The sequence below is a fragment of the Microcoleus sp. B4-D4 genome (assembly GCF_036705185.1).
GTDB lineage: Bacteria > Cyanobacteriota > Cyanobacteriia > Cyanobacteriales > Microcoleaceae > Microcoleus.
Window position 1 is genome coordinate 1 of the sequence record NZ_JAUBTX010000010.1, and the last position, 115,343, is coordinate 115,343.

The following is a 115,343-nucleotide window of genomic DNA, read 5'->3' on the forward strand; positions in this document are numbered from 1 at the left end:
ATTCCCAATTCCCAATTCCCAATTCCCAATTCCCAATTCCCAATTCCCAATTCCCAATTCCCAATTCCCAATTCCCATATTATTGATATGCGTCCTATATTATTGCTAGTAATTGTGGTAGGGCTAACTATTTTTGCCTTGCAAAATGTGGAGCCGGTTTTATCGCTGGTATTTCTCGGAATTCGATCGCCCGCATTGCCCTTATCTATCTGGATTTTGCTCGGCATGGCGGCGGGTGCTATCACGTCTTTATTTGTTTCTGGTATGTTGGCTTTTTCCAATTACCTATCTCAAAGGGAAAACCGCACTGGCCGCGACATTCCCAGCCGTGATGCTGTCTCAGCAGACAGGAGAACAGCTTACGCTGCGCCTCCCCCTCCCAGAAAACAGGAGATTGACCCGGATTTTGATACGGAAAATAGCCAAACTTCCTATCAAACTCAGTACGGGACACCGGCGGGTTACAGCGCCCGGACTTTTCAGCAAGAAATTCCCAACCCTCCGCCTGGGAAGGATGACGATCGACTCGGAATCGATCGAGCCGCAGACGATGAGGATGATTGGGCTTCTGATGGCTCAAAATCCGCCTCTGACGGCAGCGATGATGATTGGGGGGACGATCGCGATTTTGCCGCTCGACCGCAGGTAAATGACGTTGCAGGGGCAAATCCGAGGGATTACGAAACGAAACAGGAACCGAAAAGCAAGTCTTGGGCTGGGTCGGTATACTCTTACGGCTATCGAGATCCGAATCAATCTGGGGTGGGGAAAACTGAGTCTATCTACGATGCGGAGTATCGGGTGGTGGTTCCACCGCAAGACACCATACTTCAATCGGGTGACGCGAAATTACCTCAAAATCCTAGTGCAGAATCAGAGGAGGATTGGGGATTGGATGAGGATGATGTATTTGATGAGGACTCGCCACCCAGCGGCGGGCCGATTAATTTGAAAAAATAGTCAAATAAAAATAGGGAGGATTTGGCGGTGGATTTGTTGAGGGGAGTTAATGTCTATCTCGTCGGGATGATGGGTTCGGGAAAAACGACGGTGGGGCGGATTTTAGCAAGGGAATTAAAATACCGTTTTTTTGATACTGATGATCTCATTGTTCGAGTTGCGAATCAGTCAATTGCTGAGATTTTCGATCGCGAAGGGGAAGAGGCTTTTCGGGAATTAGAAGCTAAGGTGCTCGCCGAATTGTCTGCTTATAAAAATTCTATCGTGGCTACGGGCGGCGGCATTGTGACGCGACCGACAAATTGGGGTCATTTGCACTACGGTATAGTGGTGTGGCTGGATATACCTGTAGATAGATTGTGCGATCGACTGCGATCGGACATCACTCGCCCCCTACTGCGGGAGGGCGATCTCAAATCTAAGCTGCAAAACATTTTAAACGAACGAGAGCGTTTCTACGCTGGAGCAGATGTCCGAGTTTCCACCAGTGGAGGCGAAAAGCCTGAAGAAGTGGCCCGTCGCGCGATCGAGGAAATCAAAAAAATTATCAAACCCGAAACGAAACCCGATATCAATTGATACATTCAGAAACCTGGTTTATGGGAAAACAATCAGGTTTCTGAGGACTTTTGAATACCGTAAAAATACTGAGTTTTGTCTGATTGTGTCCGTTTAACCGCAGAATGTTTGGGAATGATATCAAATCCTCTCTTCATCGGAATAGTAAATTCACTGTTGACTGTTGACAGTTAACAGTTAACAGTTAACAGTTAACATCATGTATGAGTGCAACCGGAATTGATATGAAGCGGATTTGAGCGGATGTGGGGCTTAAGTTTTATATTATCATCACACATTATCAATCTTGAATGCGAAAATGGTGTGAGTTGTGCCAAAAAATAAAATGGCCCCACCGCTGAAGGGCTGTAGGGCGCAAGGACAGTTAAACGCTAACCTGATTATCGGAAAATTTAGCATCAATGCTATCCTCCTATGTGACGATTTCACGATCGTCCATTCACTCAACAATTCTCCCGTATCAAAAAATGTAACCTGAGTTCGATCGACTTCAACTTGTCCTATTCTAGAAATAATACCTCATGCATTCTGACGAGCAGCTCCCGAAAGCTGCTTTTTTATTGAGCAAAAATCGGTCATAGAGAATCTGTAGGTGATATCCTAGGGCGATCGCACGATCGTAACAAAAACGGATCGCGCGTGCGGACTCGCATTCCGCGGCACTACGAAGCGACCGGACACAACATCTCGAAGATGGAAAACTGCTATAATTGCGCCGATGGGGCGATCGGTCAGACGTAAGGTTTTGAAAAAAACCAGAGCTATGTTTCTTCAAGGGCGATCGCATAGTTTTCAGCTAAATATCCGCTGCCAATTAATTGTAGAATTTGGTTGGGTGAATTTTCCCTTCCCGATTAAGGTAATACGAGCTGGCCTGTTTTTGCCAAAAATTCTATTCCCCCGCCCAACCCCAAACCACTCATAGAAACAGCAGTTAATATCACAAAAGTCCGCCATCTGTGGTGGCCAAATAATTGAATATCTAATCTTGCCAAAGCTCCGGCTGAAGTTAAGACTAAACCAGTTACAAAAAGGTGCATCCAAGTAAAAACTATAACTGCCAAAAGAGCTCCTACAATAATCGAAATAAAAGCTCCGGCATCACTCGAAATCCACCGCACAATAAATCTTTTTGTGCTCTTGAGCGGGAACGACAAAGCTATAGCTAACACTAAAACAGCGGCTACGGCGAAAAACCAAGTCAGGTGCGGGGGAACATCAAACTCAGATAATTTCCAGCCAAAAATAAAATAGGTAACAAAAAGTAGGGTTAGGGAAAGCCAATAGTTTTTTTTCATGTTGATGAAAAGATTAGGGAAACCATGCAAAAAAGATGACCCCGCCCAAAAACGGAAGTCCCCGACAGGACTAACGGTCGATTCCCAAATTTTAGACTAAAGTTCAAGTTTCCACATCGCAAGCTGCCAGAAAATCTCTCATTCTTCCATTCTTCAATTGTGCCATCGACTTGCACCGAGAAGTTTGCCGCCGGCCTAGAGGTTAGTAGAAATAGCTTGCACCGGACAAGTAGGGATGCACTGCTCGCAAACAATACAGCGCGATCGAGCAAAGGTTAATTTAAAGCTTTCTGGGTCTAGGGTCAAGGCTTGCGTGGGGCATACCCCGGTGCACAGGCCGCAGTGAACGCAGATATCTTCATCTATAAGGATTTCCCTGCTGACGAGGGAAACGCCGATATTTTGCGATCGCATCCAGTCGATCGCCGCTTCTAGTTGGTCGATGTCCCCTGATAACTCTAGCACCAGTTTGCCCACTTGATTCGGAGCCACCTGAGCGCGGATAATGTTGGCTGCAACATTAAAATCCTTTGCCAGTCGGTAGGTGACAGGCATTTGGATCGATCGTTGGGGAAACGTCAGCGTTACCCGTTTTTTCACTTTTACCTCGGTAATCTACAAACACAATCTTTCTTATATTATGTTTGATCGCACGTAATTTAATTATTGGTATCAGGCAAATTTTATCTCAATTTTAGCAGAGAATCTCAAAATGTGGTAAAATTTGAAGCGGTTATTAAAAAAAACATAAAAATAACATCGCCCTTTATTTTATGAGTCTCAATTCCCCAAACTCAACTGCTGCCGACGCACAAAAAAATTCCGACATGACCACCGCCGCGCGCGTCAGAAACTTATTGATAGTGTTAGCAGCGATCGCCCTGTCAGTATCTGTATTGTTAGGATTGCGAACTCAAGCCCCATCAAGTAGTCTCACCGAAATGGCAAAAACATCCGTACCGCTGGAAATAGCCTTAACAAACGGCAAGCCGACATTCATGGAATTTTATGCTGATTGGTGCGGTAGCTGTCAGGCAATGGCCGGCGATTTGAGCGCAATCAAAGAAAAATATGCCGAACCGATGAATTTTGTCATGCTGAATGTAGACAACACTAAATGGCTGCCAGAAATCACCAAATATCGAGTAGACGGCATACCGCACTTTGTCTATTTGAACGATAAAGGCAGTAGAGTTGCTGAAACGATCGGCGAAATGCCGCGCAGTATTATGGAAGCTAATTTAGAAGCTTTGATTGCCGGAAAACCCCTGCCTCACGCTCAAGCATCAGGTCAAGTTTCTGATTTTACTCCCCCCACAGGGCCTGTGAAAACAAGTAGCTCCGACCCCCGCGTTCATGGCAGTCAAGTGCAGTAGTCAGTAGTCAGTTGAGAGTTGACAGTTGTCATATGCTGTACGGTCGATTACCCCTAATCTGGTAGGGGCGGGTTCACCAACAATATTTGCCAAAAACTGACAATCTCAAAAACCCGCCCCTACCGAGGTATAACGGTCAATTGACAGGACATGATATCAGTTGTCAGTTGTCAGTCGATCGCAACTTTAGCAAATCTTGATTGCGGGCGATCGACTACCTCTAAAGAAATATTTAAAAAACTTTAGTGAGAATTTATTAAGATTTATTATAATGGCAAAATGCGAAGTCTAAATAATCGATCGTTCCCGATCAAAAACAAAGCTTGATACAAATAATTTGATTGCAATCCCCCCGACTCATTCCTTCGCAGGCTGACTGACGCAGTAAATTCAAATCTAAAACCTAAAATCAAATGAGCGCCGATAAACCCGGATTCAGCATCAGCAGCCTCTCAATCCGCCGCCACATCGGCACCCTCATGCTGACGCTGGCAATTATAGTAGTGGGCATTTTCTACATCACCCAACTGCCCGTTGACTTGCTACCATCAATCACCTATCCCCGCATCGGCGTGCGCCTAGACGCCCCCGGAATCTCCCCAGAAGTCGCAGTTGACGAAGTTACCCGCCCCCTCGAACAAGGACTTTCCGCCACCGAAGGAGTCATCCAAATATTTTCCCGCACCCGCGAAGGACAAGTCAGCGTCGATTTATTCTTCAAGCCCGGCGGCAACATTGACCAAGCCCTCAACGATGCCACCGCCGCCGTCAACCGCATCCGCAACCGACTTCCCGACAATGTTGAAGCCCCCCGGCTGTTCAAAGCTGACCCTTCCCAACAACCTGTTTACGAATTTGCCCTCACTTCCAACTCCCTGCAAGGAGTTGATTTGCGCGTATTTGCCGACGAAGAATTATCCCGAGAATTAAACGTAATTCCCGGAGTAGCATCAGTTGACGTTGCCGGCGGCGTACAAGAAGAAATTCAAGTAAATATTGATTTAAATCGCTTGCAATCTTTAGGCGTTAGTATTTCCGATGTTTTAAACGCCCTCGAAGCCCGCAATCTCGATACTTCCGGCGGGCGGCTGCGACAAGAATCGGCAGAACCTTTAACCCGTACCGTCGGACGATTTCGGAGTGCGAAAGAAATTCAAGAAATTTCCTTTCAAATATCTGGTTCCACTCCGCCCAAACGAGTTTTCTTGAGAGATTTTGCCAAAGTAATTGACGGGACAGAAGAAGAACGAGTTAAAGTATTTCTTAATCAAAAATCCGCCGTCAAAATCAGCATTCAAAAACAGCCGGACGCAAACACTATTACAGTTGTAGATGGCGTCAAAAAGAAACTCGCAGAATTAAAAGAATCAGGATTAATCACAGAAAGTACCACAATCGTCACTACTTCAGATGAGTCTAAATTCATCCGAGATTCTATCAGCAACGTCTTATTTTCAGGTTTGACTGGGGCTGCTTTAGCTGGCGCATCAGTTTTGCTGTTCCTCGCTTCCCTGCGCCAGACTTTTATTATTGTCGTGGCAATTCCCCTCGCAACTTTAATGGCGATTATCCTGATGGGGCTTTTTCACCTGTCTCTGAATATTTTTAGTTTAGGAGGTTTGGCGCTCGGTGTGGGCATTGTGGTCGATAACTCGATCGTGATGTTGGAAAATATTGTCGAAGGAACCAGCAATCATAAAAATCAGCGATCGACTAAAAAACAGTTGATCCAGCAAGCAGAAAATAGCAGCCAAGAATTAGAATCAGCTTTATTTGCCTCCACGATTACTAACTTAGTTGCGGTACTGCCATTTTTGCTGATCGGCGGCTTAGTTTCCCTGCTGTTTAACGAGCTAATTCTCACTATCACTTTTTCCGTCGCCGCGTCTTTGATTGTGGGATTGACTGTTGTACCGATGATGGCTTCTCGACTGCTAGCATTGCCGGTATCGAGCGGTTTGAGCAACTTTTGGCCGCTGCAAGCGTTCAACCGAGCTTTTACCAATGCTACCGCCGGTTACGGGAAATTTTTATCGGGAATAGTACGGTGGCGGTTAATTGTAGTTGTACTGGCGATTGTTATATTAGGCGGCGGCAGTTGGCAGATGGCCGGTCAAATTCCCCAGGAAATCTTACCTCAAATTAGTACCGGTCAAGCGAGGTTATTTGCTTTGTTTCCCGCAGGTACTAATTTGGAAACTAATCAAAGAGTGATGGCGGAAGTTGATAAAATTATGCTCAGTCAGCCGGAAACTGAATACACTTTGACTACGGTGGGCGGGCTGTTGTTCGGCACTAATACGATCGAGAATTTGCTGCGCGGTGGCAGCAATATTACACTAAAATCAGGCACCGATACCTTAGCTTTTGTGGAAAAAGTTAATCAAGAATTGAGGAAAGTTAAGGTTCCTAAAGGAACTCGGTTGCGATTGATTCCTGAAAATGTGCGGGGTTTAGTTTTGACTAATTCTCCGGTGCGCGGTGCGGAGGTTGATGTTCTGCTTCAGGGCGAAAACGAGCAGTTATTGCTGGAAGCTGGCCGCGACATTTTGGAAACTTTGGAAGAGAAGGTAAAGTTAGCCCGCTTTCGCCCGGATACCGATCCGCCACAAGCGGAAGTGCAGATTCGTCCCAATTGGGAACAAGCGGAAATCTACGGGTTGAATGCGAGGGAAATTGGAGAAACTATTCAGACAGCAATTCAAGGTGCTATTCCCACGCAGTTGCAGCGGGGAAACCGTTTGGTTGATGTGCGGGTACAGTTCGATCGCAATTCTATCCAGTCAATTTCTGAACTCAAGTTTATCCCTTTAACTGCGAGGAATAACGCTCGCATTCGCTTGGGCGACGTGGCGAGTATTGAGGTGGGAAAAGCACCGGGAGAAATTCAAAGACTCAACCAGCGCCAAGTTTTTTTGATTGCGGGGAATCTTAACAAGGGCGCAAGTTTGGGGGATGCTTTAAAACAAGTCAATGCTGTTGTGGCGGACATCAAATTGCCGCCGGGAGTGCGGGTGATTCCGAGTGCGGCGGCGGAAACTAACCGGGAATTGCAAACTTCGCTGAAGATTTTGGGTGGGTTGGCGGCGTTTTTGGTATTTGTGGTGATGGCGGTGCAGTACAATTCGCTTGTCGATCCGCTGGTGATTATGTTGACGGTGCCGCTGGCTTTGGCTGGGGGGATTTTGGGGCTGTACGCGACTAAAACTGCGATCGGCGCGACGGTGATTGTGGGGGCGATTTTGCTGGTGGGAATTGTGGTAAATAATGCGATTATTATGGTGGAATTGGCGAACCAAATTCTGGAAGACGAAAAGGTCGATCGCGCAACGGCAATTCTCAGGGCAGCACCTCAACGTTTGCGTCCAATTTTGATGACAACTATCACCACAGTTTTGGGTTTGTTTCCCCTAGCTTTGGGAATTGGAGAAGGTTCGGAGTTTTTGCAACCTTTGGGGGTTGTGGTGTTTTCCGGTTTGTCGCTGGCAACTTTGCTGACGCTGTTTATTATTCCGTGTTTTTACATTTTGCTGCACGATTTCTTCGGGATGTTTGCAGGGAATAAGAAACCGCAGGCGGTGGCTATTCCTGTGCAGAAGGCGGCGAGAAAGAATGCGAATTTGTAAAATGTCCGGCGGTTGAAACCGCGTCTACACAAACGATGTCGGCCTGCGCCGACTAAAAAATAAAGGGAGTCTCAAACCCGGATTTAGTATCGGTCAATATTCTTTGACTCCCCCAAAAAATCCCGACTGACACACCCTACGAGAATTAGTGCGTTTGACATCCGAAACCCTATGTACTACAATATGTAGTATACAATAACTGGCAAAAGAAACCTCAACCAAAATGCCCTACGAAAAATTAGAAATATCCGCCCCAAAACCAGTATTATCTTGGGCAAATCACGCCCTGGGCGAAAAAGAAACCAAGATGGCCGCCAATGTCGCATCTTTGCCCTTTGTATTCAAACACGTCGCCCTAATGCCCGACGTACATTTAGGAAAAGGTGCTTTAGTCGGTTCAGTAATTGCCACAAAAGAAGCGATTATTCCGGCGGCTGTGGGTGTGGATATTGGCTGCTTTACTGATGATACACAAATTCCTATAGTTGATGGCAAATCTTATGCGATCGGAGAATTGGCTAGGAGTAAAAAAGAATTTTCGATCTACTCCTGTACAGAAACAGGCAGAATTGTTGCTGCTAAGGCTACAGCAAAATTAACTAGAAACAATGCCGAACTGGTTAAAGTTGTACTCGATAATGGAGAAGAAATCAAATGCACTCCCGATCATCAATTCATGTTGCGGAATGGTGAATACCGAGAAGCGCGGGATTTGACAACTGGAACGTCATTGATGCCTTTTTATTCCAAAATAGATAAGGATGGGTATACTTTAGTACAGCAAAATTATTCAGGTAGATGGCAGAAAGCTCATTGGATAATTGCTCGTTCTGGTTTGTTAGGAGACATACCATCTTTCCACAATCAGAGAACTGTGATTCATCACAAAAACTTCGAGGCCGCCGATAATAGACCAGAAAATTTAGAATTCATGGGTAATAATGACCATTCTGCCTATCACCGTTCATTAGTTGATAGAAATACCCATTGGCAATCCCTAGAATTTGAACAAAAAAGAAAGCAAGCCATAGCTGATAAAGCTCAAACCTCAGACGGACACAGATATTATGCAGAACGCGGAACGAAAAACATCCTTAAGTATATGGAGGATAACCCCGAACACTTCAAAGAGTCAGTTGCCGGAAATGGCGATCGAGGAAAGCAGTATCTAATTAATTACAATCAGAGTGAAAAAGGTAAAGCAAAGAGTAAAGAAATTGCTAATCGGCTATATACTTGTGAGACTTGTGGAGAGCCAATTAAAACTCCGATCGGACTTCACAATCACAGAAAAAATCAACACGGCTACAACCACAAAGTAGTTGATGTTATTCCTTTAGTTGAAAAGCAAGATGTCTATTGCCTAACGGTTCCCGAATACGGCAACTTTGCATTAAATGCGGGAGTCTTTGTCCACAACTGCGGGATGGCGGCTGTGAAATTGCCTTTCACCGCCAACAAATTAGAAGGCAAACTCAAACAAATTCGTCTCGATATCGAAGCAGCAATTCCAGTCGGATTTGCTGAAAACAAAGAAGTGGAAAAATCTGTCACCAACTGGCAAAAATGGAGCGATTTCAAGGAACTTCATCAAGGCGTGCAGCACCAAGATAATAAAGCCTTAAAACAATTGGGATCTCTCGGTGGTGGCAATCATTTTATTGAGGTTTGCGTTGATACGGAAAACTTTGTTTGGCTGATGCTGCACTCTGGTTCTCGCGGCATTGGCAATTTGCTCGCACAGCAGCACATCGAGACGGCGAAAGATTTAGCTAAACTGGCAGAAATTAATCTAGCTGACAAAGATTTGGCTTATTTTGTAACAGGTACGCCGGAGTTTGCCGCTTACTGGCACGATTTACAGTGGGCGCAGGATTATGCTCGTTTTAATCGCGATGTGATGATGAATCGGTTTAAGCGAATTGTGGAAAAGTACGCGGCGGGCGGCAAATCTGTTAAGCCGTTATTAGAGGTGAATTGCCACCACAATTATGCGGAAAAAGAGGTGCATTTTGGCGAAGATGTGTATGTTACTCGCAAGGGTGCTGTGCGGGCGGATGTTGAGGATTACGGGATTATTCCGGGTTCGATGGGGGCGAAATCTTTTATTGTTAAAGGGAAGGGAAATGTTGAAAGTTACTGCAGTTGCAGTCATGGCGCTGGGCGGTTGATGTCTCGCACTAAGGCGAAAAATGTATTTACTCTTGATGATTTTGTGCGGCAGACTGAGGGGGTTGAGTGCCGCAAAGATGAGCAATTTTTAGATGAAATTCCGGGGGCTTATAAGTCCATTGATGAGGTGATGAGTCAGCAGTCGGATTTGGTGGAGGTTGTGGCAACTCTCAAGCAAGTGGTTTGCGTTAAGGGCTGACAGAAATTGGTTTATATCAATTCCGGTTGTGCCGTCAGGTGATTGTTGAGTGTTGACTGTTAACTGTTGACTGTTAACTGTTGACTGTTATAGCGGTTCTCACAAAAGTGAGGTATGCCCTATGCCCTATGCCCTATGCCCACGGAGGCCTATGCCCTATCCCGGATAGTACCTCATCTTTCGCTTGAAAGGCTATAACTGTTGACTGTTAAGAGGGCGGGCACGCACCATCCACCGCCCCTACTGACTGTTGACTGTTGACTCGATTTTATTATTCCGATGCAACGGGAAACGATATGATTTGTACTTGACTTAGGTGAAAAGTTCTGTATGGGAAGATGGGGGAAATCAAGTCGCTTTCGATTTCCTCCTGTTGACAAATGCTTTGTTTTGTGAGGCTATTTGCTAACAAGCCATTTGCTTCCACTCAATTTCTAGCAAGCGCATCAATCTTTCGTCGCCTTTGGCTTTGGCTACTTGCTGTCTGCGATCGAGAATACTGCAAATATGCCTCCGCTGGACTTGCGCCACTTCCGCAACTGTTGGGGAAGATTGAACCGCCGCTACGGCGCTAGCTGCTGCGACATCCCGCAGGGCTTGAACATCTCGCTTTGTGGTAGAGTTTGCGCCCCCGTATTTTTGGGGGACGGGAATGTGTCTGGGATACCGATAGTTCCAGTCTTGACCCCTATATTTGCCTGCGGCTTGGCCTTCAATCATATCGACTGTGGGAATGTCGTATTCGTAGTTTGCGCCGCGATAAGTGAGTTGCATATTTTTCGATCCTTATATTCAGATAAAAAGAGCAGTCAGGTCTGGTGTGATTTGTGTACGTAAAAAATTTTTACTTTCTGTATTCAATTATACGGTTCTTTAAGAAAAATGCGTTAAGTTACATAAATTAATATTGTGAAACCCAAAGAGCAGGAAAAAACCCGCAACAGCGGGTTTAATCGAGCTTTTGAGTCCTTCGACGGACATCAAGAGCAAAACTGCTGCGGTTCCAAAGAACTACCCGACTGTCACTTGATCCGTTTGGACTGCTGTCGCGCCCTCTTCAGCAGAGGCGATCGCCACTAACTTGTCGAGAATTTCCTGACTGGAAACTTGACCTTTGAGAACAACCGTGCTGCTGAGCTGAGCAACCCACACCGTCTCGATATCAGCAACTTCTGAATCGCCGTCAAAAGCCAAAGCTACCCGCTTCGCTAAGCCACTTTCGTCAAAATTTCCGTCTGGGCCGACTTTAGCAGGGGCGATGGATTGCGATTGGGCTGCTTGCTGTACTACTTGTGCCATCGGTTCAGCCTGGGGTGCAGGCTTTTCGAGTCCGAACAGTCTTTTAAACCAACCCATAGTAGTCTCCTGAAAATACACTTTTTACAAAGATAGCTCTAGAATTGCCAAAGACCTCGTAATTGTTGCAAAACTCAGCGAAATTTATCAAAAATTTTTCCCCGCAGACTTTCAAAATCTGGTAAGTGCTGGAAGATCCGGGTTTTGATAGCCCTGGCTCAAATGGTTCGTAAAATATGTAGGGGTAGTGCTAAGAGTGCCTAGCCCCACGGATCGCAGCTCTTCACGGGGGGATTGTCCCTACAAAAATTACACAACTGATGCGAGGATTGCTATATTTAGCCGAACTTGAGATAATATTTTTCGGGGCCAAGGTTGTTCGTCCTCGCTACAAACTCGATAAATAATATTGTTCCGCTTCCAACCAATTTAGTTTAAGCAAGGAATCATCTCCAACTAGAAACTTGACACTAGGCTTAATTGCTTTCACGCCCAAAGCGCCCATAATCTGTGCAGCTACAGCTTTCGCTAATAGCGGCGGTACAGAATTTCCGACTTGGCGGAAACCGTGCCATTTGGTGACGTGAAATCTAAACCAGTCAGGATAGGAATGCAGCCGCGCAGCTTCTCTGACTGTAATGCACCGAGGGACGATCGGGTGAATCGGCCTTGGCGAAGTATAAGCGCCCCTCTCCCTGTCGGTTCCAGCCCTGAGAGTGTTGCAAACTCCGTCGGGGTGCAGCTTGTAAAAGCGGCTGATCGGCTCTTTTTCGCCGTAGGCGGAGGCTGCAAATCTTTCTATACATTCGAGAGAATGTTTTGTGCGCCGACTCGAAGAGAGGATTTGTCGATCGTACTGGCGATCGTAACCATAATCATTTTCAAAATCATCGAATCCGCGCAAAAAACTCGCGTAATCGCTGCTGCAATTTCCGTACTCTGCCACTACCCAATCTCGGTGCAGCAACTCGCTGTACTTTTCCACTTCCGGCAAATCTCCAATCGCATCCCAAACAGTCGGAACAGCAGGTAAATTGACTTTTTTATAGCGTTTAGGAAGTTTCTTTTTCGGTAGCATAGTAGTTGGCTGAGGATATTTTGGCAGCTCAAAGTCTTTTTTGCACCCAATCAAAAACAATCGTTTGCGAGCTTGCGGCACTCCGTAGTGAGCGGCATTCAGAACTTGATAATTTTCTTCTACTTGATATCCCGATTCCCCAAAAGAGCTAATTAAAAGATTCAAAAGTTCCTTGTGTTTGCCGGCCACAATTCCCGGCACATTTTCCATGACAAAAAACTTCGGTTTCAATTCCAAAACTAAGCGTAAAAAGTGAAAAATCAGAGAATTTCGTGGGTCATCCACATCGCGCTTTCCCATCAGCGAGAATCCTTGGCAGGGCGAACCGCTGATTACTACGTCTATCTCCCGCTTGCCGATCGCAGATTTGTTCCTAATTTCCGCTCCTGTTAGCTGTGCGACATCTTTGCACAAAATAGAACACATCGGGAAATTAAACTCGTGTGTAGCGCAGTGAATTGGGTCAATTTCAACGGAAGCAAGTACATCAAAACCTGCTTGTTCAAAGCCGAGAGTCATGCCGCCCGCGCCTGCAAATAAATCAACAGCGATCGGTCGCTTTTTCCGATTGCTTGACATAAAATTTCAATTATAAAATTGCTTTAAGAAGCTGTCTTTAATTTAACATTGTTGACGATTTCCGCAGCCGCGCGATCGCAAACCCCTAAATCTCCGAGACTTTCCCGCATTTGGCGATAACCCGCTTTCATTTGCTGGCGTCGATCGGCATTTTGCAGCAATTCCAGTGCGTGTTTGACAATATTTTCCACAGTAGCATCGTCTTGCAGCAACTCCGGGACGATCGGCTTCATTTCCACCAAATTCGGCGGAGACATAAAAGGAATCGAAAATTTCAGTACGTGGCGAGCAATCATCGCCGTAATCCGACTGACGCGGTAGACGACAACTTGCGGAACATCGAGCAAAGCCAGCTCCAAATTAACAGTACCAGATTTAGTAATAGCCATATCGGCAGCAGCCAAAAGTTCCAGAGTTTGATTTTCCAACAAAGTAGCCCGCAAACCGTAATTCTCGATCGCCTCTGCTATTTTAGTGCCGAAAGCTGGGTTAGCAAGCGGAATCCAAAAATGAACCTCGGGAAATTGGGCTTGAATAATTTGAGCAGCCTCAAATATAACCGGCATCAGGTACTTGAGTTCTTGCTGTCTAGAAGCCGGAATTAGAGCCACTGACACCTGTTCCGGCGCAATTCCCAACATTTTGCGGGCAACTTCCCGGCAGGGCGCAGATTGCATTCTATCCACCAAAGGATGACCTACCCAACTCACTTCGGCTCCTTTTTCCCGATAATAACTAGCTTCCTCGGGGAAAATCGCCAAAATTCGATCGGCAATACTGACAATCAGATTTGTATTGCGAGGAGAAATCGACCAAACCCATTCTTGAGGTGCGATATACCAAACCACGGGCAAATTTGGCAAACAGCGGCGAATGTAGCTACCAATACCGAGATTTGGAGTCAAATAATCAATCAATACAACCACATCCGGGGGAAATTTTTTTAGATATTGTTTAGCTTTTTGCTGAACTTGGATTGTCGGCCAAATATACGGCACAGATTCTATCAGACCCATAGAACCAATACTGACAGTATCGCCTAAAATAGTAGCGCCAGCTTCCGCCATGCGTCCCCCGCCCAAAGCTGTTATTTCTATATCCAAACCAGCGGCGACAGCATGGCGTTTTAAGGCAGCAACTAACAAAGCTCCTTGCAAATCGCCAGAAACCTCACCAGTGCTGATAAAAATTTTCATATTTTCAATTAAACTCTGATTTTAAACGGGTGAAATTTGTTGTAACAACTCAGTCACAGCATCATATTGATCTGGCATATTAGCACAGCGCAAGAGTAATTCTAAATCGAGGTCTGGCAGAAATGTACTGCGGGTAATTTGCTCGTAATTTTCACCTCTCAAGCAGTAGAGAGATAACTGGTTGTTTTGCCAAAACCAAACTTCCCGAACTCCCAATCGTTTGTAAAATTCTAAAGTATCTATTCCGCCGCTGGTAATTACCACTTCAATAGCAATATCTGGGACTGTTTTTGGAGCACCTATATCATAGGAATCATCCGGCTCTTTTCTACCTCCCAACTCTCTCTTACCCAGAGTCGGCCCGCCCTCGCCGTAAAATCTAATCCCGCTTGCTCTCATGTATGCCTCTAGCAGCATACAGAGAGTTTTTTTGATGATTTTCTGTTCCGGGGAGACAGTCATAAGTTGCAGGATGCGATCGAGATAGAAAAATTTTACACCGCCGATATCTTTAAAGGCTGATTCGATCGCTTCAAATTGCTCCCAGCTAACATCTGATAACCTGATGCAGCCATCTTGTTCTGTTTCAAGAAATGTAGATTTGACTGAAGTATATACATTCATAGGGCCAGCATTGCTCTGTGGATAGATTTATTCTAGCCCATTCACTTTTTACCAGGAATCAAACCGCGCCGCCCTTTGCTGACAGACTGCTGCACAAATCTCTGCAGGTGTTGCAAGTGGGGATTTTCTGGCAACAAATCCAACTGTTCCAAAGCTTGATTTAGGGTATAGCCAGAATGGTATAAAATCCGAAAAGTTTTCTTCAAAACTAGCAAATCTTCGGGGGTTAAACCGGCGCGTTCGAGGCCTATTTTGTTGATTGCTCGCACTCTCGAAGGATTTCCCTCGACTAGCATATAAGGAGGTACATCTCGATCGATCCTGCTCAAGCCGCCCACCATCGACAAGCGGCCGATGCGGACAAACTGGTGAACCCCCAAAACACCGCTCAGTCGGGCTTGAGACTCGATTTTAACGTGTCCGGCCAAGGCTACGGCATTGGCGATAATTACCTGGTCTCCGAGTTCGCAATTGTGACCGACATGAACGTAAGCCATCAACAAATTACGATCGCCAATTGTGGTGCTTTCTCCCGCTCCTGTAGCGCGGTTGATTGTCACGTATTCCCGAATCACATTGCTGTCGCCAATTGTTACCCTAGTCAGCGAACCTTCATATTTCAAATCTTGAGGTTCCAGGCCAATCGCCGCACCGGGGAAAATTTGATTGTTAGCACCTATTTCTGTTAGCCCATCGATAATTGCATGAGCGCCAATCTTAGTCTCTGGCCCGATTTTCACTCTTTCCCCAATTACAGCATAAGCGCCCACTTCTACAGTCGGGTGCAGTTCGGCGCGGGGATGAATCACAGCAGTTGGGTGAATCAAAGTAAGCATTTTTCAGTTGTTAGTTGTCCGTTGTCCGTTGTCTGTTGACTGTTGGCTGTTGGCTGTTGGCTGTTGACTGTTGAGGGCGGGCACGGGGGCACCGCCCCTACTGGCTGTTGGCTGTTATTAGTTGGCTGTTGTCATTAGTCATTAGTCAGCAGTCATTAGTCAGTAGTCATCAGTCATTAGTCATCAGTCATTAGTCATTAGTAATTTGCCAGCAATGCCCAATTCCCAATTCCCAATTCCCAATTCCCAATTCCCAATTCCCAATTCCCAATTCCCAATTCCCAATTCCCAATTCCCCATTCCCAATTCCCAAATTTAATCTACCATCGAAAACATCAATTCTCCTTCACAAACTTTTTGTCCGTCCACTTCAGCTAGAGCTTGAATTTTTGCGAAGCGGCGGCGTTTTACCCACAGCAATTCTACAGTCATCAGCAACTGATCGCCCGGTACAACCTGACGCCGGAATTTGACCTTATCAATCCCAGTAAACATCCACAATCCTTGTTCGATGTCGGGTAACTGAGCCAGAACAATACCGCCAACTTGAGCCATCGCTTCAACGATTAAGACTCCAGGCATAACCGGCCTTCCGGGAAAGTGCCCTTGAAAATGCGGTTCGTTGAAAGTGACATTTTTAATTCCTACAGCACGCGATCCCGGCACATAATCGAGAATCTTGTCTACCAGCGCCAGGGGATAGCGGTGAGGCAATATTTTCTGAATTTCTTCCAGAGTAAAAGTAGATTTAACCGCTGGAGAATCTTCACCGTTTTCGGCTGGAACGGATTCAGAATTAGCAGTGTTGAGGGTGTTAACTTCAGTGAGCGTGGACATTACTTGAAGACTTGTGAGTGTGGTATGGAAGAAGGAAGAAGGAAGAAGTCAGTAGTCAGTAGTCAGTAGTCAGTAGTCATTAGTCAGTAGTCATCAGTCATTAGTCATCAGTCATTAGTGCTGTCGTCTCCGAGCTTTCCGTCCAACGTCATCAGGAAGATGGAAGATGGAAGATGGAAGGATTTAGTTATGTCGCCAGAGAAGCAATTCACTGCAATGAATTCAGCAATTAAGAATGTCCTAACTGCCTTGGCAGTTGCTAGATAAACGCAAGGGTTCGCACCTTGGTTTGTGAATTGTAACGGTGACGAATGCTCTAACCTTTTCTAACTTGTCTCTAGCACCGCCAAAGTTTGAGATTTCAGCGTTTGAGCAAGTTGGACGTGCAGGTTGTGACTGGCTTTGTAAGCCAAGTAGTGAGCTTTTGGCCAAGTTCCCAGCAGACTGAGGTCGCCTACTAAGTCTAAGATTTTATGGCGCACCGGTTCGTTGGCAAATCTCAAGGGCGGGTTGAGCCAGCCGGATCGATCGCAAACGAGGGCGTTATCTAGGGTACCACCTTTGATTAAACCTGCTTGTCGCAATTGGTCAACTTGGCGAGCAAGTCCAAAAGTACGGGCTGGGGCGATCGCCGTGGCAAAACTTTCTACCTCTGGCGACCAACTGTACCATTGATTGCCGATCGCCTCTTCCTCAAAATCAATTCCGTAGCTAAACCGAGTTTGGGCCGACGGTAAAGCCGCCACAAAAGCATCCCCGTGATGCACCCAAATCGGCTCGGCGAGGGCGAATGATGCAGTGGGGTCTTCTTGGCATTCTTGAGAAACTAAGCCGGTACGGGCGATCGCCTCTACCCAAACCTCAGCAGAACCGTCCAGCAGAGGCAGTTCCGGGCCATCAACCTCAATTCGAGCATTATCTGCTCCCATCCCCGCCAAAGCGCCTAATAAATGCTCTACAGTGCGAATTCGATCGCCCGCAGCATTTGCCAGTTCAGTAGAAAGTGCAGTCTGACAAACCGCCTCAACTGTTGCAGGAATTCTGCGATCGGCCGACAAGTCAATTCTGACAAAATAGCGACCTTCTCCAACCGCAGCAGGCAACACTCGGACGCGAGTCTGTTCGCCGCTGTGCAAACCAATTCCTGATAGTTCAAATTCAGATTTTAAGGTACTTTTAGTCATTAGTCATTAGTCATTGGGCGGAGCGAAGCGGAGGGATGGGGCATGGGGCATGGGGCATGGGGCATGGGGGAATTGGGCATCGGTAATTGGTAATTGGTAATTGGTAATTGGTAATTGGTTATTGGTTATTGGTAATTGGTTATTGGTTATTGGTAATTAGTTAATTGCTACCAATTACCAATTCTAAATGTCCCATACCCAATACTTCGACTACGCTCAGTACGAGTGCCCAATGCCCAATGCCCAATTCCCAATGCCCAATTCCCCATTCCCAATTAGAACCGCTCACCAATCCCAAAGTGAATTTGATTGCCGCCAGTGTCGTTGATGCCGTAGTCGATCCGGATCGGCCCTAACGGAGATTGAATCCGCACGCCGATCCCGTAACCGTAACCGCTACCGGGCTTTCTGCGGACACCGGCCGGGTCGCCGGGGACATCTTTCCCCGTACCCAAATCGGTGCCAGCATCCAAAAATAGCGCTCCGCCGATAAACGAAATAATCGGGAAACGGTACTCAACGCTGGCTTCTAGGAAACTGCGGCCAGCTCCGACTTCGCCTTCGTCGTATCCGCGCACCGAGTTGGCACCGCCCAAGGCAAAAGCTTCGTAGGGAGGCAAATCTCCGAATACGGTGCCGCCTTTCAAACTGAATGCCAGGGTTTGAGGGCCGGGGGTAAAGTTGGTGTACTTGACTGGTATGTAAAAGTTGTAACTTGCTCGCAGGCGGTTTAAAAGGATGCTGCCTGAACCTACAGGAATCGATTGTTCTATCCCAAACCGGAGCAGGGAACCGCTAGTGGGGCGGAGGGGGTCGTTGCGCCGATCGCGCACAGCACCTGCTTGGATTGTTGTCAAGTCGTCGGTGCCGGAATTGCTAAAACTTAGCTGGTTGCCAAGTTCGTCATCGGATTCGCGCCTGCCTTTGCGATCGGTAATTGAGACTCGCTGATACTGCAAGCCGAGTGAAGCAATCCACTCAGAATCGGCAAAAGGATTGCGCGACAGGGGACGGGTGAAATTGATGCCGGCACCGGTGCGGACGATGCGGGGTCGATCGTTGTTGGGCAATCTGACTTCCCGTTCTCCCCCGTCAAAAATCACGCTGATCGATCGTCTTCTAAAAGCATTAATTGTATAAGAAGTCCGGTAAGGATCGCCCGCAATCCAAGGATCGGTAAAACTCAGGTCAAACAGCGTTTGCCGTTCTCCAATTTGTACTTCAGCCCCCAATTTCTGGTTCCTACCGAACACATTTTGCTGCTGGTAACTCACCGTACCGAACAAACCCGTAGCGGAACTCAAACCCGCACCCGCCGCCAGAGAACCAGTATTTTTTTCAATGACGTTGACAATTACTCTGGCCTTGCGCGGATCAGTCGTGCCCGGTTCCAAAGCAAGCCGCACGTCTTCAAAAATTCCCAAACCAAACACCCGTCTCAAATCCCTTTCCGCCTTGGTGCGGTTAAAGATATCTCCGGGCTTGAGTTCTACTTCGCGGGTGACGACAAAACGCTTGGTGTTGCCTCGAATCGGCTGACCGGTGGGATCGGTTGGTTCTCCTTCCTTGTTCAGGAAACGGACATCAACGGATTCGATCTGGCCTTCTGCCACTTGCAAGGTGACTGTGCCGTCGTCTGCTACTTGCGGGGCATCTGTGATTTGGCCCAAAACATAGCCGTTGTCTTGATACCACGCATTAATTTTTTTGACTCCCTCCTCAAAGCGGCGGAGGTTGAGAATTTTGCCGTACTGATCGCCGAAGCTTTCGTCAACTACGGTTTGGGGCAGCACTTGCTGGCCGGTGATTGTCACTTTCTGCAGCACTGGATTGGGCTGCACGATAAAAGTCACTCGCACGCCTAACGGGGTGTCTTCCGGTACTGCCCGCACGTTTCTGAAAAAGCCCGTGGCAAAAATGGCGTTGATGTCTTGTTGCAGTTGGCTGCGGTTGGTGGTGCGTCCCGGTTGAGTGCTGATGACTCGGTAAATCTCGGTTTCTAGGTCTCCCGTTGCCCCGGTGACGGTAACTTCGGCAACTAGCACTTGCGGTTCGGCCGCTTCGGCGGGTGCTGGGGTTGGTCTGGGCTGCGATTCTGCCGGGCCAGGGGGCAATGTGGGAACTGTGTTTGCCGGCGGTCTGGTGGGGGCCGGTCTGGGAATTTGGGCGTTTTGACCGATCGCCCCGGATGCGTCCGAGGTCGCTCTGGGAGAAACTTGTAGGTTTTGGGCGATCGTCCCCGCTCCCTCCTGTTTCCGAGGCTCTACTGCGACCCAGGCGGGCGTTACTGCCACTTCCGAAGGGGGGAGCTGGCTGTCTGGTTGTGCCTCTTGCAGCGCGTTTTGACTGCTAGGGGCGGGCGATGGGTTGGATGCTAGCTCGGGTTTGAGTTGAAGCTGGGGCGAAACCGGGGATGGCGAGTCTGTGACTCGGTTTGGTGGTTCGCGGTCGTCTTCTCCTCTGGCAGGGGCCGCCACTATTTTGAGGTCTTCGGCCAAGCTGCTTTTAGCTGCTTTTTTGGGGTTTTGAGAAGGATTTTGGGTTAATTCTGGAACCGGGCGATCGGGTAATTCGATCGACCCAACCGGAGGAACGGCCGCCACAGTCCCCTCTGCTGATTCAGAGTAGGATGTTTGACCGCTTGCCGAATTTGATAATCCGAATGTTGCTGAGACAGTAAGAACTGCCACCAATACAGCAGATAAGCGCATTTTTGTTCACTCTTTTGGGCAATCACACACACACGATATTAGTCATTAGTCATTGGTCATTAGTCATTAGTCATTAGTCATTAGTCATTAGTTATTAGTTATTGGTCATTGGTCATTGGTCATATCATGTCTGGTAGATTAACCGCAATCAGTAGGGTTCGCGCGTGCGTCCTGGCATACGCTTGCTTTGTCGCGGACTCGCATTCCGCACTACGAACCGTTTTTGTGATGGTAATCGATCGGACTTGATATCATTAGTCATTGGTCATTGGTCATTAGTCATTAATCATTGGTCAATGACTAATTACATCGGGAACATCTCAATGAGAGTAAAAACCTGTTGTAGCAGTGCTGTCCCCGCTTTTGTCTGCTTGCTTATATATACAGCAAGCGGGGACAACACTAATACAAGATCAAAACTGAGACGATCCCGCTGACATTCATCAAAAGCACAACGGCGACAAACTGTGCAATTGTAGCGCATTGTTAAGTGCTCTAAACTTTCTGAGCTAGAACCCGCTGGAGAACTTGCTGGTAAGCGGTTTCTACCGATCCCAAGTCACGGCGGAATCTGTCTTTGTCCATAACGCGCGCGTCGGGGTCAGTTTCTGCGTTGTCCCACAGGCGGCAGGTGTCGGGACTGATTTCGTCGGCGAGAATCAGGTTTTGATGTTGGTCGATGCCGAATTCTAGTTTGAAGTCTACCAGCGTGATGCCGCACTGGGTGAAAAATTCTTTGAGTATTTCGTTAATTTCGCGGGCGGCGATTTCTAGTTGTTCTACTTGTTCCGGGGTGGCTAGCTGCATTAACTGCAGTCTGCCCTGGGTCAGCAGGGGGTCTCCCAAATCATCGTTTTTGTAATAAAATTCCACCAGCGCCGGATTGACAATTGTACCCATCGCAATTCCGGTTTGTTTGCACAGACTACCGGCAGCAATGTTTCTGACTACAACTTCTAAGGGCAAGATGCGGACGCGGCAGACTCGCATTTGGTTGGGCGCTGGCGTGTCTATGAAGTGGGTGCGTATGCCTTTGGCTTCTAGCATCCGAAACAGGTGGGCGGATACGGCGCAGTTGATTTCGCCTTTCCCCACAATGCTGCCGCGTTTCTGGGCGTTAAAGGCTGTAGCGTCGTCTTTGAAGTGGGTCAGCAAAATTTCGCCCTCTTCGGTGGAGTAGAGGATTTTGGCTTTGCCTTCGTAGAGTTTGCGTCCGGCTGACATGGCGATTCATAATGTAGATGAGTTGTAGATTTTACAGTAGCTCGATCGCGCATTATTGGCGAGTGTTTGGCTCTCGGCAGCCCCGCCCCCGCCCCTCACAGGCGAGTACCTCTGTGGATAGATACTGCGATCGGTCTAGCCATAAATGATTCTTGACAACGCAAAATAGAGATTAGACCGGCTTTGTTCGCTATCCCCCGCGCCCGAACCCAAAAACGGTTCAACAGTTGCCAGCATTCAAGGTTGACAGCAAACAGTTAACAGTTACTTCGGACTTCTACCATTTTTTTAAAGATGTGCTATATAGATGAAGTCCTAGCCCCCCGATGCCTTGGGGGGGGTGAGATGTAACGCTACTTAATGAAATTGGTATTGCGCGCGCCAGGAAATTGTCAGCGAGGGAAATTAATGTTTCCTTGCACCATACAACGGGGAGGCTTTAAACCCATTTTTTCCGGTAAATCTTCAATCCAAAAATCGACGGAAACTCCCAACGCTCAAGAGTCGTTAAAACATATCTATAAAAAGACTGATTTATGGAAAAAAAAATTCATATCCTTTTGGTAGAAGATGACGAAGTAGATGTGATGAACGTCCAGCGAGCGTTCAAAAAAAATAACATCGTCAATCCGCTATACATGGCTGCCAACGGACTAGAAGCTCTAGCTATATTACGCCAAGAAGAAAAAATAGAACCTGTAATGCCTCAAACGCGCAGGTTGGTTTTGCTGGACTTGAATATGCCGAGAATGAACGGCATTGAGTTTTTACGAGAATTGCGGCAAGATCAAAATCTGAGATCGATTCCAGTGATCGTCCTCACAACTTCTAATGAAGATAGAGATAAAGTAGAAGCTTATAATTTGAATGTAGCTGGCTATATTCTTAAACCAGTCACTTTTTCTAATTTTGTAGAAGTTATGGGAACCCTCAACAGATACTGGATGCTGAGCGAAATTCCCTAGATTATGGAAAATTTAACAAAAAAGTTTCAAAGTGGCTTTTGTAATTTTTTAGCGGTGCATTTATTCTATTAGTCTTTGTATGCCACAGCTTTTTCTGATTAATCTCTAATTCTCTTGTTATGGACAAGCTTATTAAAATTCTGATAGTTGATGACGATGAAGTCGATCGGATGAGGGTCAAACGTTCGCTAAAGTCTGCTGGGGTTTGGGCAGAAGTTACTGAAGCAGAAGATTGTGCCGAGGCCCTCGCCACACTCTCGATCAGCAAAAATTCTAGCACAGGGGCCGATCAACTCTCCACACAAAATCAATCCTCACATTTAAGGGACGTTGAGGAGACAGAAAATTCGCTGCTATTAAATCAAATATTTGAGTGCGACTTTGACTGTGTATTCCTAGACTACGGCTTACCCGACGGAGACGGACTTAGTTTGGTGAAAGATATACGGGAAGTTGGGATCAAAATCCCCTTAATTGTCCTCACAGGTCAAGGCGATGAACAAATTGCAGTGGAATTGATGAAGGCTGGAGCTTCTGATTATATCGTTAAAGGCAAGATGTCTCCAGATAGTTTGTCGCGCAGTTTGTTTAATGCACTTCGCGTTTACCGCGCCGAATATAAGGCGCTTCTGACGAGTCAAAAACTCAAGGAAAGTGAAGAACGCTACAGGTTAGTTGTAGAGGGGGTAAATGACGGAATTTGGGATTGGGATTTAAGTAAAAATGATGTTTATTGGAACGATCGCCTTTTGGAAATGATCGGGTTGTCGCGCTATCAATTTGGCAGCACGATGGATGCTCTATACAGCCGCCTGCATCCAGAGGACAAGGACGGCATCGTTCGGGCGATCGGGAATCACTTAGAACAAGGAATTGACTACAATGTAGAATTCCGACTGCTGCATTCATCCGGTGCTTACCGCTACTGCACTTCTCAGGGAAAAGCTCAGCGGAATTCGCAAGGAAAAGCACTGCGGATGGCCGGCATAATTAGCGACATTACCGAGCGCAAACAAGCCGAAGATGCTCTAGAAAGAGAAATGCAGCAATTGAAACAAATTATTGCTTGCGTGCCGGTAGCAATGGCGATGTTCGATACTCAAATGCGCTATTTAGCTAACTCTCACAAATGGCTGACTCAATTTAATTTGGAGTGGCAGTCTCTGACTAATCTCAGTCATTACGAAGTGTTTCCAGATACGCCAAATCGCTGGAAAGTAATGTATGAAGAAGTGCTCAAAGGCGAGATAGTTTCTGTGAGCGAAGATGCTTGGGAACGAGCAGACGGCTCTGTTTTGTTTTTGCGCTGGGCTGCTCACCCTTGGTACAATCCCGACGGCAGAGTGGCGGGAATGGTGATGGTAGCGGACAAGATTAATGAATTGGTGGAAGCGCGGGAAACTGCCCTAGAAGCAAGCCGGGTGAAATCGCAATTTTTGGCGAACATGAGTCACGAAATTCGCACTCCGATGAATGGGGTTTTGGGGATGGCTCAATTGCTGTTGCGGGCTCCTCTGGAACCGAAACCCCGCGAGTGCGCTCAGACTATTTACCGCAGTGCTGAACATTTGCTGAGCGTGATTAATGACATCCTAGATTTTTCTAAGATTGAAGCTGGAGAAATGCGGCTGGAAAAAGCTGATTTTGATTTGGATAGCTGCATTGAATCTGTGATAGAAATGGTAGCGCCTTTGGCAGATGAAAAAGATATTGAATTAAATATTTTAGTTGATAGTTCGGTGCCGAAAAAGTTGGTGGGCGACTCGGGCAGGCTGAAGCAAATTTTGATAAATTTGACTGTAAATGCCATAAAATTTACCGATCGCGGTCAAGTTTTTATTCACGTTACTGTCAAGCGGGGCAAACAACTGGTAGAGGGCAAAGAAGATATTAAATTGCTATTTTCAGTCCGGGATACTGGGATTGGAATTTCGCCGGAAGGGCAGACAAAGCTGTTCCAATCTTTTTCTCAGGTAGACGATTCTCCTACTAGACCTTACGGCGGTACGGGTTTGGGTTTGGCGATTTGCAAGCAGTTAGTGGATATGATGGAAGGCGACATTGGAGTTCGCAGTTTGCTAGATAGCGGTTCGACTTTTTGGTTTGCTGTACCTTTGGAAAAACAGTTGCAAGTTCAGCCTCAATCGCCCGAACTAGCAGGTAAGAAGCTGTTAGTAGTATCTGGAAGCGCTTTGAGGAGGGCGGCGGTACGATCGCTCGCTCAAAGTTGGGGTGCTCGCTGCGATGAAGCAGAAACTGCTGCTGATGCTTTGACTTGGTTGCAAAATGCTCGGGGCGGGATTTCTGAGGATTCGGGGGAAGGGGAAAAATGCTGCGATGCGGTGCTTGTGGATTTGCAAATGCCGGATTTGGATGCGGAGGAATTTGGTTTGAAAGTGCGATCGCTCTCAACAGTTGACTCGTTAATCGCCATGACTGCTTTGCGGGAACAGGCGAAAGCGGAAGCCCTTTGCAGTGTGGGTTTTAGCGGCTATTTGATCGAGCCGGTGCGGCCTTCCCGCTTGCTTGAGGCTTTGCTGGCCCCCGTTAAGGAAAGGGGAGAGTTTGACAGCTTGGAGGCTGCTAATAGTCGCAATTTTCCAGCAGCTAATTCTCAATACGTTACTTCCAATTCGCCCTCATCGCTGAAAATTTTGCTGGCGGAAGACCACCCGATCAATCAACAAGTTATAGTCGAACAGTTGGCAGCTTTAGGCTATCGTGCTGACTGCGCCGCCAACGGTCAAGAAGCGCTGGATTTGCTGGCAGAAAATAGCTACGATCTAGTATTGATGGACTGTCAAATGCCGGTACTTGACGGTTACGCAACTGTGCGAAAGTTGAGGGAACGAGAAAAGGGCGATCGGCATACTTTTGTGCTTGCTTTAACAGCTCACGCTATGCCGGGGGAACGAGAAAAGTGTCTGGCGGCGGGGATGGATGATTATCTCAGCAAACCTGTAGATTTAGATGCTTTGGCGGCGGCACTGAACAACTATGAAGCCCAAAACGCTCATTTTAAAAACAAGTATGGAGTTGAAAGTATTAATTTGGCAGAACCGGAGATATCGGTAACATATTATACAGAAACCTCCCAAAAAGTAGAGGTGGCCGCTGTGCCGGCACCAAGGGCGATCGCGCTTCAAACTTGGGAACACGGAGACTGTGACGGACTGTTCGACAAAAGCAGATTGGAGCAACTCCGACGAGTTAATATTAAATTGCCCGATCGCCTTTTGCAAGCATTTGTAGGAAACGCGCAAGCTGATGTGGCTGCTGCCAAAATAGCCGTAGAAGCTAAAGATTGGCCAACTGTGGAATATCAAGCACACCGTCTCAAAGGAACTGCTGCAAATGTGGGAGTTGCCCTGATGTCGGATTTAGCCGCACAATTAGAGAATTATGCCCGAAGCTTTCAATCTGAACCCGCAGCGGCTCAATTATCAACTATTGAGGTAGTTCAAAAAATATTAGTGAGTTTGTCTAGTCATTTAGCGCGGGTTCGAGAATTTGTAGAAACTCGAATATTTGGTTAATAATATGTTAGTCTATCATCCATAGTCGAACGTAGTAGTAATTGAAATCGCGCCTACAAAAACAAAGTCCACTCCTAGCAGACTAATATCGTTTCCGGTTCATCGGAATAATAAAATCGAGTCAACAGTTAACAGTCAACAGTCAACAGTCAACAGTCAACAATCACCTGACGGTACAACCGGAATTGATATAACAAATAAATCCTTTCTTTCTTCACTCTGTGTCCTCTGCGTTCTCTGCGGTTAATTAAAAAAATAAATTAATTTAGCTATGACCTACGATATCAGTAACAACCCTATTTTAGATACCAAACCCTTAGAAAATGATCGAGAACTGCTAACACCTTTAATAGCTTTTGCTCAACAAATTTTGTTGCACGAACTAGAAGCAGAACCTCTGGAATTGCATTACCAGTCTCTAGCCGATGGCGGGGGAGTTGCGGTAAATTGTATTGTGGAAAAAGTAGCTCGCTGCTGTCGGGAAAGCAAAATTGGCAAAAAATTACCGACAGCTTTTTACATTCACGTTTCTGCCTTGTCAGCGCTCAATCCTGTCCTCGCAATTTACGAAAATTGTGCGAGACAAAATCTCGAAAACATTGATGAAGCAACTTTAGTTAAATTTTCACTCCAGCAACCTAAAATATCTTATCTTTTTTACCCCGATTTCGACACAGACGCTCACCCTGCTTTGCAAACCAGCATCCAAATTAATCTCGAAACAGGCGAAGTTAAATGTTTCGATTACAGCAACAGCGAAAATCCCCCGGTTTTGCACCGCAAGGAAACTTTTGTAACTGCGGATTATCCCAATTACGAAAAGTTTGCTCGACTGACTCGCAGCGAGGAAGGATGGGGACTGCTTGACAATACTAGCGTTATCGGTACTCGCGAGGGTTGGCTGAAATACTTGGGATATTGCGGTGTAGAAATTCAAGATCATACTGTTGTTGAACGTTTGAAACAGCAGAATAGCGATCTTTCAATTCCTAAAATTGAACGCCACAAAGCTGCGATGGTACGAAACTCTGTTTCTAAGCCGGTGCGTTTGGTTTTGGAATCGGATTTGTTTGTGGATGGGATGACTTTTTTTGATTACGGTTGCGGCTATGGCGGCGATGTTAAATATATTGCGGGAGAGGGTTATGTGGCTGCGGGTTGGGACCCGTATTATCAGCCGGAAACTCCGCGAATTCATGCTGATATTGTGAATGTTGGTTATGTAATTAATGTGATTGAGTCTTTGGGGGAAAGGCGAGAAGCTTTGCTGAATGCTTGGGATTTAACTAAGAATTTATTGGTTGTGGCGGCTCAGGTTTTGATTGATGATGGGGATCGCGGTCAAATTGCTTATGGGGATGGGGTGATTACTTCTCGCAATACTTTTCAGAAGTATTACGAACAGCAAGAGTTGAAGGTTTATATTGACCAAGTTTTGAATGTTGATGCGATTCCTGTGGCTTTGGGGATTTATTTTGTGTTTCGGGATGCGACGGCGGGTGAGGGTTTTCGGGCTTCTCGGTTTCGATCGCGCTTATCGACTCCCAGAGTGCGATCGCAAGTCAAGCGATTTGAGGATTATGCGGAAATACTGGCTCCTTTGATGGCTTTTGTGAGCGATCGGGGGCGTCTTCCGGTGAAAGACGAATTAGCGGAAGAATCGCCAATCAAGCAGGAATTCCACAGTTTTAACCGCGCTTGGAGGGTGATTTTGCAAGCAACGGATGCGGATGATTGGGAGAAAATCGCCGACAAGCGCCGCCAGGATTTGCTAGTATATCTCGCTCTCAACCGTTTGGGCGATTCTCTACAGGATGGCGACGCGGTGCGTCCTTCGATGCGCCGGCTTCCGGCTCAAATCCGCAATGACATTAAGGGTTTGTTTGACAGTTATCAAAAAGCTTGCACTTTGGCAGATTTAATGCTATATAGTTTGGGCAAAGCTGATATTGTGGCGGATTGTTGCGAGGATAGCGCGATCGGCTACAAACAACCCGGTTCCCTTTCAGTTCACGTCTCATGTTTAGAAGAACTTGACCCTTTGCTGCGACTTTACGAAGGCTGCGCCAACCGCACAATTGGCAGGCTTGACGGTGCTACAATTATCAAATTTCACACTCGAAAACCGCAGATATCCTATTTATTTTATCCCGATTTTGATACTAACCCGCATCCAGCCCTCCACAGGTCTATGCACATACATTTGCGCGATCTTTCTGTCAGCTACGAAGACTATTCAGATGCGTACAATCCGCCAATTTTAGTTAAAAAAGAAGCTTTTGTTAATCCGAATTATCCGCATTACGAAAAGTTCGCGAAACTCACCCGCCAAGAGGCAAAGTTAGGGATTTTTGATGGTTCCGTCGTTAAGAAATATCGGGAATGGGTGAAGTGTTTGGAGGACAATTGCGTGAGAATTAAGGGGCATAAGTTGTTTTGGCGATCGGATGCTGACCCGGAAAAGTTGAAAATGTTGAAAACAAATGCGTCGGAACGCCAGCAGAAAAAAATTGAGGTTAATGCGGGAAAGAGTGAAGGAACTGCAGAGGACACAGAGAGCACAGAGGATGGGAAAGAAGAGGGAGGGGAAGTTATATCTTTAAGATAGGACGGTGTTCTAAGGTCATTGGTAGGACGAGAACAGGTGACAAGTATTTTCTTCCTGGTAGTATGTACAGATGTGCATACTATAATTGAGATGGCTTACCAATGGAATCCAGAGAAAGCAGCAGCCAATCTTCGCAAATATGGTATCGACTTTGCTGATGCAGTATCGGTTTTCTCAGATGCTCTGGCAATTACAATTCCAGATGAGCGTTTTGATGAAGAACGATTCGTCACGATTGGCATGGATGGCTTTGCCAGAGTTTTGGTTGTTATTTACACATTGCGGGGTGATGAAATTCGACTTATTTCTGCCCGCAAAGCGACTAGGCAAGAGCGACAGCAGTACGAGGAGGAATAGTCATGGAAACAGAGTATGATTTTAGTCAGGGTAAGCGAGGGGCGATCGATCCAACATTACCTGAGAAAACTAGGATCGCAATCTGGTTAGATGATGAGGTTTTAGCGTGGTTTCGCGAACAAGTTCATTTAGCAGATGGAGGGAACTACCAAACCTTGATTAATGAAGCGTTGCGTCAATATATCCAGCAGAGTTCTGAGCCTTTGGAACAAACTTTGCGAAGAGTTGTACGAGAAGAACTTCAGCGGATTGAAAAGTGAAGTGCTTACAGATAGCTAATACGACACGGTATCTCATTACGAAATTCACTGTCTGATGAACGCAGACGCTATGAACAATACCTCAAAAACCGACTGGGCTAGAATCGACGCAATGAGCGATGAAGATATCGATACTTCCGATAGTCCACCACTATCGGAGGAGTTCTTTACTAGAGCGCAATTACGAATGCCTCAGTCGGCTATTACTATGCCAGTTCAAGTCGATCCTGAAACATTTGCTTGGTTTCAGGCACAAGGAGAAACTGCACAACAGCAAATGTCTGTAGCACTTAGGATTTATGCAGATGCACACAAAACCTATCCTGCATTCGTAGCAAAGCCAGCATAACGCTCGGCAGTACGATGAGGAAAGTTATGGAAACAGAGTATGATTTTAGTCAGGGTAAGCGAGGGCGATCGATCCAACATTACCTGGGAAAACTCGGCTCGCAATCTCGTTAGATGATGAGGTTTTAGCGTGATTTCGCGAGCAAGTTCATTTAGCAGATGGAGGAAACTACCAAACCTTAATTAATGAAGCGTTGCGTCAATATATTCAGCAAAGCTGTGAGCCTTTGGAAGAAACTCTGCGAAGAGTTGTACGAGAGGAACTTGAGCGTATTGAAAAGTGAAGTGCAAATGACCGCGCAACGAACTGTTTCAATACCTTCCCAATTCTTGCCTACAGTCAGGGCAGGATGTTGCGGAAGTATCGCGAAAATGAACTGCACTTAAACCAACAGGCTTCGGAGGTTTTCTCATGGAAATAATTTGGGAAAGAATTGATAATTGGCTCGCAGCCAATGCACCTCAAGTGCTGAAAAGTCTCAGGCCCGGCGCTACTGATGAGGAGATTTATCGAGCAGAAGCATTCTTGGGTGTAGAGTTTCCCGAAGATTTCAAGCTGTCTTACTGCGTGCATAACGGTCAGGATGAAGAATCTTATTCCCTATTCCCCCAATTGGAGTTCCTCTCTATCCAAAGCGCGATCGAAATATGTGAAAAATGGCAGAATTGTTCTGACGATAATTTTAGGTGCGATCGTGAAAACATTTTTGAAGGAATCTGGAACGGTTGGTGGAACCGGAATTGGATTCCATTCACAAACGAAAGCAATGGTGCTTGCGAATGCGTAGATTTAGCCCCAGCAGCAGGCGGAAATGTTGGACAAGTCATTATTGTTGAGTGGCAGGAGGCTACTAGAGGGCTTATTGCACCTAATTTTCGAGTTTATCTGGAAACCTTTGCAAATGCACTAGAACGAGGAGAATATCGGTTCTCTGAGAATGGTTATGGGTTGGTGGATCTAGTTGACTTTGAAATACTGGATCTCGCAGTTGGTAATGGTTAATATCGCCCATAGACTGCACCCAGCGCCTGAGCCGTTTGCTAAAGTGCTCGATACCTGTCTAGCAATCGTCTAACTCAAAAAACGTATTGACATTGTAAATACATTTTACCTATACTAGGGAGCATGAATGTATACTTCGTGCTCAATGGCATTACCTTTGTATGGGACGAGGGAAAAGCGCGGATAAATCCCACAAATCATGATGGGGTTACTTTTCAACAAGCTGCTGAATCCTTCTTTGACCCATTTCTAGTTGTCGTTGATGCCAGCCGCAATGAGGAAGCGCGTGATGCTGTGATTGGACTAGATAGTCGGTGGAATCTACTTTATGTGGTTCACATTGAGCGTGAAGAAAATGTCATTCGGATTATTTCAGCACGTAAAGCAACTCGTCAGGAGAGGGCAGAGTATGAAGGTTGAAGCATTAAAGCAGCGATTAAACCGCAACCGTCCAATGACTAGCGTAACAATCCGTATGCCCGAAGATGTTGTGGAAGATTTAAAAAAAGTTGCACCATTGTTGGGTTTTTCGGGTTATCAGCCATTAATTCGTGCTTATATCGGTCAAGGTTTGCGCGTTGATTTAGAACGATTTGAGAGCGAGACAGTGACAGCCTTAGTAGCAAGTTTGAAGCGTCGAGGTGTCAGCGATGCAGTGATTGATGAGGCATTAAAGGAAGTCGTTGATGCTAAATCATGTTAATTGTATCTAGCAGTAACGGAGGACACGGCAATGCCGTTTCCCTACATCAAAATAATCGCAGCACGGGCAAAAACTCCCAGCCACAATAATCGCGAGAGATGTAACTACCGCCGATTAATTGTAGGGACACGGCAATGCCGTGTCCTTACCCGCAGCATCAAGCAAACTTAATCTTCAAATAATCATCCTCCATCTTCGCCCCGGAAGGTTGCAGCGCGGCTAAAGCTTGTGGCAAAACCATATTGCGACGGTGATTCCCAATCCGAACATTCAACTCATCTCCCGTTTTCGTCAACTGAATTTGATCCTTAGCAATTCCCGGCAAATACAGTTCGAGAACATATTGATTGTTGTCCTGCACAATTCTAATCGTATTTTCTGTGTAATAAACCTTGCTTGGGTCTTCATCTGCATAAAGCGTTTCTTTCAAGCGTTCCAAAGCCGGCAAACCGCACATTTCCTCGGAATAAAGCGGCACTTCTTTTACAGGTAGCGGCCGAAAATTTTCGTGAATTTCCTGCTTGTACTGCTGCTGGTTCTCTTTCCAACGCTTAAAAAATGGATCGGTTACTTCTTCAGGAATAATCCGGTTGGCGACAATTAAATCTGTGGCAACATTGTACAAACTCAAATAGGCGTGAGCCCGCAAAGATTCTTTGATTACCATTTTTTCAGGATTAGTAATTAGCCTGACCGAAGTTACAGTATTGTCAGTTAAAATCTTTTCCAAAGCTTCAATTTGTTCGTAAAATTCGTAAGGTGCATCCATCACCTCTTTGTCGGGCAAAGAAAAGCCCGCAAGTGGTCTAAAAAACGGTTCAACTAAAGGTCTGAGGGCGGCTGATATGCCTTGCAATGGTTTGTAAAATTTTCTCATGTACCAGCCGCCAACTTCCGGCAAACTTAACAATCGCAAAGCTGTACCTGTGGGGGCGGAATCGATAATTAAAACATCATATATGCCCTCGTCGTAATGGCGTTTCATCCGCACCAAACCAAAGATTTCGTCCATTCCCGGCAAAATGGCTAATTCTTCAGCTTGCACGCCCTCAAGTCCCTGCGCTTTCAAAACTTCAGTAATGTAGCGTTTGACTGCTCCCCAATTGCCTTCTAATTCCCTGAGAGCGTCCAATTCTGCTCCCCACAAATTGGGTTTGACCAGTCGAGCGTCGTGTCCGAGTTCCATGTCGAAGCTGTCGGCTAGGGAGTGGGCGGGATCTGTGCTCAGCACTAGGGTTTTGTATCCCAATTCGGCGCATCGCAAGCCCGTAGCAGCGGCTACGGAGGTTTTGCCGACGCCGCCTTTTCCGGTCATTAATATTAAGCGCATTGATTGTTTAGCTCGCCTGAAAGTTCTTTACTTATATATTGTAACGGGATGTAACGGAGATTAATTTAGTGGGGTAATTAATTTGGTCGATCGCCCGCCGAACATAGCAAATTGTCTGCAATGCACGAAATCGGTGCGATGTCAATAGCAATAAAATTTAGATGGTGTCCGATCGATTGACCGATCGCGCGTCAGGTTCGTAGTGCGGACTTCAGTCCGCACTACCAATAGATGCGATCGTTGTCAATCGATCGCGAACTCATCGCATTTTTTGATCGTACTTTTCATGTAAAGCGTGCGATCGATTGGAATTATGATGACCGTTTGAGGCTTCTTGCAGCGAATTTTTAAACCAGATGGAGCGCTGGGGGAATGGCATAGAAATTTTCTCTTCATCAAATACCTGCTTCAATCGCCGGCGAAACTCGCGTCCGACTTCCCACTGTTTCAGCGGTTGAGTTTGAATCAAGAGGCGAATCGTAATGCTATTGTGACCAAACGCATCAACGCCCAGTACCTTGGGAGGTTCTAATATTAATTCTTGCCACTCAGAATCCAAACTCATTTGAGTCGCTGCTTTTTCAATTACGGCGATCGCACGGTCAAGATCGGTATCATAAGCAACCTCAATACCTAGATTCACACGAGACCAACTGCTCGTATGGTTTTTGACCATCGTAATACTGCCATTTGGAATAGTAATTAGATCGCCATCTTGGTTCCGTAATTGAGTTACCCGCAGGTTCATTTTTTCCACCGCTCCACTTTCATTGTTAGCAGTGATTACATCACCCACGCCATACTGATCCTCCAAGAGAACAAAAAGTCCGTTAATCATGTCTTTGACAAGACTTTGAGAGCCAAACGAAATCGCCACCCCAAAAATGCTGACACTTGCCAAAAGCGGCACGATATTAACACCTAAAATTGACAAAGCAGTCAATCCGCCAGCAGCAATACAACAGAAAGCGCTAGCTCCCTTCATCACGCCGGAAAAGGTTTGTAGCCGCTGAATCGTTCGGACTGATGCACTGTCGGGAAGGAATCGCCCCTGACTGAGAGCTGCTACAAAATGGTCAATTACAACGAAGCTGATGCGAAGTATTAGGTAAGTTGCAGCCCCAATTAAGATTAAGTTGAGTAAGCTAACGCTCAAACCCTTCAGCAATAGTGATTGCAGCCATCGAGTCTGCGGAAACAGGCTCAAACAAAATGAAATTCCGCCTCCCCACACGCCAAGCTGTCCCAGTTGCAATAACCGCGTTCGCACTTCGTACCAAAATTTTAGCCGCTGCTTCCGAGCAATTTTTTGTTGCTGTTTGGAAGCATTCGCTGCAGCTTCATCTTGCTCCTGCTCAGACAAATCTTCTACTTGCTCTTGGGAAGCATTGAGTTGTTCGATCTGTGTTAAGACTGCTCCATAACGGGCTTTGATATAGCGCTGTCTGAGGCGCATTCCCAGACTGAGCAAAAGCATAGATAGGATGACTCCGCCCGCTCGCAATGCCTGCTTTGCTAAAAACTCTGGCTGATGCTCCCGTTGAGACGCAAGCAGTGCATTCTTAATAATTTGAGTCAAGTTTTGAGCGTGAGTGATTAGCTCGACTCCGTACAGGCGAGCATCGTCAGTGGTAACGGTCATCAAATAGTTTCCATTAACAGCAATAATGGGAAGTTGACTCGTTTTGTCTACTCTGTAATCGACTTCTAATTGCCCAGGTTTAAAGTTGGTATTGGCAATTTCTTGAAGCTGATTTGTAACGGTTTTTACTCTTTGCTGAATGGGTGAAAGAGAAATTGCTTCTTGCTGCTTGGTGTTGAGCGCAGGAGCTGTCAAAGCAAATATCTGACGACCATCTAAATGAACATCACCGACAACAAAGTTAGTGCTATCGTTGGCGGAATAGATATTAAATAATCGCTGGGGTTCTGGAGATGAGGGTTGTCCGATCGCCACTGGCATTCTCGGCGCGCCCAAGAGGAAGATGAATGCACCAATTGCCAAAGCAATTTTGCGCCACAGGTAATTAGTTCGACGAGAATTAAGATTTATCCAGTTTAAGCAAGACATTTTTCTACACATTGCATATTTGTATCAAGGTCTCACCTAGGTTTGATTGCTACAGAATGCAGTTGACGGCGCAATCTGCGCTGCCATTAAGCCAAGGATGATGGCGCAACAGGGTGGCCTTTAGGTTGGATCGCTCAATGCCAGAGGAATTGAGCCAATATGGTGGTGAGGCCTGACTCGATCGACTAAAGGGTTGAGTTCGATCGGCGGTTTCGCCACCAAAGTTGTCATTATAACGCTGCAGCCAGGACTGTTTGACCAGATGAGAAATTGAGGCGCTTTCACAGTCGTGGCTGGCAAATTCTGCGATCGCCCGATCGGCAATCATCTATCGCTTTTAATCGGGCAAATTACCAAAGGTTTGAGCTGCTGCATAGCAAGCAAAGGTAACGCAGCAAGCGACAGTCACTTTTTAGTTACGACGGGAAATACAAGCTGTTTGAGCACATCCAACCGCGAACAGTTCCAGTAATCAATGTGGGAAACGATTAAACCGTCGCTGTTGATTTTCAGTTCGCTCCTACCGCCGATCGCCATTTTTGGTTTCCAAGGTAGCGGTGCGATCCAACTCAGAGTCCAGCGAGTTTCTATGGCATCTCCCGACTGAGAAATATCGTGCAAGTCGAGTTGAATTTGTTGAAAAAAAGTGCCCATAAACCCGAGCATTTTTTGGTAGCGATCGACTCCTGTAAATCGATTTAGAGGGTCTTCAAAATAAACATCTTTAGCATAAATGCTGTAAGTCTGATTTTCGGGAAATCTACGGTAGTCCTCGGTGATAACTTGAATAATATCCATTACGATTAGCGATTTGCCTAAAATGATTATAATATAGTTTATACCTGCTAGAGAAAAGGCGGACAATTTATGATCGACCTCTACACTTTTACCACGCCCAACGGACGCAAAGTCTCGATTATGCTCGAAGAAATAGGTTTACCCTACAACACGCACGTCATCGACATCAGAAAAAACGACCAATTTAGCCCAGAGTTCATCGCCATCAATCCTAACAGCAAAATTCCGGCAATAGTCGATCGCGATAACGGCATCACCGTCTTCGAGTCCGGCGCCATCCTGATCTATCTTGCCGAAAAAGTAGGGAAATTTCTGCCCACCGAAAAAGAAAAATACTTTCAAGTTATGGAGTGGCTGATGTTTCAAATGGCCAGTGTCGGGCCAATGTTCGGTCAGCTAAACCACTTCAAACGCTTTGCACCCGAACAAATTCCCTATGCAATTCAACGCTACGAAACAGAAACATTGCGACTCTACGGAGTATTAGACACTCAACTAGCAAAATCTGAATACATCTGCGGCGAATATTCAATTGCCGATATGGCTATTTATCCCTGGGTTGCTATTTACGAATTTCAAGGATTAACCCTCGACAACCACCCCCACCTCAAACGCTGGGTAGAAACCTTGCAGAAGCGCCCAGCAGTTGAGCGCGGCATGGCTGTGCCAGCGGTGTAAAGATAAAAATATTTAACCGCAGACAGACAAATATCTCACCAATGCGATCGGCGTTTGTCCGCGTTCACCTGCGGTTAAAAAATCTTTAAAACCTAATCAGCGAAATGCTTAATAATCGCCTCCGCAAACTCAGAACACTTAAGTTCCGGCACAGGAGGCTCCATCAACCTTGCCAAATCGTAGGTAACTTCACCGTTAGAAATGGCCGCACCCAAACCTTTTTTAATTAAATCAGCGGCTTCCTGCCATCCCATATATTCTAACATCATTACCCCCGACAAAATCAGGGAACCGGGATTGACTTTATCCAAACCGGCGTGTTTCGGTGCAGTGCCGTGAGTCGCCTCAAAAACTGCACATTCATCGCCAATATTAGCACCAGGCCCCATCCCCAATCCCCCGACAATGGCGGCAGCCGCATCGGATAAGTAATCGCCGTTTAAATTCATGGTTGCTAAAATCGAATATTCGCCTGGCCTGGTTTGAATTTGCTGAAAAATACTATCAGCAATTCTGTCATTAACCATGATTTTTTCTTGCCACTTACCGTTACCGTGACTGTCCCAAATTGCAAACAGAACGTCGGCAACTTCTTGGCGGATTTTAGCTTGTTTTTCGGGAGTCAAGGCATCGTATCCCGGATCGATTTGGCGAGCATTGTCTTCTAAGCTAATCTCGGGATTGCGTTCTTTGTTGCCCAGAATCCAAGATTCTCTTTCTGTCACGCATTGGTTCCGAAATTCGGTGGTTGCTAGTTCGTAACCCCAATCTCGGAAAGCTCCTTCGGTGTATTTCATGATGTTGCCTTTGTGCACCAAGGTTACTTGTTGCTTGTCTTTTGGCAACCGCAAAGCGTGGGTCATAGCCCGTCGCACTAAACGCTGGGAACCGCTTTTGCTAATTGGTTTAATTCCGATTCCCGAATCGAGGCGAATTTGTTTTTTGCCGTGTTCTGGTGTTGCTGGAATTAACTCATTATTGAGGTATTCAATCAACTTTTTGCCGATTTCGCTGCCTTTTGCCCATTCAATTCCGAGGTAAATATCTTCTGTATTTTCCCGGTAAATAATTACATCTAGGAGTTCGGGAGTTTTGTGCAGCGATGGGGTTCCATCGTAATATTTGCATGGCCGCACGCAGGCGTAGAGGTCAAAGATTTGCCGCAATGCTACGTTTAACGATCGAATTCCGCCACCGATTGGGGTTGTCAGCGGGCCTTTGATAGCGACTCCGTATTCTTTGATGGCGTCTAGGGAATCTTGGGGCAAATATTGGTATGTACCGTAGACATCGCAGGCTTCGTCGCCTACGTAAATCTTGAACCAGTTAATTTTTCGCTGGCCACCGTAAGCCTGTTCTACTGCGGCATCCATGACTTTCTGTGATGCTGGCCACAAGTCAACGCCCGTACCGTCGCCGCGTATGAAGGGAATAATTGGGTCGTTGGGGACGATCGGCAAACCGTCTTTGAATGTAATTTTAGAACCAGTTGTCGGGGCTACAATTTTTTCGTACATATCTTAACAGTGCGGATACCAATGTTCTCTATTTTGCCATGATTATACCAGAAGGAAGAAGGAAGAAGGAAGAAGCAAGAAGGAAGAAGCAAGAAGGAAGAAGCAAGAAGGAAGAAGGAAGAAGCAAGAAGGAAGAAGGAAGAAGGAAGGAAGGAAGAAGGAAGAAGGAAGAAGCGATGGCTGTCACAAGCTGGCGATGCCAATTTCCCACTAAATTTAATAAAGTAGCAAAAATAGCAGAAGTTTCTCTCAAGTATGCCCATCTATCTTTCAGCGTTACTTTTCGGGACATCGTTGAAGCAAGTCACAACGGTGATTTTTTTTGACCGCTGATTAACGCTGATTATTTTGAAGATTTATGGGTTTATTTGCGATATTTTTCCTTCTGCATATTCTTCTTAACAACCCACAAAATAAAGCCAATGACAATAGTCACAGCAACTATTTTAGAAACCGGGGCCAGATATTCATCTACAAGGTCGTAATTTGCACCCAATTTATATCCGGCAAAAGTCAGGAAGCTTACCCACAAAATTGTGCCGCCTGTTGAATAAAGCAAAAATGGGATTAAAGACATATTGTTGATGCCAGCCGGTAGCGAAATCAGGGTACGAACTCCCGGTACTAGGCGACACAAAAATACGGCTTTGTTGCCGTGTCTGTTAAACCATCTATTTGCTTTGTCAATATCGGCACCGGATACTGCGATCCACTTTCCGTATTTGTCGGCTAAATTACTCAAGCGTTCTTCGCTCAATAATTTACCTGCATAGTACCAGGGAAGTGCTCCTAAAACAGTGCCTATCGTCCCTGCTGCGATCGCCGATGACAACTGCATATCGCCTTTGGATGCTGTGAATCCTGCCAGGGGCATAATCAATTCTGAGGGTATGGGCGGGAAAAGGTTTTCCAAAAACATCAATAGGCCTATTCCCAGATAGCCCATCGACTGCATTGTGTTAGTTATCCATTCAACCATTTTGATTTAATAATTTGGTAAGAAGAAGTCATGAGTTTGTTGACTGTTGACTGTTGACTGTTGACCGTTGACTGTTGACTGTTGTCAGGGGCGGTGTCCCCGTGCGGGCCCTCTTAGTTGTCAGTTGTCATGGCTCGTTCCCTGGTTCTACCAGGGAACGAGAATACTATGATTAAGTTCCCGAAGTCCAAGAGTTGGTGTACTCAATTTGCTCGGCTGTCAAGGTATCAATGTGAATTCCCATTGCTTCCAATTTGAGACGCGCAATTTCCTTGTCAACATCAACAGGAATTGAATGAATTCCTGCTTCTAACTTGCCTTGGTTTTTGACTAGATATTCAGTGGCTAAAGCTTGGTTAGCAAAGCTCATATCCATTACGGCGCTGGGGTGTCCTTCGGCTGCTGCCAAGTTGATCAAACGGCCTTCGCCCAAGACAATAACCGACTTGCCATTGTTGAGGCGGTATTCTTGGGTGAAAGAGCGAACTGTTTTCACGTCGGTGCTTTTTGCGCCGAGGGATTTGAGGTCGATTTCAATGTCAAAGTGACCGGAATTGCAAACCATTGCGCCGTCTTTCATGGTGTCGAAATGTTCGGCACGGATGACGTGTTTGTTGCCGGTAACGGTGATGAAGATATCGCCGACTTGTGCTGCTTCGTCCATTGGCATGACGCGGAAACCGTCCATCACTGCTTCGATCGCCCGAATCGGATCGATTTCGGTAACAATTACGTTAGCGCCCATGCCGCGGGCGCGCAGTGCCGTGCCTTTGCCGCACCAGCCGTAACCTGCAACCACAATATTTTTGCCGGCCAACAAAATGTTGGTAGCGCGGATAATGCCATCTAGGGTAGATTGACCGGTGCCGTAGCGGTTGTCGAAGAAGTGCTTGGTGTCTGCGTCGTTGACGTTCATGGCGGGGAAAGTCAGCACGCCGTCTTTCAACATGGCCCGCAGGCGCACGATGCCGGTGGTGGTTTCTTCGGTGGTTCCGATCAAGTCGGCAATTTGGTTCGGGCGGTGCTGGATCAGGGCTGCTACTACGTCGCTACCGTCGTCGATGATGATGTTGGGGCGGTGGTCGAGGGCTGTGTTAACGTGCCGTTCGTAGGTAGCCGCGTCTTCTCCTCTGAGGGCGAAGACGGAAATGCCGTAGTCTTCAACTAAGCAAGCGGCTACGTCATCTTGGGTGCTTAAGGGGTTGCTAGCGATGAGTACAGCGTCTGCGCCGCCCATTTTCAGGGCGATCGCCAAATGGGCTGTTTCTGTGGTTACGTGGCAGCAAGCTGAAATACGGATGCCTGCGAAGGGCTTTTCTTTAGCGAAGCGTTCTTGAATTTGCCGCAAAACTGGCATTTCCCGGCCGGCCCACTCGATGCGTTGCTTCCCCAAGGGGGCGAGGGACAAGTCTTTTACTTCGTGTTTAATCTTGACGGATGTAGCTACCATGTATGTTATTTTCCAGAAATCATCAAACTCTGTTAGTTTTAGCAGATTTACCTATCTGCGGGCAAGTGCTAGGATTTTATTCGATCGCCCTGCACGCTGCTAATCTTAAATTTTGATTGTATTCGATCGACCAATTTGCGATCGTAGCCGGGGTTCACCAGCACAGCAGAGTCAGTCAATTTTAGATTAAAAAATTGAATAATCAGAGATTTACTCCACAGATGGATCTCGGATATTTAAATGTGGCAGACAATTTCGGTCTCGGGCGGAGTCAATCTTTTTTGTCAGCGCGGCGTTCTTGGACTATATGAATAATTGAAGGCACAAAAGAAAGTACAATTATTCCGCAAACAATCGGCAGTAAATATTCATCAACTCTCTCAGGAGGAATCATCTTTCCCAAATAGAAACCCATCAGCGTTAACCCCACCGTCCACAAAAACCCACCGATCAGGTTATAAAACATAAAAGTTTTGTATTTCATTGCCGCCACTCCCGCCACTATGGGGGCAAATGTGCGGACAATTGGCGTAAATCTCGCCAGTACAACTGCTTTTTGACCGTGTTTTTCGTAAAAATTTTCGGTTTTTTCTAAATATTCTTTTTTAAACAGCCACGAATCTTCCTTATTAAATAAGCGGCGACCCCAACGGTGTCCGGTTGCATAGCCAACATTATCGCCAGCCACAGCGCAGACAAAACACCCAAAAATTAGAGTCCAAATATTCAGAGAGTTGGGCCCGGACGCTACAATTCCAGCAGCAAACAACAAGCTGTCTCCCGGCAGAAAAAAACCGAACAGCAATCCAGATTCGGCGAACACAATACCCCAAATTCCCAAATAACCGAAGGTTTTAATCAGTTGCTGCAAATCAAAATTCATTTTTTTGTTTTTCCGGGGAATTAACTAATATCATGTCCGCTCGATTATATAAACAGTAGATAATGGATTCTTTCGATATAGTTATCGGCTATTGCACCCTCCCGAAGCACCGGTGCGCCGGACAAAAACTAGGGCGGCGGTGGCGATTCAAGCGTCGTGAGGTATGCCCACGGAGCCCTATGCCGGATAGTACCTTATTTTTCGCTTGAAAGGCTATATCGTACACCATTCTCAATAAACTTATAAAAACCGTGTTTCTGAACGAGATATATAGGCTTTGATGCTATATCTTCGGTCAGAAACACGGTTTTTGCCACAGGTGCAATATCTCAGTTCGATCGAACACTTGAGGACGAGTCAGTTTTGAATTTTGAATTTTGAGTTGGGAGAGTGGGAGATTGGGAGAGTGGAAAAAACCCTCTTTTTTCCGACTTCACGCTTGACGACTTCCATTTCTATTCTTCATTCAAGCAAAAGGCGAGCCGATTTCCCATCAGCGCGCCTGCCGGTTATATGATTGCTTGTTAAACGGAATGTAGTCGATCGCCCCCGTTGAAACACAATTAGGAAGCTGCTTTGCTAGCGCGACGGCGGCGTGCTGCAATTAATCCGCCCAAGCCTAGAGCCAAACCAGTCATTGTCATGGGTTCGGGAACTGCTTCTGCTGTCACGGTGAAGTCTTGGAAGTCTTTGTCGTTACCGTTACCGGCATCGTCAAAGGAGATTGTTGTGCCAAAGCCTTTGTTAAACAGAGAACTTACTCCGTTTGTGTTTTCTTTGGCCGCTCCGAATTTGTTCGTTTTTTCTAGGTTGAGGTCGCCAAAAAGTGACGACCCGCCAAACACGGCTTGCTGCTTCTTGCCGTTCAAGGAAGAGGTTGAGTAGACAGTGCCCGCGCTATAGCCATTGTAGAGGCTGCTGAGTCCCAAAGTGTAAACTTTATTTGCCAGGAATTGAAACGTTACGGGGCCTGAAGCGACTGTATTGCCGGAGGTTCCTTTCCATTCGTTAGAGTCACCGTTGTCTGAGGATTTAGTTTCCGAGAACAGCGTGCTGACTAGAGATGCCACCGACTTGTTTACTTCGTAGATTCCCAAAGAGGAGGTATACGCACCGTGAGACTCTAGGAAGTTAAATTCGACCGTTTGATCTTTGTCGAAGCTGATTCCGCTGGTGCCAAAGGAGAAGGCATGAGCTGGAGCTGCTGCGCCCAACATAGCTGTGACGGCTGCGGTAGCTGTTAAGGCGGATAAAATTTTGGTATTCATAAAAAAAGCTCGGTAAGTGGGAAACTCAGAGACTTCAGTTCTGAGAGGAAAACGGCTCGGCGATTTCAATCGCCTTGAATCCCCTTTCGGGGTCGGAGAGGGAATTTAATTAACCTCTCCGATGAGGTATGGTTGCCTCAAACTCCCATTTCTGGGGTAAAGTTAGCTTCGCCAATGTTATAAAGGCTTGTTAGACTTGCAGCACTGTCTCAGTGACTTTAAGACTGTTTAACTGCAAATGACAGAGCAGGGAACTAGCGTCGCATTCGCCCGGTGTCGTGACCCAAATAACGTAGTCAGTTAAGACTTAGGCTGGTCAGAATAGCTTGTAAGACACTTGTCTTGCAAGCTCAGTGTCTTTAGACCTGAGTTCCTGACAATCTGATTCCTTTTGCCTTGTGCGACTACTTCAATATATTTATTATGCAACACTTTTTGGTCTTTGTGGCACTTGAGGTGAATTTTGACAGACTCTTTATGAAGGCTTTACACATCCTTTACAAATGCTGTCTGTCCCATTGGCATTCTGGGGGATCGCTCCTTAAAAGCACACAAAATAATTATAACTATTGTGGCTTGAAACCTTGCTGTAGCAGGCAGGGAGGCGTGGCACTGCCAATTTTATTTGGATATGGTTTATGCTGATTTTTTATTTTAGTCACCGTCCGGGCGATCGACAACTAACACTTACGTATAAACACGGGGAGACGCGCGCCAACGGAGAGTTGAAAAAGCTTGGTATTAACCAGAAACTGGGAATCTTTGTTGTTTTGGGACTTGTGTAGGGGAGTGCAAGTAGTCGATCTATCGGGCAAATTACGTACAAGCTGCGATCGCCCTAGTTTACTTATTTTGGTTCAATTTAAGGGTTTCGGGGCCGTGAGAAAGCCCAAAGATGCGATCGAGAGGAGATGAATGCAGCTTTAAGCGGTCAAAAAGCGAATTCCCTCTCAACAAATATTATATGTAGAAAGTCTGGGGAAGGCCTAATTGCGATCGACCGCATCAAAACAAACCGCTGTAGCGTTCCTCGGCCCAAGGTTCGCCCCTGCGGTGGTAGCCGTTGCGTTCCCAAAACCCGAGTTGTTCGGCTTCTGTAAACTCTAGGCCGTTAATCCATTTCGCGCTTTTCCAGGCGTAGAGGTGGGGGACTACCAGCCGCATCGGGCCGCCGTGGTCTGGGGACAGGGGTTCGCCGGAGACGGTGTGGGCGAAAAAGTTTTCTTCTCGGATCAAGTCGGCGATCGCAATGTTGGTGGTGTAGTCGCCGTAGCAGTGTTCGAGGACGTACATAGCCGATCGATCGACTTCTACATAGTTCATAAAATCTGTGACTTTGACTCCCGTCCACTGCACGTCGAGTTTTGACCACCGGGTGACGCAGTGAAAATCGGCAGTAAAGTTGCTTTGGGGCATGGCCTGGAAGTCTGACCAAGTGAAGGTTTTTGGTTTTACCAATCCCCAAACTTTAAATTCCCAACTCTCAATGCTGACGGAGGGTGTATCCCCGTAAGTCAGCACGGGAAAGCCGTTGGCGAGGTATTGGCCCGGAGGGACGCGATCGCTGTTTTCTGGTTCTGGCTTGCGAAAAAATTTGCCTTGCATTGATTGACGCTCTACAGTAACTGACTGCAATCCTCAGTATATAGCGGTTATCCAAAAAGTGAGGAGAGCCTCATGCCCTATTCCCTATGCCGTTCGCGTACCTCATCTTTCTGAGAAAGGCTATAACTTGCAAATCAGGGCCCATCGCAATTCATCTCAAGGTAGAAAGCTTTCATCACTTATTCACACTAAAAAATCCGCATATTTTACCTGATTCCCACTTAAATCTGCCTTTAGATATATTTTTGGCTAAAAATTAAAAAAAATCTTGCTTCTGCTTATTAATTCTTTAACCTTAAATCTTATCGCAATTAATGGTGCCTTGCCGAATTTTTGATGTATCGTTACAATAAGCTCAGATTTCAAATATCAAAAATAGATGAGGTAAAAATCATGCTCGTAAGTTGCTTGATTCCGTTGACTGTCTGCTTGATTGCTTGGTGGGTGACTGCCGGGACTGACAACAGAACGCTAGACGGGATTCCGGCTCCGCTAGCTGCAATTGTTGGAGTGTGTTCGTTAATTTGGTTGGTGGCGGTGTGTCCTTGGCCTATTAAACTCGCTTTAGTTGTGGCGGTGCTGATTGTGGCTAGAGCTTACCTGCAAAATATTTTGAATGCAGGCTGAATTTTTAGGGCGATGGCTTTTAGATTTGCCGAAGCTGTATTGTCTGGTGCTGCTACTTGGTTGAAATTTTCACTATATTTTTACAGGGTCGCAACGAAAGAAACAACCCCAAGATTGGTGAAATTCAATTTAGATATTTCGCTTAAAAATTAGAAGATAAAGCTTGTGGTTCGAGCGGACACAATATAACGTGCGCCACAAGCATCCTACTACATATTGAGCGAGTCAAATGGCGAGCTGTTAAATTGGTAAGCGATTGATATCTTTATTAGAACCAATTACTACCATCACCTCGCCCTGGCTCAAGCGTTGGTTCGGCTGCGGATTGATCTCGAACTTGTCGATGCGACCGACTGCTAGCAAGTTCAAACCATACCTGCGCCGGAGCTCCAAATCCGAAATTGTTTTACCGTCAAACTTTTCAGGAACGAGTAACTCAACTATGCTGTGATCTGGGTCGAGGTCAAAGCGTTCTAAAATGCTGGGTTTTGTAAGAATTCGGGCCAAAGAGTAGCCCATTTCTCGTTCTGGAAAAACCACATGATCTGCGCCGACTTTTTTCAAAATTTTCAAGTGAGTTTCCGAGGAAGCTTTGGCTATTACGTGATTTACCCCGCCTTCCTTAAGATTTAGGGTGGTGGTAATGCTTTCTGCTAAGTAATTGCCGATCGCCACAATCACCGTTTCAAATTCAAATATACCCGCTCCCCTAAGAGCGCTAGGCTCAGTAGAATCTAACTGCACAACGTGAGCAGCTATACGATCGTTCAAAGCTTGAGTTACTTTTTTTTCGTCGGTGTCAACCCCGAGGACTTCGTAACCCGAGTCATGCAGGGTCGAACACACAGCTTTGCCGAAGCGTCCCAAACCAATAACTGCAAACTGCTTGTTTTCGGCGCGCAAACCGCTAAAAAAATTCAAAGATGACAGGTTCACTCAATATCCAGCGCTGAAAGTCTTGCTTTTTCAATTGTAGCAATGACAGCGCCGCCTCCTTTTGATTTTTGACTAAATAGTAAAAGTTGATTTGGGTTGTCACCCATTGTTTAGATTATCAGCAATAAGGCAGAATTTTTTATCCAACTAACAAACTTTCCTCAACATATTTAAAAGCTCTGGGTTTGGGGTCGCCGATAGCGGCACTCATCAGCAGCAGCACCCCAACCCGACCTATGTACATTGTAGCAATCAAAACCAACTTGCCTAGCACTGAAATCTTAGCTGTAATCCCTGCGGAAAGACCTACAGTGGCAAAAGCTGACACGGCTTCAAGCAAAACTTTGATAAAGTCTAGTTCGGGATTGGTTAGCTGAATTAAAATTGCAGATGTGAAGGTGACTAATAGGGAACCGAAGACTACGCTAATGGTTTTCAAAATCATTGCTGGCGGGATTTGACGCTGATAGCACTGCACATCTTCCTGGCCTTCGAGAACTGCTGCGGTACAGCTAAACAAGATCCTAAAAGTTGTGGTTTTGATGCCGCCGCCGGTGCTGCCGGGACTGGCACCGATAAACATTAGGGCGATCGTCATAAATAGCGCTGCGTCGCTCATTTGGCCGATGTCAATTGTATTAAATCCCGCAGTGCGGGAAGTAACAGATTGAAACCAAGCTGCCATGACTTTTTGAAAAATGTTGAGAGGGCCTAAAGTTGCTTGGTTGTTGTATTCCAGCACCAAAAAGATGAGCGTTCCTAAAAATAAAAGGACAACAGTTGTACTGGTGACAACTTTGAAGTTTAGGGAAAAAACTGTGCATACCGGGCTTTTGTTGAAGCGAGCGCGCAGCCACAGGTACATTTCCATAATTACTTGATAGCCGATTCCTCCAAATACGATCAAACTGCCGATTGTCAAGTTAAGCATAGGCGAACTGACGTAGCGGGTAAAACTATCTGAGTTGAGGCTAAAGCCGGCGTTGTTAAAGGCATTAACGCTGTGAAATACGGCAGCCCACAGACCTTCTTTGAATCCGTATTCTGGGACAAAAACGGACATTAGCAAAAATATTCCAGTTAATTCAAAGAAAACGGTTGTTGCTAGAATTGACTGCACGAGTTGCACTACGCCGGCTAGCCCGGATTTGTCAAGAGATTGTTGCAGGGCAATTTTGTCTTTTAAGCCAAAGCGGCGGCCTAATAACAGCAGCAAGAAAGTGGTGGCTGTCATGTAGCCCAAGCCTCCTATTTGCACGAGCAAAAGTAGGCACAGTTGCCCCCAAAAAGAGTAATATTTTCCGACATCCACAACCGACAAGCCTGTGACGCAAACAGCGGAAGTCGAGGTGAAGAGTGCTGTGATGGGATTGTTCCAAGTTCCATCGATTGTGGAAAAGGGCATCATCAGTAGTAGAGCACCTGCGACGATGACGGCGAGAAAGCCCAAGCAAATGGTTCGCGAGACAGTCATTCGATTTTAGATTTGAGATTTTAGATTTTAGATTTTAGATTTGAGAGGGAACCGACAAATCGATTTGAGATTTGAGAGGAAACCGACAAATCTATCCAGGGGTATAAATAAGGATATCTCGGTCTGGGGAATGCCGATCGACTGATCGCACCAAATCGCCACATTCCATGACAACATCGGGAAAATAACGGTAGAATTCCTTTAATAACTTGCGATCTGGCGATGACATCAACACTTTACCAGCAAATTCAGGAACTCTACGACGCTTCTAGCGGTTTGTGGGAACAGGTGTGGGGCGAACATATGCACCACGGTTACTACGGCGCGGATGGGAATTTGAAAAAAGAGCGCCGACAGGCTCAGATAGATTTGATCGAAGAATTGCTCGGCGAGGCTGGAGTACCGTCAGAGAAGGCACTCTGCGAACCTTACCGCATTTTAGATGTCGGTTGCGGAATCGGCGGTAGCACGCTTTATTTGACTCAAAAGTTTAGTTCGATCGCCCAAAATAATTTAAAGTCGGATGGTGAGGTCGATCGAGATTTTGGGCGATCGACCGAACAAAACAAAACGGGCGCTAGCGTGACGGCCACCGGCATCACCCTGAGTCCGGTACAGGCCAACAGAGCGACTGAACGCGCTAAAATTGCAGGACTCGAAAGCAATGTTAACTTTTTAGTAGCAGATGCTTTGAATATGCCTTTTCCTGACGAGTCCTTCGACTTAGTTTGGTCCCTCGAAAGCGGCGAACATATGCCCGACAAAATTAAGTTTTTGCAGGAATGCTGTCGCGTGCTCAAGCCGGGAGGAACTTTGATGTTAGCAACTTGGTGTCACCGCCCGGTGGGAGAAACGGCGGGAGAATTAACTGATGCAGAAAGAAAGGAGTTAGCAGAAATTTACCGGGTTTATGCTTTACCTTACGTGATTTCTTTGCCGGAATATGAGGAAATTGTCCGCAGTTTGCCTTTTACCAATATTCGCAGCGCTGATTGGTCAAAAGCAGTTGCTCCGTTTTGGGATGTGGTGATCGATTCTGCATTGACTCCGAGCGCAATTTGGGGTTTGCTGACGAGCGGTTGGACGACGATTCAAGCAGCACTTGCTCTCGGATTGATGAGCCGGGGATATGCGAGCGGATTGATTCGTTTCGGACTGATTTGTGCTGTAAAATAAATCAGAAGGAAGAGGGAAGAAGGAAGAAGGAAGAGGGAAGAAGGAAGAAGGAAGTTCGGCAACGAGCAATGTACGGGATGTAACGGATGTAACGGATGTAAGTCCGTCGGAAGAAGGAAGAAGGAAGGAGGAAGAAGGAAGAGGGAAGAGGGTTCGGTTGATGATATTTATGGCGACAAGTTCAATTAAGTAAGGTGGATAATTTCCACTTTACTTAATATTATTTCTGGTGGGGGTGTGGGATTTATGGGCAACGATTCGATTGATAAGTCTTGGATTGATAAAGATCAAGATGGCTCGGCTCCGCAAAGTTGGGTGATGGCATTTTGGGAGTTTTCTCGGCCGCATACGATTGTGGGGACTACGTTGAGCGTGCTGGCTTTGTACGCGATCGCCCAAAGCGCACAAATGTTTGTGAATCCGATATTTTTGCCCCTTGTTTGTGCTTGGTTGGCTTGCATTTGCGGCAATATTTATATTGTGGGATTGAACCAGTTAGAAGATGTTGAAATTGATAAAATCAATAAGCCGTATTTGCCGATCGCCTCTGGAGCATTTTCTCAAAAAACTGGGGAATTAATTGTAGCTGTAACTGGAATTTTGGCAATTTTGATAGCTGTTTTGCAAGGGCCGTTTTTGCTGGCTACAGTTGGTGTTAGTTTGGCGATCGGGACTGCTTATTCTCTGCCGCCAATTCGGCTGAAACGGTTTCCTTTTTGGGCGGCGCTGTGCATTTTTACGGTGCGGGGGGCGATCGTCAATTTAGGGCTGTTTTTACACTTTAATTGGGTGTTGGGTTTGGGAAGGGCGAAAAGCGCTTTTTCCGGCTGGAGTTTGGATAGTGTGTCTTTTGCGATTCCTGCGGAAGTTTGGGTGCTGACGGTGTTTGTGGTGGTGTTTACTTTTGCGATCGCCATTTTCAAAGATATCCCCGATATGGAAGGCGACAAGCAATACAATATTACTACGTTTACGATTGAGCTGGGCAAGCCGGCCGTCTTTAATTTGTCTCGCTGGGTGTTGACAGTTTGCTATTTGGGCGCGACTTTGGCGGGAGTCATTGTCTTGTCTAATGTTAATTTAGTATTTCTGGCAGTTTCTCATTTTGTGGCTTTGGCTTTGATGTGGTTTTGGAGCGCGAAAGTTGATTTGGAGGAGCAAAAAGAAATTGCGGATTTTTATCAGTTTATCTGGAAGTTGTTTTTCTTAGAATATCTGATTTTTCCAGCAGCTTGTTTGTTAGGGTAGAAGTCAGTAGTCATTAGTCATTAGTCATTAGTCATTGGTTATTGGTTATTGGTTATTGGTTATTGGTTATTAGTCATCAGGAGGAAGGAGCATATAGAGTATTTAAGAATGGTTTTTTAGAAGTGCGAAATTCCCGCTGGCTTGGATATATTTCTGGTTTCTAGTAATATTCGGCACTTTGGTGCGAAAGCTCTCTGCATAAATACTTTCAGGGAAGAAGAAAGGAAGGAATAGTTAACAAATTAGAATCTGTTGGTAATTAGTTAAGTTAGCGAACTCCCAAACAACAAAGATAACTATGGCTTCTAAGAAAAAACTGCAAAAATCTGCCGTTAAACAGAGTGCTGAAGACTGTTTGAAAAGAGCTTGGGAACATCACCAAGCGGGGCGTTTGTTAGAAGCTGAAAATTTGTACCGGCAAATCGTAGAAGTCGAGCCGGATTCAGCAAACGTGCTTTGTTTGTTGGGAATAGCGCTGAGACAGCAGGGAAAAGTTGCTGAGGCGATCGACTTTTACGAACAGGCGATCGCCCAAAACCCCGATTTTGTAGAAGCACATTTAAACAAGGCCCATGTTTTGCTGGATGTTGGCGAATATCAAAGGGCGATCGCCAGTTACGAACAAGTTATCAAAATACAGCCAAATTCCGCACTCTCCTGCAATAAATTGGGCTGGCTCAAACAGCAATTAGGCGAAACAGACGCGGCACTTGTATATTACCAAGCAGCGCTTAAACTCGACCCAAACCTGGTTGAAGCCGCCCACAATTTAGGCAAAATATTTACAGAAAAAAAACAATTCAACGATGCAGCAACCTGTTATTTGCACGCTTTAAAAATAAATCCTAAATTGACATATTCTCTGCTAGGCTTGGGTAGAGTTTTGCAGCAACAAAATAAATTAACCGAAGCTCTCAACTGCTACCAGCAAGCTTTAGAAATAGAACCGCAAAATCCCGAGGCGCAAAATAATATCGGAGCATTTTACCACGAACAAGGCAATACAAAAGCAGCCATAGACCACTACCGACAAGCATTAAGCTTAAAGCCTGACTTCGTGGATGCTATTAACAACCTTGGACACGCATTGGTGGATTTAGGCAATTTTCAAGAAGCTTTTTATTGTCACCGTCGAGCCTTGGAATTACAGCCAGACAACGCCACCGCACACCTCGAATTTAGTTTAACTTTGCTGTTGTTCGGAGATTATCAGCGCGGTTTTGCTGAATACGAATGGCGGTGGCGCACTCCGACACTGCAACCGAGGCAATTTCTACAGCCGCTTTGGGATGGTTCGGATTTGCAGGGAAAAACTATTTTACTGCACGTCGAACAAGGCTTGGGCGATTCGATTCAGTTTATTCGCTACGCGCCAATTCTTCGCAGCCGAGGCGCTAAAATTATGGTGGCTTGCTATCAAGAACTGACGCGGTTGTTTGCGACTGTTGCCGGCATTGAATATTTATCAGTTAGTTTTGAGGGTTTACCAGTATTTGACGTTCACGCACCGCTGATGAGTTTACCCAGAATTTTGGGGACAACTCTCGAAACAATTCCCGCAAATATTCCTTATTTGACTCCGCCTGCTGAGTGCAAATTTGCGCTGGCTTCTGATGCCAAATTTAAGGTGGGAATTGTGTGGGCGGGGAATCCAACCAGGCGGAAAGACAATCAGCGATCTTGCAGTTTGAGCGATTTTATTCCGTTGTTTGAGGTGGCGGGAATTGCTTTTTATAGTTTACAAAAAAACTTGTCCGAGAGCGATCGCACTTTGCTCAATCACCACTTAGTGCCGGATTTAAGCCCGCACCTGAATGACTTGGCTGATACGGCTTCTGCTATATCTCAACTGGATTTAGTGATTAGTGTCGATACTTCTGTCGCGCACTTGGCTGGTGCTTTGGGAAAACCAGTTTGGGTGCTGCTTTCTTTTGCTCCTGACTGGCGCTGGCTGCTGGATCGCGAAGACAATCCTTGGTATCCAACTGCTAGGCTTTTCCGTCAAAGTCAGCCGGAAAGTTGGGGAGAATTGTTTCAGGATGTGCAGGCGGCTTTGAGTTTGTTGGCGATCGCCAATTCTACTACTTATTCCGAGGATAATACTAAAAATTTGTCCCTCGCAAAGACAGTCGATGCTGCGGCGCTGGAAATCACAAACGTTAGCTTGGTTGAGGATAGCCAAAAAATATTTTTGACAGCGGGCGAAGCGCTGGCCAACCGCGTAGCAATCGAGCAAATGCCGCCAATTGAAACATCTATTACTAGGGCGGCTAATGGGGAAAATTCGGCTGTTTTAGAGGATATGTTGCAGCAAGCCGAAAAGTTGATGGAAACAGGCGACAAGCAAGAGGCGATCGCCCTTTACGAACAAATCATATTTCTCGATCCAAATTGCGTTCAAGCCAGGATTAATTTTGGTTTTCTAAAACAAGAAAATGGCGAATTGGACGCAGCTATCCCGCATTACCGAGAAGCTTTAGCACTCGATCCAAATATTCCTCAAACAGCTTACAATTTGGCAAAGATTTTTGAGGAGCAAGGTCAAGTCGCAGAGGCGATCGCACATTACGAACAAGCTCTAGTCGCCGATCCTGATTTCGTACCCGCACTGATTAATTTAGCGGTGGCGCTGCAAGAAAAAGGCAAACTTTTAGAGGCTGTAAACCTCTACAGGCGAGCGCTGGAAATTCAGCCGCATAGCTGGGAAGCTTACAACAATCTAGCAACTGTTTTGCAAGAACAGGGCAATTTAGAAGATGCCCTAGAATATTATCACAAAGCTCTCGAATTGCTGCCGGATTTTGTGGAAGCTATTAACAATTTAGGCAGGACTTTTCTGGAAAAAGGCGCGGTAGAAGAGGCGATCGCCTGCTACAAACGGGCGATTGTTTTGAGTCCAGATCATGCTAGCGCTCACCTCAATTTGTCCTTGGCTTTGCTGTTGGCGGGAGATTTGGAAAATGGTCTGGCGGAGTACGAGTGGCGCTGGAAAATTAATGAATTTAAAATCGGTCATTCCTGTTTTTTGGCTGGGCCGGGAAATACAGTGGCGGCGAGAGAATACCGGCCGCTGTGGGATGGTTCCGATTTGCAGGGAAAGACTATTTTGCTGCACGCCGAACAAGGTTTGGGCGATTCGATTCAGTTTATCCGCTACGCTGCGATCGTCAAAAATAAAGGCGGTAGGGTCATTGTTGGTTGTTACCCGCAATTGCAACGTTTGTTTGCAACGGTTGACGGGATTGATTTGCTAATAGTTAGAGGCGAGCCACTGCCGGAATTTGACGTGCAAGTGCCGATGTTAAGTTTGCCCTATGTTCTGGGTACAACGGTGGAAACAATCCCGGCAAATACTGCTTATTTATCTGGGAATGCGGGTGCTAAATTTGGGCTTTTGCCCGATCGCAATTTGAAAGTTGGGATTGTCTGGGCGGGGAATCCCAAACACCGCAAAAATATGCAGCGTTCTTGCAGTTTAAGTCAGTTTCTGCCGCTTTTGGACGTTTCGGGGGTAAGTTTTTACAGCTTGCAGAAAGAGGTTTCCGAGGCCGATCGCGCGCTGTTGGATCGAACTCCGATCGTCGATTTGAGCCGGCATTTTGGGGATTTGGCCGATACTGCTGCTGCGATCGCCGAATTGGATTTAGTGATAGCCGTCGATACCGCTGTCGCCCATTTGGCGGGCGCTTTGGGCAAACCGGTGTGGATTTTGCTGGCGTTTTCGCCGGATTGGCGGTGGCTGCTGGAGCGCGAAGACAGTCCTTGGTATCCGACGGCGCGGCTGTTTCGCCAGCCCAGCAGGGGCGATTGGGCGTCGGTTTTCACTCTGGTGGCGCAATCTCTGGGCCGCCTGGTTTCCCCAGCCTACGTGCCTTTGGCGGCGGCGGATGCAGAGTTTCGCTCTGGCCGAAATTTGCAGATGCAGCGCAATTTTGGCGGTGCGATCGAATGTTACGAGCGGGCGATCGCGATCGATCCAAATTACGCCGCCGCCCACAGCAATTTAGGCGTTGTCAAACAGTACGTCGGGCGCTTGACAGAGGCGATCGCGCACTACCAACAAGCGCTAGAAATCGACGGAAATTTGGCGGAAACTGCGAGCAATTTGGGCAGCGCCCTGGCGGAAGCAGGGGAAAATGCAGAGGCGATCGCACAATACCAGCGGGCGCTGTCTTTGAACCCGAATTGCGCCGAAGCGATGATTAATTTGGGGCTGCTGCGGGAAGAAGAAGGGAATGTGGATGAGGCTGTAAAGCTTTATCAGCAAGCGATTCAAGTAAATTCTGATTGCGCGGCGGCTTATTTAAATTTGGGAATTGCTTTGGAGAAACAAGGGGAGGAAGCGGGCGCGGATTACGATCGCGCGATCGCAAATTACGAACGGGCGATCGAGCTCGATCCCAATTATTTCGACGCTTTGCACAACTTAGCATACGCCTCGATCCGGCAGGGCCGAGTTGCAGATGCGATCGCCTATTACGAACGAGCTCTGGCGCTGGAACCCGATTTGGCAGCAACCGATCTGGCTTTTGGGAATTGGCTGTCAAACCAAGATCGGTTAGATGAGGCTCTAGCCTTTTGCCAGCAAGCGATTCAAAAATATCCAGCCAGTGCGGGCGCTCGCTGCAATCTGGCAATTGTCCTGCACAAACAAGGTAAAATTCAAGATGCGATCGCCTGCTATCAGCAAGCTTTGAGCCTGAAATCCGACTTTCCCGAAGCTTTGAACAATCTCGCTAAAGCTTTTGAGGAAGCGGGAAAAATGACGGAGGCGATGGATTGTTACAATCGGGCGATCGAACTCAAACCCGGTTATCTCAATTCCCTCAACGGTTTGGGAAACATTCTGCACCAAAGCGGACAATTTGCAGATGCTGTCAACTATTACGATCGAGCAGTTGAATTCAATATTGCCAACCCCGAATCTCACCTAAATTTAGCTTTAGCATTGCTGCTGGCGGGAGATTTTCAGCGCGGTTTTGCAGAGTACGAATCCCGGCTAATAGTTGAAAAAAAACAGTTCCCGCAATACAACTTTCTCCAGCCGATTTGGGACGGCAAAGATTTGGATGGAAAAACAATTTTGCTTTGCCCGGAACAGGGTTTAGGCGATGCAATTCAATTTATCCGCTACGCAGAATTAGTCAAGCAAAAAGGCGGTCGGGTAATTGTTTGGTGTTTGCCCCACTTGCAGCGCTTGTTTGCAGGAGTTGCGGGAATCGATCAGTTGATAATTAGTCCAGAAGCAGCGCCGGATTTTCAAGTTCGCGCGCACCTCATGAGTTTGCCGCACCTCCTTGGAACAACCTTAGAAAATATACCCGCCCAGATTCCTTATTTAGCTCCGCCTCCCGGCGGGGAATTTACTTTCAAGCAAACTGCTAATTTGAAAGTAGGGATTGTCTGGTGCGGCAATACTAACAATTCACAAAATAAAGTGCGATCGTTTCCGCTCAATTTATTAGACAAAATATTAGATATTCCCGGAGCAGCTTTTTACAGTTTGCAAAAGGAAATGACAGCAGAAGAACGCGCTTTGTTAGAGCAAATGCCTATCACAGATTTAAGCTCTTATTTTCACGACTTTGCCGATACAGCGGCCGCAATATCGGCTCTGGATTTAGTGATTTCTGTAGATACTTCTGTGGCGCACTTGGCCGGTGCTTTGGGTAAACCCCTATGGATTTTGCTGTGTTTTGTGCCAGATTGGCGGTGGATGTTGGAACGGGAAGATAGCCCTTGGTATCCGACGGCGCGCTTGTTTCGCCAGTCAACAGCACAAGATTGGGAAGGAGTTTTAGAAGTAGTTGGTTTGGCGCTCCGAGAAAGAGTTACTCAGCATCAGCAATCTCAACCAATAATACAAACTCAGCTTAATTTTGACTTGGCTAAGCAACAGTTCGATCTGGGAAATCTGCTGAAGTCGCAAGGAAAATTTATTGAGGCGATTTCGTGTTTTGAAAAATCTTTATTTTTGCAGCCAAATTCGGTAGAGGTAGCCACCAATTTAGCGGTGACGCTGCATCAAACAGGCGATTTAACAGGTGCTTCAACATATTATCAGCGCGCAATCGAAATCGACCCAAACTGTGCTCTATCCCAAAATAACTTTGGTATTTTTCTGCAAGATCGGGGCCGTATAGACTATGCTATATCTTGTTTCCAAAAGGCGATCGCCCTAAATCCCCTTTACGTCAAAGCTCTCAACAATCTCGGCGCGACACTCCAGCAGCATGGCAATTTGTCAAGTGCGATCGCCTGTTTTAATCAAGCACTTTCCATCAATGCCAATTACGTGCCGGCCATCGTAAATTTGGGCGCGGCCATGCAAGCAACAAATCAGCTAGAAGAAGCTAAACGCCTTTATTGTCTGTCAATTGAGATAGAACCTGACAGCGCCGCAGGGCATTATCACCTGGGAAATCTATTCTTAGAAATGCACCAATTCGATCGAGCTTTGGTCAGCTTAGAAAAAGCCATAGCCTTACAGCCAAATTATGTAGAAGCGCTGAATAATTTAGGTACTGTTTTAGAAGCAAAGCACGAAGTAGACCGGGCAATTTCATGTTACAATCAAGCTATTAGTTTCGATGAAAATTGTGCTAAAGCTCACTTCAATTTATCCTTGGCGCTGTTATTAACAGGTGACTTGCTGCGCGGTTTTGCCGAGTACGAATGGCGCTGGCAAACCGATCAATCAAAAAAAATACAGTGGTTGAATTTCGATCGGCCGATTTGGGACGGTTCAGATTTGCATTCTAAAACTATTTTGATTCGCTGCGAACAAGGTTTGGGTGACGCAATTCAGTTTGTGCGCTACGCGGCAATCGTGCAGCAAAAAGGCGGCAAAGTAATCCTTTCTTGCTATCAAGAACTCAAGCGTTTATTCAAGCAGATTCCTGGGATTGAGCAAGTGGCGGTGCGGATGGACGAATTGTCCGATTTTCAAGTGCAAGTACCGCTGATGAGTTTGCCGCACATTCTGGGAACAACTTTAGAAAATATACCGGCAAATGTTCCTTATTTAGCAGCGCCGCCGAATTGGCAATTTTCCCTAAACTCCGTGAAGCGCAGCTATCCCGTAGGGAATCGCAATTTCAAAGTGGGGATTGTGTGGGCGGGAAGTTCGGAACATTTGAAGGATTTTGTGCGATCGAGTTATTTAAGCTATTTTCTGAAATTGTTTGATATTCCGGGCGTAAGTTTTTACAGTCTTCAGAAAGAATTATCGGCGGGCGATCGTACTTTGTTGACTCAAACTTCCGCGATCGATTTGAGCGACAATTTGAACGATTTTGCTGATACTGCGGCGGTGATATCGCAACTGGATTTAGTAATTTCTGTTGATACTGCTGTAGCGCATTTAGCCGGTGCTTTGGGTAAACCGGTATGGATTTTGCTGTGTTGTACGCCGGATTGGCGGTGGATGTTGCAGCGCGAAGATAGCCCTTGGTATCCGACTGCGCGGTTGTTTCGCCAGGAAAAATCGGGGGATTGGGATGGAGTGTGCGATCGGGTAAAAATAGCTTTACAAGAGTTAACAAAATCCTTGATTGCGAGTGAAACATCGCCATCTCCCAGTCTCGTCTCTGCCCAAAAACTGACAGCAGTTGATGTGGATTTTCACATAGCAAATGCTTTACGAAAACAAGGGAAACAAGCAGAAGCAGCCAGTCGCTACGAACAGGTAATTGTCGCCTCGCCCAACCACGCAGTAGCCCACAGTTATTTAGGTTATTTCAAACAGGAAAACGGGCAAATAGCTGAGGCTATTTTCCACTACAACAAAGCCCTAGAAACAAATCCCAATCTCAGCGAAACCAACTTATACTTGGGTTCCGCCCTCGAAGAACAGGGAAAAGTCGCAGAGGCGATCGAATTCTACAATAAAGCAATTCAACTATGTCCAGAATCACCAAATTGGCGTTTGAGACGAGCCTTAGCTTTGCTTTTAACTGGAAATTTTGAGCGCGGTTTTGCGGATTACGAATCGCGCTGGCAAACTCAAGAATTGGAAGCCAGATATTTTGAGCAGCCGCTTTGGGACGGTTCCGATTTGCAGGGAAAAACAATATTGTTGCACCCCGAACAAGGTTTGGGCGACACCATTCATTTTATCCGCTACGCATCTTTAGTTAAGCAAAAAGGTGGCAAAGTTATTGTGGCTTGTCATCTGTCGCTGAAGCGTTTGTTTGAAAAAGTTGCCGGGATCGATATTTTAGCAACAAAGCCGCCAGATTTGCCAGATTTTCAAGTACAAGCACCGCTGATGAGTTTGCCCCGAATTTTGGGAACGACTTTGGAAAATATGCCTGTAAATATTCCTTATTTAACAGTGCCAGAGGATTGTAAATTTTCCCTAGAATCAAACAATCAGCTAAAAGTAGGTATTGTGTGGGCTGGTGGGCCACTGCACCGCAAGAACAATGAGCGATCGTGTAAGTTGAGCGATTTTGTGAAGTTTTTAGATGTTCCGGGAGCGAGTTTTTACAGCTTGCAAAAAGATTTGCCAGCGAGGGATTACGCTTTATTAAATCAACAACAAATTGAAGATTTGAGCGAACATTGCGTTGATTTTGCCGACACCGCAGCGATTATTTCCCAACTGGATTTAGTAATTTGCGTAGATACTTCTGTGGCGCATTTAGCCGGTGCGTTGGGGAAACCGGTGTGGATTTTGCTGTCTTTTATGCCGGATTGGCGGTGGATGCTCGATCGCGATGACAGCCCTTGGTATCCCACTGTGCGGTTGTTTCGCCAGCAAAAAGCCGGTGATTGGGATGGCGTGGGCGATCGTATAAAAGCAGCCCTAGAACAGCTAATTACTCGTTACCAGGCTCTGCCTGGCAATGCAGATCCAGAGGCTCTGCCTCAAATTCAACCCCCAGAAACCCCGCCAAAAACAACAGGAATCGGCATCAGTTGGCCGCTCAGCATCACCAGCGGCTGGGGAATTTACGGCATGAATTTAACATTGCAACTGCTGCGAAATCCTGCCTGGGAAGTAGCACTTTTAGCACCGCCATCCATCACCTCAGAATCAATCAATCCGCTGCACAAATCGCTGTTATTACCTGCAATAGAAAAGCAGAAAGATTTTCAGGAATTAGTAACCGCAAATCCAGAAAAACAGATTTCCTGCAACTTTCCCGTACTTTATGGTTTGGGAAATAATTTAGTTTCGTCTGGAGTTGAGAATCAAATTACCAGCGCTTGTCAAGTAGGAGTCATCTTTTTTGAAGACACGCGAATCACAGCAGAAGCACTAGAAAAAGCCAAAAAATATAGCGTGATTGTCGCCGGTTCTAACTGGAATGCCGATGTTTTGAGAGGCTGCGGCTTGACGAATGTGGCGATGGTAAATCAAGGCATTGACCCGACAATTTTCCATCCTGCACCCAAATCTAATCTATTTGGCGATCGCTTCGTGATTTTCTCCGGCGGCAAACTAGAATATCGCAAAGGCCAAGACATTGTAATTGCCGCTTTCAAACAATTTCGCGCCAAACATCCAGAAGCGCTGTTACTAACAGCGTGGCACAACTTTTGGCCTCAATATATGCTGGGAATGGAACAAACCGGAAACGTTGCGGGATTTCCTAATATCAACCGCGACGGAAGTTTAGGAATTTCCCAATGGTTAGCAGCCAACGGTTTGCCAGTTGACTCTTTTATCGACATCGGCTTAATTCCCAATCACCTCTCAGGACAAATTTTGCGAGAAGCCGACTGCGCTGTTTTCACCAACCGCTGCGAAGGCGGCACTAATTTAGTCGCAATGGAAAGTATGGCCTGCGGAATTCCGACTATTTTATCAGCAAATACTGGCCATTTAGACTTGATTTACAGCAATATTTGCTATCCTTTATCGCATCAGGGACGAGTTAAACCGACTGCTCATTTTCCCGGTGTAGAAGGTTGGGGAGAGTCGGATGTTGCAGAAGTTGTTGAGGCTTTGGATCAAGTTTATACTAATCGCGAAGTGGCAAAAAATCGGGGTTTAGCTGCGGCTAATTTTATGCTCGATTGGACTTGGGAAAAACAAGTTAATCGGTTTCTTGATGTGATTGCTGATATGTAGATAATACTAAATTCCTGACTACAAACTTTCGGAAAATTGTTTGCAGTAAAGACTTTAGTCCTTATAAAAAAGATTAATTTGCGATTGATTCCAATAGTCTGTTGGCACTGTTTACACTTTCAATATCGTATAGTTCTGGATTGTAAGAAACAATTTGTGCTACCAATTTATGATGGTATGGTTGAGCTTTTTGATTTCTAGAACCATGAACGCGACGATAATTAAGAACTATTTCTCTCGTTCCCAAAAAAGGAATGCTATGTTTGTGACAATTAACCCAAAACTCCCAATCCTCATAACCTTCTTTCATCTCTGCTTTGTAACCGTTGACCAAATTCCAAACTGATTTGTGATACAATGAAGAGGTGCAAATCATATTAGATTGTTTGATTTTTTTTCGTGAATATAAATCATAACTGGGTATGGTGTGATTTTCATTGCCGCCAAAAAGTTGATAAGAACCAAATGCTATGCAAGGCACTTGTGATTTTAGACATATTTCTAAAAGACAAATCAAGGCATTTGGAGCTAAAATATCGTCGGCATCTAAGGGCATGATGTATTCGCCGTTTGCTGCCGATATGCCAGTATTTCTAGCTATTGATATCCCTTGATTAGCTTGTTCTATTAGCCTAATTTGATACTGGGGATTTGCTGCTATCAATTGTTTGGCGACTGTGCTGGTGGTATCTAAGCTGCCGTCATTGATAATGATAATTTCCCAATTTTTGTAAGTTTGGTTGATAACGCTAGTTACTGCTTGCGGTAAAAAATGAGATTGATTGTAACAGGGAATAATCACAGATATCAAAGGTTGACTTGCAAGCTGCGGCGAAGCTGCGACTTGCTTTACACTTTGTAGATGGTTTGAGTGTGAATTTTCGCTAGAAGTTCTAGCCACTTGTAAGCTGTAAAAATAAATCTTTGGATGGACGATCGCCAATTGGTTCAAATCAATATTTTGATACTCTTTCACTAACCTCGGATATCTCGACAAGTGTTCTTCTTTGACAAAAATCAAGATATTTTGAGCGTACCAAGGCTCGACTTTATCATTGTTCCATATTTTTTTTCTCAAGCAGTCAATGACTACAAAACCGTTTTGTTGAAAGTAATAAGCCCAATATTGTGGCCACTGTTCGTTAAGGTGTTCGACACCGCCTTGAAATGGTATTGCTGCTGAAAACAAAATTACTGGTGCTAGTTTAGTTAGAGAATTAACAAAGTTTTCCGCACAGGTACTGGGTAAATGTTCCGCAACTTCCAGAGAAATTGCCAAATCAAACTTTCTTTCTACTTGCAGCGGTTGCTTTAAGTCGTAAGACTTGAACTGATTTAAAGGAATTTCTAAAAGAGTGCGATCGACATAATCGCCATCTATTCCCAAACAGTCAGCAATTCCCAACTTGTGAAACGCAGCTAACCAACCTCCCGTACCGCAGCCCACATCCACCACACTTTTAGGTAAAATGGGTTGCAGCAAGTCTAACAGCAGGGGAATAATTTCTCCAGCAGAAATGCGAGTTCCTTCTCCGATTAATTGGTAAAAATTTCTTGTATAAGATGACGGTGGGTTGTGAGTTTTTTTGCTGCTTGTTTGAGAATTAATTTTATCTAGACTGCTAATATTGTAACCCTGCAAATGTGCTGGCAAATTCCAGCAAACATTCGGATCTGGTTGATGTTTTACCGGCTCGACATTGCCCCGCCAAGCTGCACCCATAATTTGCATTGTTTGATAAATTACAGTATGCCATCCCCTTTGTTTTAAATAATCCAAACCTTGAGCAACATCGGGAGCGGCTAAATCATGAAATAAAATTATTGCATTTTCTTCTGCCAATTGTTCGCAAACAATAGCATCATTTAACGGGCCTGGCGCTCCGTGTTCTCCGTCAATAAAAATTAACGACCATTTGCGGTTAAATTGATTAGCTAATTCCTCTACTTTTTGGGGGCTGTAACCGGGTACTAGCTTCACGGAAGTTTGCACGCCAGACGCATTGAGAGCACCTTGAATTGAATCGATGACGCTTTGTCGAATGTCTTCTCTTTCTAACAGCGGATCGATTACATCTAATTCAACCCCTGCGAGGGCTAAGTGACAGGCCGACCATCCCAGCCAGCAGCCGATTTCTAAGGCTTTTTTTCCGGCAAATTGTAGGGCTGTATTGTACAAAATATGTGCTTCGTCGCGGCTGAGAAATCCGATGTATGGATAGCGCTTGTCTGCATACCAATTATGCGGAATTTCCCGGCGCAAATAAGGCCAGCTACTCACATTAGGATCGGCAACTATCATATTAGGAAAATAGGAGTCGGGGATAATTTTTTTGAATCCCGGCGAGACATAATCTCCTGGTATTAATAAATTATTTGCGTGGATTTTATTGGGTTGATAGTTCATTTTTTGTTTTTGAAATATTTGTATTGTTTTTTGTTCTTTTGGTTGGTAACGAACGCTCATTTCCAGTATATCGCCGTCTGTTGCCATCAATTTTATTCGGTCAAAATTTTGGCGGCCAGCTAAATGCAAAATGCCGATCGCCTCCTGCGGCAAGTACGGCTCCACAAAACAGCCTCGCTGCTTATCCCAAACCGGAAAACCGTTGAATATCCAATTGCACCAAGCTGGCAGCATTTCAGTGAGATTGAACAATTCGCCACTGTAAACAGCGAGGTTGAGGGCAAATTGATCTGTCATGACACAGCCGGATCTTTGCAATCCTTGATGGAGTTTTTCAGCCCAGATTTCCCAGTGCAAAGCATCTTTTCGGAGTGCGAAAACTCCGGCATTTAATATCGGATAACTGTAGAATTTCTTAGCAATTTCTTCACCAAAGTTAGCTTCATATTGTTGATAAACCCACGGCCAAAATTGAGGAAGTTGTCCGTACTGCTGCAAGCTCGCCCTGTGAACTTCGGGAACAATTGCCAGTCCCCGGCGCGATGCTCCTTCAACTAACAAATTAATTGCTCTCCAGTCTTGAACCCAAGCATCCGCATCTATCCAAAGGTATATATCAAAATTGGGAAAGTATTTTCGCAAACAAGGTCTAACTAATAATCCTTTTAAATGTTCGGGAGCTTCATTTCTGCCGGGAAAGTCAAAGTCCCAATCAGGTTTTTGAATGAAATTAACTTGTGTTTCCAGCCACTGCAATTGTTCGGGAGTGCAGCCGAGATCGAAAAAGCCGATCGCCACATTTGCACCCTCTGATTTTTCCCGCACCGATAAAATAGTGCCTCGCACCAGCTCAAAGTAATTTGCATCGGCGGCCGTGATGATGATAATCTGCATAAATATAGGATTTTTGGTTAGGAATTGGCCAAACAGGGAATTGGGCATTGACCAAACAGGGAATTGGGCATTAGTTATTTGTTATTTGTTATTTCATGATTGCTCCTTCTTCCTTCTTCCTTCTTCCTTCTTCCTTCTTCCTTCTTCCGACGTACTTACATCCGTTACATCCGTTACATCCCGTACATTGCTCGTTGCCGAACTTCCTTCTTCCTTCTTCCTTAAATTATACTATCGAGGATGACTTATGAAAAACCCAAAAGGAAAAGTTTATCTAGTCGGTGCGGGGCCCGGAGATTGTGACTTGATGACAGTGCGATCGCACAAACTGCTATCCCAAGCCGAAGTCTTAATTTACGACGCTCTCATCGACATCCCACAACTCGAATTAATCCCAGTAACTTGTCGAAAAATAGAAGTTGGGAAACGCGGCGGAAAACCTTCCACCCAGCAGCAAGAAATCAACCGCTTGCTTGTAGAACAGTGTAAGTTAGGCAAACAAGTAGTGCGCCTCAAAAGCGGCGATCCGTTTATTTTTGGTCGCTCCAGTTCCGAAATTCAAGCATTGATAACAGCAGGCTGCGAGTTTGAAGTAGTACCCGGAATTTCATCCGCATTAGCCGCACCAATGCTAGCAGGAATTCCCCTCACAGATCCGGTGATGAGCCGCTGTTTTGCAGTGATGAGCGCCCACGAAACAGATGCTTTAGAATGGGAAGCATTAGTGCGGATTGAAACTTTGGTAATATTGATGGGAGGGCGCAATTTAAGCGAGATAATTTGGCAATTGCAAAAACACGGGCGATCGCCCGAAACACCGATCGCCATTATCCGAGATTGCAGCCGCCCCGAACAGAAAATTTGGATCGGAACTCTGTTCAACATCTTACAGCAAACAGCAGGTCAATCTCTATCGCCTTGCGCGATCGTCATTGGAGAAGTAGTCAGATTGCGCGAATATTTAATCGGATCGGAAAACACAAACATGAGCGTTACACCAGTCATTTCTAACAACAGCCAGCAGCTAGCCGGAAAAACGATTTTAGTCACCCGCGCAGCTTCCCAGTCCAATCAATTTAGCGATCGACTCCAGCAACTAGGAGCCCGCGCGATCGAAATGCCCGCCTTGGTAATTGGTGCGCCGTCCACTTGGGAACCATTAGACAGGGCGATCGCACAATTGTCAAGCTTTCACTGGTTAATTCTCACATCCCACAACGCTGTAGACTGGTTTTTTCAAAGATTGCAAGCAAAAGGCAAAGACGCGCGCAGCTTGTGTGGCATTAAAATCGCAGTAGTCGGCAAAAAAACAGCAGAAAGTTTGCGCTCGCACTCTTTACAACCAGACTTTATTCCCCCCAATTTCGTCGCCGACTCCCTAATCGAAAACTTCCCCGATAACTTGCAAAACTGCAAGATTCTATTTCCCAGAGTAGAAAGCGGCGGGAGAGAAGTTTTAGTCAAAGAATTCACCGCCAAAGGAGCGCAAGTAATCGAAGTACCAGCTTACCAATCTTGCTGTCCCGAAACTGTCGCTCCGATCGCCCTAGCCGCACTCCAAAATCAAGCCGTAAATATCATAACCTTTGCCAGTTCCAAAACCGTGCATAACTTTTGCCATCTCATAGAGAAAAACCCAGAATTGTCTTTGTCTGAGGATTGGTTAGAAAATGTTTGCATCGCCTCGATCGGGCCCGAAACGTCCAAAAGCTGCCTAAAATTATTGGGTAAAGTAGACGTAGAAGCCACAGAATATACGTTAGACGGGCTGACTGAGGCGATCGTCCAATGGGCAACAAAATATCAAACTTTGTAAGTTTACTCTAACCTGCAGTCGGCGGAGGCCGACTTCGTTTGTATAGACGCGGTTTCAACCGCCGAGTTTTACTCAGCCATTGATTATCTAATCTGCAGGTTGTAAAATAATAAAATAACTAGGAGGAAACATGAGCGCAAAAGACCAACTTCTTCAAGAACTCGATCGAGTACCAGAACCTTTGCTGCTGAAAGTGCTGGAATTTGTTCGTTCCTTAAAAACTGAAGAAGAACAACAAAAATTAGAAGCCAAAGCATGGCAAGCATATCTAGATTCTGAACGCGAAAGAAAGGAGGTTTATCATCGCCTTGCCAACTCCTAATTTTATCACCAAAAATACGGTTCTCAGCATTCATGCCAGACAGATAGAGAGATTTGGCGGAACTTCCGGCGTTAGAGATGAAGGCTTGTTAGAGTCAGCTTTAGCTCAACCTCAAGCAACTTTTAGCGGTCAACTTTTGCATCCAACAATTAGCGAACAAGCTGCCGCCTATCTCTACCATATAGCGATGAATCATCCATTTATGGACGGCAATAAGAGAACGGCTTTTGCTGTGGCAGATACCTTTTTGCGATTGAATGGTTGCGCTCTAAATTTAACGGACGATCGAGCATATAATTTAGTCATGCAAGTCGCACGGGGAACGATGACGAAAGAAGAACTAAGCACTGAGTTTGAGTCATGTATTGTTGCGTTTTAATAAGTAGGATGGGCATCGTGCGCCAGCTAGCATCTGTAAGGAAACGGCAAAGGCGTGTCCGGGGCCAAAATCGGGGAATTGCGGAACAAAAAAGCGAGTAAAATTATCACTAAAGAACAAAGCCGATCGCACGAGCGTCAACCCACTAATCCAACTAAAAACAAAAAAACAAAAATCGCCAACCGCCGCCAACTCCCGCTACCCAACTACAAATTCCCAATACCATGAATAAATATTTTTCTCGTTTCGACACCTTAAGCAGCGTGCTAGCAGGAACTACCGCAGCCTTAACCATAGTCATCAGCCAGCCCGCGATCGCCAAAACAGCCCAAGAAGTCGCCAACATTGCCGGGCCGCTGACAGTACAAATTAACAGTTCCCTAGGAGACGGTTCAGGCGTAATTATTGCCAAAACAGGCAAAACTTACACAGTTTTAACAGTCAACCACGTTGTAGAAAAAGCAGACGTTAAATATACCGTTCGCACCTCGATCGGCAAAAACTATCAAGCAACCGCAGTCACCCGCTTGCAAACAGCCGCCACAGATCCAGATTTAGCATTAGTCAAATTTGAAAGTCCCGAAGAATATCCAGTCGCGACGATCGCAGATTCCGATCTAGCCGTCATCGGCAGTCAAATCTACGTTTACGGCTATCCCGCTACCGGCGGACTGTTCGGCGCAGAAAGAGAACCAGAACTCTCTCCCGGACTCGTCACCAGCCGCCCGCACAACCGCCCCGAAGGTTACAATTTGCGGTATCAGGCAGTAACTTGGAGCGGTATGAGCGGCGGGCCAGTTTTCGACTCCGAAGGCCGAGTCATCGGTTTGCACGGACAAGGCGAATTCGGTTTTGCCCAAACCAGTTCCGGCGAAGTCGCCCCGATCAAAACCGGATTTAATGCAGCAGTTCCCATCAATACATTTATCGCCAAGTTAGTGGCGGCGGGAATGAACAAATCTGAGTTGAAAGTAGACAATACTCCCGCAACTACCGGCCCGGTATCCACCGCCAATCCGCAAGATGCCCAAGCCTATTATTTTCGAGGACTTTCGCGGTTAGATCAAGGAGATGCTTGGGAGGCGATCGCCGATTTCAACAGAGCACTGGCTTTCAAGCCAAAATATACCCCAGAATTGTATTTTAATATCGGTAATGCCCGCACTTTCATCACTTCCGGCTTGCCCCAACCCGAAACCACGCGCGGTTCCACTGCTATTCAAGCATACACGCAGGCGATCGCAGCCAATCCCGGTTTTGCCGACGCTTACTACAACCGAGCTTTAGCTTACCTGGAAACAGAAGACAAACCAAAAGCAATTGCCGACTTTCAAAAAGCAGCAGAACTTTACAAACAAGGCGGCAGAACAAGTGCGTATCAAGACGCGCTCAACAGAATCAAACAATTGCAGTAGAATTATAAGTTAAAAATTAAGAATTAAAAATGGGATATTTCATTTTTAATTCTTAATCAAGTTTATACAAACAGCAGGTAAATAACAATGACTGCTATCACCTTAAACCTCAACTCCATAATTAAACTAACTTCCGAACAGTTCTACCAACTGTGCGAATCAAACCCCGATTTAAAATTAGAACGCAGCGCCAACGGAGAATTAATCGCCATGCCACCAACCGGAGGAGAAACAGGTAAACGCAATGTGAAATTGACTACACAATTAGACCTGTGGAACGAACAAACAGAACTCGGCGAAGTGTTTGATTCCTCCACAGGATTTACCCTGCCCAACAAAGCCGATCGCTCTCCCGATGCTTCTTGGGTAGAAAAATCTCGCTGGCAAGCTTTAACACCCGAACAAAGAGAAAAATTCATCCCGCTTTGTCCCGATTTTGTCATTGAATTAGTATCGCCCAGTGACAGCTTGAAAAAGACGCAAGAAAAAATGCAAGAATATATAGAAAACGGCTGCCGTTTGGGTTGGTTGATTAACCGCAAAAAACGGGAAGTTGAAATTTACCGCCTCGGTAGAAGTGTAGAAATATTGCAATCTCCTCAAACTCTTTCTGGGGAAGATGTTTTGCCGGGTTTTGTTCTCAATTTGCAAAAGATTTGGAATTAGTATAATTTAACGATCGAGCATAAAGATGAGGTATCAATCGATAGAGCCATCAATCCCTCAATCCCCCAATCTAAAATCTAAAACTTGTACGATCGCGACTTGTGAGCCAGCGTCTTGCCCCCCGAAGGAAGTCGAAGGGAGTCGAAGGGAGTCGAAGTATCTAAAACCTAAACCTGTACCTCCCCTTTTTGAGAAAGGCTATATTGACCACTACCGTATTTTTTTTTCATAGCACTACCAGCGAGCACTATCCATGCCAAACACAGATGCTCTCCCGCGAATCGCTTGCAGACAGCGAGGGAAGGTAACACCACTCTGGTAGCGCATCCCGTCAAACTGTCAAGAATCACCGGCGTCAAAGTCCCGCCAGCAGTCAATCACCCAAGAATGCTTCGCAGGAATGACGGAGAAGTGTCAAAATTAAGATAGGTATGCCAGAAACAGGGGAAAAGAAATCTAGCCTGTAATGGCACCAAAGGCAACATTGATTCCTCGCTTGTCACGCTTGCAGGTGGTCGCCGACGGTTCGTCGCATTTAATCTCAACAGTAATTATGAAAGATCTCACTCTTTATCGAAATATCGGCATCTTCGCCCACGTAGATGCTGGCAAGACCACCACAACTGAAAGAATCCTAAAACTGACAGGCAAAATCCACAAAATAGGTGAAGTTCACGAAGGCGCGGCGACGACTGACTTCATGGAACAGGAGCAAGAGCGCGGTATTACGATTCAATCCGCTGCTACCACCTGCTTCTGGAACAAGCATCAGCTCAACGTCATCGACACTCCCGGACACGTCGATTTTACGATCGAGGTTTACCGTTCGCTAAAAGTTCTCGATGGTGGTATCGGCGTGTTCTGCGGTTCGGGTGGAGTTGAACCGCAATCTGAAACCAACTGGCGCTACGCTAACGATTCCAAAGTCGCTCGCATCGTCTACATCAACAAGCTCGATCGCACCGGCGCAGATTTTTACCGCGTTGTCAAGCAAGTAGATACAATCCTCGCAGCTAAACCGATGGTGATGGTATTGCCGATCGGCATCGAAGAAAAGTTTTGCGGCGTAGTCGATTTGCTGACCCGCAAAGCCTGGATCTGGGATGACTCCGGCGACCCGCTGAACTACACAATCGAGGAAGTTCCGGCCGATATGGTCGATGATGTCGAGAAATATCGCGAACAGTTGATCGAACTCGCCGTCGAGCAAGACGACGCTCTGATGGAACAATATCTCGAAGGCAACGAACCGAGTATTGACGACCTCAAGCGCTGTATTCGCAAAGGTACACGCGATCGGGCATTTTTCCCCACCTACTGCGGCTCATCGTTTAAAAACAAAGGCGTGCAGTTGGTACTGGATGCCGTGGTTGACTATCTGCCAAACCCAATGGAAGTTGCACCGCAGCCAGAAGTCGATCTCGATGGCGAAGAAACCGGCGAGTTTGCGATCGTCGATCCCAACAGACCGTTGCGGGCACTGGCGTTTAAGATCATGGACGATCGCTACGGTGCTCTAACATTCACGCGCCTGTACTCCGGTAAGCTGTCTAAAGGCGACACCGTACTCAACACAGCCACAGGCAAAACCGAGCGCGTCAGCCGTTTGGTGGAGATGCACGCCAACTCTCGCGAAGAAATTGAATCGGCCCAAGCAGGGGACATTGTGGCGATCGTCGGCATGAAAAACGTCCGCACCGGACACACCATCTGCGACCCCAAAAATCCCGCCACCCTAGAGCCGATGGTATTCCCCGCTCCCGTTATTTCGATTTCGGTCAGACCGAAGGTGAAAGGCGGCGAAGAAAAAATGGGAGCAGCCCTCACCAAAATGGTGCAAGAAGACCCATCCTTCCACATGGTGACGGATCAAGAAAGCGGCGAAATGATTCTCAAGGGGATGGGCGAGTTACACCTCGACATCAAAGTAGACATTCTCAAGCGCACCCACGGCGTCGAAGTAGAAGTCGGCGAACCGCAGGTAGCCTACCGCGAGTCAATTACCAAGCGCCTCGAAGACGATTACACCCACAAAAAGCAATCAGGTGGTTCCGGTCAATTCGCCAAAATCGGCTACGTGATCGAGCCTGGTGAGCCTGGAAGTGGCTTCATATTTGAGTCAAAAGTGACTGGTGGTAGTGTACCGAGAGAATATTGGCCAGCGGTCGAAAAAGGCTTTGAAAGCTGCATCGACAAAGGCGTCTTGGCTGGATTCCCCTGCTTAGACTTGAAATTCACCCTCCTAGAAGGTGGTTTCCACCCCGTTGACTCGTCGGCGATGGCCTTTGAAATTGCTGCCAAAGCAGCCTATCGTCAATCAATCCCCAAAGCAGGCCCTCAGTTGCTGGAACCGATTATGAATGTCGATGTATTCACTCCAGATGATTACATGGGCGACGTAATCGGCGACCTCAACCGCCGCCGCGGGATGATGAAAGCTCAGGAGACAAGCCAGACAGGAGCGCGGATCAAGGCAGATGTGCCGTTGAGCGAAATGTTTGGTTACATTAGCGACTTGCGTACCATGACATCTGGGCGCGGACAATTCTCCATGTCGTTCTCCCACTATTCTCCTTGTCCAAGCAACATCGCCGAGGAAGTGATCAAGGAAGCGAAAGAGCGTCAAGCTGCGAAGTAGTGTATTAAGTGCGATCGATCTATTCGATCGCACTTCACGAAAAGATAGCCAGAAACCGGGTTTTTTCCACATCCTTCGCCACAGCGACGAGATTGGCTAAAAACCCGGTTTCTTTGATTTACTCGCCAGGAGCCAGAAACCTGTTTTTTTCCACATCCTTCGCCACAGCGACGAGATTAGCTAAAAACCAGGTTTCTGGCTATCTTGGTGCGTCCAAAACAGTTAAAATTATCTGCGTTGATTTGCGTTAATCTGCGGTTTCGCGATCGATCGAAAATTTATATTTGCTAAGATACAATCAATAATTTAAAACCCAGGCAGGTAGCCATGACAGCCACCCTGATTCAAACCCCAAAAGCCGGATTTCTGCTAAAAAATATTAGTTGGCAGACTTATGAATCTCTGGTAAACGAACTCGCAGAACAGCCGGGAATTCGCCTGACTTACGATCGCGGAAATTTAGAAATTATGACTCCATCAGCACCCCACGAAAAATCTGGAGAACTGTTAGGAAACTTTGTGGAACTTCTAACAGATGAATTAAATCTTGACATTTGCAGCATGGGTTCACTAACCTGCAAGCGCCAAGATTTGGCACGAGGGTTAGAACCTGATAAATGTTACTACATTCAGAATGAAGATGTTGTCTGGAATAAAGAACAAATCGATCTCAATGAAGACCCACCACCAGATTTAGCTATTGAAATTGACATTACCAGCAGTTCGATCGATCGTCTCGAACTTTACGCAAGTTTGGGCGTACCTGAAGTTTGGCGCTACGATGGCAAGCGTTTAATCATCTATCAGTTAGAAGGCAATGAATACGCAGAGTGCGAGGTTTCTCCAACCTTTCCTTTTCTGTCGAAGTCTGAAATGCTCAGGTTTTTGGAACTGAAAAAGACTACAAAAGAAAAGGCTTTGCTGCGGTTGTTTCGGGAGTGGGTGAGGAGTCAAATTCAGTCAGGAGAGTGAAGCAGGGCGATCGTACTCGGAAAATGATATCATATCGAGGACTTCACTCCCAGCGAGTTTATTAGACCTCTTGCATAATGATTGTGGAACAGGCAGGATGCCTGTTAAAAACTGTCTTTTTGGCAGATGTCTATTGAGGGCTTGAGTCCTGAGTACGAACTTAATGCGCTACAAGTAGCTGTAAGGTGTGCAATTCGCACCCGGAGGATAGAGTTGGCGCGTAAGTCCTAAATTTTATTTCATGAGATAGCGAGGTTGAGATGACTCAAATGAATCCCGATCGCACTGCTGGTACAATTGCGCTCGACGTTTGCGCTCAATCAAACGGGCAGTATCTTTGTCAGATATCATCATCTTTGAGCGATCGCCCTGATGATACCATGAATTTTTACGGACAAACGAAAGAACACGCGATCGCGATCGCCCTGGAACATTTAGCCGACGAGTATCGCGAGAAAGCCGAAGAATCTCAGAATATCGATTCGCTTGCCGTGGAAAATTCAGATTCTGGAGAACCAATTAATAAATATTATCATGTGATTGTACACTACGAAGAAATTTCGGAAGCCGAATCTAAGTTTGAGGCAGTACACAATACAATGATAGGAAATACGATAGTTGAGAATGCCAGAATTGCAGCCATTGAGATTGCTCCAGATATCGAAATCGAGCCGACGCAAGCGATCGGGATATTGAACCCTCGGGACTTAGGTGCAGATGGGCATCTTACCCTACGCATCAGCGATCGAAACGTGAGTTTGAGGCGACGATCGACTAGAATCGCTCGCATAATTTCAAATCCCCAAAATTTCTTTTCTATTACTCCCCCGCAAATTCCGCGCGAAACTTCTCCACAACTCGATTCAATCCCACCGAATGAGAAGCCTTAAATAAAATACGATCGCCCTTTTCAACAAATCCCAACAACTGCTTTGCTAAATCCTCCCGCCCATTTTGCGCCGTAATATCTCCAACATCCACAAAAGGCAAACCAGCCGCACCCGCAGCCATCGCCGCCGCTTCCTCAAAATCCGCAAAAACAAACAAAGCATCAAGCTTCAACTCTTGCGCCGCTTTTCCCACTTGTCGGTGAAATTCTATCGCCCTGTCGCCCAATTCCTTCATCGTACCCAACACCGCAATCCGGCGCTTTCCCGGAGTATCCGCTAACAACCTCAAAGCCGCTAACATCGACTCCAAACCAGCATTGTAAGTCTCGTCAAGAATCACAATATCATCGGGTAAATCGTAGCGGCGCGCCCTTCCATCCGGTAACTCCACCGACAAACCTTGCTGTAACACTTCCCAATCAATATCTAACACTTTTGCTACAGCCAAAGCAGCCAAATAATTTACAGCATTGTGCCGTCCAGCTAGCGGCAGCGGCAGTTGCATACCTTCTACAGAAATGGTATCATTACCTAGCAATTCCCCGCACAATTCCCCGCCTTCTAAACCGTAGGTTAAAGTTTTTCCCTGCCAAAAAAGCGCCGCAGTTGGGATTAATCTGTCAGAATCGTGATTGAGAATAGCAATGCTATCAGCAGGCATTTCGGCTAACAGTTCGCACTTAGCGATTGCGATCGCCTCTTCCGAACCCAGTCGCCCGATATGCGCCGTTCCAGTGTTAGTAATTACCGCCACAGTAGGACGCGCAATTTGCGATAGCAGGGCAATTTCGCCCCGCCCGCGCATTCCCATTTCAATTACAGCATAATTGTGTGACGGCGAAAGCTCCAATAGCGTTTTTGGGACTCCAATTTCATTGTTGTAGTTATATTGAGTTTTAAGAACATTTCCCCTGGTTGATAAAACTGCCGCAATTAACTCTTTAGCAGTAGTTTTACCGACAGAACCTGTAACAGCAACTATAGGTATACTGAACTGGTCGCGCCACCAACGGGCGATCGTCTGGTAAGCTTTTAAAGTATCGTCAACGCGCAACAGCGGAAAATTAGCAATTTCTTCTTGCCAATCGCGATCGACCACCGCCGCAATCGCCCCCAAATCCCGGGCCTTAGCCACAAATTTATGCCCGTCAAAATTGTCTCCCCGCAGCGCCAAAAATACTTCGCCACCCTCAAGAGTGCGCGTATCCGTGGCAATACCTGTCCCTACAACTGTCAAAATGTCCTCAGACACGGCAGGTAAAGGTACATTTAAAATTTCAGCAAGTCGGGCGATACTTACGCGACAGACCATAACCAGCACTCACATTTCAAATAACTATTTTCACAGTTAATCCTACCTCGCTTGACCTCCAATTCAACTCAAACCAGCTTCAATCAAAGAATTCAACCGATCGAGTCCCTGATCTCAACCCTAGCAGTTATCAGTCATTTTCAATTTTTTAATGCAACATCCCTAATGCCCCAATCGAAAATGGTAAGCTGTACTGCCTTTAAATTGTATATTTCGACGATCGATCACAAATCTTCTCCCCTCTCTTTACCCGATCGCGAAGTCGAAGGATTCCTCTCCCCCTCTTCCCCTCAATCACCATAGACAATCTAGATAAACAACAGCTTATTACAGAGGGCGGCCGATTAGGATTGACATCTACGGTCGATCGACCGCAATAAGTAAATAACGTGTGGATGTAAGTCCGCAACAAGCTGGACTTGCATTCCACACCTATCCGTCGGGAATATCTCATTTTTGTAAAAAGCATTTTTTTATTGAGCGTGCGATCGTCCTCGCTAGCGGGGACGATCGCACTATAGTTAAATGCCAAACACCAGATGCTCCCGATCCGTTTTTATTCTGGTAATCTACCGGACACGATCTGACAGTAAACATTCTCATACTAAATCCTCCGCTTACCCATAAATTCACTCGAACCAACCCACATTTTTAGGGAGCATCTCGCGTTTGCCAAAAGTATTGTTTTCACGCCGTGCTGTCCGGCCTCGCTTGCAGATATATCCGCCGTGGGAAATATTAAGCTCGCACTATAAATACAAAACTGAGATGCTCCCGCATTTTTACCAACACTTTACAAAAAATATGGTGATTTTAGGCCTTGCTGATTGTCAACAATTCATGTAATGCTGGTGTTGGTAAATAGTTTAATTAAGCAAAGAACATCGATCGACTGTCTGTGCTGACCGCTTTCGCCCCTCGCGCCCCGTCCGAGGAAAAGCTCGGTTGGCTCAATTGTGGTGCTCGACTCTGCCAAAATTCATCTGTGCCCAGGGCGCTGCAAGCTCGTATCAAATCCTCGGAGGGTTAATCCACGGTGAACGACTACAACAGACAAAGCCACGAAGAAGAAAAACAGTTACTTTACAACCACTTGCTGGAGTTGGTACAAGTAGAGCAGCCGGCCGAACTCATCAGCCGCTTTCGTACTTTGTTTATCCACGGTATCGGATATCCCGATCGCGCCGTCGTCGAAGCACTCGAAAAAATAGCAGCCTCAAAATACGCTCAACAAGAATTTAAGTACATTCTCAACCGCTGCTGCCATATTCCGATCAACCGCTGGCAAACATACCCCAGCAAGCAAGCAGCCATTCCCGAATTGATCGCTGTGTTTGAGGAAGCCCCCAGAATATTAACTAAATACAGTCGATCGCGGGTTTCTCACTCGATCCCCCAATTAGTACATCAATTTACCCAAAGCGAACAGTACCTAACCCTCAAACGCTTAGCCCAAGTCATCACCCACAACAACGAAGACAGCAGCAACACCAAAACCCCCGCCACCCTAGCCCTGGGAACCTTAATTCCCCGGTATCCTTACCTCTACAAACACTGCCTCCTCAGCGACGACAGCACCTACGAACAGCAGAAAATCATTAAAACCATCCAAGCCCAAAAGCAGCAGAAATTTGAAATCGACCTCTCGCAATACGTCGCTCACCAAGTGAGAAAAGCCCAAGTAGCGCGCCGTCACACCTCACTTTCCTTCGGCAGAGATATACAAACTATAAAAAACCCTACCTTGTTGAGCGACCCGGAACTGTTCTTTGCTCTCAAGCAATTTGTCGGAAAAGTAGAAGGAGCTGATACATACAGACAGCTAGCGGGTCGCTTCAAGGCGAACGCCAGCACAAACCAGACCTACGGCTCCTTTAAAGACGACTTGTACGAATACCTGATTTCTTCTGTGGCGGACGATCGCTACGGCCAAAGCCAATTTAACGACAAACTGTATAAGCAACTACAAAATACCTTTCCCCACAACGACGATCGCCAGTTCAACGAATTTTTAATGATCAGAACTTGCAGCCAATTATTGAACTTTTTAGTAGTAGAGAGTCCTGCGCGGCCCAACCACTTTGTCTTCATCGACCTGATCTCAAACCTCGGGCCCACCCAAACCACAGGTTTGCTGCTGAAAATCGTGCTAATTTGTGGCAAAGTCAAGCCCTATCTAGAAAAGCGGTTGGCAATTTTGTTCGGCCACTACGAATTTTGTACGCGAGAAGGGCTAGTGTGGCTAGTCAAAGCTCTAGAAAACCTGAATCTAGCTTTGAGTACCAATTTTGGGAAAGTGGACGTATCTTTCCTGCAGTAGGAGGTACGACAACTTTCTGTCCGGGCGACTGACCCAACATCAGGGCGAGAAACCCGTCTTCTAAATCCCTAAAAACTTTACGTTTAATTATCCAGACCTAATTAACTGCTGAAAGCTATTCAAAAGAAGCTATTCTGTGTTAAAATCCCAAGTGTATCAGATTCGGTTGCAGGCTTTGTTCATTGCTACAGAATTGTCTAAAAACTTGCCCTTCTGTATCGGCAGGGAACTCTCCGAAACTGAACTCTTTGCACTGTCTAATTTTTGGAGTTATTCCTCATGTCGATATACGTCGGTAACTTATCCTACCAAGTTACCCAAGAAGACATCACCACCGTCTTCGCCGAATACGGAACCGTTAAGCGAGTACATCTACCTACCGACAGGGAAACCAGTCGCCCCCGCGGCTTCGGTTTTGTAGAAATGTCAACAGACGCAGAAGAAGATGCAGCGATTGCTGCTCTCGACGGAGCTGAGTGGATGGGTCGCGACCTCAAAGTCAACAAAGCTAAGCCCCGCGAAGATGAAGGCGGCCGGGGCGGCGGCAACCGGGGCGGTGGCGGCCCAGGAAAATTCTCTCGCGGCGGCGGAGGCGGAGGCGGAGGACGTTATTAATTTCCTAAGATCGAGAGTAGAGATTTGAGAGTAGCAGCAGGCGATCGATCCGATCTAGGTCCGAACCACCGTCCGAACCACTTCCAGTCTGGTCGATCCCTACCCCTAATCTTCAATTTTCCCGATCGACCGCATTAAATAGATTTCTTGCATAAATATTCGATCGAGCCGGTTAACCGCAGATTTCGAGCGGATCAACATCGATCGACGCAGATGATTCAATCTTGTCTGCAATTGAGTGCAAGAAGTGTAATATACCAAAAAGCCAGGGGCCTAACCCTTGGCTTTTTGGTATGAACGTATCGGATATGAGCCAAAAACCTGCCGGACAAAGCCCTTCAAGTGGCTCTACTGTTTTAATCGTCAGGTTCGATGCTGCTGATCAATCCGTGATTGTTGAGCGTTTCAGCGTAAAACTCCGCGTGTTCGAGAGCGCAAACAATCACAAGTCCCAGCCCGTTAGTGTGGGCTTCCATCATCACATTCACAGCCTGTGGCTGAGTCATACTCGGTACCGTCGCCATCAAAGTCTGCACCACGTATTCCATCGGATTGAAATCATCATTGTGCAGCAAAACCCGGTAGCGCGGCGCAAGCTTGCGGACTGTAGAACGCTTTTCAATAATTTCGACAGACACTAATCTATACCTCCTGACTTGTAAAATGTTAAAATTTGTGAATAATCTTGAGCCGGATTCTTCCCCCGTGCAAGACTATCCCACTTTCAGCTATTTTATTGAAATCTGAAAAATCAGACAAGGCGGTACTCGCGATCGCTCGCTCGCGGCGAACCCAACACCAGACGCAGCAGGAGTGTCCCCAGCCTGTAGCCACGACCTTATTAAGGCCATACTATGACAAAAGCCCGATCGGTTAAAAATAAAAAACTACTACCTGTTGAGTCCCCAGAACAGACAGAATCTAAATAATATGAAACGCAAACCTAACTCCTACAGAGACGACGCATTCCGAGACGAAGACACCAGCTCATTGGGCGGACAGTCGCGGCGTCAACCTCAGTCCGGCAAACCTTCTTTCCTCAATTCTGCCACCATAGGGATTTTAACAGCCGTTTTTATTCTAGGAATTGGGATTGGCATCGCCTTTAGCTCCACAGCTACAATTAGCCCAGAAAACGTAGCATCGCGCGAATTTATCGATCGCAGCGCCCCGAACCCAGAACTTTGCGTGCAGTTTGGAGCCAGCGCGATGGTAACAGATATGCGCGTCTACCTCACCCTCAACCCCTTTAACGTCTATATTTCGCAGCCGAGTATGCGCCCTGGATGCGTCCTCCGAACCAATAACTGGGCAATTCTCGAACAAAGAAAACTGATCGACCAAAACCAAGTGCGCGAGTGCAAAAATCGGATGAACACCTTTGGCTTCACAGGGCCCCTGGAAGGTCAACCGCAAATTAACTGTATCTATCAAAACGACGGCGCTAAAAACCTGTTCCTCAACCAACCGGGTTCGATAGCTCCAGCGGTTGAAGGTCAAAATTTCTAAATTGCCGATATAGCGGTTTTTGCTCGTCGATTGAAGGGAAAATTTTTCTCTTCACTCGACGAACAATTGCTTGAATCTTTGATCGATACAGAAACCGCCGAGGGTGGCAGATGCGCGGCTCGAGGCAGATTATTTTTAGAGAGTTTTTACGAGCGGTGCAAGATGTTTCTTTTTGCTTTTTCCCTCGAACTTCTTACTTTTTTACGATCGAAAACTGAACGGGGAGCAGCGACGTAAGTTGTGGTAACACCTGCGGCTGCTCCAGCCAGTAAGCCGATGCGGGAAAAGCCGCTACTGGCTTTTCCCGCATCGGCTTACCTTTGGCGATCGCCCGGAAGCGGTTCCCCAAAGGTAAGTATCCGCTTTTGGGGTGCTTCTATTGCCGAAATTTGAGGTTTTAGACTGGGTACAGCCGCAGGTCGTACACCCGAACGTTCATTGAGGCGAACACTCACTAAAGGCACTGTTATCGGTCGGATTTGGTCATTTGTAGTTGGTATCGGTACAGAATTGGCAGGGAAATTCGGCGAAACAGGAGATTCTGGGCGATCGACCTCTGTTGCAGCAGTTGAGTTAGAATCTGTCGGCGGCTGGTTTGACGGTGCTGGTGTTGCAGTCTGGAGTTGAGTTTCGGGAGTTTTTACGAACTGAGCCGGTTCGATAGAGGGACGCAACACCCAGCGATTTTCTACCCCGATTCTTTGGAATTGAATTTGTTCGCCGTTGAAAGCTGCTCCTGGAGCCAAATTTAGGACAATTCTCGTGGTTCCGGCGCGAAGTTGAGTCACGCCTACAGAACGCACTGCGCCTTGCGAGTATAGTTGAGTTGCGTCCACTCCGATCTCTGTATTGGGCAAATCCACAGCAATTTGATTCGGGTTGAGCAGAGAATATAGGGGAGTTGTTCCCTCTGGGAGAGTAATTTCTAGCTGATTTGTGGCTGGATCGAATTTCCAACTTGTGACTGTAGAAGCGTTGGCTGGTTGGAGTGTTATTTGCAGGATCGCAACTGTGGTGGCGGCGGCGCAGGCTAAATTTGCAGCGATCGACACAGAGCCTGACAGTGAGGGTATCATGTAGGTTTAAGGATAATTTTTTTTAGTAAAGATATTGCGGGCGATCGAACTGTTAACGGCAAGCGCGGTTTAACGCTGAAAGTTTAGCATTAATTGGTAATTGGTAATTGGTAATTGGTAATTGGGGAATAGGAAGTTATACAAAGCAGCTTGATACTCCCCACCGATGAATCGGGGGGATTCTTGATGTATTCCACAAAGGGACTTTCAAAGGCGTTAACAAAGCACCTCTACCCACTTAGATTGGACGAATCCAAACCTTGCGTATACTTTTAACTTTTTTCGGTTTTCGGAGTCCATCACTTATGCCAGATAGGTACGCTCAATAATTCACTGTTGCTTGTTTGGTCAGGCTACGTTCAGGCCGAGACGAACCAAAGAAAGGAGTTTCACCTTATTAAATTATTTCAACACGTAGATGGTTGTTCTTAATCGCTGTAATTAGTCTACCAGTTTGTATTAAACCGTGCCATATTTTTAGGCGACTTGCATTCGCAGCCGCGTTCCTCCCCATGTCGGTAGCCAAGGGCTTCCAGCTCGTTTTTAGGTGAAAAACTGTTTCTACAATTGTTGATGCTAAACCAACGATATTTCACGGGCAGATCTCCCGCCGGACAAGGTAATGCCGTTTTTTTAAATAAATATTGCCTCTGATTTATATCTAGCAATATTTTTCAAACTTGGTACTCTATCATGTTCTGTCGATTACCGGAATACAAAAAGTTCGAGCGTGAGGACTGAAGTCCTCACGCTCGAACCTTAATCCGCTATTGGATTGCGGACTAAAGTTCTTACTACAAACCTTTGCGAGTTTTGTTTTATCTCGGTTGAGTGACAAAATCCAGGGCAGTAATAGCATTGCTAGGCCCAAAAACATTAGCCAAAACCTCCCCAGTGGCAGCAACTTGCAGGACATAACCGTTGGCATCCCGCGAGTTAATTCCCAAAGACTCAAAACTTAAGCCGTCGGCGAGGACAAACTTGTCGGTTCCTACTTCAAAATTAAGTATAGTATCGATGCCGCTGTTGCTATTTAACACAAATCGATCGCTCCCGCTACCTCCAATTAAAGTATCCTCTCCCCCATCGCCAAACAGCCAGTCATCCCCTGCGCCTCCATTGAGAATGTCGCTATCTTTCCCTCCATGAATCGTGTCGTTACCGTCACCGCCATTAAGGGCATCTTGCCCTTCATTGCCGTAGAGAAGGTCGTCGCCACTGCCACCGTTGATGCAGTCTTGCTGACCGTTTGCACCCACCGGGCCTAGCTCGTTTTCTCCCCGATCGCCAAAAATGGTATCGTTGCCATCATCGCCGCACAAAATATCGTTGCCGTCATCGCCATAAATCAAGTCGTTGCCGGCATCTCCGTGCGCTAAATCGTCATCCTTGCCGCCCTGAATAGTATCGTTGCCAAAACCACCGCCGAGAGAATCGGAACTCTCGCCGCCGTTGAGATAGTCGTTACCATCTCCCCCAAACAACAAGTCGCGGCCGTTGACATCGGTGACTAACTGGTTTGCCGCACCGCCGTAAAGGGAATCGTCTCCCTCGTCGCCGACAATGGTGTCAGCACCGAGTTCACCCCAAATTATGTCGTTATCTTTGCCGCCGTAAGCTAAATCGTTACCTTTGCCGGCAAAAATGCTGTCGTTACCGCTACCGCCGCCAATGATGTCGTCGGTGTCGTTGCCGAAAATTAAGTCACCTTCATCGCTAGCATTTATGCTGCCTTGGGGATTGCCGTAGTCGCCGACGATCGTATCAGAACCTTTATTGCCATAGAGAGTATCCGAGCCGGTTTCGCCAAAAATGCGATCGCCCCCTTTTCCTCCAAATACCACATCCCGACCGTTACCGCCTAGCAAAGTATCGTCGCCCTCTTGGCCGTTGAGCAAGTCCTGGCCGTTGCCTCCAACCAGAAAATCTTGCCCCTCCGGGTCGCCGTCTAGGGAGTTTTGGACTCCGCCGAACAGAGAGTCGTCTCCGCTGTCACCGTAGAGGCTGTCCGAGCCCTTGTCGCCCCAAATCAGGTCGTTTTCTTTGCCGCCGTAAACGGTGTCTGCGTCTTTGCCCCCGTAAACCGTGTCATTACCTTGAGTGCCAGCAATGGCGTCGCTGGAAGAACCGCCGAAAATCAGATCGCCGTCGTTACCAGTCAAGTTGATGTTGTTGCCGTTGTCCCCGACGATCGTATCGGAACCGCGATCGCCGTACAATGTGTCGGAATTGCGATCGCCAAATATGCGATCGTCTTGTTTGCCCCCGAACACCACATCATTTTCTTTGCCCGCGTAAACGATGTCGTTGTTTCTACCAGCAGCGATGAAGTCTTGCTGTTGGTCTCCAAAGAAGATATCGGAGCCACCTTCGCCTAAAAGCGTGTCGTTGCCCTCAAAGGAGACAAACAGTTCGTTAGTGTCGTTTCCTGTTAAATAATCGTTTCCGGGAGTCCCGAGGACAGTGTTTTCGATGTCAATGAGCGCGGAGGCGCTTGACTCGAAGTTGAGTATTGGGGAAGGCTGGGGTTGGACAAATGCGATCGGCCTCAGCAGGGGCAAGGGTTCGCAACCGCAACCGGTATCCGGTTCGGGAACTCCAGCGAAAATAGGAGTCGGAGTCGGCATCCCCGGAGTCGGTGTCCCCGGAGTCGGTGTCCCCGGAGTCGGTGCGCCCGGAGTCGGCATCCCCGGAGTCGGTGCGCCCGGAGTCGGTGCGCCCGGAGTCGGCGTCCCCGGAGTCCCCGGAGTCGGAGTCGGCTCGCTCGGAGTCTGAGTCGGAATCGGAGTCGGAATCGGAGTCGGAATCGGAGTCGGAATCGGAATCGGAATCGGATTCGGATTCGGAGTCCCCGGAGTCCCCGGAGTCGGAGTCGGAGTCGGATTAGGATTCGGAGTCGGAGTCGGAGTCCCCGGAGTCCCCGGAGTCGGAGTCCCCGGAGTCCCCGGAGTCCCCGGAGTCGGAGTCCCCGGAGTCGGAGTCCCCGGATTCGGAGTCGGATTCGGAGTCCCCGGAGTCCCCGGATTCGGAGTCGGATTCGGAGTCCCCGGAGTCGGATTCGGAGTCCCCGGAGTCCCCGGAGTCGGATTCGGAGTCCCCGGAGTCCCCGGAGTCCCCGGATTCGGTAGCCCCGCTAGGACGGTGGTGATGACAGTGGCCCTAGACTCGGAACCGTTGTTGTTGGTCTGTTCTGGGTCAAAAGTGGTCGATCGGCTACTGGAGGTATTTTTGATGCTGCCCGTTTCTGGAACGACTAATGTTACCTGGCGATCGGTGTTGCTGCCGCTAGCCAAGCTGGGAATTATTGGGAAGGTGACAATCCCCGTCACTGGATCGTAAGTGCCGTCATTGGATGCCGTGACTATCTTTAAACCGGGAATGATGCTGTCTGTAATCACTACATTTTCCGCAGCATTCGGCCCATTGTTGGAGGTAGTGATAGTATATGTCACCAAACTGCCTGCCTGAGCCGATGTGAAGCCGTCCTTGACTGTAACCAGATCGGCGACTGCACCGATCGCCGTAATGACTTGCCCCCCCGGCTCACCGGGCGCTGCGATGACCGAGCCGTTGTTGTTTGTCAGGTCGGGGTCAAAAGTGTCCGATGTACTCGAAACAACGTTGAGGATGCTCGTCAGCGTCGGTGGCGGTACAAATCTGATCGTGCGGCTCTGGCTGCTGCCGCTGGCTAAAGTCGGGATCGGGAAATCGATCGTCCCTGTGGTTTCGTTGTAGGTTCCGCCGTCGGACACCGTGACATTTTTTAAACCGGGAATCAGGCTGTCGGTGATGACTACGTTGGTCGCGGTACTAGGGCCGTTGTTGCTAGTAGTAATTGTATAAATCAGCGTATCGCCCGCCTTGATGGTTGCCGGAGCAGTCTTTTGGGTGACAATATCGGCGACTGCACCGATCGCCGTAATGACTTGCCCCCCCGGCTCACCGGGCGCTGCGATGACCGAGCCGTTGTTGTTGGTTGGGTTGGGGTCTGTAGTGTCCGATGTACTCGAAACCACGTTGAGGATGCTCGTCAGCGTCGGTGGCGGTACAAATCTGATCGTGCGGCTCTGGCTGCTGCCGCTGGCTAAAGTCGGGATCGGGAAATCGATCGTCCCTGTGGTTTCGTTGTAGGTTCCGCCGTCGGACACCGTGACATTTTTTAAGCCGGGAATCAGGCTGTCGGTGATGACTACGTTGGTCGCGGTACTAGGGCCGTTGTTGCTAGTAGTAATTGTATAAATCAGCGTATCGCCCGCCTTGATGGTTGCCGGAGCAGTCTTTTGGGTGACAATATCAGCCCTGGGACTGATGCTGGTGGACACGGTAGCGCTGGGGTCGGTACCGTTGTTGTTGTTAGGAGTCAAGTCGGGAGTGATCGAGCTACTTCTGGCGGTGTTGCTGATGGAAGTTGCCGTCAGGGGTACTGTGAAGCCGATCGTCCGGTTGACTGTCTCACCGTTGGCGATCGCCACGGGTGGGAAGGTAACAATTCCTGTCACTGCATCGTAAGTGCCGCCTTCCGATGCCGTGACTCCCGTTAACCCGGGAACGATGCTGTCAGTGATGGTTACAGCTTGTGCCGGACTGGGGCCGTTGTTGAGTGTGGCGATGCTGTAGCTGACCGAGCTGCCGGGGACAGCAGTGGTAGAGCCGGTTTTGGTGGTTGCCAGATCGGCGTTGGGCGTAATAGTTGTCGTAACACTAGAGTTGGTCGGAGTTCCCTCTTTGTTGGTGGTGGAGCCGTTGTTGTTACTGGCGATCGGGTCGGGAGTCGTCGATCGGCTCCGAGCCGTGTTGCTGATGGTGTTAAGCGTGGCTGGCGCAACGAAACTGACGGTGCGGGGTTCAGTCGCCCCGTTTGCCAGCGTCGCCACCGGTGGAAAGGAGACAATGCCGGTTTGTGCGTCATAGCTCCCGCCGTTGGAAAAGCTGACTCCTGTTAAACCCGGAATAATGCTGTCAGTGATGGTCACGTCGATCGCTGGGTCGGGCCCCCTATTAGTCGTGTTCAGCGTGTAGGTGACGGTTGACCCGGCTGCAGCAGTCAGATTGCCACTCTTGGTAGTGACTACATCCGCGACTGTATTGACAATTGTGGTAAAGACGACACCAGGCCCATCGACTTGTCCCGGCGGGAATATAGCGGTGTTGTTGCTGAGGTCAGGGTCGAAAGTCGAGCTATTGCTGAATGCAATGTTAGAAAAAGTGGTACCGACAGGTAAATCAGACCGCACATTAACTGTCACGCTGTAAGTGAGAGTCTCGCCCGGATTGAGAACGGGAACTACAGGCCAGGTGACAGACTTCGTTTGGTTCTGGTAAGTGCCATTATCCGAGAGATTGAGAATTGGCGGGTTTCCGGGGGGAATGAGCAGTTCAAAAGGTATTTCGTCTTGAATCTTGACGTTTCTAGCCGGTGCTGCCCCTTTGTTGACCGTTGTAATCGTGTAGGTAATGCTGCCGCCTGGCTTGATGAACGCAGGGCCGGTCTTGATCGTGCTCACGTCAGCCGAGATAGTCGGAGGATTTACCGTCTCGACTACCAGGTTTTGAAGTTCGTGAATGTTGTTGGCACCTCCTGTGGAACTGCCAAAACCAAATTTGAAAATTGGCGGTACTGGGCCGTTTTTGGTTGCCAAGTTGGGGATGTCGATCACTGTAGTTTCGTAGGTGTCGTCAAAATCCCTATCGAAGGCAACGGTGAGGCGATTGGGATCCACCTTGTCGTTAGATGGATTTAGGGTAACTTGAACGGCTCTTTTGGCTGCATTGCGCTCGCTCGTGAAGGTATTGCTGAAATTAAAACTGCTGCTGGTACCAGGGCCACTAAAGTCAATGCTCGTAGGAATGTTATCGATGCCGAAGGGAACGATCGCATTTGTTAAAAACGAATAACTATTTGCTTGATTTCCTCTAATAGTTACTGAATCAGGTCTGAAAGAACCAATAGAGGAGCCGGGAATCGAAGGAGGCTCCGGGCCAGAGCGCCCTTCTGTGGATGTTGAAAAATTGCCAAACTCGTCAAGCCCAATGCCTAAATAACCTCCGTCAATACCGGGTGTACCCGTTCGTGGAGCATAAGCCAGAGAACCGCCATAACCCCCAGTCCTGGTTGGGCTAACAGTGCCATCAATCAAGAAGAAACCCAGCCCGTCTCCTGGCTGAGGACTAATAAAGGGTTGCGGAGACTGAAATTGCTCGCTTGAACCGTAGGAATAAAAATCAAACTTAACTCTGATACCGTCGGTTGAAGGAATGGGGTTGTTGTAGATGACGAAGGCTTCCCGGTTGTTTACTGCTGGAGTTAATCGCAGAGCGCCATCGCCTGGAACACTGCCTCCGACAGCCGGAAGTATGCCGGATACAGTCCCTCCGGTAATGCCGGGGATATCTTGAGAAGATGCTGGTCCCCCAGCCGGATTGAACAGCGCACCGCGTGTTCCCCCGTAAATCCAAGGCCCCCTAACTGTGGCGTTCTTGAAAGTTTCGTTAACTAATGTGCCTAGGGTGTAGCTGTATGCTTCGAGCGCTACTTTTTCAATGGCGATACTCGCCTCGATTGCCCCTGTCGCAAATTCTAATTTCCAATCGCCGCCTAGTGCCGCACTCCCCGTCAAGTTGTCGGAGGCTGCAATATCTGCACCACTAATTGCCTTCAGCCGCCGCACGAAGGCCCGGCCGCTTTCTCCGGCTGCGACGCTGCACCCGCACAACAAGATAGCTCCTCTCTCGCTGAGGCTTTTTCCCCACTGCTGCAACAAATGGCTGTAGGTTTCTATGTTGTCGCTGCTCAGGGCGATCGACCCTAGTTGCACTGCTGCTTCTCGACCATGAGAAATTATTTGCAGGCTGTCTAAATTGCTACAACTAGCCAGAATTGTAGTAATTTGCTCGACTCCATCCCGCTGCGAGTCGAGTATAAATACTTCTGTACCTGCTGTTGCTCCGCTTGCCAAGCTGTCGTATTGCTCTACTCTGGCATCGAGGAACAGCACATTTTTTACACTCCGGGCGATCGGCGATTCTGTTGCTGGCAAAAATTCTGTTTGGGAGTTCCCAATTCCCGCGCTCTCATCATTTTTTGAGGAATACAAACACCAGTCTCTATTTACTTCTTGTATTGTTTGAGCGGTATGAATTGCTGTTATTCGGGATTTTTTGTTAGTAATACTTGCGGTGGTATTACTTGCTTTTTGGGTTGTGAAAATTGGTTTGTTGCAGATGCTTTGCATCGTAGAATCCCCTAAATAATAATTGCCGTAAGATGCCCGTTTCAAGATGATAGCGATATCGGAAAAAAAGCTTGGATTGCAGAGTTATCAGCTCTGTAGCTTGAATGTAATCGAGAGCAAGAGGCTTATTTTACTCAGCACAAAGCTGTGCTATCTCGCTCTTTGATAGCATTGCAAATATAGTCGGCGCAAGCGCTGAAGATTGGGAAGTTAAATTCCACCAATCTATCTATTGGGAGATATTTCGCATTCGATTTTGGCGATCGAGTGTATTTTTATACCCGCATTTTTTTACATCCGGCAACGGACAATAACAAGAATTCTCAAAAATTTATTTTATGAGGTTTCTGTCGATCGTCCAATGCAGTTTACGGGTAGAGAAATTTCACTATTTCTGAACTAAGAAACCGGGCTTGACAGACAAAAAGAGTTCCTTGCAGCCCTCACTCCCGGTAAAAAACCCGGTTTCTTGGGTTTTGGTGCGCTAGCCCCCTTCGCAATCGCCCAAAGAGATTAATTAAGGATGGGATTGCTAGAAAGCGGCCGGGACATAATTAGACCGGCAGCATCCAAAACCTGCGATTAAACTGAAACATACATACCCTGTAGCGACGAGGTGTCTTAAAAATTTATGAGTTGCAGTCTGGAGACAACAATTCTGGTTTGAGACTGCGTTTATTTGCACAAAAACAGATTGGTACAGCTAGCAAGAAACTTCTCACTCAAACTGTCAACTTATAGTCTTCTAGCGAGTTTATGTTTGAGGTTAATGGTCGGGACAATTGTTTGTACACAATTTTTCATGATGTTTTGCAGAAATCGAGTTGCAGATGTGTTCGTCAGCTACTGACGATTTTTATTCGCTCATTTTTTCAACTGCAGGAGGGCGTCTAGGAGACTAGGAACTGGCTTGATTCCTAGATTTTTCGCCACGAAACTCAGATTTATTCTCTAAACCTGGTTTTTGCGTGCAAGTCCTCAACTAGAAAAGCACCGCATCGCAGTCTGCCACTTATAGCAACTGTAACCAAGCAATACTGCTCGATTAATTTTTAATTGCTGAGTTTTGGCACGGCTTGTGCTGAAAAAGATCCAACAACAATCCTTACACTTAAGTACATACTAACTTATCAATTACTGCATCAGCAAATTTACGTAGATAGTAGCCCTATTACAAGCTATATCTTTTCACCGCGAACGTCAAGAGTTCTGGCTCGGTAGTAGCAACAATCAAGACATGGCCCTGAAGGGTTGACTGCACAACGGATCTAATGAGAGCGGGCGTTGTACTCGCGATCTCGCCGATCGCATAACCGAGGTCTTCTACGTAAGTGCGATCGACCGTTGCTAGTTGATTTCGCGCAGGTATGTTTGCTACCGCCAGCCCGGCCGCTGCAATTTGATCTTGGGCTTGGCTCTGGCCGATCGCATCACCCACAAAGACAGCAGCGACGGAGCTAAACCTATGAAAATAATCAAGATAGCAGTTAGTACATTTAGTCAACTTGTGTGGGGAATATTTTCTTTAATTTAGGCGATCGACAACAGAAAATTATCCGCCGAAAGACGGTTTTAAATCATAAAAGTTCCCGGCAAAGTTTCAAACTTGCCGGTACGTTAGCCGTTTGCTGGCTGCTACTCGCGGGAGAGCGGTTATTTTACCAAACTAGACAGGAGAAACCGGGTTTAGTTCAAAAACAGACAAGCCCGTAATAGGTTCGCTCGTTCGGACTTCAATCCTCTTTAAATCAGAGGACTAAAATCCTCACTACGAACGGTTGGAAAAAATCCGGTTGCTATCAAAAACCAAAACGGTTAAACCTTAGCAACATCCGCCGCTAAATCCATCAATGTACTAGAAGCCTCCACCTTCGCAATATCCAACAAAGTCTTTAAAACCGAATCGGGATTCAAACTAATCGAATCAATTCCCAACTCCACCAAGAATCGAGCAAACTCAGGATAATCGCTTGGTGCTTGACCGCAAATCCCAATCTTGCGATCGTACTTTTTCGCCGCTTTAATGGCAATTTCTATCATCCGCTTCACAGCTTCATTACGTTCATCAAAAATGTGGGCGACTAAAGCAGAATCTCGGTCTAATCCTAATGTTAGCTGAGTTAGATCGTTAGAGCCGATCGAGAATCCGTCAAAAACTTGGGCAAATTCATCAGCAAATATGACATTGCTAGGCAATTCGCACATCACATAAACTTGCAAGCCGTTTTCACCCTTGACTAAACCGTGTTTTGCCATCTCAGCCAAGACTTTTCGGCCTTCCTCCGGCGTGCGACAAAACGGAATCATCGGAATCACATTTGTCAAGCCCATTTCGTCGCGAACTCGCTTCAATGCTTTGCATTCCAAAGCGTAAGCTTCGCGGTAATTCGGGTCGTAATAGCGAGAAGCGCCGCGCCACCCGATCATCGGGTTTTCTTCTTTAGGTTCAAACTGCCGCCCTCCCAAAAGATTAGCATATTCGTTGCTCTTGAAATCGCTCATCCGCACGATGACAGGATTGGGATAAAATGCGGCGGCGATCGTGGCAATTCCGCAGGCTAATTTGTCTGTAAAAAAATCTGGTTTGTGTTCGTAAAGTGCTGTGAGTTTGCCAATTCGACGCTTGACGGATTCGTCGGTCAATTCGTCAAAGTGAATCAGTGCCAGGGGGTGCGTTTTGATGTGGTTGGCGATGATGAATTCCAGCCGCGCTAAGCCTACACCGTTGCAAGGAATTGCTGACAAACTAAAAGCTTCTTCTGGGTTGCCGACATTCATTAAAATTTGAGTGCGGGTGCGGGGCAAATTGTCGATCGCACTTTCTTGTATTTCAAACTCCAATAAACCCGAATAAACTTTGCCTTCATCTCCTTCGGCACAACAAACAGTAATTTCTTGATTGTTTTGCAAGACTGTCGTAGCGTCGCCGGTGCCGACAATTGCGGGAATTCCCATTTCTCGGGCAATGATGGCAGCGTGGCAAGTGCGGCCGCCGGAATTGGTGACGATGGCGCTGGCTTTTTTCATAATCGGTTCCCAATCCGGGTCAGTTTTGTTGGTGACAAGAACTTCTCCAGCTTCAAATTCGGCGATTTTGTGAGAGTCTAAAATGATATGGGCTTTGCCTTGTCCGATCGCTTCGCCCACGGCGCGTCCCGTTGTCAAAACTGTGCTGGAACCGTGCAATTTGTAGTTCCGCAAAACTGTGGCGGATTTTTGTGATTGTACTGTTTCCGGTCGCGCTTGGACGACAAAGAGTTCGCCAGTATTGCCGTCTTTTGCCCACTCGATATCCATCGGCGTGTAGGTTCCGCGGACTTGGGAGTAGTGGTCTTCGATCTGTATTGCCCAACGTGCTAGTTGCAGAATTTCGTCATCGTTAATGGCGTATTTGCCGCGTTCTTTTGGCGATACTGAGACGTTTTTGGTGTATTTTGAACCGCCAAGATCGTACACCATTTTGATGTCTTTTGTACCGAGAAGTTTGTCGAGAATTGGGCGGAAACCTTGTTTTAATGTGGGTTTAAAAACTAGGTATTCGTCGGGGTTTACGGCTCCTTGAACGATATTTTCTCCTAATCCGTAGGCGGCGGTAACTAATACGGCATTTTTGAAGCCGGTTTCGGTGTCGATGCTGAACATGACGCCGGAGGATGCTAAGTCCGATCGCACCATTTTTTGCACGCCGACGGATAAAGCGACTTCTAAGTGGTCGAAACCTCGGAGTTGGCGGTAGGAAATTGCTCTGTCGGTGAAGGTGGAGGCGAAGCATTTGTGGCAGCATTCGAGCACGCCGGTGCAGCCGTGAACGTTGAGGTAGGTTTCTTGCTGTCCGGCGAAACTCGCGTCTGGTAAGTCTTCGGCGGTGGCGGAGGAACGTACTGCTACGTCGGTGCCCTCGCCGTAGCGATCGCACAATTTTTCGTAAGCATCGGCGATCGCCGCTTGCAGTTCTTCTGGAAATGGTGTACTCAGAATCAATCCGCGCGCTTCCTTGCCTTTTTGTTGTAGGTTGTGCAGGTTTTCTACGTCTAAATCAGCAAATATTTCGCGCAATTTTGCTTCTAAACCCCCCGCAGAGATGAAGTAACGGTAAGCGTATGCTGTAGTTGCAAATCCGTTGGGGACGCTGACTCCTTTGGGTTTTAGCTGTTGGATCATTTCGCCCAAAGAAGCATTTTTACCGCCTACTAATGGGATATCGGCGATCCCGACTTCATCAAACCACAATACTAAGGATTTTTCTTTGGGAATTAAAAGTTGTTGTTGACTTGCTAATTTTTCTAGCATGAGTTTTTTCCTCTCAACTTCATTTCTGTTCTGTCAGTTGATATAGCCTTTCAAGCTCTCATATGAGGTACTATCCGGCCTAGGGCATACCTCACTGTTTTAAGAACCGCTATATGAGATTTGAGATTGTACCTCTTCCATTCATTCACCAATAATCTGAAATAGCCTGGATCTGTGTCGATTCGCCTTTCATCTGGGGTTTATATCAAATCCTCTCTTCAGCGAAATAGTAAATTCACTGTTGACTGTTGACCGTTGACTGTTGACTGTTAACTTCATTTGAATCCACAAGCTTAAACTCTCGTCTCAACTTTTGGATCTATCGCGAGTTCTACCTTCAACTTGTGTATCGCTTTTGGGCTGGGGCGAAAGACAGTCAACAAAAAGCTGTCAACTTTTTAAGGTATTTTTTCGCGAAGTTTATCGAGTTTTTTCCTAGGCTGTATCCAGCAGAGTTTTTGATTGCCTATATTTCAATATTATCACTTTTTTTTATAAATAGCAAGACTGGTAGAAAAAAAAATCATTGCAAAAAGTTAAGAAATGGCTGTGGGGATTTTATGTAAGCTATTATAAAAAAAAACTGGCGAACAGATGAATATCTAAGATAGTTGCCACGGTTTTTTTGCACTGACCGCGCTGTGCGGGGACAGGGCTGGGATTGTGTTGGTAGCCGAATCTACGGGCAAAAAAGAATTTGTTGCTGGGGGCGATCGCCCAAAAAACACAACACCAAGCAGCTTTGTTTATTAAAAAAACCGAACTTCTCAAAACCGCAACGCAAAAGTTTGATTCCTGATTGGCTTAACCTAATCGGAGCGCAAACACTCGTTCTAGAGTATTAGATTTGAGTTGCCCTCAATGGCTTTCAATTATTGAATTATCTGCCTCGATCTGTGTCGCACCTTGGGAAATCTGCGGTTAACAGAGCGATCGAGTATTTATGCAACTTAATTCTATTGTATAACCTTTGTAATGGGTTACTGCTAATAAAAATTGTCAACTGCGAGCTTTTTTTTCTATGCTCAATTACCTTTTTCCCTACGAGCTGTAACTCATCTTATCTTCCAAAGGCTGTAGTTGTTAAACTCGCAGTTTTTCAACTTTGAGTAGCGGTATTTTGGGGTATTCAATTATTTATATGCTATAATAGTTAGCTCGACTGCCTTATGACAAAAAACAAGGTATATGATATCAGTTTTGAACTCAACCGGAAAGAAAAACGGCTTTAAAGTTCTCTTGGTCGAAGATAATCAAGCCGAAGCCGAGCTGATCGAAGAATTATTATTAGAAAGAAACGTCAGGAGACCAGAAGCGCAAAGGCTTTCTGTAAGCTGTACAGACCGTCTCAGCACAGCGCAGCAACTGTTGAGCGGCGAACATTTTGATGTGATTTTACTAGACCTTTCCCTGCCAGACAGCCAAGACTTGAGTACAATTGTCAAGATACAAGAATACAGCCTCAATACTCCGATCGTCGTATTGACTGCCCGCAATGATGAAGAACTAGCCGTGAAGTCAATTCAAGCAGGAGCTCAGGATTATTTAGTTAAGCGAAAAATTGACAGCGAATTATTAATGCGATCGCTCCGCTACGCAGTCGAGCGGCAGCACAACCAAGAAGCTTTGCAAAAAAGTGAAGAAAAATATCGCTCGGTAGTCGAAAATTCCCTTGTCGGAATTGCGATTATTGCTCCTCCTATTTCCCCCTCAGAACCCGAAAAATGCGAGTGGTTGGAAGTTAACGATGCTTTGTGCGATTTGCTGGGATATGAGCGCCAAGAACTTCTGCATGGAAATTGGGAACGGTGGGGTTTTCCTGAAGATTTGCAGGCCAGTTTAGAGCAGTTAAATAAAATTTTAGCAGGGAAAAGTGAAGGCTATGTTTTAGATAAAAGGTGGCGCAAAAAAGACGGAACAACTATTTATACGAGAGTTTCGCTGCGCTGTATTCGCGGCAGAGACGGCTCGATCGACCGGATGATTAAAATAATTTTGGACGTGAGCGATCGCTACCGCTACGAAGATGAATTAAAAGCATCAAAAGAGTTTTTGAATCACACGATCAATGCTACTCCCGATCCAATTTTTGTCAAAGACGAGCAGCACAGGTGGGTCGTATTAAACGAGGCTTTTTGCGAGTTGATGGGCAAAAGGCGATCGGAACTGATTGGGAAATCTGGATACGAGTTTTTACCGGCAGCACAAGCAGATTTTTTTGAACAGCAAGACCTGGAAGTTTTCAAAAGAAGCCAGCCTCAAGAAACAGAAGAAATCTTTACTGATTCCGCAGGCAAAAAGCGGATTATATCTACAAAAAAGACAGTTTTCAAGAAAGCCAACGGTACTAAGATGTTGGTCGGAACAATGCGAGATGTGACCGAGTACAAGCGCCAGCAAATAGCGCTGCAGGAAAGCGAAGCTCGATTTCAAAAAATGGCAGCCAACGTGCCAGGAATGATTTATCAATTTCGGCTATCTGTTGATGGGAAAAAACTTTTTTCCTATGTTTCTTCCGGCAGTATCCAGCTCTACAATTTAAGACCGGAAGAAATCGAAGAAAATGCGGATTTGCCTTTTGCGAAAGTCTATCCTGACGATATCTCAGACTTCCAGCGATCGATCGCAAATTCAGCGGCAACTCAGCAAGCTTGGCAACACCAGTGGCGGCAAGTTGTGGGAGAACGAGTGAAATGGCTGCAAGGCGCTGCGAGACCGGAAAAACAAGCCAACGGCGATATAATTTGGGACGGTTTGGTGATGGATATCACTGAATTAAAAGAAACCCAGCAAGAGCGCGATCGCTTCTTTAATATTTCCCTAGATTTACTTTGCATAGCAGGTTTTGACAGCTATTTCAAACGCTTAAACCCCGCTTGGTCAAATGTATTAGGTTACAGCCGAGCCGAACTTCTGGCCAAACCTCTTCTAGAATTCTTGCATCCCGAAGACCGAGCAATAACTAGAGCTGCAGTAGAAACATTAAAAAACGGCAACCCGGTTATTAACTTAGAAAACCGCTATATTTGCCGTGATGGTAGTTATAAATGGCTGTCGTGGACGGCATCGCCCTTTGCCGAAGAAGGTTTAATTTATGCAGTGGGCCGCGACGTGACATTGAGCAAACAAGCTGAAGCTGAATTACGCAAAAGCGAAGCCACCAACCGTGCTCTTTTAAACGCGATACCCGACATGATTTTTCGCTGTCGCGCCGACGGTACTTTGGTAGACTTTAAACCCGCAAAAGACCTCCAGACTCTAGTACCGGCAAACATATTTATTGGCCAAAAAGCACAAGACATATTGCCGTCTGCTTTTGCGGAAGAAATCTTGTCCGCTAATCAACAAGCCCTCGACACAGGCGAGATTCAAGTTCTAGAATATCAACTGCCAATTCAGGATGCAGTGTGCCATTTTGAAGCGAGAATTGTCTTCTGCACGGATGACGAAATTATCGCGATCGTCCGCGACATTACCAGCCGCAAACGTTTCGAGTCAAAACTCCAGCGACAAGCCGCAGCAATGGAAGCCGCTTCCGAAGGCATCGGTATTGTCAATGCCAGCGGAGAGGTGATTTATGCCAACGCAGCTAAACTCAAAATCTACGGTTACAATTCCATCGAAGAAATGTTGGGCAAAAGTTGGAAAATGTGTTATACAGGCGCAGAACTTGCAAGGTTTGAGGGGGAAATTATGCCGACTTTAGCGCGGCAAGGTTATTGCAGCACTGAAGCTGTAGGCTGCCACCGCGACGGCTCTCAATTCCCTCAAGAAATCTCGCTGACAGTTCTGCCAGACGGCGAAATAATTTGCATTGTTCGCGATATTGCTGCGAAAAAGAAAGCTGAAGCAGAGTTACAAGATAGCAAGCGGTTTGGTGCTCGAATTGCTGAGGCAAGTCCTAATATTTTGTATGTTTGTGACTTAATAGAACAAAAAAATATCTATGCAAATGCTTCTATTTATCACATTCTCGGCTATACGGTAGAGGAGATTTTGGCGCTCGGGCCGTGGATGCTGTCAAGTTTCATCCACCCGGAAGATTCAATCAAAATACCTGATTATTTACAGCAAGTCGAAACGGGCACGGAAGGGGATATCTTTGAAATTGAATATCGAATCAGGCACAAGGATGGTTCTTGGCGCTGGATCGTGAGCCGAGATACTGTATTTGCGAAAACAGCAGACGGAAAGTTAAAACAAATTCTCGGCACGGGAACTGATATTACAGAAAGCAAGCAAGCAGAAGATGAAATCAAGTTGTTGCTGGCAGCAACTCAAGCAATTAGTCAGTCGGCAGATTTTCACAGCGCCCTCCCGGATATTTTGCGGTTGTTGTGCAATGCGATCGGCTGGGATTTTGCGGAAGCTTGGATACCTGCGGCTAATGCTAGTGTTTTGGAACACAGCAAAACTTGGTATGCTAGCGATCGCGATTTAGATAGGTTCGGCAGCGAAAGTAAAAAAATTAGATTCGCCGCCGGAGTGGGAGTACCCGGACGGATTTGGTCAACCCAAAATGTAGAATGGATAGAAGATATTTCTGTAGCCACAAATCATCTTTTTGCCCGATCGCAAATGGCGGCAGCAATCGGATTGAAAGCTTGTTTCGGAGTGCCGATTCGCGCTCAATCTCAGGTGCTGGCAGTTTTACTATTTTGCAAGCGTTCTCGCTCGATTATGGAACCGCGCGTAGTAGAGTTGGTCAAGGCGGTAGGGACTCAGTTGGGTTCTCACATTCAGCGCAAACAAGCCGAAGAAGAATTGCGTAAAAGTGAAGAACGCTGGCAGTTAGTTCTCAAAGGTAATCAAGACGGAATTTGGGATCTGAATCTTCAAACAAATGAAGCTTTTCGATCTGCCCGCTGGCAAGAAATTATCGGTTACGCAGAGGGCGAAATGGATAGTTCCAACAGCGAATGGATCGATCGCATCCATGCAGACGATCGCTCACGAGTGCAAGCAGCGATCCAAGATTATCTCGATCGCCAAACCCCCCATTACGCCGCCGAATACCGCTTGCAGTGCAAAGATGGCAGCTACAAGTGGGTGCTAGCCCGCGCTCAAGCCGTGTGGGACGAAGCCGGAAACCCCCTGCGGATGGTGGGTTCGATGACGGATATCAGCGATCGCAAACAAGCAGAATTAGCTTTGCTGCAAGTCACTCAAGCTGTCGAAAGTACCAGCGACGCGATCGCCATCGCCGACTTAAAAGGGCGGTCTCTTTACCACAATCAAGCCTTCATTCAACGTTACGGCTACAGCGTGGAAGAACTCAACAATTTCGGCGATCGCGCAGCCCTTTATCTCCGGCCTAAAACTTACAAACAAATCTATAAAAACATTCGCCAAGGTCGCTCTTGGTGCGGCGAAATTGCGCTGCAAACTAAGAGCGGTGAAGCTGTTACCGCCCTGGTGCGAGCCGACACTATTAAAGATAAAAATTGCCATTCTATCGGCTTAATTGCAGTCATTACCGATATCACCCAACGCAAAGAAGCCGAAGCACTTTTGCACCAGCAATTAAAGCGCGAACAGTTGGCAACAGCCATGATGGAACGCATTCGTTCTTCTCTCAATCTCGAAGAAATTCTCACCAACGCTGTCGAAGAAGTGCGACATTTTTTGCAAGTAGACCGCACTGTTATTTACCAATTTAAGTCGGATTGGAGCGGGTTTATCGCTGTCGAGTCGGTAGCTGAAAATTCCCTACAAATTCTAGGAACAGAAATTTACGACCCTTGTTTTGGAGAAACCTACGCTGCTCTTTACCAAAACGGCAGAATTAGAGCCATAGATGATGTTTACAATGCCGGCATCGCCGAATGCCACTTGAGTTTGTTGAGTCAGTTCGAGGTGAGAGCGAGTCTGGTAGTGCCGATTTTGCAAGGCGAAAGCTTGTGGGGGCTGTTAATTGCCCACCATTGCACGGGCCCGCGTCCCTGGCAAAAACTGGAGGCAGAGTGCCTGAAACAATTGGGGGTGCAGTTGGCGATCGCGATCCAGCAATCGACCCTATTTGAACAAGCACAAACCGAAATTGCCGATCGCAAACAAGCAGAAGCCGCCCTGCAATTAGCCGCCGAATCCGCCGAATCCGCCAATCGCGCTAAAAGCGACTTTCTCGCCAACATGAGCCACGAATTGCGGACACCTTTGAACGGGATTTTAGGATACATTCAACTGCTAAAAACCGATCGCAATTTAACGGCAGATCAGCAGGAAAGTCTCAACAGCATCCACCAGTGCGGCAACCATCTGCTAACGCTGATCAATGACGTTTTAGACATCTCAAAAATCGAAGCTAGTAAAATGGAACTGTCACCGATAGACGTGCATTTTCCCAGTTTTCTTAAAAGTATTGTTGATTTGTTCCAGATGCGGTCGCAACAAAAAGGAATAACCTTTAACTATGAGCAAGGATCGGCGCTGCCAAACACAATTTTGGCTGACGAAAAAAGGTTGCGCCAAGTTTTGATTAATTTGCTGAGCAATGCAGTTAAGTTTACTAACAGCGGTGGCGTAACATTCAAAGTCGGTTATGCAGAAAATCCGGTAGAAAAACCTCCTCAAATTAACAGCCTAAAATCGAAATTAGCACATAAAATAATCAACTCAATCGCGAATTTAGACGCGCCGATGGCAACACAAGAAGCGGACAAAGCGATAATTTCAGCAGCCAATAAAAAGCAATTACGAGTTGCTAAAATTCGCTTTCAAGTCGAAGATACTGGCATGGGCATCGGGCAGGATAAATTAGAAGAAATATTTTTGCCTTTTCATCAAGTAGGCGATCGTAGCAATTTCGTCGAAGGTACCGGACTGGGGCTTTCCATCAGTCAAAAATTAGTCAATATGATGGGCAGCAAAATTCACGTTCAAAGTACCTCGGACAAAGGCAGCATATTTTGGTTTGATCTAGACTTGCCCGCAGTCGCCGAGTCTTCTCAACTCCCCGCCCCGCAAGAAAAACGCCGGCTTGTCGGTTTTAGCGGCCGCCAGCGGAAAGTGCTGATAGTGGACGATAACGAAGTAAATCGCGCCATCCTAAACAGGATGCTTTCTCGTTTGGGTTTTGAAATCGCCCAAGCCGTAGACGGCGAAGACTGCTTGCAAAAAGCACAGGAATTTCTACCGGATATAATTTTAATGGACTTGTTGATGCCGGTAATGGACGGTTGGGAAGCTACCAAGGTGCTGCGACAGTTGCCGGAATTAAAAGATGCGGTTATCCTTGCTTTATCTGCTAGCGTCTACGAGATTACGAGGCAAGAGAGTATACTTGCAGGTTGCAATGATTTTCTCACCAAGCCGATTCAAACTAACGATCTTTTAGAATTATTGCGCCTGCATTTGAGATTAGAATGGATTTACGAAGACGGAACAGGAACCAAAAAACGGAAAGCTCAAACTCCCAAAATATCATCTGAGATTGCTGCTGCTGACTCAACAATAGTGTCTCCTAGCTCAGAGTCAATCTTGGTCTTGTTAAGATTGGCTGCAATGGGCGATATTGAAGCTATTCTGGAGGAAATTGCTAAACTCGAACATTCAGATCCGACATTAGCGCCTTTCGTCGATCGCCTGCGGCAACTTACTAAAGGATTTCAGCTCAAGCAAATTCGAGACTTTTTGAAGCAACATTTGTCCTAACATTGAGGGTAGTTAACAGAAAATTTAAAATTAGTTAAATCTCACGCCCCGATCGTCGTCAATCAGGCAATACGCTTGCATTAAACCCGATCGCCCCTAGCCCCCTTGAAGAATGGGGGAACCCGAAGCGATCAAAGTCCCCCGACTATCCGGGGGATTTAGGGGATCTGCGGAAAATAAACACTGTTAAATGAACAGTCTCGCGCTAAAACGGTGGTTGCAAATAGAAGCATCTACGAAGCAACGGGGTTTCTAGAGCCGTAGAACATTAGTTGAATCCGATTGTAAGTCACAATTGACAACTCACAAATCAAAAATTTGAAGATTTCCGTTGAATATGAAAGATCAGAATTCCACAAGAAGCATCATACTAATTGTCGATGACAACCAAACCAATCTCGACGTACTTTTCGAGCTGTTAAGGAATTACGGCTATAAAGTATTAGTGGCTCTAGACGGCGAAAGCGCGATCGAGCAAATCGAATACATCCATCCCGACCTCATTCTTTTGGACATCATGATGCCAGGAATTGACGGTTTTGAAACTTGCCTGCGTTTGAAAGCAGACCAGTCAACGCGAGACATTCCCATCATCTTCATGAGCGCCCTTTCCGACACCCTCGACAAAGTAAGAGGCTTTCAGACAGGAGCCGTTGACTACATCACCAAACCCTTCCAGCACGAAGAAGTATTGAGCCGCATTGAAACTCACCTGACAATCCGCAGCTTGCAAAAAAAACTCGAAGAAAAAAACCTCGAACTCGCCCACCTCAACCAAAACCTAGAAAGACTTGTCGAACAAAAAACCAAGCAATTGATCGACCAGGAAAAAACAGCAATCATCGGACGTTTGACTCAGGGCATGGTGCACAACTTCAGAAGTCCGCTGCAAGTAATCCAGACTAGCGCCGAATTGATTGAAACAAAAGCCACAGAAATGCAAGAAGACTCTTTTTTTAGTTACACAAAGTATACCTTTCAAGCTGTCACAAAAATCAATCAGATCATGGATACTCTGATGATGAAAAGCAGAGAAGAGCAAAAGCAAGATTTGCAGCCTGTGAATATCAACGATTTAGTACAGCGAGAAATTCAGTTATTGGAAGGAAATATGTATTTTAAAAATAAGATTAGAAAAAAATATTTTTATGACGAAGAAATTGTCACCGTTCCCTTGATTTATTCCTATATATCTCAAGTTTTTTATAACTTAATCAATAATGCAATGGATGCTATGTGGGCAAAGAAAATCCGGGAACTAACTATAGTGACCAGGCAAGATGACTCGAACATATACATGGATATTTCAGATAACGGATGCGGTATAGCACCTGAAGATTTATCAAAACTCTTTGACCCTTTTTACACATCAAAGCCACCTAAAGGCGAAGAAAAAACCGAAGGAGAACCGACAGGAACTGGTCTCGGACTTTATACTTGCCTTGAACTTTTAAAACCGTTTAACGGCGAGATTGCTATTAGCACCAATCTCGGTAAAGGCAGCGTATTTACAGTTGTGCTACCCAAACAGCAGCCAACTCAACCGACCAATTAGATAACCGGAGTCAAGCTCACAATTAGGTTTTCGATCGGGTTCGTAGTAAGAACTTTAGTTTTTCTCGATCCAGAGATAGGACTAAAGTCCTCACTACGAACGGGCCTTACTCATCAGTGATTCAACCGAGACAATTTCCTAGCGTATTCCGTAAATTCACTGTAATTTACCTAGGTTCGCAGTCACAAATGCAACTCTTTCTCGACAATCCGCGCTTTTTTGCCTTGACCCTTGCTATTTCCCTGCCAAAGGTTGTAAATTAAAACAGAGTAGTGTTGCAATATCAATAAAAAGATGATGATTTTAGCCCGCTAGGTGTGGGGCGAAGTCAATAATCTAGTGTCCCGTCGCGCAATAAGTAAGGTTCGTAGTGTGGACTTGAGTTCGTAATATACTGCCGATTAAAGTTCACACTACGAACGGTTTTTGTTATAATAATAATTGACCCGACAGGATATAATTTGCTGCTAGAGACTCAATTTTACAAATAAATCTGGAGTCAGCAGGTATCCATCGCACTCTAAACCGTCCGGTTCAAGTTATCCCAAAATCAGCTAGGTAGCTTCATCCGCTGCTACATTTTTATTAAATACTAAAAAATAGCAAAATGAAATCTGTTTGTGAGTCAACTTTAACGCTTGCTACTTTGAAAGTTCTGTTAGTAGAAGACTGTGCAGAAGATGCAGAACTCATTCAAGAATTGCTGTCTGAGTATGGGTTGAGAGGATCGATTGAGACGACGAATGTAGTTTGCCTTCAAGATGCTATAGAAATTTTAAGCTGCGAGATTTTTGATGTAATTTTATTAGACCTCACACTTCCTGACAGCCAAAAATTCAATACTTTTTTCCGGCTGCAAGATTGCGGGATCAATATTCCGATCGTCATTCTGACAGCGGCCGATGAGGAAGAAATGGCCGTCGAGTTAATTGCAGCAGGCGCACAAGATTATCTGGTAAAAAAACAAGTAAACAGCAGGTTGCTGGTGCGGACGCTCCGTTGCGCGATCGCCCGCGAAAAACGGCAAGCACAATGGCAAACAAGTCAAGTAAAATACCAGCAACTTGTTGACAATATCAAAGAAGTTGTTTTTGAAACAAATATTGCTGGCGATTGGACTTTTCTGAATCCGGCTTGGACGGAAATTACCGGATTTACCGTTGATGAAAGCTTAGGAAATTCCTGTTTGACTTACATTCATCCAGACGACCAATTTCAATATTTAAATTTGTCCAGAAGCCTGAGTAAAAATCAAGGAACGTCTTGTTGCTATCAAATTCGATATCTTACCAAAAATGGCGATATTCGGTGGGTAGAAGTGCAGGTTTTTTTGATTTTGGGCCAGGGGGAGGCGCTGGGGACGACAGGAACTATCAACGATATTACGGAGAAAGTTTTAGCCAGAGAGGAACTGGAAGCTAGTAAAAACTTTTTGAATTATACAATCGATGCAGTTGCCGATCCAATTTTTGTCAAAGATGAACAGCACCGCTGGATACTGTTAAATGATGCTTTTTGCAAGCTGATGGGCAAGCCGCGCGAAGAACTGCTAGGCAAATCGGATTACGACTTTTTCCCAAAAGAAGAAGCTGAGTTTTTTTGGGAGAAGGACGAACAAGTTTTTAGGACGGAGGAAGAAAACGAAACTGAGGAACTATTTACGGATGGTGGCGGTGCCGAGCACATTCTGTCTACTAAAAAAACGATATTTGAAAATACCGACGGTCGTAAAATTCTTGTGGGGATCATTCGAGATATTAGTGAAGATAAGCGCAAACAATTAGCTCTGCAAGAAAGCGAAGCTAGATTGCAGCAACTTGCAGCCAATTTGCCGGGAATAATTTATCAATTTCGACTTTCAACTGATGGAAAAATGTCTTTCCCTTATATTTCTTCTGGCTGCCGCGATTTATATGAATTGACACCAGAAGATATTCAGCTAAATTCCGAACTTATTTTCAATTGTGTTCCTCCAGACAACCGGGCAAAAATTTACGAATCAATTGCTGTTTCGGCGGCAAATATGCAGCCCTGGCAGCAGGAATGGTGTGCGATTTTGCCGTCTGGAAAACTTAAGTGGATGCGAGGGGTTTCGAGACCGGAACGAGTTGATTTTCCGACAGAAATAGGGCAGGAAGGGGATATAGTTTGGGAAGGCATGATACTGGATATTACTGATTTTAAACAGGCAGAAGCAGCTTTGCGGGAAACGGAAGCCAGATTTCGATCGCTAGTTGAGAATATTCCCGGCGCTATCTGCCGCAGCTTGTACGATGCTGATTGGACGATGGTGTTTGTTAGCGATGAAATTCAGGCAATTAGCGGCTATCCGGCTGCGGATTTTACTGACAACAGCCGCTTGAGTTTTGCTAGCATTATCCACGAGGCAGACAAGGAAATGGTCGATCGACAAGTCAGCGCAGCGGTAGAGTCGAGACAGCCGTACAATCTAGAATACCGGATTTTTCGCGCTGACGGGGCGGTGCGGTGGATGTCGGAAAGAGGTAGACCGACTTACGATCGAGAAGGGTTAGTTTTGTGGCTCGACGGAGCGATTTTTGATATTACCGATCGCAAAACCGCCGAACTGACTCTGTGCTTGGTAACTCAAGCTGTAGACAGCGCTAGCGATGCGATCGCGATCGCAGATTTGAACGGCTGTTCAATTTATCACAATCAAGCATTTATTCAGCGCTACGGCTATACAGTTGATGAACTAAATAATGCCGGCGGCCCGGAAGCAATGTACAAATCTCAAGAATTGAGAAAGTTATTTAAAGTGCTGCGGAAAGGTTCTTCCTGGAGCAGTCAAATTGCACTCAAAGCTAAAAATGGCGAAGTCATAGAAACTATTTTGCGAGCAGACTGCATTAAAGATAGCGACACTAAACCCATAGGAATGATGGCAATTATTGCCGACCTCACAGAACTAAAACGCACCGAATCGGCATTAAAACTCAGTCAAGAGCGATTGCAGTTGGCGGTTTCCGGCAGCTCTTTGGGTCTGTGGGATTGGAATTTAGCCACTGGCGAAACTTATTTCGACGCGCAGTGGAAATCAATGCTCGGTTACGCAGAAACTGAAATTGAAAATAACCTCCAAGGTTGGGAAAATTTGCTGCATCCCGAAGACAGGCTGAAGGCAAAGGAATCTTTAAAATCCTGTTTTGAAGGTCGCACCGATATCTATGAAGTTGAATTTCGGCTGCTCAACAAAGCGGGAAATTGGCAGTGGATTCTGGCGATGGGTAAGGTGGTCGAGTATGACGAATGGGGCGGGCCGCTGCGGATGACAGGCGCTCACAAAGATATCAGCACCCGCATTGAAGCTGAAGCCGAAAAAACAGAGTTGATCGTATCTCTACAACAACTTGCCGAACAGTTGCAAGCAGCGCAAAAAATTGCCCGCATGGGGAATTGGGAATTTGATATTCAGACACAAATTATTACTTGGTCGGCGGAAGTATTTAGAATTTACGGTCGAGAATTGAATCAGCCGCCGACAATGGAAGAACTTTTAGAGCAAATTCATCCCGATGACAAAGAAAAGTTTACACAAGTTGTGCAAAAGGCAGTGACTGAAGGCACAGCTTACGACATTGACCACCGCATCTATTTTCCATCAGGAGAAATCCGGCACGTTAACGGTAAAGGACGAGTTGTTAAAAATGAGTTTGGTCAAGTGGTGCGGCTGTTTGGCACGGAAATGGATATTACCGATCGCAAAAAATCAGAAATTGCTTTGCAAGAAAGCGAAAAACGGTTTCGAGCTGTATTTGAACAAGCGGCCGTCGGCATTGTTAAAGTGCGGCCAGACGGTTATTTTTTGAATGTAAATCCAGGCTTTTGCAATACTGTCGGGTACTCAGTATTGGAACTGAAAGCCCTAAATCTTTGGGATATTTCGCACCCGGAAGAGATAGCAGCAGATGTCGATATGGCAAAAAAACTGTTAGCTGGGGAAATCTTTAATTATGCACTTGAGAAACGCTTTGTACGCAAAGACGGTTCATTGGTTTGGGCGAACGTGACTGTATCTTTAGTGCGGGATGAGTTTGGGGAACCGAATTACGGACTTGCTGTGATTGAAGATATTAGCGATCGCAAACTGGCCGAGTCTATTTTGCGCCAGCAACTAAAGCGAGAACGTTTGGTGGTAGGGATGCTGGAACGCATTCGATCTTCTCTAAATTTAGCCGAAATTTTGACAAAGGCTGTGGCTGAAGTCCGGCAATTTTTGGATACAAACCGGACAATTATTTATCGCTTTAATCCTGACTGGAGCGGTTTTGTAACTGTCGAATCTGTAGGCGAGAATTGGCAACCGCTTCTGGGAAGAACTATTAACGATTCTTGTTTAAAATCCACCAGCTATGCTGCTCACAAAGATAATCGCACTGTAGTGATCGATGATATTTACCAAGCCGGTCTTTCGCAGTGCCACATTGATTTGTTAAGTCAATTTCAGGTGCGAGCTAATTTGGTAGTGCCGATTTTGCAAGGCGAGAAGTTGTGGGGGCTATTGATTGCCCACGAGTGCGCGGCCCCCCGCCACTGGCAGGAAATTGAGGTGGAGTGTCTCAAACAAATTAGCGTGCAATTGGCGATCGCGATCCAGCAATCGACGCTGTTCGAGCAAGCACAAATTGAAATTGCCGATCGCAAACAAGCCGAGTCAGCTTTGCAGGAATCGGAAGCGCGAGAACGCTTAAAAGCACTAGAGTTGGAAGCAGCAATTAATAAACTTAAAACGACTCAAGCTCAACTCGTTCAAAATGAAAAAATGGTGAGTTTGGGTCAGTTAGTTGCTGGTGTTGCTCACGAAATTAACAACCCCGTCAGCTTCATTCACGGCAATATCAGTCCGGCTAGCGGTTACAGTTTAGATTTGCTGGAATTGATTCAAGTTTACCAGCAATACTGTCCCAATCCTCCGGCGGAAGTTTTGGATAAAATTGATGCGATCGATTTAGATTATATTGTTGAGGATTTTCCGAAACTGTTTACTTCGATGCAGGTAGGAACCGAGCGAATTGTAGAGATTGTCAAATCATTGCGTAACTTTTCCCGCTTGGACGAGTCGGCGGGGAAGTCGGTCAACATTCACGAGGGAATTGACAGCACTTTGATGATTTTGCAAAATCGGTTAAAATCTCACAGCAGCCGTCCGGCGATTCAGGTAATTAAACATTACCAGGAACTGCCGCAAGTTGAGTGTTTTCCGGGCGAGTTAAATCAGGTATTTATGAATATTTTAATTAATGCGATCGATGCTTTGGAAGAACGGGACAAAGGGCGGACGGTGCAGGAGTGCGATCGGCATCCCAGCACGATCGCGATTCGGACTTATCCGGCTGCTGCAGGCTTCGTAGCGGTATCTATTGCCGACAACGGCGGGGGGATACCGGACTCGGTGCGATCGAGGCTGTTTGACCCGTTTTTCACGACTAAACCAGTGGGCAAGGGGACGGGTTTGGGACTGTCGATTTCTCACTCGATTGTAGTCGATCGGCACGGCGGTCGCTTGAGCTGTATTTCGACACCGGGAGAAGGATCGGAGTTTGTGATTGAAATTCCAGTGCGATCGAATTTAACTGGTAGGAGTTCTAATTTGGGAAAATAAATTAGGAATTGGCAATAAAAAATTAGACGATCAATTGCATTTATTGACTTTCCTCGGAATGAAATCATCTGCATTAATCTATGTTCATCTACCTGTCATGTGGGGTAGATATATCAATCAAAGTATACAATTCAATTCAATGTTATTCTTCCTTATTCCCTCTTCCTTCTTCCTTCTTCCTTCTTCCCTCTTCCCTCTTCCTTGTTCCCTCTTCCTTCTTCCTTCTTCCCTCTTCCCTCACATCAAAATCGGCGTAGATTCCGACTTGCTGCTAGCGTGACAAATGCGATTTTTACCTTCAGTTTTAGCTTGAAAAAGGGCGCTGTCAGCGCTGCGAATTAAGGTGTAGGGAGATTCCTGCGAATCAGGCATCGCTGTGGCAATTCCGCAACTGAGGGTAAGATAAGAGCCGATCGGCGATCGCGCGTGAGGCAATTTCAAACTGGCGATATCGTCGCAAATTTTCCGGGCGACAACCTTTGCCCCTTCGACGCTGGTATTGGGCAGCACTACGGCAAATTCTTCGCCACCGTAGCGGGCGGCAAAATCCCCAGCCCGCTTGCTAGAAGAGGCGATCGCGCTGGCAACTTGGCGCAAACAATCGTCGCCGCCGACGTGGCCATAAAACTCGTTGTAAAGTTTAAAAAAGTCGATGTCCAACATAATTAAAGAAAGCGGCAGTTCCTCTCTTGCCAATCTGCGCCACTCCAATATCAAAACGCGATCGAACTGGCGGCGGTTGGCAATGCCCGTCAGTCCGTCAGTAGTTGCCAGTTGCTGCAATTTTTGATTGGCTATTGCGAGCTGGCGGTAAAGTTGAGATTGTTCGATCGCGATCGCCACTTGATTTGCTAAGTGCTGTAAAAAATCTATTTCCCACTGCTGCCATTCCCTCATACCGCTGCAATTGTATGCTGTCAGCATTCCCCACAATTTATTGCCATTTTCACTCCTCAAATCCGGCGTACTAGAACCCTGCGCCTGCGGTTGAGCAGCCTGCCAAGAGATATAATCTTCCACTGCATCTGGTGTCTTTTCTGCTTCCCAAAAAGTGCCTTCTAGTCTGTTATTTGCCGTTTCCCAGTCGCCCGATTGCCAAATTGGCACGCTTAAAACTGCTGCAATTTCACAATCTGCCAGCAACTCTTTGTAACTGCCAGACAATTCGGCAGCGCTGACATCTGCTATTGCTTGTACCGACTGAGATTCGACCAAAACAAAGCATGACACCGCCATTGCAGCACTAATATTTTGATTTTCAATATAACCCAATGGCAAACCATCACCTGCGGCGATCGCACCTTGTTGCTCTTCCTCGTCGAGTTGAGAAGCCCAATCCTGACAGCGATAAATTAAAACGCGGTCTGTTTTGAGAAATTCGCGCACTTCTGCGACAGTATTTTGGAGAATGCTTGCCCCGTCTATTGACGATCGAATATGTTGGATCATTTGTCCCAACAGCCGCTCCCGGAGAGCTTGTTGTCGCAATTGTTCTTCGACTTGCTGGCGTTCGATCGCGTAATGGATCGCCCGCACCAGCAGAGTTCTGTGAAATCTTCCCTTCACCAAACAATCTTGAGCGCCCGATCGCAATAGCGACAGCGCCGTATTATCATCATTGGTATCCGTCAGCACCACCACCGCCACTGTGGGCGATCGGGCTTTCAAAATGGCAATATCCTGCCTTCCCCCCAAGCTGTCTGACACTGACAAATCCAACAGTATTGCATCAAATTTTTCTGCTTCCAGACACGCCAGTCCTTTCTCCAGAGACTTAACAGTTTGAAGGCAAAACAGAGACTCGCTGAATGACCCTAAAAGGTCTTCAATCAGCGTCGCATCTGCGAGGTCATCCTCAACCAACAAAATTTTCAGACATTGATGACGTGTTAACACAACTATAGCGTTCGCAGCGGGTTGAATGAAACTTTTTTGTTTTGAAATCTATACTTACCCTGCAATATGTCGGTCTATCAAATGTAGCCTACAATCACACGATCCATCTCAACGTCAATTAAAGCTTACAGATCCCGACGCGGGAGCGAAACAATTTCAAACCAATACTTACATAAAGTCTTCATTACTTCAACCAATCCTTCAAAAGTGACTGGTTTGGATATGAAAGAATTAGCACCCAAGCGATAGCAAAGCAAGATATCTCCGCTGCGGTGCGAGGTTGTGAGAATCACCACCGGAATTTGTTGTAAATCCGGGTCAGCTCTGATCGAAGTTAGTGTTTCTCGCCCGTCTAGCCTCGGCATATTCAGATCCAAAAGTATCAAGTCTGGCTGGTGCCAATTGCTGATACCAGCATATTCACCGCGACCGTACAAATAGTCTAGCACTTGTTCTCCATTTTCCACAAATTTTATTTTAATTGTTAATCGCACTTCTCGCATTGCTTCCTGCATCAAAAAGCGCGTGTCCTCATCATCGTTGGCTATTAGAAGAGTAAAACTTTTATTGTTATAATTCACGACTTTACCTCACCACCAAGAAATTTTGTGAAGTAGGGGGACTTGGAGCGGTGTCCGATCGCCTGCAAAGCATCTCTAGTCCTCATCCGGCCAACCAAGCTGAAAAAATTGCCATTATGTTGCAACAATTTGAGACTTTGCATAATGCGCCAAGCTTTGCGAATTCGGCTTGTTTCACTTGGCACTCTGTCCGAGAACAGGCCAACTGCCAAGACATCACAAATGCTAGTCTGCGAATTACTAGGGAAACGACTGCATCCCAAAGCAAGATGCTCGGGATAAATTTGAAATAAACTGACAAGTCTTGCACGCACCGCTGATTGTTAAGTTGTATAAGGATCGAGCTAATATATTGATCGTGATAGATTTTGAACTCGATGTCATCAGTGAATATGCTACTCTTTTACCAGCATTTGTGTAAAGACAAGATAAAGTTATTTAAAATTTAAGTAAAACCAGTTTCAAAAAAGCATCCAAATCTAGGCCCGCGATCCAAGCCCGGACACCTATTCCCAATTCGCAATGCCCCAATTCCCCAAGCTCAAATCTCAAATCTCAAATGGTTGATGACAGCAGGGGGACTCCTGACTTCACTTAGCTACAGGAAAAGAAAAATAAAAAGTCGAGCCTCGACCCGGTTCTGATTCTACCCAAAGGCTTCCACCGTGGCGATCGACAATTCTTTGACAAATCGCTAAACCGATACCGGTTCCAGAATATTCTTTTTGCGCGTGCAAGCGCTGAAAAATATGAAAAATTCGCGGATAGTGCTCTTCGGCAATACCAATACCGTTGTCCTGCACCGAAAACACCCAGTTATCCCCCTGACGCAAAGCGCCCACCTGTACCACCGGCACCCTGTGGCTGCAGTACTTAATGGCATTGCCAATTAAATTTTGAAACAGTTGCAGTAGTTGAAAACAGTCACCTGCGATCCTTGGCAAATCGCCCCTAGTTACAGAAGCTTGATTCTCGCGGATCGCCAACTGCAAATTAGCGCAAGCATCCTCAAAAACCAGATTACAATCAATCAAATCGAAACGTTTATGACTGCGACTAACCCGCGAATACTCTAGCAAAGCATCAATCAGTATCTGCATCCGCAGGCAAGAATTAACAATATTGTCGAGGAATTTAATTGCTTGGGGATCAAGTTGGTTTTGAAAGCGCTTTTCTAATAGCTTAGCATAGCCGGCAATCGTGCTCAAAGGCGCTTGCAAATCGTGAGAAGCCACGTAAGCAAACTGTTCGAGTTCGGCATTAGAACGAGTTAATTCTTCAGCATAGCGGGTTTGAGTCTCTAAACTCGCTTGGAGCAATTCTTGTACCCGCTTGCGCTCGGAAATATCCTCGATCGCACAAATCAAATACTGCGCCGTCCCCTCAGCATCGCGGATTGTCGAAACAGTAACGTTCGCCCAGCGCACTTCCCCATCTTTGCAGAGCAAACGCTTTTCCAGAGAAAAAGTTTGCATCTCCCCGGACAACAGCAAGCGCACGTATTCCGTGTCAGCTTCGATGTCATCGGGATCAGTAATTGCCCGCCAATGAAGCTGCAACAATTCCGATTCTGTATAGCGGACAATTTGACAAAAGCCGGGATTCACCCGGATAAATTGACCGCACAGCGCAGTTTTCGCTATACCGACTGCCGCTTGCTCGAAGATCGCGCGGAAGCGTTCTTCGCTTTCTCGCAGGGCAATTTCGGCTTTTTTGCGATCGGTTATATTGCGAAATGTTACTGCCAGACCATCGTTTAATTTGACCGCGACAAGGTGCAGCCAAACACCTGAATTTCGCTCGCATTCGTAATAAAATTCTTGGTCTATAGTTTCTCCTGTTTCTACTACAGAAACGTACAAATTAAATAACTTGCTATTACGAATCTCGGCAATTTCTACCAACAAATACTTGCCAACTATCTCATTTAATGGCACATCCGAAATTTGTTCAGCAGCACGGTTGACTAACAGCCACAGGAAATCCACAATATTTCCCTGATTGTTGCGGACAGCAGAATAAGCCACCACACCGTCTAAGGAACTATTTAAGATGCTAGCAAGCAGCGATTGCGACTGTTGCAGTTGAGCATTTTGCTCTTTTAGTTGCTGTTGCAGTTTTTGCAAGCTGACTTGCTTGTCGATGCGTGCTAAAACTTCTTCTATTTGAAATGGTTTGGCAATATAGTCCGCGCCGCCAACTTGAAAAGCTTGTAATTTATCGTTAATATCATCTAGTACGCTTAAAAAAATCACCGGAATTTGCGCGGTTTCCGCTGTCGATTTCAGTCGGCGACAAACTTCATAACCGTTCATTTCCGGCATTCTAATGTCGAGTAAAATTAAATCGGGGCAATGGGCGATCGCAGAATTCAACGCCAGTTGACCGCAAATAGCTCGATAAACTTGATATCCCTGGGCTGTTAGTAGTTGAGATAAGAACCGCAGATTGCTCGGTTGGTCGTCTACCACCAATATTTTAATTTGGCTTTTATCCATTTATTTTAAACTCGATTGAGTTAAATCCATTATCCTGTCGAGCCGGTAATCGACAAGCAAATCTTTTAAAGCCTCAGCTAAAGTTGGATGACTTTCAGAAATGCGATCGACAATTTGAATCGCCAGCTCTTCATTAACATCATTAGCTGCGCCGTAGAGTTCCTGCACCCAACTTCCAGGCATCTGGGCCAGCAGCGGCAGGAAAAATGAATCGGCTTTTTCGCTGGCAAAATAACGCCGCCAAGCCCCCGCTTCCAGTCGGGGCAACTCTTGATAGATATAGCGCACTCCCAAGTAGCAAGCCATCTTATCAAAAAGGATTTGTTCTTGAAAAGGTTTCCGCACAAAATCGTCGCAACCTGCGGCAATAATTTCGCCTTTTCTTTCCTCAAAAGTGCTAGCAGTCAAAGCAATAATTACAGTTCGCGGCTTAGTTGGTTCCTCTTTAGCTCTAATTTGTTTGACAGCTTCAAAACCGTCCATTACTGGCATTCGCGTATCCAGCCAAATTAAATCCGGCTGCCAACTTTCCCAAAGTTCAAAAGCTTGGAAGCCGTTTTCGGCTTCTCGGACTTCAAAACCAATTGGTTGCAGTATTTTTACCAGCAGCAGCCGATTTTCTTGATTGTCGTCAACTGCTAAAATCCGATAAACTGGTCTATCTGGTTCCACTCCGATTACTCGCTGCAAAGTCGCGACTGTTATTTCCGACGAAATAGCAGCAAATACTCGGATGTTGAATTTAAAACTGGTTCCCTCGGCTAAAACACTTTCTACCCCAATCTCTCCGCCCATTATTTCTACAAATTTTTTAGTAATTGTCAAACCTAATCCCGTACCATCAACCGCTTGTTTGCCAGCTTCTGTTTGCACGAAAGCATCAAATAAAGTATCAATTTCTGCTGCTGCTATGCCAACTCCCGTATCTTCTACTTCAAATAAAATTAAATATTGTTCGGCGCTGCTAGAACTAGGAGAAATTTCTGATGCTGCGGGATGGTGCTTGTCTTCCACCCTCGCTCGCAGCCAAATGCTGCCGCCGTTTTCCGTAAATTTCATGGCATTTCCCAACAGATTGATCAAGCAGACGCGCAGCTTTTTTTCGTCAGTTTTTATATATTGGGGAACATCGGTCTCCACAGAAAATCTCAGTTGCAAATTTTTGGTTTCAGCTTTGATTTGAAACATATCTTCGAGAGTGTCGAGGAGTTGATAAAGGTCAAAGCTGCGTTCGTCTAAGCCAATTATCCCGGCTTCTATTTTCGACAAGTCTAAAACATCGTTAATTAGTTCCAGCAAATGTTGACCGCTGCGGTTAATAATTCGGAGATTTTCGAGATTTTCGTGGCTCAGTAAAGAGTCGCGGCTCATGACTTGGGTGAAACCCAGGATGGCATTCAGGGGAGTCCGCAATTCGTGGTTCATGTTGGCAACAAATTGACTTTTTGCTAGGGATGCAGCGGCTGCGGCTTCTTCGGCTTTTTTGCGTTCTATTATTTCTTGTTGGAGTTCGGTATTGCGATCGAGCAATTGTCTTTTTAGTCTTTGGATAGTCAGTTGGTGTTCGATTCGCGCTAAAACTTCTTCTATTTGAAAGGGTTTTGTGATGTAATCTACCCCTCCAACTTGAAAGGCGGTTACTTTGTCCAATACTTCATCTAAAGCGCTGATAAAAATAACGGGAATTTCTTCTGTCTTCGGATCGGCTTTGAGCTGCGTGCAAACTTCGTAGCCGTCCATTTCCGGCATTTTAATGTCAAGTAAAATCAAGTCTGGAGAACCCGATCGCGCGGCTCTAATTGCCATTTTGCCGTTAATTACGCCCCGGACTTTGTACCCCCGATCCGACAGGGTGGCTGATAAAACTTGCAAATTTTCTGGGGTGTCATCAACAATTAATATGTTGCCTTTATTCTCTTCTGTTTGATTTCCGATCATTGATGCTATTTGTTGTTAAATTTAAAATTACTGAAATTATGAAAATAGATTAAATTGTTATTGTAGCACTTGCTCGTGAATCACCTGCTTTTATGTTTACAAAACTTACGAATACCACCTAAAAAACCAAGTTTTCATAAGCGGATAGGACTCGGGTTAAAAAGTAGTTGGACGCGCCAATTATAGCGAGAAAGTGCACCCGGACAAACCATACATAATTAGGCTCTACGTTCCACACTTAAATAGTCGATCGACCTAAATCATCAATCATCCCTAACCCGCCTCTGTCCCCTAGAACCTCGAACTTCAACTGACCTCCGTTAAATCCGTTACATCCGTTATATCCCGTACATTGTTCGTTTGTCTAATTTCCTTCAAAGATTTCTAAACTCCTCAATCAAATCAATAATCCGATCGCACCGGAAGTTATTCGCCAAATCGGCGATCGCCCTGCTGAAACCAAGATTAATCGCAGGAATCGACGACAGCAGCTCAAAAATCCGCTCGTTATCAACCGCATCCGCCGCAGCGTACAATTCATCAACCCATTGGGTCGGCATCCCTTCAAACAACGAAGCATTCAGCGTAAAAGGTACATCAGCAGTTTCAGATGCCCAAACGTCACCGGGTACGACAGCATCCGAACTCGGCGAAGCTTCTCGATCGTAAACATAGCGAACTCCCAGATACTTAGCCATCTTTTCCAGAATCACTTGCTCCCGAAAAGGCTTCGCCACAAAATCATCGCAACCAGCAGACAAAATCATCGATCGCTCCTCATCAAAAGCACTCGCCGTCAGAGCAATAATCACCGTTGCTTGACCTTTCAAATGCGCTTTAATTTGTTTGGTAGCTTCGTAGCCGTCCATCACCGGCATCCGCATATCCATCCAAATCAAATGAGGTTCCCAACTCGACCACACGGACACAGCTTCAACCCCATTTTCAGCGTCCCGCACCGCAAAACCAAGCGATGCCAGCATTCTGACTAACAGCAAGCGGCTTTCCAGGCGATCGTCAACAGCTAAAATCCGATATTCCGGCTGTCCCGGTTCCAGCCCCACAACCAAACGCGCTGTTTGAGCCACCTGAATTTCCACTGCATTTGGTAGCGAAACTTTAACATCAAATCTAAAAATACTGCCGTTACCGACACTGCTTGTCACCGTCATTTTTCCTCCCATTAACTGCACGAACTGTTGGCTGATCGGCAAGCCTAAACCAGTTCCTTCTTGAGCTTTTCTCCCGCTTTCTGTTTGCACAAAAGGTTTAAACAAATTATCCATTTCTTGGGCCGAAATTCCCGCACCCGTGTCTTCAACTTCAAATTGCAAGCAGCAATTCTCACTCGGCGGAATCTCTCCGCGATCTTTGTCTGACAGCAGCTCATGTTTAACCCTCAAATTAACACCGCCTTCCGCCGTAAACTTGATCGCATTTCCCACCATATTAATCAATACTTGGCGCAACTTGCTTTCATCTGTTTCTACATATTGAGGTAAGTCTGGAGTCGAATCAAAAATTAACTGCAACCTTTTTTTTTCGGCTGGCAGCTTCAGCATCTCTTCAGTGTTTCTTAACATTCTGTGCAAGTCGAAGGTGCTGTTATTAACTGTCACCAGCCCGACTTCAATTTTTGACATTTGCAGAATATTATTGATCAGATCGAGTAAATGTTCCCCGCTGCGGCTAATAATTCCTAAGTATTGCTTTTGGTCGGCATCGAGGACTTCCACACGGGCAAGCAGTTGGGTGAAACCGAGAATTGCGTTGAGGGGAGTTCGCAATTCGTGGCTCATATTCGAGAGGAATTCGCTTTTTGCCCTGTTGGCTCTGTCGGCTTCTTCTTTGGCTTTTTTCAGCGCTGTTTCTGCTTGTTTACGCTCAGTAATATCGCTGGCTGTTCCTGTTGTACCGCTGATATTTCCGTCTGCGTCCAATCGCGCGATCGCCTTCGTATTGACATCGATCGATCTGCTATCTTTTCCTATTACTATACTTTCGTACTGAAACACATCATCTCCCGTCAACAAGCGCTGCTGCAGTTCCCTGTTCCAGTCTATTTGTCCGGGTGCCAAGAAATCGCCAAAAGAACATCCGAGCATTTCTTCAGCTTCGTAACCGTAGATTTGTTTGACTGCTTGGTTCACAAAAGTAATGTGTCCTTGGGCATCGCAAGACCAGATAATATCTTGGGAAGTTTCAACTAAATGGCGGTATTTTTCTTCGCTCTCTGCTAGAGCTCTTTCTGCCAGCTTGCGGGCAGTAATGTCCATCAAAGTTGTGAAGAGTTTTATCAGTTGCCCTTGTTCGTTGACCACTGGTTCTCCTCTGGATTCGATGTAGCGGATGAAGCCGCCTTCACTTGTTTCTGACGGGAAATTATCCGCACCAATTGTCGCTTCAGGCCGCACAATTCTAAATTCCAGACTGTAGGATTGTCCGCTAGCAATAGCAGCGTCGATCGTTGTTTGCCATTTTTGTCGATCGTCGGGATGCACGTATTGCGAAAACTCAGCTAGTGTTGGCGCAGCCCGGGTTGAACCGAGACCGAAAACTTGAGATAATTCTTCCGACCAAGTAGTTGTATTCGCAGAGAAATCCCATTCCCAATTGCCGAGGCGGGCAATTCTTTGCGCTGCTGCTAAAGAAGCCGCTAAAGCGCGGAGTTTTTCTTCGGCCAATTTGCGATCGCTAATATCTTGAATCACAGAAATCACGCAAGTTTCGCCATGAATTTCAATGATTTCAGCAGACAGCAGTCCGGTTCTGAGTTCCCCAGTTTTAGTGTACCAATCAAATTCGTAGTTGCGAACAATTTGTTGTTCCCCTAACATTTGAAACAACTTTGACCGGGATTCTATACTTTTCCAAATATTCAAATCGAGCGCCGTGCGATCTAGAATCTCTGCTGCTGAATAACCGATAGTCTGGCAAAATGCCTCATTAATTTCTAAATAACTACCATCTTGAAATCGGGTAATAGTAATCGGGTTAGGAGAAGAACGAAAAGCTTTAGCAAACTTTTCCTCAGACAAGCGCAGTTGTGCAGTCCGTTCCTCCACTAAAGTTTCCAATTCTTGATTCAGCGTTTGGAGTTGAGCATTTTGTTCCGCTAATTGCTTCTCCATAAAATAGCTGTTGACCGCTTCTTTTACGGTCAACTTCAA

General features: G+C 46.2%; 74 protein-coding genes (1 of these 74 running past the window's edge). 35 read left to right on the forward strand and 39 right to left on the reverse strand.

Annotation, left to right across the window (positions count from 1 at the left end):
* A partial coding sequence (locus QUB13_RS10885) for a LapA family protein (RefSeq protein WP_333380535.1) occupies positions 1-960 on the forward strand: 960 nt, incomplete at its 5' end.
* A gap of 27 nt (positions 961-987) precedes the next feature.
* On the forward strand, positions 988-1,539 hold the full coding sequence (locus QUB13_RS10890) for a shikimate kinase (protein WP_333092733.1): 552 nt from the start codon (positions 988-990) through the stop codon (positions 1,537-1,539).
* A gap of 854 nt (positions 1,540-2,393) precedes the next feature.
* Here QUB13_RS10890 and QUB13_RS10895 read toward each other — a convergent pair.
* A complete protein-coding gene (locus QUB13_RS10895; protein ID WP_333117945.1) occupies positions 2,394-2,837 on the reverse strand; it encodes a hypothetical protein in 444 nt (147 codons plus the stop codon).
* Positions 2,838-3,032: 195 nt separating this feature from the next.
* On the reverse strand, positions 3,033-3,437 hold the full coding sequence (locus QUB13_RS10900) for an NIL domain-containing protein (protein ID WP_333380537.1): 405 nt from the start codon (positions 3,435-3,437) through the stop codon (positions 3,033-3,035).
* Positions 3,438-3,610: 173 nt separating this feature from the next.
* Between QUB13_RS10900 and QUB13_RS10905 the strand changes: the two genes are divergently transcribed.
* From QUB13_RS10905 to QUB13_RS10915, 3 genes are all read left to right on the forward strand, one after another.
* Positions 3,611-4,213: a thioredoxin family protein gene (locus QUB13_RS10905; RefSeq protein ID WP_333380539.1), complete on the forward strand. Its 603-nt coding sequence runs from the start codon at positions 3,611-3,613 to the stop codon at positions 4,211-4,213.
* Positions 4,214-4,626: 413 nt separating this feature from the next.
* Positions 4,627-7,839, forward strand: a complete 3,213-nt coding sequence (locus QUB13_RS10910; protein ID WP_333380541.1) for an efflux RND transporter permease subunit — start codon at positions 4,627-4,629, stop codon at positions 7,837-7,839.
* Positions 7,840-8,062: 223 nt separating this feature from the next.
* Positions 8,063-10,210: an RtcB family protein gene (locus QUB13_RS10915; RefSeq protein ID WP_333380543.1), complete on the forward strand. Its 2,148-nt coding sequence runs from the start codon at positions 8,063-8,065 to the stop codon at positions 10,208-10,210.
* A gap of 405 nt (positions 10,211-10,615) precedes the next feature.
* Here the strand turns inward: QUB13_RS10915 and QUB13_RS10920 are convergent, their stop codons facing one another.
* The 11 genes from QUB13_RS10920 to purC form a co-directional block, all read right to left on the reverse strand.
* Positions 10,616-10,984 (reverse strand): DUF4278 domain-containing protein, encoded by a 369-nt coding sequence (locus QUB13_RS10920; RefSeq protein WP_333380545.1) that lies wholly within the window; start codon positions 10,982-10,984, stop codon positions 10,616-10,618.
* A gap of 237 nt (positions 10,985-11,221) precedes the next feature.
* Positions 11,222-11,566 carry a phospholipid-binding protein gene (locus QUB13_RS10925; RefSeq protein ID WP_333380547.1) on the reverse strand — a complete coding sequence of 115 codons (345 nt, stop codon included), beginning with the start codon at positions 11,564-11,566 and terminating at the stop codon, positions 11,222-11,224.
* Positions 11,567-11,894: 328 nt separating this feature from the next.
* Positions 11,895-13,163, reverse strand: coding sequence for a DNA cytosine methyltransferase (locus QUB13_RS10930; RefSeq protein WP_333380549.1), 1,269 nt, complete (start codon positions 13,161-13,163; stop codon positions 11,895-11,897).
* Positions 13,164-13,186: 23 nt separating this feature from the next.
* A complete protein-coding gene (lpxB, locus tag QUB13_RS10935; RefSeq protein ID WP_333380551.1) occupies positions 13,187-14,359 on the reverse strand; it encodes a lipid-A-disaccharide synthase in 1,173 nt (390 codons plus the stop codon).
* Between the two features lie 21 nt (positions 14,360-14,380).
* A complete protein-coding gene (locus QUB13_RS10940) occupies positions 14,381-14,983 on the reverse strand; it encodes a Uma2 family endonuclease (protein ID WP_333380553.1) in 603 nt (200 codons plus the stop codon).
* A gap of 41 nt (positions 14,984-15,024) precedes the next feature.
* Positions 15,025-15,819 carry an acyl-ACP--UDP-N-acetylglucosamine O-acyltransferase gene (gene lpxA, locus QUB13_RS10945; RefSeq protein WP_333380555.1) on the reverse strand — a complete coding sequence of 265 codons (795 nt, stop codon included), beginning with the start codon at positions 15,817-15,819 and terminating at the stop codon, positions 15,025-15,027.
* A 315-nt stretch (positions 15,820-16,134) separates the two neighbouring features.
* Complete coding sequence (gene fabZ / locus QUB13_RS10950; RefSeq protein ID WP_333380558.1) at positions 16,135-16,656, reverse strand: 3-hydroxyacyl-ACP dehydratase FabZ; 522 nt, start codon at positions 16,654-16,656, stop codon at positions 16,135-16,137.
* 326 nt (positions 16,657-16,982) lie between these two features.
* On the reverse strand, positions 16,983-17,840 hold the full coding sequence (gene lpxC / locus QUB13_RS10955) for a UDP-3-O-acyl-N-acetylglucosamine deacetylase (protein WP_333380560.1): 858 nt from the start codon (positions 17,838-17,840) through the stop codon (positions 16,983-16,985).
* Between the two features lie 160 nt (positions 17,841-18,000).
* Entirely contained in the window at positions 18,001-18,129 is a 129-nt protein-coding gene (locus QUB13_RS10960; protein ID WP_333380562.1) for a hypothetical protein, read from the reverse strand.
* A complete protein-coding gene (locus tag QUB13_RS10965; RefSeq protein ID WP_333380564.1) occupies positions 18,116-20,551 on the reverse strand; it encodes a BamA/TamA family outer membrane protein in 2,436 nt (811 codons plus the stop codon). Before QUB13_RS10965 ends, QUB13_RS10960 begins: the two co-directional genes overlap by 14 nt.
* 495 nt (positions 20,552-21,046) lie before the next feature.
* Positions 21,047-21,775: a phosphoribosylaminoimidazolesuccinocarboxamide synthase gene (gene purC / locus QUB13_RS10970; RefSeq protein WP_333092722.1), complete on the reverse strand. Its 729-nt coding sequence runs from the start codon at positions 21,773-21,775 to the stop codon at positions 21,047-21,049.
* A 536-nt stretch (positions 21,776-22,311) separates the two neighbouring features.
* Here purC and QUB13_RS10975 point away from each other — a divergent pair.
* The 9 genes from QUB13_RS10975 to QUB13_RS11015 all read left to right on the forward strand — a co-directional run bounded on the left by QUB13_RS10975 (position 22,312) and on the right by QUB13_RS11015 (position 31,555).
* Positions 22,312-22,740, forward strand: a complete 429-nt coding sequence (locus QUB13_RS10975; RefSeq protein ID WP_194008343.1) for a response regulator — start codon at positions 22,312-22,314, stop codon at positions 22,738-22,740.
* Between the two features lie 119 nt (positions 22,741-22,859).
* Positions 22,860-26,276 (forward strand): response regulator, encoded by a 3,417-nt coding sequence (locus QUB13_RS10980; protein ID WP_333380566.1) that lies wholly within the window; start codon positions 22,860-22,862, stop codon positions 26,274-26,276.
* Positions 26,277-26,547: 271 nt separating this feature from the next.
* Positions 26,548-28,884, forward strand: a complete 2,337-nt coding sequence (locus QUB13_RS10985; protein WP_333380567.1) for a DNA phosphorothioation-associated putative methyltransferase — start codon at positions 26,548-26,550, stop codon at positions 28,882-28,884.
* A gap of 90 nt (positions 28,885-28,974) precedes the next feature.
* A complete protein-coding gene (locus QUB13_RS10990) occupies positions 28,975-29,241 on the forward strand; it encodes a BrnT family toxin (protein WP_333092719.1) in 267 nt (88 codons plus the stop codon).
* 2 nt (positions 29,242-29,243) lie between these two features.
* Positions 29,244-29,501, forward strand: coding sequence for a BrnA antitoxin family protein (locus tag QUB13_RS10995; protein WP_333380570.1), 258 nt, complete (start codon positions 29,244-29,246; stop codon positions 29,499-29,501).
* 55 nt (positions 29,502-29,556) lie between these two features.
* Entirely contained in the window at positions 29,557-29,850 is a 294-nt protein-coding gene (locus tag QUB13_RS11000) for a BrnA antitoxin family protein (protein ID WP_333380572.1), read from the forward strand.
* Positions 29,851-30,261: 411 nt separating this feature from the next.
* Entirely contained in the window at positions 30,262-30,852 is a 591-nt protein-coding gene (locus QUB13_RS11005) for an SMI1/KNR4 family protein (protein WP_333380574.1), read from the forward strand.
* 123 nt (positions 30,853-30,975) lie between these two features.
* The gene (locus QUB13_RS11010; RefSeq protein WP_333380576.1) at positions 30,976-31,272 is read left to right on the forward strand and encodes a BrnT family toxin; all 297 of its coding nucleotides are present in this window, start codon (positions 30,976-30,978) and stop codon (positions 31,270-31,272) included.
* Complete coding sequence (locus QUB13_RS11015; RefSeq protein WP_333380578.1) at positions 31,262-31,555, forward strand: hypothetical protein; 294 nt, start codon at positions 31,262-31,264, stop codon at positions 31,553-31,555. The genes QUB13_RS11010 and QUB13_RS11015 overlap by 11 nt, the downstream gene beginning before the upstream one ends.
* Before the next feature lie 157 nt (positions 31,556-31,712).
* On the opposite strand, the gene QUB13_RS11020 is transcribed toward QUB13_RS11015, so the two are convergent.
* The 4 genes from QUB13_RS11020 to QUB13_RS11035 all read right to left on the reverse strand — a co-directional run bounded on the left by QUB13_RS11020 (position 31,713) and on the right by QUB13_RS11035 (position 35,754).
* A complete protein-coding gene (locus QUB13_RS11020; RefSeq protein WP_333380580.1) occupies positions 31,713-32,885 on the reverse strand; it encodes a TRC40/GET3/ArsA family transport-energizing ATPase in 1,173 nt (390 codons plus the stop codon).
* A 259-nt stretch (positions 32,886-33,144) separates the two neighbouring features.
* Positions 33,145-34,956: a mechanosensitive ion channel family protein gene (locus QUB13_RS11025; protein ID WP_333380582.1), complete on the reverse strand. Its 1,812-nt coding sequence runs from the start codon at positions 34,954-34,956 to the stop codon at positions 33,145-33,147.
* 49 nt (positions 34,957-35,005) lie between these two features.
* Positions 35,006-35,284, reverse strand: coding sequence for a hypothetical protein (locus tag QUB13_RS11030; protein WP_333380584.1), 279 nt, complete (start codon positions 35,282-35,284; stop codon positions 35,006-35,008).
* A gap of 77 nt (positions 35,285-35,361) precedes the next feature.
* Positions 35,362-35,754, reverse strand: a complete 393-nt coding sequence (locus QUB13_RS11035; RefSeq protein WP_333380586.1) for a DUF2358 domain-containing protein — start codon at positions 35,752-35,754, stop codon at positions 35,362-35,364.
* Between the two features lie 69 nt (positions 35,755-35,823).
* Here QUB13_RS11035 and QUB13_RS11040 point away from each other — a divergent pair, with 69 nt between their 5' ends.
* Entirely contained in the window at positions 35,824-36,432 is a 609-nt protein-coding gene (locus tag QUB13_RS11040) for a glutathione S-transferase N-terminal domain-containing protein (RefSeq protein WP_333380588.1), read from the forward strand.
* Between the two features lie 92 nt (positions 36,433-36,524).
* On the opposite strand, the gene QUB13_RS11045 is transcribed toward QUB13_RS11040, so the two are convergent.
* Complete coding sequence (locus QUB13_RS11045; protein WP_333380590.1) at positions 36,525-37,949, reverse strand: NADP-dependent isocitrate dehydrogenase; 1,425 nt, start codon at positions 37,947-37,949, stop codon at positions 36,525-36,527.
* 38 nt (positions 37,950-37,987) lie between these two features.
* Here QUB13_RS11045 and QUB13_RS11050 point away from each other — a divergent pair, with 38 nt between their 5' ends.
* Positions 37,988-38,275: a hypothetical protein gene (locus tag QUB13_RS11050; RefSeq protein ID WP_333380592.1), complete on the forward strand. Its 288-nt coding sequence runs from the start codon at positions 37,988-37,990 to the stop codon at positions 38,273-38,275.
* Between the two features lie 38 nt (positions 38,276-38,313).
* Here QUB13_RS11050 and QUB13_RS11055 read toward each other — a convergent pair whose 3' ends face one another.
* The 5 genes from QUB13_RS11055 to QUB13_RS11075 form a co-directional block, all read right to left on the reverse strand.
* A complete protein-coding gene (locus QUB13_RS11055; protein WP_333380594.1) occupies positions 38,314-38,928 on the reverse strand; it encodes a DedA family protein in 615 nt (204 codons plus the stop codon).
* 172 nt (positions 38,929-39,100) lie between these two features.
* On the reverse strand, positions 39,101-40,378 hold the full coding sequence (ahcY, locus tag QUB13_RS11060; protein WP_333380596.1) for an adenosylhomocysteinase: 1,278 nt from the start codon (positions 40,376-40,378) through the stop codon (positions 39,101-39,103).
* 271 nt (positions 40,379-40,649) lie between these two features.
* Complete coding sequence (locus tag QUB13_RS11065; protein ID WP_194008327.1) at positions 40,650-41,261, reverse strand: DedA family protein; 612 nt, start codon at positions 41,259-41,261, stop codon at positions 40,650-40,652.
* 563 nt (positions 41,262-41,824) lie between these two features.
* A complete protein-coding gene (locus tag QUB13_RS11070) occupies positions 41,825-42,529 on the reverse strand; it encodes a PEP-CTERM sorting domain-containing protein (protein WP_333380599.1) in 705 nt (234 codons plus the stop codon).
* Between the two features lie 1,005 nt (positions 42,530-43,534).
* Complete coding sequence (locus tag QUB13_RS11075; protein WP_333380709.1) at positions 43,535-44,134, reverse strand: sulfite oxidase-like oxidoreductase; 600 nt, start codon at positions 44,132-44,134, stop codon at positions 43,535-43,537.
* Between the two features lie 393 nt (positions 44,135-44,527).
* On the opposite strand from QUB13_RS11075, the gene QUB13_RS11080 reads away from it, so the two are divergent.
* The gene (locus QUB13_RS11080; protein ID WP_194065881.1) at positions 44,528-44,761 is read left to right on the forward strand and encodes a hypothetical protein; all 234 of its coding nucleotides are present in this window, start codon (positions 44,528-44,530) and stop codon (positions 44,759-44,761) included.
* A 240-nt stretch (positions 44,762-45,001) separates the two neighbouring features.
* Here the strand turns inward: QUB13_RS11080 and QUB13_RS11085 are convergent, their stop codons facing one another.
* The 3 genes from QUB13_RS11085 to QUB13_RS11095 all read right to left on the reverse strand — a co-directional run bounded on the left by QUB13_RS11085 (position 45,002) and on the right by QUB13_RS11095 (position 47,400).
* Positions 45,002-45,697: a potassium channel family protein gene (locus QUB13_RS11085; RefSeq protein WP_333380601.1), complete on the reverse strand. Its 696-nt coding sequence runs from the start codon at positions 45,695-45,697 to the stop codon at positions 45,002-45,004.
* A gap of 139 nt (positions 45,698-45,836) precedes the next feature.
* Positions 45,837-47,171 carry a TrkH family potassium uptake protein gene (locus tag QUB13_RS11090; protein ID WP_333380603.1) on the reverse strand — a complete coding sequence of 445 codons (1,335 nt, stop codon included), beginning with the start codon at positions 47,169-47,171 and terminating at the stop codon, positions 45,837-45,839.
* Positions 47,172-47,262: 91 nt separating this feature from the next.
* Positions 47,263-47,400 (reverse strand): hypothetical protein, encoded by a 138-nt coding sequence (locus QUB13_RS11095; protein ID WP_194065878.1) that lies wholly within the window; start codon positions 47,398-47,400, stop codon positions 47,263-47,265.
* Here QUB13_RS11095 and QUB13_RS11100 point away from each other — a divergent pair.
* The 3 genes from QUB13_RS11100 to QUB13_RS11110 all read left to right on the forward strand — a co-directional run bounded on the left by QUB13_RS11100 (position 47,394) and on the right by QUB13_RS11110 (position 59,676).
* On the forward strand, positions 47,394-48,347 hold the full coding sequence (locus tag QUB13_RS11100; RefSeq protein ID WP_333380606.1) for a methyltransferase domain-containing protein: 954 nt from the start codon (positions 47,394-47,396) through the stop codon (positions 48,345-48,347). The genes QUB13_RS11095 and QUB13_RS11100 overlap by 7 nt on opposite strands.
* Before the next feature lie 246 nt (positions 48,348-48,593).
* On the forward strand, positions 48,594-49,595 hold the full coding sequence (locus tag QUB13_RS11105) for a homogentisate phytyltransferase (protein WP_333380608.1): 1,002 nt from the start codon (positions 48,594-48,596) through the stop codon (positions 49,593-49,595).
* A 298-nt stretch (positions 49,596-49,893) separates the two neighbouring features.
* Entirely contained in the window at positions 49,894-59,676 is a 9,783-nt protein-coding gene (locus QUB13_RS11110) for a tetratricopeptide repeat protein (RefSeq protein WP_333380610.1), read from the forward strand.
* A gap of 73 nt (positions 59,677-59,749) precedes the next feature.
* Here QUB13_RS11110 and QUB13_RS11115 read toward each other — a convergent pair whose 3' ends face one another.
* Positions 59,750-62,977, reverse strand: a complete 3,228-nt coding sequence (locus QUB13_RS11115) for a glycosyltransferase (RefSeq protein ID WP_333380612.1) — start codon at positions 62,975-62,977, stop codon at positions 59,750-59,752.
* 247 nt (positions 62,978-63,224) lie between these two features.
* Between QUB13_RS11115 and cobA the strand changes: the two genes are divergently transcribed.
* The 8 genes from cobA to QUB13_RS11155 all read left to right on the forward strand — a co-directional run bounded on the left by cobA (position 63,225) and on the right by QUB13_RS11155 (position 72,075).
* Complete coding sequence (cobA, locus tag QUB13_RS11120) at positions 63,225-64,793, forward strand: uroporphyrinogen-III C-methyltransferase (RefSeq protein ID WP_333380614.1); 1,569 nt, start codon at positions 63,225-63,227, stop codon at positions 64,791-64,793.
* Positions 64,794-64,923: 130 nt separating this feature from the next.
* Positions 64,924-65,115 carry a DUF2281 domain-containing protein gene (locus QUB13_RS11125; protein WP_333380616.1) on the forward strand — a complete coding sequence of 64 codons (192 nt, stop codon included), beginning with the start codon at positions 64,924-64,926 and terminating at the stop codon, positions 65,113-65,115.
* Entirely contained in the window at positions 65,102-65,494 is a 393-nt protein-coding gene (locus tag QUB13_RS11130) for a type II toxin-antitoxin system death-on-curing family toxin (protein ID WP_333380618.1), read from the forward strand. The genes QUB13_RS11125 and QUB13_RS11130 overlap by 14 nt, the downstream gene beginning before the upstream one ends.
* Positions 65,495-65,718: 224 nt before the next feature.
* On the forward strand, positions 65,719-66,909 hold the full coding sequence (locus tag QUB13_RS11135) for a tetratricopeptide repeat-containing serine protease family protein (RefSeq protein WP_333380620.1): 1,191 nt from the start codon (positions 65,719-65,721) through the stop codon (positions 66,907-66,909).
* 87 nt (positions 66,910-66,996) lie between these two features.
* On the forward strand, positions 66,997-67,575 hold the full coding sequence (locus tag QUB13_RS11140; protein ID WP_333380622.1) for a Uma2 family endonuclease: 579 nt from the start codon (positions 66,997-66,999) through the stop codon (positions 67,573-67,575).
* Positions 67,576-68,128: 553 nt separating this feature from the next.
* Positions 68,129-70,213 carry an elongation factor G gene (fusA, locus tag QUB13_RS11145; RefSeq protein ID WP_333089530.1) on the forward strand — a complete coding sequence of 695 codons (2,085 nt, stop codon included), beginning with the start codon at positions 68,129-68,131 and terminating at the stop codon, positions 70,211-70,213.
* A 327-nt stretch (positions 70,214-70,540) separates the two neighbouring features.
* On the forward strand, positions 70,541-71,185 hold the full coding sequence (locus tag QUB13_RS11150) for a Uma2 family endonuclease (RefSeq protein ID WP_194008311.1): 645 nt from the start codon (positions 70,541-70,543) through the stop codon (positions 71,183-71,185).
* 260 nt (positions 71,186-71,445) lie between these two features.
* Positions 71,446-72,075 carry a hypothetical protein gene (locus QUB13_RS11155; protein ID WP_333380624.1) on the forward strand — a complete coding sequence of 210 codons (630 nt, stop codon included), beginning with the start codon at positions 71,446-71,448 and terminating at the stop codon, positions 72,073-72,075.
* Here the strand turns inward: QUB13_RS11155 and QUB13_RS11160 are convergent.
* Positions 72,005-73,387, reverse strand: coding sequence for a UDP-N-acetylmuramoyl-tripeptide--D-alanyl-D-alanine ligase (locus QUB13_RS11160; protein ID WP_333380627.1), 1,383 nt, complete (start codon positions 73,385-73,387; stop codon positions 72,005-72,007). The two genes, QUB13_RS11155 and QUB13_RS11160, sit on opposite strands and share 71 nt — an antisense overlap.
* Positions 73,388-73,778: 391 nt before the next feature.
* On the opposite strand from QUB13_RS11160, the gene QUB13_RS11165 reads away from it, so the two are divergent.
* The 3 genes from QUB13_RS11165 to QUB13_RS11175 all read left to right on the forward strand — a co-directional run bounded on the left by QUB13_RS11165 (position 73,779) and on the right by QUB13_RS11175 (position 76,322).
* Positions 73,779-73,955 carry a hypothetical protein gene (locus tag QUB13_RS11165; protein WP_333380629.1) on the forward strand — a complete coding sequence of 59 codons (177 nt, stop codon included), beginning with the start codon at positions 73,779-73,781 and terminating at the stop codon, positions 73,953-73,955.
* A gap of 468 nt (positions 73,956-74,423) precedes the next feature.
* Entirely contained in the window at positions 74,424-75,707 is a 1,284-nt protein-coding gene (locus QUB13_RS11170) for a hypothetical protein (protein ID WP_333380631.1), read from the forward strand.
* A 279-nt stretch (positions 75,708-75,986) separates the two neighbouring features.
* Complete coding sequence (locus QUB13_RS11175; protein ID WP_333089492.1) at positions 75,987-76,322, forward strand: RNA recognition motif domain-containing protein; 336 nt, start codon at positions 75,987-75,989, stop codon at positions 76,320-76,322.
* A gap of 356 nt (positions 76,323-76,678) precedes the next feature.
* Here QUB13_RS11175 and clpS read toward each other — a convergent pair whose 3' ends face one another.
* Positions 76,679-76,960, reverse strand: a complete 282-nt coding sequence (clpS, locus tag QUB13_RS11180) for an ATP-dependent Clp protease adapter ClpS (protein ID WP_333089491.1) — start codon at positions 76,958-76,960, stop codon at positions 76,679-76,681.
* Between the two features lie 292 nt (positions 76,961-77,252).
* Here clpS and QUB13_RS11185 point away from each other — a divergent pair, with 292 nt between their 5' ends.
* Positions 77,253-77,831: a DUF3172 domain-containing protein gene (locus QUB13_RS11185; RefSeq protein ID WP_194008307.1), complete on the forward strand. Its 579-nt coding sequence runs from the start codon at positions 77,253-77,255 to the stop codon at positions 77,829-77,831.
* Between the two features lie 193 nt (positions 77,832-78,024).
* On the opposite strand, the gene QUB13_RS11190 is transcribed toward QUB13_RS11185, so the two are convergent.
* From QUB13_RS11190 to ppsA, 5 genes are all read right to left on the reverse strand, one after another.
* Positions 78,025-78,180 (reverse strand): hypothetical protein, encoded by a 156-nt coding sequence (locus QUB13_RS11190; protein WP_333089485.1) that lies wholly within the window; start codon positions 78,178-78,180, stop codon positions 78,025-78,027.
* Entirely contained in the window at positions 78,146-78,907 is a 762-nt protein-coding gene (locus QUB13_RS11195) for an AMIN domain-containing protein (protein ID WP_333380633.1), read from the reverse strand. The genes QUB13_RS11190 and QUB13_RS11195 overlap by 35 nt, the downstream gene beginning before the upstream one ends.
* An 818-nt stretch (positions 78,908-79,725) precedes the next feature.
* Positions 79,726-86,139, reverse strand: a complete 6,414-nt coding sequence (locus QUB13_RS11200) for a DUF4347 domain-containing protein (RefSeq protein WP_333380636.1) — start codon at positions 86,137-86,139, stop codon at positions 79,726-79,728.
* Between the two features lie 1,171 nt (positions 86,140-87,310).
* Positions 87,311-87,643, reverse strand: a complete 333-nt coding sequence (locus QUB13_RS30435) for a hypothetical protein (RefSeq protein ID WP_442922154.1) — start codon at positions 87,641-87,643, stop codon at positions 87,311-87,313.
* A gap of 311 nt (positions 87,644-87,954) precedes the next feature.
* Positions 87,955-90,429, reverse strand: coding sequence for a phosphoenolpyruvate synthase (gene ppsA, locus QUB13_RS11210; RefSeq protein ID WP_333380638.1), 2,475 nt, complete (start codon positions 90,427-90,429; stop codon positions 87,955-87,957).
* A 1,188-nt stretch (positions 90,430-91,617) separates the two neighbouring features.
* On the opposite strand from ppsA, the gene QUB13_RS11215 reads away from it, so the two are divergent.
* From QUB13_RS11215 to QUB13_RS11225, 3 genes are all read left to right on the forward strand, one after another.
* Entirely contained in the window at positions 91,618-98,082 is a 6,465-nt protein-coding gene (locus QUB13_RS11215) for a PAS domain S-box protein (protein WP_333380640.1), read from the forward strand.
* 337 nt (positions 98,083-98,419) lie between these two features.
* The gene (locus QUB13_RS11220) at positions 98,420-99,637 is read left to right on the forward strand and encodes a hybrid sensor histidine kinase/response regulator (RefSeq protein WP_333114533.1); all 1,218 of its coding nucleotides are present in this window, start codon (positions 98,420-98,422) and stop codon (positions 99,635-99,637) included.
* A 607-nt stretch (positions 99,638-100,244) separates the two neighbouring features.
* Positions 100,245-105,260: a PAS domain S-box protein gene (locus tag QUB13_RS11225; RefSeq protein ID WP_333380642.1), complete on the forward strand. Its 5,016-nt coding sequence runs from the start codon at positions 100,245-100,247 to the stop codon at positions 105,258-105,260.
* A gap of 237 nt (positions 105,261-105,497) precedes the next feature.
* Here the strand turns inward: QUB13_RS11225 and QUB13_RS11230 are convergent, their stop codons facing one another.
* The 5 genes from QUB13_RS11230 to QUB13_RS11250 all read right to left on the reverse strand — a co-directional run.
* Positions 105,498-107,156 carry a diguanylate cyclase domain-containing protein gene (locus QUB13_RS11230; RefSeq protein ID WP_333380644.1) on the reverse strand — a complete coding sequence of 553 codons (1,659 nt, stop codon included), beginning with the start codon at positions 107,154-107,156 and terminating at the stop codon, positions 105,498-105,500.
* Between the two features lie 125 nt (positions 107,157-107,281).
* Entirely contained in the window at positions 107,282-107,737 is a 456-nt protein-coding gene (locus QUB13_RS11235; protein WP_333380646.1) for a response regulator, read from the reverse strand.
* Between the two features lie 590 nt (positions 107,738-108,327).
* Positions 108,328-110,235: a PAS domain S-box protein gene (locus QUB13_RS11240; protein WP_333380648.1), complete on the reverse strand. Its 1,908-nt coding sequence runs from the start codon at positions 110,233-110,235 to the stop codon at positions 108,328-108,330.
* Positions 110,236-112,173 carry an ATP-binding response regulator gene (locus QUB13_RS11245; RefSeq protein ID WP_333380650.1) on the reverse strand — a complete coding sequence of 646 codons (1,938 nt, stop codon included), beginning with the start codon at positions 112,171-112,173 and terminating at the stop codon, positions 110,236-110,238.
* 374 nt (positions 112,174-112,547) lie between these two features.
* Positions 112,548-115,343 carry the 3' portion of a PAS domain S-box protein gene (locus QUB13_RS11250; protein WP_333380652.1) on the reverse strand. Its footprint extends 360 nt past the window's final position, so only the last 2,796 of its 3,156 coding nucleotides appear in the window; its start codon lies off the right edge, out of view; the stop codon is at positions 112,548-112,550.

Coding starts and splice junctions, on each gene's coding strand:
- QUB13_RS11065 (WP_194008327.1), bottom strand. CDS start 41,261: ATGAATTTTGATTTGCAGCAACTGATTAAAACCTTCGGTTATTTGGGA.
- QUB13_RS10910 (WP_333380541.1), top strand. CDS start 4,627: ATGAGCGCCGATAAACCCGGATTCAGCATCAGCAGCCTCTCAATCCGC.
- QUB13_RS11135 (WP_333380620.1), top strand. CDS start 65,719: ATGAATAAATATTTTTCTCGTTTCGACACCTTAAGCAGCGTGCTAGCA.
- QUB13_RS10965 (WP_333380564.1), bottom strand. CDS start 20,551: ATGCGCTTATCTGCTGTATTGGTGGCAGTTCTTACTGTCTCAGCAACA.
- QUB13_RS11020 (WP_333380580.1), bottom strand. CDS start 32,885: ATGCGCTTAATATTAATGACCGGAAAAGGCGGCGTCGGCAAAACCTCC.
- QUB13_RS11200 (WP_333380636.1), bottom strand. CDS start 86,139: ATGCAAAGCATCTGCAACAAACCAATTTTCACAACCCAAAAAGCAAGT.
- QUB13_RS10915 (WP_333380543.1), top strand. CDS start 8,063: ATGCCCTACGAAAAATTAGAAATATCCGCCCCAAAACCAGTATTATCT.
- QUB13_RS11050 (WP_333380592.1), top strand. CDS start 37,988: ATGATTATACCAGAAGGAAGAAGGAAGAAGGAAGAAGCAAGAAGGAAG.
- QUB13_RS11100 (WP_333380606.1), top strand. CDS start 47,394: ATGACATCAACACTTTACCAGCAAATTCAGGAACTCTACGACGCTTCT.
- QUB13_RS11055 (WP_333380594.1), bottom strand. CDS start 38,928: ATGGTTGAATGGATAACTAACACAATGCAGTCGATGGGCTATCTGGGA.
- QUB13_RS11030 (WP_333380584.1), bottom strand. CDS start 35,284: ATGATTGCCGATCGGGCGATCGCAGAATTTGCCAGCCACGACTGTGAA.
- QUB13_RS11220 (WP_333114533.1), top strand. CDS start 98,420: ATGAAAGATCAGAATTCCACAAGAAGCATCATACTAATTGTCGATGAC.
- ppsA (WP_333380638.1), bottom strand. CDS start 90,429: ATGCTAGAAAAATTAGCAAGTCAACAACAACTTTTAATTCCCAAAGAA.
- QUB13_RS11035 (WP_333380586.1), bottom strand. CDS start 35,754: ATGGATATTATTCAAGTTATCACCGAGGACTACCGTAGATTTCCCGAA.
- QUB13_RS11185 (WP_194008307.1), top strand. CDS start 77,253: ATGAAACGCAAACCTAACTCCTACAGAGACGACGCATTCCGAGACGAA.
- fusA (WP_333089530.1), top strand. CDS start 68,129: ATGAAAGATCTCACTCTTTATCGAAATATCGGCATCTTCGCCCACGTA.
- QUB13_RS10980 (WP_333380566.1), top strand. CDS start 22,860: ATGGACAAGCTTATTAAAATTCTGATAGTTGATGACGATGAAGTCGAT.
- QUB13_RS11215 (WP_333380640.1), top strand. CDS start 91,618: ATGATATCAGTTTTGAACTCAACCGGAAAGAAAAACGGCTTTAAAGTT.
- QUB13_RS11225 (WP_333380642.1), top strand. CDS start 100,245: ATGAAATCTGTTTGTGAGTCAACTTTAACGCTTGCTACTTTGAAAGTT.
- QUB13_RS10940 (WP_333380553.1), bottom strand. CDS start 14,983: ATGAATGTATATACTTCAGTCAAATCTACATTTCTTGAAACAGAACAA.
- QUB13_RS10925 (WP_333380547.1), bottom strand. CDS start 11,566: ATGGGTTGGTTTAAAAGACTGTTCGGACTCGAAAAGCCTGCACCCCAG.
- QUB13_RS11195 (WP_333380633.1), bottom strand. CDS start 78,907: ATGATACCCTCACTGTCAGGCTCTGTGTCGATCGCTGCAAATTTAGCC.
- QUB13_RS11115 (WP_333380612.1), bottom strand. CDS start 62,977: ATGCAGATTATCATCATCACGGCCGCCGATGCAAATTACTTTGAGCTG.
- QUB13_RS11015 (WP_333380578.1), top strand. CDS start 31,262: ATGAAGGTTGAAGCATTAAAGCAGCGATTAAACCGCAACCGTCCAATG.
- QUB13_RS10930 (WP_333380549.1), bottom strand. CDS start 13,163: ATGTCAAGCAATCGGAAAAAGCGACCGATCGCTGTTGATTTATTTGCA.
- QUB13_RS10905 (WP_333380539.1), top strand. CDS start 3,611: ATGAGTCTCAATTCCCCAAACTCAACTGCTGCCGACGCACAAAAAAAT.
- QUB13_RS11160 (WP_333380627.1), bottom strand. CDS start 73,387: ATGGTCTGTCGCGTAAGTATCGCCCGACTTGCTGAAATTTTAAATGTA.
- lpxC (WP_333380560.1), bottom strand. CDS start 17,840: ATGACTAAAAGTACCTTAAAATCTGAATTTGAACTATCAGGAATTGGT.
- QUB13_RS11070 (WP_333380599.1), bottom strand. CDS start 42,529: ATGAATACCAAAATTTTATCCGCCTTAACAGCTACCGCAGCCGTCACA.
- QUB13_RS11155 (WP_333380624.1), top strand. CDS start 71,446: ATGACTCAAATGAATCCCGATCGCACTGCTGGTACAATTGCGCTCGAC.
- ahcY (WP_333380596.1), bottom strand. CDS start 40,378: ATGGTAGCTACATCCGTCAAGATTAAACACGAAGTAAAAGACTTGTCC.
- QUB13_RS11125 (WP_333380616.1), top strand. CDS start 64,924: ATGAGCGCAAAAGACCAACTTCTTCAAGAACTCGATCGAGTACCAGAA.
- QUB13_RS10995 (WP_333380570.1), top strand. CDS start 29,244: ATGGAAACAGAGTATGATTTTAGTCAGGGTAAGCGAGGGGCGATCGAT.
- QUB13_RS10975 (WP_194008343.1), top strand. CDS start 22,312: ATGGAAAAAAAAATTCATATCCTTTTGGTAGAAGATGACGAAGTAGAT.
- QUB13_RS11040 (WP_333380588.1), top strand. CDS start 35,824: ATGATCGACCTCTACACTTTTACCACGCCCAACGGACGCAAAGTCTCG.
- QUB13_RS11005 (WP_333380574.1), top strand. CDS start 30,262: ATGGAAATAATTTGGGAAAGAATTGATAATTGGCTCGCAGCCAATGCA.
- QUB13_RS11175 (WP_333089492.1), top strand. CDS start 75,987: ATGTCGATATACGTCGGTAACTTATCCTACCAAGTTACCCAAGAAGAC.
- cobA (WP_333380614.1), top strand. CDS start 63,225: ATGAAAAACCCAAAAGGAAAAGTTTATCTAGTCGGTGCGGGGCCCGGA.
- QUB13_RS10895 (WP_333117945.1), bottom strand. CDS start 2,837: ATGAAAAAAAACTATTGGCTTTCCCTAACCCTACTTTTTGTTACCTAT.
- QUB13_RS11080 (WP_194065881.1), top strand. CDS start 44,528: ATGCTCGTAAGTTGCTTGATTCCGTTGACTGTCTGCTTGATTGCTTGG.
- fabZ (WP_333380558.1), bottom strand. CDS start 16,656: ATGTCCACGCTCACTGAAGTTAACACCCTCAACACTGCTAATTCTGAA.
- QUB13_RS11000 (WP_333380572.1), top strand. CDS start 29,557: ATGAACGCAGACGCTATGAACAATACCTCAAAAACCGACTGGGCTAGA.
- QUB13_RS10990 (WP_333092719.1), top strand. CDS start 28,975: ATGGCTTACCAATGGAATCCAGAGAAAGCAGCAGCCAATCTTCGCAAA.
- QUB13_RS10920 (WP_333380545.1), bottom strand. CDS start 10,984: ATGCAACTCACTTATCGCGGCGCAAACTACGAATACGACATTCCCACA.
- lpxA (WP_333380555.1), bottom strand. CDS start 15,819: ATGCTTACTTTGATTCACCCAACTGCTGTGATTCATCCCCGCGCCGAA.
- QUB13_RS11150 (WP_194008311.1), top strand. CDS start 70,541: ATGACAGCCACCCTGATTCAAACCCCAAAAGCCGGATTTCTGCTAAAA.
- QUB13_RS11025 (WP_333380582.1), bottom strand. CDS start 34,956: ATGTCTTGCTTAAACTGGATAAATCTTAATTCTCGTCGAACTAATTAC.
- QUB13_RS11075 (WP_333380709.1), bottom strand. CDS start 44,134: ATGCAAGGCAAATTTTTTCGCAAGCCAGAACCAGAAAACAGCGATCGC.
- QUB13_RS11110 (WP_333380610.1), top strand. CDS start 49,894: ATGGCTTCTAAGAAAAAACTGCAAAAATCTGCCGTTAAACAGAGTGCT.
- QUB13_RS11140 (WP_333380622.1), top strand. CDS start 66,997: ATGACTGCTATCACCTTAAACCTCAACTCCATAATTAAACTAACTTCC.
- QUB13_RS11245 (WP_333380650.1), bottom strand. CDS start 112,173: ATGATCGGAAATCAAACAGAAGAGAATAAAGGCAACATATTAATTGTT.
- QUB13_RS10985 (WP_333380567.1), top strand. CDS start 26,548: ATGACCTACGATATCAGTAACAACCCTATTTTAGATACCAAACCCTTA.
- lpxB (WP_333380551.1), bottom strand. CDS start 14,359: ATGAAAATTTTTATCAGCACTGGTGAGGTTTCTGGCGATTTGCAAGGA.
- QUB13_RS11095 (WP_194065878.1), bottom strand. CDS start 47,400: ATGTCATCGCCAGATCGCAAGTTATTAAAGGAATTCTACCGTTATTTT.
- QUB13_RS11090 (WP_333380603.1), bottom strand. CDS start 47,171: ATGACTGTCTCGCGAACCATTTGCTTGGGCTTTCTCGCCGTCATCGTC.
- purC (WP_333092722.1), bottom strand. CDS start 21,775: ATGTCAGCCGGACGCAAACTCTACGAAGGCAAAGCCAAAATCCTCTAC.
- QUB13_RS11105 (WP_333380608.1), top strand. CDS start 48,594: ATGGGCAACGATTCGATTGATAAGTCTTGGATTGATAAAGATCAAGAT.
- QUB13_RS11010 (WP_333380576.1), top strand. CDS start 30,976: ATGAATGTATACTTCGTGCTCAATGGCATTACCTTTGTATGGGACGAG.
- QUB13_RS11240 (WP_333380648.1), bottom strand. CDS start 110,235: ATGGATAAAAGCCAAATTAAAATATTGGTGGTAGACGACCAACCGAGC.
- QUB13_RS11045 (WP_333380590.1), bottom strand. CDS start 37,949: ATGTACGAAAAAATTGTAGCCCCGACAACTGGTTCTAAAATTACATTC.